The sequence below is a fragment of the Collinsella sp. AK_207A genome (assembly GCF_902501965.1).
Taxonomy (GTDB): Bacteria; Actinomycetota; Coriobacteriia; order Coriobacteriales; family Coriobacteriaceae; genus Collinsella.
Genome location: NZ_CABWID010000024.1, coordinates 1 through 104051 on the forward strand (window position 1 = coordinate 1; position 104051 = coordinate 104051).

Annotated in this window: 81 protein-coding genes, 1 tRNA gene, 1 rRNA gene, 1 other RNA gene and 1 pseudogene; 12 read left to right on the forward strand and 73 right to left on the reverse strand. The window is 65.1% G+C overall.

All coding sequences use genetic code 11. The annotated features are described in order from the left end of the window. Positions 1 to 245, forward strand: a 245-nt coding sequence (locus GDJ97_RS08860; RefSeq protein ID WP_152070932.1) for an IS3 family transposase, incomplete at its 5' end; no start/stop codon positions are given. A gap of 102 nt (positions 246 to 347) precedes the next feature. Here the strand turns inward: GDJ97_RS08860 and GDJ97_RS08865 are convergent. Both GDJ97_RS08865 and GDJ97_RS08870 read right to left on the reverse strand, forming a co-directional pair. Further along, complete coding sequence (locus GDJ97_RS08865; protein WP_152070933.1) at positions 348 to 686, reverse strand: PTS lactose/cellobiose transporter subunit IIA; 339 nt, start codon at positions 684 to 686, stop codon at positions 348 to 350. A gap of 278 nt (positions 687 to 964) precedes the next feature. Continuing rightward, complete coding sequence (locus GDJ97_RS08870; RefSeq protein ID WP_152070934.1) at positions 965 to 1966, reverse strand: LacI family DNA-binding transcriptional regulator; 1002 nt, start codon at positions 1964 to 1966, stop codon at positions 965 to 967. Positions 1967 to 2259: 293 nt separating this feature from the next. Here GDJ97_RS08870 and GDJ97_RS08875 point away from each other — a divergent pair, with 293 nt between their 5' ends. Then, positions 2260 to 2436: a hypothetical protein gene (locus GDJ97_RS08875; RefSeq protein ID WP_226808995.1), complete on the forward strand. Its 177-nt coding sequence runs from the start codon at positions 2260 to 2262 to the stop codon at positions 2434 to 2436. Between the two features lie 69 nt (positions 2437 to 2505). Beyond that, positions 2506 to 3927 (forward strand): 6-phospho-beta-galactosidase, encoded by a 1422-nt coding sequence (lacG, locus tag GDJ97_RS08880; RefSeq protein WP_226808997.1) that lies wholly within the window; start codon positions 2506 to 2508, stop codon positions 3925 to 3927. Between the two features lie 406 nt (positions 3928 to 4333). Here lacG and GDJ97_RS08885 read toward each other — a convergent pair whose 3' ends face one another. Next, complete coding sequence (locus GDJ97_RS08885; protein WP_152070935.1) at positions 4334 to 6028, reverse strand: PTS lactose transporter subunit IIBC; 1695 nt, start codon at positions 6026 to 6028, stop codon at positions 4334 to 4336. A 355-nt stretch (positions 6029 to 6383) separates the two neighbouring features. Here GDJ97_RS08885 and GDJ97_RS08890 point away from each other — a divergent pair, with 355 nt between their 5' ends. The 3 genes from GDJ97_RS08890 to GDJ97_RS08900 all read left to right on the forward strand — a co-directional run bounded on the left by GDJ97_RS08890 (position 6384) and on the right by GDJ97_RS08900 (position 9418). Beyond that, positions 6384 to 7304, forward strand: coding sequence for a haloacid dehalogenase-like hydrolase (locus tag GDJ97_RS08890; protein ID WP_152070936.1), 921 nt, complete (start codon positions 6384 to 6386; stop codon positions 7302 to 7304). A 55-nt stretch (positions 7305 to 7359) separates the two neighbouring features. Beyond that, entirely contained in the window at positions 7360 to 8097 is a 738-nt protein-coding gene (locus GDJ97_RS09690) for a GntR family transcriptional regulator (RefSeq protein ID WP_304515500.1), read from the forward strand. Between the two features lie 598 nt (positions 8098 to 8695). Then, the gene (locus GDJ97_RS08900) at positions 8696 to 9418 is read left to right on the forward strand and encodes a B3/4 domain-containing protein (protein ID WP_152070937.1); all 723 of its coding nucleotides are present in this window, start codon (positions 8696 to 8698) and stop codon (positions 9416 to 9418) included. A gap of 198 nt (positions 9419 to 9616) precedes the next feature. Here GDJ97_RS08900 and GDJ97_RS08905 read toward each other — a convergent pair whose 3' ends face one another. The 37 genes from GDJ97_RS08905 to GDJ97_RS09085 form a co-directional block, all read right to left on the reverse strand. Next, entirely contained in the window at positions 9617 to 10666 is a 1050-nt protein-coding gene (locus GDJ97_RS08905; protein ID WP_152070938.1) for a DNA alkylation repair protein, read from the reverse strand. A 74-nt stretch (positions 10667 to 10740) separates the two neighbouring features. Continuing rightward, positions 10741 to 11313, reverse strand: coding sequence for a DUF177 domain-containing protein (locus tag GDJ97_RS08910; protein WP_152070939.1), 573 nt, complete (start codon positions 11311 to 11313; stop codon positions 10741 to 10743). Continuing rightward, positions 11313 to 11816 (reverse strand): ATPase, encoded by a 504-nt coding sequence (locus tag GDJ97_RS08915; RefSeq protein WP_152070940.1) that lies wholly within the window; start codon positions 11814 to 11816, stop codon positions 11313 to 11315. The genes GDJ97_RS08910 and GDJ97_RS08915 overlap by 1 nt, the downstream gene beginning before the upstream one ends. A gap of 59 nt (positions 11817 to 11875) precedes the next feature. Continuing rightward, a complete protein-coding gene (coaD, locus tag GDJ97_RS08920; RefSeq protein WP_152070941.1) occupies positions 11876 to 12367 on the reverse strand; it encodes a pantetheine-phosphate adenylyltransferase in 492 nt (163 codons plus the stop codon). A gap of 71 nt (positions 12368 to 12438) precedes the next feature. Next, positions 12439 to 13020 carry a 16S rRNA (guanine(966)-N(2))-methyltransferase RsmD gene (rsmD, locus tag GDJ97_RS08925; RefSeq protein ID WP_152070942.1) on the reverse strand — a complete coding sequence of 194 codons (582 nt, stop codon included), beginning with the start codon at positions 13018 to 13020 and terminating at the stop codon, positions 12439 to 12441. Next, complete coding sequence (gene recG, locus GDJ97_RS08930; protein ID WP_152070943.1) at positions 13017 to 15200, reverse strand: ATP-dependent DNA helicase RecG; 2184 nt, start codon at positions 15198 to 15200, stop codon at positions 13017 to 13019. Before recG ends, rsmD begins: the two co-directional genes overlap by 4 nt. Positions 15201 to 15215: 15 nt before the next feature. Further along, positions 15216 to 16883: a DAK2 domain-containing protein gene (locus GDJ97_RS08935; RefSeq protein WP_152070944.1), complete on the reverse strand. Its 1668-nt coding sequence runs from the start codon at positions 16881 to 16883 to the stop codon at positions 15216 to 15218. A 50-nt stretch (positions 16884 to 16933) separates the two neighbouring features. Further along, positions 16934 to 17287 (reverse strand): Asp23/Gls24 family envelope stress response protein, encoded by a 354-nt coding sequence (locus GDJ97_RS08940; RefSeq protein ID WP_152070945.1) that lies wholly within the window; start codon positions 17285 to 17287, stop codon positions 16934 to 16936. A 132-nt stretch (positions 17288 to 17419) separates the two neighbouring features. Further along, on the reverse strand, positions 17420 to 17860 hold the full coding sequence (locus GDJ97_RS08945) for a C-GCAxxG-C-C family protein (protein WP_152070946.1): 441 nt from the start codon (positions 17858 to 17860) through the stop codon (positions 17420 to 17422). Positions 17861 to 17903: 43 nt separating this feature from the next. After that, entirely contained in the window at positions 17904 to 18719 is an 816-nt protein-coding gene (locus GDJ97_RS08950) for an ABC transporter ATP-binding protein (protein WP_226808999.1), read from the reverse strand. After that, positions 18719 to 19816, reverse strand: a complete 1098-nt coding sequence (locus GDJ97_RS08955) for an iron ABC transporter permease (protein ID WP_152070947.1) — start codon at positions 19814 to 19816, stop codon at positions 18719 to 18721. Before GDJ97_RS08955 ends, GDJ97_RS08950 begins: the two co-directional genes overlap by 1 nt. Before the next feature lie 20 nt (positions 19817 to 19836). Next, complete coding sequence (locus tag GDJ97_RS08960; RefSeq protein WP_152070948.1) at positions 19837 to 21168, reverse strand: molybdopterin-binding protein; 1332 nt, start codon at positions 21166 to 21168, stop codon at positions 19837 to 19839. Positions 21169 to 21256: 88 nt separating this feature from the next. Beyond that, complete coding sequence (locus GDJ97_RS08965) at positions 21257 to 22438, reverse strand: ABC transporter substrate-binding protein (protein ID WP_152070949.1); 1182 nt, start codon at positions 22436 to 22438, stop codon at positions 21257 to 21259. Positions 22439 to 22653: 215 nt separating this feature from the next. Further along, positions 22654 to 23289: a YigZ family protein gene (locus GDJ97_RS08970; protein ID WP_152070950.1), complete on the reverse strand. Its 636-nt coding sequence runs from the start codon at positions 23287 to 23289 to the stop codon at positions 22654 to 22656. 24 nt (positions 23290 to 23313) lie between these two features. Further along, positions 23314 to 23675: RNase P RNA component class A (gene rnpB, locus GDJ97_RS08975), an RNA gene on the reverse strand. A 97-nt stretch (positions 23676 to 23772) separates the two neighbouring features. After that, positions 23773 to 24207 (reverse strand): family 1 glycosylhydrolase, encoded by a 435-nt coding sequence (locus GDJ97_RS08980; RefSeq protein WP_152070951.1) that lies wholly within the window; start codon positions 24205 to 24207, stop codon positions 23773 to 23775. 222 nt (positions 24208 to 24429) lie between these two features. After that, positions 24430 to 25053, reverse strand: a complete 624-nt coding sequence (locus GDJ97_RS08985) for a DUF47 domain-containing protein (RefSeq protein WP_152070952.1) — start codon at positions 25051 to 25053, stop codon at positions 24430 to 24432. 41 nt (positions 25054 to 25094) lie between these two features. Next, positions 25095 to 26144, reverse strand: a complete 1050-nt coding sequence (locus tag GDJ97_RS08990) for an inorganic phosphate transporter (RefSeq protein WP_152070953.1) — start codon at positions 26142 to 26144, stop codon at positions 25095 to 25097. A gap of 188 nt (positions 26145 to 26332) precedes the next feature. Beyond that, entirely contained in the window at positions 26333 to 27019 is a 687-nt protein-coding gene (locus tag GDJ97_RS08995; protein ID WP_152070954.1) for a DivIVA domain-containing protein, read from the reverse strand. A gap of 51 nt (positions 27020 to 27070) precedes the next feature. Further along, positions 27071 to 27334, reverse strand: coding sequence for a YggT family protein (locus GDJ97_RS09000; protein ID WP_152070955.1), 264 nt, complete (start codon positions 27332 to 27334; stop codon positions 27071 to 27073). 15 nt (positions 27335 to 27349) lie between these two features. Beyond that, positions 27350 to 28084 carry a cell division protein SepF gene (locus GDJ97_RS09005; RefSeq protein ID WP_152070956.1) on the reverse strand — a complete coding sequence of 245 codons (735 nt, stop codon included), beginning with the start codon at positions 28082 to 28084 and terminating at the stop codon, positions 27350 to 27352. A 69-nt stretch (positions 28085 to 28153) separates the two neighbouring features. Continuing rightward, positions 28154 to 28912: a YggS family pyridoxal phosphate-dependent enzyme gene (locus GDJ97_RS09010; protein ID WP_152070957.1), complete on the reverse strand. Its 759-nt coding sequence runs from the start codon at positions 28910 to 28912 to the stop codon at positions 28154 to 28156. A gap of 109 nt (positions 28913 to 29021) precedes the next feature. Continuing rightward, complete coding sequence (locus tag GDJ97_RS09015) at positions 29022 to 29819, reverse strand: polyphenol oxidase family protein (RefSeq protein WP_152070958.1); 798 nt, start codon at positions 29817 to 29819, stop codon at positions 29022 to 29024. A gap of 143 nt (positions 29820 to 29962) precedes the next feature. Beyond that, positions 29963 to 31120 (reverse strand): cell division protein FtsZ, encoded by a 1158-nt coding sequence (gene ftsZ, locus GDJ97_RS09020; protein WP_152070959.1) that lies wholly within the window; start codon positions 31118 to 31120, stop codon positions 29963 to 29965. A 256-nt stretch (positions 31121 to 31376) separates the two neighbouring features. Continuing rightward, on the reverse strand, positions 31377 to 32678 hold the full coding sequence (locus GDJ97_RS09025; RefSeq protein ID WP_152070960.1) for a cell division protein FtsQ/DivIB: 1302 nt from the start codon (positions 32676 to 32678) through the stop codon (positions 31377 to 31379). Next, on the reverse strand, positions 32635 to 33546 hold the full coding sequence (gene murB / locus GDJ97_RS09030; protein ID WP_152070961.1) for a UDP-N-acetylmuramate dehydrogenase: 912 nt from the start codon (positions 33544 to 33546) through the stop codon (positions 32635 to 32637). The genes GDJ97_RS09025 and murB overlap by 44 nt, the downstream gene beginning before the upstream one ends. Positions 33547 to 33552: 6 nt before the next feature. Beyond that, on the reverse strand, positions 33553 to 34974 hold the full coding sequence (gene murC / locus GDJ97_RS09035; RefSeq protein WP_152070962.1) for a UDP-N-acetylmuramate--L-alanine ligase: 1422 nt from the start codon (positions 34972 to 34974) through the stop codon (positions 33553 to 33555). 596 nt (positions 34975 to 35570) lie between these two features. Further along, a complete protein-coding gene (locus GDJ97_RS09040) occupies positions 35571 to 37427 on the reverse strand; it encodes an ABC transporter ATP-binding protein (RefSeq protein WP_152070963.1) in 1857 nt (618 codons plus the stop codon). Position 37428: 1 nt separating this feature from the next. Beyond that, the gene (locus tag GDJ97_RS09045; RefSeq protein ID WP_152070964.1) at positions 37429 to 39768 is read right to left on the reverse strand and encodes an ABC transporter ATP-binding protein; all 2340 of its coding nucleotides are present in this window, start codon (positions 39766 to 39768) and stop codon (positions 37429 to 37431) included. Further along, complete coding sequence (locus GDJ97_RS09050) at positions 39765 to 40280, reverse strand: MarR family winged helix-turn-helix transcriptional regulator (protein ID WP_152070965.1); 516 nt, start codon at positions 40278 to 40280, stop codon at positions 39765 to 39767. The genes GDJ97_RS09045 and GDJ97_RS09050 overlap by 4 nt, the downstream gene beginning before the upstream one ends. A gap of 128 nt (positions 40281 to 40408) precedes the next feature. Continuing rightward, entirely contained in the window at positions 40409 to 41959 is a 1551-nt protein-coding gene (locus tag GDJ97_RS09055; RefSeq protein WP_152070966.1) for a hypothetical protein, read from the reverse strand. A 223-nt stretch (positions 41960 to 42182) separates the two neighbouring features. Further along, a complete protein-coding gene (rpmB, locus tag GDJ97_RS09060) occupies positions 42183 to 42371 on the reverse strand; it encodes a 50S ribosomal protein L28 (RefSeq protein ID WP_152070967.1) in 189 nt (62 codons plus the stop codon). A 134-nt stretch (positions 42372 to 42505) separates the two neighbouring features. Then, on the reverse strand, positions 42506 to 44011 hold the full coding sequence (locus GDJ97_RS09065) for a S10 family peptidase (protein ID WP_152070968.1): 1506 nt from the start codon (positions 44009 to 44011) through the stop codon (positions 42506 to 42508). 313 nt (positions 44012 to 44324) lie between these two features. Next, entirely contained in the window at positions 44325 to 45086 is a 762-nt protein-coding gene (locus GDJ97_RS09070) for a phosphotransferase family protein (protein WP_152070969.1), read from the reverse strand. 70 nt (positions 45087 to 45156) lie between these two features. Then, positions 45157 to 47799, reverse strand: a complete 2643-nt coding sequence (adhE, locus tag GDJ97_RS09075) for a bifunctional acetaldehyde-CoA/alcohol dehydrogenase (RefSeq protein WP_152070970.1) — start codon at positions 47797 to 47799, stop codon at positions 45157 to 45159. Between the two features lie 590 nt (positions 47800 to 48389). Then, a complete protein-coding gene (locus GDJ97_RS09080) occupies positions 48390 to 49040 on the reverse strand; it encodes a thiamine diphosphokinase (RefSeq protein ID WP_152070971.1) in 651 nt (216 codons plus the stop codon). 3 nt (positions 49041 to 49043) lie between these two features. Further along, complete coding sequence (locus tag GDJ97_RS09085) at positions 49044 to 49760, reverse strand: HAD family phosphatase (protein ID WP_152070972.1); 717 nt, start codon at positions 49758 to 49760, stop codon at positions 49044 to 49046. Positions 49761 to 50141: 381 nt separating this feature from the next. Between GDJ97_RS09085 and glgB the strand changes: the two genes are divergently transcribed. From glgB to glgA, 5 genes are all read left to right on the forward strand, one after another. Beyond that, a complete protein-coding gene (gene glgB, locus GDJ97_RS09090; RefSeq protein WP_226809001.1) occupies positions 50142 to 52367 on the forward strand; it encodes a 1,4-alpha-glucan branching protein GlgB in 2226 nt (741 codons plus the stop codon). Between the two features lie 88 nt (positions 52368 to 52455). Further along, the gene (locus GDJ97_RS09095; protein ID WP_152070974.1) at positions 52456 to 54882 is read left to right on the forward strand and encodes a glycogen/starch/alpha-glucan phosphorylase; all 2427 of its coding nucleotides are present in this window, start codon (positions 52456 to 52458) and stop codon (positions 54880 to 54882) included. Positions 54883 to 54960: 78 nt separating this feature from the next. Next, positions 54961 to 56106, forward strand: coding sequence for a glucose-1-phosphate adenylyltransferase (locus GDJ97_RS09100; RefSeq protein WP_152070975.1), 1146 nt, complete (start codon positions 54961 to 54963; stop codon positions 56104 to 56106). Positions 56107 to 56116: 10 nt separating this feature from the next. Next, the gene (glgD, locus tag GDJ97_RS09105; RefSeq protein ID WP_152071008.1) at positions 56117 to 57229 is read left to right on the forward strand and encodes a glucose-1-phosphate adenylyltransferase subunit GlgD; all 1113 of its coding nucleotides are present in this window, start codon (positions 56117 to 56119) and stop codon (positions 57227 to 57229) included. An 87-nt stretch (positions 57230 to 57316) separates the two neighbouring features. Further along, a complete protein-coding gene (gene glgA, locus GDJ97_RS09110) occupies positions 57317 to 59731 on the forward strand; it encodes a glycogen synthase GlgA (RefSeq protein WP_152070976.1) in 2415 nt (804 codons plus the stop codon). 295 nt (positions 59732 to 60026) lie between these two features. Here the strand turns inward: glgA and murG are convergent, their stop codons facing one another. The 32 genes and pseudogenes from murG to GDJ97_RS09270 all read right to left on the reverse strand — a co-directional run bounded on the left by murG (position 60027) and on the right by GDJ97_RS09270 (position 102456). Further along, positions 60027 to 61172: an undecaprenyldiphospho-muramoylpentapeptide beta-N-acetylglucosaminyltransferase gene (gene murG / locus GDJ97_RS09115; RefSeq protein WP_152070977.1), complete on the reverse strand. Its 1146-nt coding sequence runs from the start codon at positions 61170 to 61172 to the stop codon at positions 60027 to 60029. Continuing rightward, complete coding sequence (locus GDJ97_RS09120) at positions 61156 to 62832, reverse strand: putative peptidoglycan glycosyltransferase FtsW (RefSeq protein WP_152070978.1); 1677 nt, start codon at positions 62830 to 62832, stop codon at positions 61156 to 61158. Before GDJ97_RS09120 ends, murG begins: the two co-directional genes overlap by 17 nt. Continuing rightward, positions 62819 to 64219 (reverse strand): UDP-N-acetylmuramoyl-L-alanine--D-glutamate ligase, encoded by a 1401-nt coding sequence (gene murD, locus GDJ97_RS09125; protein WP_152070979.1) that lies wholly within the window; start codon positions 64217 to 64219, stop codon positions 62819 to 62821. Before murD ends, GDJ97_RS09120 begins: the two co-directional genes overlap by 14 nt. 6 nt (positions 64220 to 64225) lie before the next feature. Then, positions 64226 to 65260: a phospho-N-acetylmuramoyl-pentapeptide-transferase gene (gene mraY, locus GDJ97_RS09130; RefSeq protein WP_152070980.1), complete on the reverse strand. Its 1035-nt coding sequence runs from the start codon at positions 65258 to 65260 to the stop codon at positions 64226 to 64228. After that, on the reverse strand, positions 65257 to 66699 hold the full coding sequence (murF, locus tag GDJ97_RS09135; protein WP_152070981.1) for a UDP-N-acetylmuramoyl-tripeptide--D-alanyl-D-alanine ligase: 1443 nt from the start codon (positions 66697 to 66699) through the stop codon (positions 65257 to 65259). The genes mraY and murF overlap by 4 nt, the downstream gene beginning before the upstream one ends. A 306-nt stretch (positions 66700 to 67005) precedes the next feature. Beyond that, a complete protein-coding gene (locus tag GDJ97_RS09140) occupies positions 67006 to 68838 on the reverse strand; it encodes a penicillin-binding protein 2 (protein ID WP_226809003.1) in 1833 nt (610 codons plus the stop codon). Between the two features lie 5 nt (positions 68839 to 68843). Then, a complete protein-coding gene (locus GDJ97_RS09145) occupies positions 68844 to 69380 on the reverse strand; it encodes a hypothetical protein (protein WP_152070982.1) in 537 nt (178 codons plus the stop codon). A gap of 34 nt (positions 69381 to 69414) precedes the next feature. Then, the gene (gene rsmH / locus GDJ97_RS09150) at positions 69415 to 70425 is read right to left on the reverse strand and encodes a 16S rRNA (cytosine(1402)-N(4))-methyltransferase RsmH (protein ID WP_152070983.1); all 1011 of its coding nucleotides are present in this window, start codon (positions 70423 to 70425) and stop codon (positions 69415 to 69417) included. A gap of 17 nt (positions 70426 to 70442) precedes the next feature. Continuing rightward, complete coding sequence (locus GDJ97_RS09155; RefSeq protein ID WP_226809005.1) at positions 70443 to 70874, reverse strand: division/cell wall cluster transcriptional repressor MraZ; 432 nt, start codon at positions 70872 to 70874, stop codon at positions 70443 to 70445. A 368-nt stretch (positions 70875 to 71242) separates the two neighbouring features. Then, complete coding sequence (xerD, locus tag GDJ97_RS09160) at positions 71243 to 72226, reverse strand: site-specific tyrosine recombinase XerD (RefSeq protein ID WP_152070984.1); 984 nt, start codon at positions 72224 to 72226, stop codon at positions 71243 to 71245. Between the two features lie 158 nt (positions 72227 to 72384). Further along, positions 72385 to 72903: pseudogene (locus tag GDJ97_RS09165) on the reverse strand (Spy0128 family protein); the annotation flags it as partial. A 736-nt stretch (positions 72904 to 73639) separates the two neighbouring features. Next, positions 73640 to 75301 (reverse strand): CTP synthase, encoded by a 1662-nt coding sequence (locus GDJ97_RS09170; protein ID WP_152070986.1) that lies wholly within the window; start codon positions 75299 to 75301, stop codon positions 73640 to 73642. A 355-nt stretch (positions 75302 to 75656) separates the two neighbouring features. Beyond that, positions 75657 to 76283, reverse strand: a complete 627-nt coding sequence (locus GDJ97_RS09175) for an ABC transporter ATP-binding protein (protein ID WP_152070987.1) — start codon at positions 76281 to 76283, stop codon at positions 75657 to 75659. Then, positions 76273 to 77334, reverse strand: a complete 1062-nt coding sequence (locus tag GDJ97_RS09180) for an ATP-binding cassette domain-containing protein (RefSeq protein WP_193221386.1) — start codon at positions 77332 to 77334, stop codon at positions 76273 to 76275. Before GDJ97_RS09180 ends, GDJ97_RS09175 begins: the two co-directional genes overlap by 11 nt. A gap of 13 nt (positions 77335 to 77347) precedes the next feature. Continuing rightward, on the reverse strand, positions 77348 to 78265 hold the full coding sequence (locus GDJ97_RS09185) for an ABC transporter permease (protein WP_152070989.1): 918 nt from the start codon (positions 78263 to 78265) through the stop codon (positions 77348 to 77350). After that, positions 78262 to 79377, reverse strand: coding sequence for an ABC transporter permease (locus GDJ97_RS09190; RefSeq protein WP_226809007.1), 1116 nt, complete (start codon positions 79375 to 79377; stop codon positions 78262 to 78264). The genes GDJ97_RS09185 and GDJ97_RS09190 overlap by 4 nt, the downstream gene beginning before the upstream one ends. Positions 79378 to 79380: 3 nt before the next feature. After that, a complete protein-coding gene (locus tag GDJ97_RS09195) occupies positions 79381 to 81027 on the reverse strand; it encodes an ABC transporter substrate-binding protein (RefSeq protein ID WP_152070990.1) in 1647 nt (548 codons plus the stop codon). 169 nt (positions 81028 to 81196) lie between these two features. Beyond that, positions 81197 to 82618, reverse strand: a complete 1422-nt coding sequence (locus GDJ97_RS09200; RefSeq protein WP_152070991.1) for a CCA tRNA nucleotidyltransferase — start codon at positions 82616 to 82618, stop codon at positions 81197 to 81199. A gap of 125 nt (positions 82619 to 82743) precedes the next feature. Next, the gene (locus GDJ97_RS09205; RefSeq protein ID WP_152070992.1) at positions 82744 to 84093 is read right to left on the reverse strand and encodes an aminopeptidase C; all 1350 of its coding nucleotides are present in this window, start codon (positions 84091 to 84093) and stop codon (positions 82744 to 82746) included. 393 nt (positions 84094 to 84486) lie between these two features. Then, positions 84487 to 85419 carry a 1-phosphofructokinase family hexose kinase gene (locus GDJ97_RS09210; protein WP_152070993.1) on the reverse strand — a complete coding sequence of 311 codons (933 nt, stop codon included), beginning with the start codon at positions 85417 to 85419 and terminating at the stop codon, positions 84487 to 84489. A 63-nt stretch (positions 85420 to 85482) separates the two neighbouring features. Beyond that, positions 85483 to 86406, reverse strand: a complete 924-nt coding sequence (locus GDJ97_RS09215; protein WP_152070994.1) for a 1-phosphofructokinase family hexose kinase — start codon at positions 86404 to 86406, stop codon at positions 85483 to 85485. 94 nt (positions 86407 to 86500) lie between these two features. Next, entirely contained in the window at positions 86501 to 88204 is a 1704-nt protein-coding gene (ptsP, locus tag GDJ97_RS09220) for a phosphoenolpyruvate--protein phosphotransferase (protein ID WP_152070995.1), read from the reverse strand. Between the two features lie 120 nt (positions 88205 to 88324). Further along, complete coding sequence (locus GDJ97_RS09225) at positions 88325 to 88588, reverse strand: HPr family phosphocarrier protein (RefSeq protein WP_152070996.1); 264 nt, start codon at positions 88586 to 88588, stop codon at positions 88325 to 88327. A 252-nt stretch (positions 88589 to 88840) separates the two neighbouring features. Then, positions 88841 to 90868 carry a fructose-specific PTS transporter subunit EIIC gene (locus tag GDJ97_RS09230; protein ID WP_152070997.1) on the reverse strand — a complete coding sequence of 676 codons (2028 nt, stop codon included), beginning with the start codon at positions 90866 to 90868 and terminating at the stop codon, positions 88841 to 88843. Positions 90869 to 91058: 190 nt separating this feature from the next. Beyond that, positions 91059 to 91135 (reverse strand) — tRNA-Arg (locus GDJ97_RS09235). Between the two features lie 45 nt (positions 91136 to 91180). Continuing rightward, positions 91181 to 91438: an FmdB family zinc ribbon protein gene (locus tag GDJ97_RS09240; RefSeq protein ID WP_152070998.1), complete on the reverse strand. Its 258-nt coding sequence runs from the start codon at positions 91436 to 91438 to the stop codon at positions 91181 to 91183. A 106-nt stretch (positions 91439 to 91544) separates the two neighbouring features. Beyond that, a complete protein-coding gene (locus tag GDJ97_RS09245; RefSeq protein ID WP_152070999.1) occupies positions 91545 to 94940 on the reverse strand; it encodes a 4-alpha-glucanotransferase in 3396 nt (1131 codons plus the stop codon). Positions 94941 to 95044: 104 nt separating this feature from the next. Next, positions 95045 to 96634, reverse strand: a complete 1590-nt coding sequence (locus GDJ97_RS09250) for a transcription antitermination factor NusB (RefSeq protein ID WP_226809009.1) — start codon at positions 96632 to 96634, stop codon at positions 95045 to 95047. Continuing rightward, positions 96616 to 97542, reverse strand: coding sequence for a methionyl-tRNA formyltransferase (fmt, locus tag GDJ97_RS09255; RefSeq protein ID WP_152071000.1), 927 nt, complete (start codon positions 97540 to 97542; stop codon positions 96616 to 96618). The genes GDJ97_RS09250 and fmt overlap by 19 nt, the downstream gene beginning before the upstream one ends. Before the next feature lie 30 nt (positions 97543 to 97572). Further along, complete coding sequence (gene def / locus GDJ97_RS09260) at positions 97573 to 98109, reverse strand: peptide deformylase (RefSeq protein ID WP_152071001.1); 537 nt, start codon at positions 98107 to 98109, stop codon at positions 97573 to 97575. A gap of 48 nt (positions 98110 to 98157) precedes the next feature. Beyond that, positions 98158 to 100611: a primosomal protein N' gene (gene priA, locus GDJ97_RS09265; protein WP_152071002.1), complete on the reverse strand. Its 2454-nt coding sequence runs from the start codon at positions 100609 to 100611 to the stop codon at positions 98158 to 98160. Positions 100612 to 100731: 120 nt separating this feature from the next. After that, positions 100732 to 102456 carry an OPT/YSL family transporter gene (locus GDJ97_RS09270; protein ID WP_152071003.1) on the reverse strand — a complete coding sequence of 575 codons (1725 nt, stop codon included), beginning with the start codon at positions 102454 to 102456 and terminating at the stop codon, positions 100732 to 100734. Between the two features lie 132 nt (positions 102457 to 102588). Here GDJ97_RS09270 and GDJ97_RS09275 point away from each other — a divergent pair, with 132 nt between their 5' ends. Then, complete coding sequence (locus GDJ97_RS09275; RefSeq protein WP_152071004.1) at positions 102589 to 103416, forward strand: type III pantothenate kinase; 828 nt, start codon at positions 102589 to 102591, stop codon at positions 103414 to 103416. A 497-nt stretch (positions 103417 to 103913) separates the two neighbouring features. On the opposite strand, the gene rrf is transcribed toward GDJ97_RS09275, so the two are convergent. Next, a 5S ribosomal RNA gene (gene rrf / locus GDJ97_RS09280) occupies positions 103914 to 104029 on the reverse strand. Between the last annotated feature and the right edge of the window lie 22 nt (positions 104030 to 104051).

Here is a 104051-nt window from a genome sequence, read left to right on the forward strand (position 1 = left end):
TCGCGCTTGAGCGGATGGGGATAGTCCAGTCCATGTCCCGCAAAGGAAACTGCCTCGACAATGCGAAGGCTGAAAACTTCTTCTCGATGGTCAAGACCGAGCTTTACTACGATTGGAAGGGAGACGATCCCGACGTTTTCGAAAGGGATTTGGGAAAGCACATCGACTGGTACAACAACGTGCGCATCAAGAAGCGCCTAGGCGGAAGCAGCCCGGTCGAGTACAGACGCGGCCGGGCCGCCTGATTCACTTCTTTTGATGTTCAGGAAACGGGGTCCTTTGCAGAAATGGGAGGCAGTTCAAAAAGCGGCAGGGCTTTTGGAAGGGAACCGGGTTGCGGAAAAGGGTTAGGCGAGCTTGGCCTCGAGCTCGGCGATGCGCTTGTAGGCATCGATGGTAAAGCGGACCTGCTTCTCCAGGATCATGGTGGTCATCAGAGTGTCCTGAGCGTGGGCCATGATGAAGGTCATCTCCATCTCGGCGCCGCCGGCCTCCTGCGAAAGCAACTTGGTCTGCGTGTCGTGAGCGCCGATGAGCGCATCGCTGGCATCCTTGTGCAGCTGCTCGGCCTTCTCAAAATCGCCCACGCGGGCGGCATCGAGCGCAGCGAGCAAGTCGGTCTGGGCGTCACCGGCGTATGCGACGATCTCGAATCCGACCATCGAGATTTCTTCTTTGGTTGCCATATTGCGTTCCTTTCACGTATGAAGCAATGGAGAGCATCGCGTCCGGGCATGCGCGCTGCGCTCCGTAACCCTAAAATACTAACATTCAAACAAAAGAGAGCAATGCAAAACTTAATTTCGAGCTATCAACGGTCGTTATTCGTCCGTGAACGGGATTCAAACCACTTCGAACAATATCAAACAAATCGGCTGGTAACCCAAACAGACCTGCACGCCAGCGAAGTTATCTCACCGCCTCCCTTATGTCAAAGCGAAGAGGAGAACACTGACTTCTATGATTATGCCCGCAGGTCTTTCACGCTGGAACGCTCGACCAGCACGCCCGAGACAAGCGTACGGCTTCTGGAGCTCGGGGCTTCCAGGCCCGCAACGACCTCGTTGAGCGCACGAACACCCAACTCACGGTGGCGATACTTTACGGAGGTCAAAATCGAATTGGGAATCGTCTTGTAGAGTTCGTCGTCAAAGCCGATTATTGACACATCCTCCGGAACGCTCAACCCCTTGTTACGCAGGGCCATCATGATGCCGTTCGCCATACAATCATTAGCGGCCAGGACCGCCGTGCAATCAGGTTTATCGGCGAGTACAAGACCCGCGGCATATCCGCTGTCCGCACCCCAGTCACCCTGCAGAGGCTCAGGTGGCTCAATTCCCCTCGCCTCAAGCGCGCTCCTCCATCCCTTCAGGCGACATTGGCTTGAAAGAGACTCCTCCTTACCTGCAACGAAATAAACGTTTTGATGACCACGATCCAAAAAGTACTCGCACGCCATGCGCGCGCCGCCTTCCTGATCATCACTAACCGTAGAACATGTGGAATGCTCCATAGGTGTAATGATTACCGTCTTAAGGTCTTTAGGGGCCCTGAACGTATCGAAGTCATCAACCATCTGGCGCAAGTTAAAGATCATTCCGTCAACAGGCAACCGTGACATCCTGCGCGCCGCATCGGCAAGGGTCATCTTCTCCCCCGCACGCTTCTTGATCATCGTGAGTGCAAACCCGCGCTCCTCGGCAGCGTCGGCGATGCCGTCAATCATGTCCACGGCGCCGCCCGACAAATGGAACATCACCACACCGATGCACCCGTAACGGCCCAATTTGAGTGAACGCGCGGCAAAGTTGGCCCGGAACCCAAGCGCCTCCATGGCCGCATGAACCTTATCGCGCGTCGACTCGCGCACGTTATCGGGTTCATTGATCACCCTAGACACCGTTTTGAGGGAAACACCTGCGGCAACCGCCACATCGTTCATTGAGACGTTTTTCTTGTCCATCGTTGCCACTGCTTCTCCAGTCGGTTCTCTATCGATTGTTCTTTGCGGTCTAGTAAACACTACCTGCTCATTTTTCAAATGTACCGTTTATCGGACAATACCAACCGTTCACCCGTAAAAACTTGTTGCCCTTCCCAAAGATTTCTAGGTTGTTGCTGCATAATGACAACGTTGTCATTATGCAGTGCCTTCCCTAGCCGGAGGGTACCGGACAGTCCTGACCATCCATCAACGACCAGTTCCATCCACATGCATCGCGCATCAAGTAGCAAAGGAGCTCTTTAGACGCCATCATGGATCAGTACGATGTCATCGTGTTTGCCCCGCAGGCTCGTAGCTACTACGATGATATGAAGGTCGACACCGACCGCCGGGGCTTTAAGCTACTCGCCCCGCGCGACAAGGAAAACATCGACCTCACCCGCGATCCTGCCGGCGCCATCAAGTGGCTCCGCGAGAATCACGACTAATCCCCCTGTGGTGCCCGAATCCCCGTTCGGGTACCTCCCCCTTTTCGTATCCCACAGAAAGGATGACTCATGAACAACCCCATGCAGTTCCCCGACGGCTTTGTGTTTGGCGGCGCCACCGCTGCTTACCAGGTTGAGGGCGAAACCCGTACGCACGGAAAGGGCAAAGTGCCCTGGGACGATTTCCTGGCAGCTCAGGGTCGCTTCTCTCCCGACCCCGCAAGCGATTTCTACAACAAATATCCGGTCGATATCGACCTGTGCCAGCGCTTCGGCATCAACGGTATCCGCGTCTCCATCGCTTGGAGCCGCATCTTCCCCAACGGCACTGGCGAGATCAACCCCGAGGGCGTCGCCTTCTATCACGAGCTTTTTGCCACCTGCAACAAAGCCGGCGTTATCCCCTATGTCACGCTCGATCACTTTGATACGCCCGAGGCCTTCTACCAGGACGGTGGCGAGGGCTTCCTGACGCGCGCGACGATCGACGCCTTTGTGGAATACGCCAAGTTCTGCTTTGCCGAATTCACCGAGGTCAAGCACTGGTTTACCTTTAACGAGATTCCCGCGACAGCCGAGGGCAGCTTTATTGTCGGCAACTGGCCGCACGGCGAGAAGTATCGCCTGGACAAGGCCTTCCAGCTCATGCACAACATGATGGTTGCCCACGCCAAGGCCGTCGTCGCCTTCCATGATGGCGGCTTTGAGGGCGAGATAGGCATCGTCCAGAATCTGGAGCCCAAGTATCCCCTCGATCCCAACAGCGCCGCCGACTGCGAGGCCGCTCGCATGGCCGACGTCATCAACAACCGTTGGGTACTCGACGCCACGTTCCGCGGCCACTATGCAGCCGATACCATGGAAGCCGCGACCAAGCTGGCCCATATCGCCGGCGGCGAGCTCGATGTTCGCGACGAGGACATCACCGCGCTGTCCGCTGCGCTCCCCTACAACGATTGCCTGGGCGTCAACACCTACAAGTGCCAGTTCCTGCGTGCCGCCGAGGGCGAAAACGACATCAACCACAACGGCACCGGCGACAAGGGTTCCTCGCGTTGGTTCCTCAAGGGCGTTGGCGAGGCATGCGTGCGCCCGGGCGTTCCCACCACCGATTGGGACTGGATCATCTATCCCGAGGGCCTGTACGACCTGCTGCTGCGCATTAAAAACGATTACCCCAACTACAAGAAGATCTACATCACCGAAAACGGCATGGGCTATAAGGACGACTTCGAGGACGGTTTTATCGACGACGCTCCCCGTATCGACTACATGCGTCAGCATCTCGCGTGGATCCTCAAGGCGATCGACGGCGGCGTGAACGTTGACGGCTACTTTGTGTGGTCGTTGCAGGATCAGTTCTCCTGGACCAACGGCTACAACAAGCGCTACGGCCTGTTCTACATCGACTTTGAGACCCAGGAGCGCTATCCCAAGGCAAGCGCGTACTGGTACAAGAACGTCGCGGAGACCGGCCTGCTCATGGCCTAGTTTCAGCCGCATACCCCTGTCGGCCGCATGCGAATCCCTCACGGGCTCGCATGCGGCCTGTTTGTTTTGGATCAATGCGTTAAGAGGGCACATCTTGATCAACAAGCTCTTTGATGCATGCGCCGCGAGCAAATCAGGCTCTATCTTCGTGAGATTTGGCAAGGGCGAGTCAACGTCCCGCTCGGCGCCAAAGGAAGCAGAGTCATTTGCATCGTCGACCTAGCGGAAATGACCTTTGGTCACATAGATGGAAGGCAGTTTGTAGGTGACTCGGAGAGCGACAGTACGCTCTCACGACGGTTGCGTTCATTGCTGCAATGAGACACTCAATGCAGCATGGCCCCGCAGCTCAATGAACTGCGGGACCATGTCATACACCGACGAATAAACGACGAATGATAATCTATTATTTGGCCAGTTCCTGAACGATCCAGTCGATTGCGCCTTCTGGATCGTTGGTAAGGTCGATATACTGCTTGCCCTTTGTGGTGAGCAGTTTAATTCCAAGACGATCGGTATCGGCCTTCATAGCGTCATAGTACATGCGTGCCTGGGGCGCAAGAACGATCACGTTGTACTGGTCCATTGTCTCATAGTGGCTTCCGTACGCACCGGACTGAGAAACCAGGTCAATACCCTTAGCAGCGGCGCCTTCGCGAAGAGCATTTGCCAAAAGAGTTGACGTGCCGGCACCCTGGCAAAGCACAAGCACGCGGATCTGCTCCACCTTGCTCTTTACCGCCTCGAGAGCCTTTTCGGCGTTTTCTTGTGCGGCGATAGCATCTGCATCCGAAGTTCCCGCAGCCTCCTTTGCAGACTCTTCCAAACAAAGCTGATGGTCGTACGCCTTACAGAACGGATAGTAAATTACAAAGTCAACGACCAACAGCACTGCAATCAATACGAGAGAACGTGGATCGAGACCCGTGGTGAGAAACGCACCGATTGGGCCGGGAAGCGCCCACGGCATGGTATACATGGGGGCGTTCATTCCAATTACGTCAATGAAGAACTTACCGATTATGGCGTTAACCATAGGAGCCGCGAGGAAGGGCACGAACATATAGGGATTGAGAACGATCGGCAAACCGAAGAGAACGGGCTCGTTAACTCCAAAAATCACCGGGATAATCGATGCCTTGCCCATGGCTTTAAGCTGCTTGGAACGCATAAGCATGATCAGGATAATAGGAACGATGAACGTGCAGCCCGAACCGCCCAAACCACCGATGAAGCTTGTAAAGTCCTGCGTGAGAGCAATTGACGGGTGTCCACCTGCTTGGAAAACCTCAAGATTGGTAACGGTATTGCCGTAGAGCGCTGCATTGATCGGACTCATGACAACCGAAGCACCGTGAATACCCATAAATTGGAAAAGTGCGACCGCGCCTTCGATAAGCGCCATGCCCGGATAGGTGTCGACCGCGGAGAACAGCGGCGAGATGAGAGCGGATACCAAATTAGCGAACGGCACAGCAAGCAGCGTACGGCTCGCGAGATCGATAACGGCGCACGCAAGGATTGAAAACCCAAACGCAAAGATATCGCGAAAACTCTGCGCAATAGCGCCAGGGACCTCTTTGGGGAGCTTGATCGTCACATTATGGCTAATGCACACCTTGTAGATATTAACGGTCAAGAATGCAGACACGAACGCAGAGAGAAAACCCTTGGTTCCCATATAACCGGTTTCAAAAACAGATGTATCTGCTCCGCCAATCGAGACAACATCGTTCGTCACCGATAACAGGAACATGCCGCACATGGCGCAAACCATACACGAGGTAGGATTGAGAGATTTACCCGAAGGCATGCGGCGGTTCATCGATATGGCAAGTGAGCTCGCCGTGGTGCCGGCGACCATAATGCCAAGAAGCCCCATCGTATATGCATAGATTTTATTAAAGAAGTCCAGCACCTCAGACGGAAGCGTGATGCCTACATATGCAGGGAGCGTCGAAAGAAGAAGGAACAGGCTCGAGAACAGCACAATTGGCATGTTCGAGAGAAAGCCATCCTTAATCGCCACCAGATAAATGTTCTTTGAGATTTTGTCAAAGAAGGCCTGGTGTTTTTCTAGGAATTTGACGATAGCATCCATAGCACATCCCTTCATGATTTCCTGGCACGCAACGATTAATCCGGACTCAACCGCCGTCATCCCAGTTTGTATCCACCTATGTACGTGAATACGTTCCGCGCGAAATGTAATATCATTTGCGCGATTTGTCATAACCAATTTTTTTTCCGCTTTGTCGACATGTCAAGATTTAGATTATTAATTCGGTGAACGGCAGTTTCTAAATAGTATATTTGCCCAGTTCATGGCTATTTTTTCTGAGCAGAAGATCACGTTTGTAACCGTTTACCGATTGGATATAACATGTTGAATAAATTGTTGTAACAATATTAGAGACAATGTCACAATCCTGTCACTCTAGTCAAAGGAAGTAACAATGCCCAAACGATTGCTGAACATGTCCGCATCCGATTTTGCCGCCACGTCACCCATGGATCTAAAGCAGGCGATTCTGGCTTCCGAGGGACGTACCATCATGGCGGAAAACGTACCCTCTTCCCAATTTCTCGGCGGCGTTACTAATGCAGAAATCGAACGTGCCGCAGGTGCCGACCTTCTTCTGTTTAACGCGCTCGATGTGTTCAATCCAGTGATTGCCGGCATTCCAGATGATCTCAATGAAAACCCGGTCACGTGGGTGAAGAGAGCATGCGGAAGGCCCATTGGCGTCAATTTGGAACCAGTTGATAACAAGGCAGAGATGTCTGAATCCCGTACGGAAATCCCCATGGGTCGTCGCGTCTCTCCTAAGACCTTAGAAAAGGCTAACGAACTCGGATTTGATTTTATCTGCCTGACGGGCAACCCTGGAACTGGCGTCTCCAACGATGCAATCGCCCATTCGATCAAACTCTCCAAAGAGCATTTCAATGGCCTTATCATAGCCGGAAAAATGCATGGAGCGGGCGTTGCGGAACCTGTCATGACGCTCGAAATAGCGCGCAAGTTTGTTGACCTCGGCGTCGATATCCTTCTCGTGCCAGCCCCCTACACTGTCCCCTGCTTCCAAGAAACAGACCTACGCGCCATCGTAGACTTTGTACGGTCCCACAATGCAGGCAAGTCAATTGAAGAGAAGGTTCTCGTCATGGCGGCGAACGGGACGAGTCAAGACTCCTGCGACAGCGAGACCATTAAGAAAATAGGCCTTGCAGCAAAAGCAGCCGGTGCAGACCTCCAACATATCGGAGACTCCATGAACGGTATTTGCCTGCCCCAGAACGTCTTCGCGCTCGGACAAGCCATTCGTGGCTACAGGCATCAGATCGTCATGCTGAGCCGCTCTGTGATACGTTAAGGTTGTTGCGCCCAGGCTATATCTTGACCCAAGGCAACCATCAGATACCACCAACATGCAATCTGAGGCTCCAATGCTCGATACACACGAAAAACGGCCACTCTATTTACAGCTCACCGACGCGCTGCTCAAGCAGATCGTCGATGTATACCAAGCAGACGATAAACTTCCAACAGAAATGGAACTCTGCGACGAATACGCCGTAAGCAGAACGACCGTTCGACTTGCAATGAGTGAACTGGAGCGCCGCGGTAGTATCTATCGAATCCAAGGTAAGGGGTCATTTGTTGCACCAAAACGCGTTGGTGGGCTCAATTCACTTTTAGACTTTGACTTTGCAAGCCATTGCGATGGTGTTGATCCGGATACCGTCACGAAACATTTCGGCGGTCTCACATCAGGTCGTTCAATTTCCGTAATGATGCTCCAACATTTTGGATGCCAAAGTCGCGATGAGATTCAGCGTCTTGAATTGACCTACGAACTTGAAGGCAGCTTCATAGCCGCCGATACGTTCTTTATTTCGAAGTCGCACGTTCCGAATAATCAGTTAGATTTTCAGGCATTTTGTAGAATCATGGATGACTTGTCCGAGTCTATCCAATCTGTTCGAGAGAGTTATAGAGCACGTCAGCTTAGCGATTCCGAAGCCAGCAATTATGGTGTTGCAAAACTTCCAGCACTCGAGTTAACTCATTATGCTTACAACTCCGGCGGCAAACTAATTGCGATAGTCTGCCGCACCGTCTTAACTGGACGAATCCCTTATCAGAACTACTTTTTCAAGTCCTGATGTTCTTTTTCTCTTGTCTCGATCTGTAACACGTAGCCGTATTTTAAGCACAGTTACAGATCGAGACAAACAGGGTAGATCCGGCCGAATTGTCTCAATCTGTAACACTAAGACCGGTTTTCGACGTCCAGTTGCAAACTAGGTAGCCATCCAGCATCTCCATGAACCCCTCGATGCTGACACCGTGCCAGTCTCTTCCGTAGAAGAACTCTCTTTTGCATCTGCCGAAGAATCCCTTGCGCCTTTGGTTGTCCGGCGAGCGCCCCTTCCTCGACATCGACCGCATGATCCCGCGCTCGTCGCATATCCCGATCCACCCCGGCCAGCGTTAAGGCCTCCGCAGTCACTGTACCCGCGAGGATGCTCACCCTCCTTGAGCTGAGCGCATGCCTGCCTCAGGGACGAGTTTGCGAGCTCGGCGTCGGGCGATGTGCCGATCTCAGTTGCCTCCACTCATCACTGGCGCTAAACTCACGTTCATCAACATATTGGCTTTGCCCCCGGGTAAAGCATGCGAGCACGCATACGTGCCGACACCGTAAGGGCTTTGAAGGTGGTCGGCAGGTATGTGTGCTTTTTCTTTTGAAAGGAGAACGTTGTGGACCGTTTTGTTACCGAGGACTCGTTTTGGAAGCTGTTTCCGGGCGCTTCGTTCGGCATCGTGATCGCGCGGAACATGCTACCCGCCGAGGACGTGCCCGAGGATGACCGGAAGGAGCTTTCCGACCTGCTGCGTCGCGCGAACGCACGCGCCGAGCGCTTTCTCACCAGCTCGACCATCTCGGAGATTGAACCGGTGAAGGTTTGGCGCGAGGCGTATCGACGTTTCAAAACCAAGCGAGGTGCCCGCTGCAGCATCGAGAATCTTCTGAAGCGCGTACTGAAAGACCATCCCGTGGAACCGATCTCACCGGCGGTCGACATCTACAACACCATCTCGCTTGAATACGCCCTTCCGCTGGGAGGCGAGGACTTGGATGCGGTTCGAGGTGACATGCGCCTGTGCGTGACCGATGGCGGTGATGCGTTCCTGCCGCTCGGAGAAGACGAGACCGACCCCACCCTCCCCGGCGAGCTCGCCTACCTCGATGACGAAGGCACCGTGTGCCGCTGCTGGAATTGGCGAGACGGCCAGCGCACCGCCCTGCGCGACGATTCCCGAAACGCTTTCCTTATCGTGGAGTGCGTCGATCCCGAGCGTCGCGATGACTGCGCCGCCGCGACGAACGACCTCGCACGGCTCGTCAAGCACTACCTACATGCAGATATCACGGTGAAGGAGATCGTTACGGCGGAGAACCGGAGGGTTGATGTGTCGTAGCAGAAGGAATGCGCTGGCACCTTTGCTGGTTTTACCGGCAGGCCGATGGCCGATCGGGATGTCGCTCGGAAAGCGGCTCTCAGCCCACATCGCGGCTCCCTGGGTGCTCTCGCTCGTCCTGCGCCTCATCGCGCTCATCGCATTCGGCCTAATCGGAGCGTAAAAAGACCGTATTCACGGGACACGATCCGGATAGCGTCAACGGCTTCGACGCAGCCGCCCCTTCAACTCCGGCGGCACGCGACGGCTCTCGATGGCCTTCTGGATGGCCTTGCGCCGAGTCCATTCGTCGAGGAACAAAGCAGCGTCGTCACCCGCGCTCTCCCGCTCAAGATACGGCAACGCGGCGGCCGGCTGCTTCACCACCGCTTCGGCGAAATACCAGGCACGCATCATGTTGAGGTAGTAGACATCGTCCCTCGAGGCGCCGCGCTCCCCGCCTAGCGACAGCCGCGCGCCCGCAACCAGATCCAAAAACCGCAGCTCGAACCGCTCGTCCAGAAACTGCGCCATAAGCACGCGGATGGCGAATCTCATGATGTAGCAGCGGCCCGATTCCAGCCATCGCCCGACGTGCGCGAGCGTCTCCTCAAGGCGCGCCTCCAGCACCCGCGCGGGCAGCTGGTCGCACGTCGCCCAGTTGTCGATATACGGCAGAAACGCCTCGATACGCGCGAGCGCCGCATCGTAATCGCGCTCGAGCCCAATAGCGAAGGCATGTACCTGCATCTCCTCGAAGAGCTGATGGGGAGGCTCGCGTAAAAAGCCGTCCGCGTCGTCGCGCCGCACGAGCTCACGAGCGATCTTCCGAAGCTCCGGCGTACGCACGCCCACGATGCGGCGTGGATCGATATTGGGAATGAGCGAAGCGAGAAAAGCCTGGTAGCCATTATCAACATGTGCGGCGAGCGACCGTCGCACAAACTCGCAGGCCGTGTCATCCCCGAACCCCGGCAGTTCCCGCCGCAACACATCCTCGAAGGGGGTCCGCTCGGCCAGCGCCAGCAGCCGATCCTTCTCCCCGCGCGAGAGCCGCTTGAAACGCGCCTCGGCGCTCATCGCCCGCTGTTTGGAATAGAAACGCGCCCGCGCCACCACGCACACCGGCTCGTACGCCTTGGTATAGCGCGCTCCTCTACCTGTCCGATGCGCCGCCAGCCGCGCCTCGACATCGACGGCATAGCCCGTGTACAGACTTCCGTCCCCGCACAAAAGAACGTACATGTTGTGTTCGAACGGATTCGCCATGCCGCACGCAATCGCAAAAGGATGACCCCAAGCGGAACCGTAGCGCTTGGGGACATGACAAAGATATCGAGCTGTTAGTTATCGAGCTTGAGGTCGCGGAGCTTGGCGAAGGGATTATCGTCAGACGCAGCGTGTTCCTCAACCTGATGCGACGAGCAGCCGCAGTCGCCAAGGTTCAGGTTGGCGCCGCAGGTGGGGCACAGCCCTTTGCAATCGGGCTGGCAGAGCACCACGAACGGCGTATCCATGACCACGGCGTCGTGGATGGAATCAGCGAGGTCGATCACGCGGTCCTGGCCGAGCACCTCAAAATCGTCCTCATACGCGTCTGGATCGTCAGGCTCGGCAAAGAGGTAGTACTCCTGGATCTCTCCGGCGACCTCAAACGACGCGGGCTCCAGGCAGCGATCGCACTCGCCCTCCGCATGGGCGCGCACCATACCGGAAACGAGCACGCCATCGCCCGCGTTGGTGAAGACCACATCGTAGGAGACGCCGTCGGTCAGACGGTACTCCTTCTCGCCCACACGGTAGCTATCTGCCTCCACGCGCCCCGACACCGCATGCGACTCGCCGGGATTCTCGACGAGACCGGTCAGGTCGACGCGAACGGGCGGAAAACCGGAGAACTCCGTCTGCCCGGCCATTACCATTGACCGTTCTGCTGCTGGTTGGCACCCTCGTTGAGCTGTTGGCGGCAACGCGAGACCGTGCCCGTGAGCGACTTCAGGTTCTCCTCCAGATGCGTGAAGACCTGCTCGGCGTAGTCCTCAGCCGCATAGCGGGTCTCGCGCTCGTATTGCTGCGCGCGGTCGCGGATGTCGTCGGCCTGGCTCTGCGCCAAGCGCACGATCTCCTGCTCGCTCGCAATGGTGAGCGCCTGCTGCTGAGCATCGGCGATGATGGAGTCCGCTTGCGCCGTGGCAGAGGCCAGAAGCTCGTCACGCTCCTTCAGAATGCGACGGGACTTCTGCCACTCCTCGGGATAGCTCATGCGAATCTCGTCGAGGATGTTGTAGAACACATCGGTCTCGATGACCTTGAACTGGGCATTTTTACCAAAGGGAGGCTTGGCCTCGTCGATGATGCCCTCAAGCTCGTTGACCAGGCTCTCGATCCTCTCGCCAGGAAGGTTGCTCTCGCCCGGCATCGGGACTCCTTTCCAAAGGGTTCACGTCAAATTCCCATGGTACCACAAGCAGCGGTTACTCAGGCGAAGCGCTCCTTCAGCGCGAGCGCTACACAGGGTGGCACGAATTCCGCCACATCCCCTCCAAACGAGGCGATCTGCCGCACCACGGAGGAGGAGAGGTAGCCGTATTGCGGGGCGCTCATGATGAAGATGGACTCCAGGTTCTCGTCCAGGCGATAGTTCAGATCCGCCTGCTGGAGCTCGTACTCAAAGTCCGTCATGGCGCGCAGTCCCTTGACCACGGCGCCGGCCTCCTGCTCGCGCGCGAAGTCGACCAGCAGCCCACAGAAAGGCTCAACCGCCACGCCCGGCATGTCCGCCAGCGCCTCGCGCGCGAGCGACACGCGCTCGTCGAGGGCGAACGTAGTGCCGCCACGCTTGCCGAGCGACTCCGCAACGGCAACCGTCACCCGGGGAAACAGCCGCCGGGCGCGACGTACCACATCGATGTGGCCGAACGTGATCGGGTCGAACGTGCCCGGCACGAGGGCGTGGGCGATCTGGGTCATGAATCCTCCATCTGGTGAACTACCACGGCGCGATCAAGTGCGCAGCGCCTTCGTCCGCACGCCGCGCCTGGTTAATCCTGCCTGCTTCGCATGAGCACGTCAACAGCAGTGATGCCGTAGCGCTTCTCGCGTAGCAGCTCGAATCCCTCGGGGCATATGCCGGGCGCGCTCGCCGCATGCTCGTAGAGCACCACGGCACCGGGGGCTAGCGCGCCAGCTTGATCGAGGGCGATGACCAATGCCGAGACCTCGTCGGCCGCCATGGCATAGGGCGGGTCGAGCAGCACGAGGTCGAAGGGGACTCCCACCACGCGCGCGCGACGGGCAGCGAGGGCCACGTCTCCGATCACCACCCGGTAGCGCGAGCGCGCGCAACCGAGTGTGGACAGGTTTCGCTCCACGAGCGCCGCCGCGCGGCGGTCGATATCGAAAAAGGTGGCCCACGCGGCGCCGCGCGAGAGCATCTCGATACCGAGCGCGCCGGAACCGGCGAAGGCATCGAGCACGCGCGCACCCGCGATGCCGTCCTCGAGCGCGGACTCCACCATGGAGGCGCAGGCCTCGCGCACGCGATCGGTAGTGGGACGCGTCACGTCGCGCCCCTGCGGCTCACCGAGCTTCCTGCCGCGCCACTCACCCGAAACGATCCTCATCCCCCGCTGACCTCCTTGAAGATGGAGCCATAGCGCTCCACGACCTCGAATCTGAGCGGCCGGGTGGCGACCGCGTCCAACGTGTGAGCATACCGGAGCAGCTCGAGTGCGTCCTCGTGCGCCGCCTCCACCAGGTCGGCATCCACGCCCAGATCGACGAAGCGGAGCGTCACGCCGCCGCTCTGCCGAAGCCCCAGGATCTCGCCCTCATGACGCAGACGCAGATCCATCTCGGCGAGCTCGAAGCCGTCGGACGACCGTTCCAGGGCGCGCAGGCGCTCGAGCGCAGGGCTTTTCTTCCCCCGCTTGGACTTGAGCGCGGCCATGACGAAGCACGAGCCGGCATGCCGCCCGCGCCCCACGCGCCCACGCAGCTGATGCAGGGCGGCCAAACCGAACCGCTCACCGTTCTCGATCACCATCACGGTGGCGTTGGGGACGTCCACGCCCACCTCGACTACCGTGGTGGAGACGAGCACCTGAATCTCGCCAGCGCGGAACGCATCGATGACGGCGGTCTTCTCGGCCTCGCGCATACGCCCGTGGAGCGCTTCGACGCGCGCCTGCGGAAACACGTGGCGAAGATGCTCGACCTCGGTCTCCACCGCATGGAGCGGAACCGTCGTCTCGACGTTTCCGTCATCGTCGCGCGGAAGGCCGGGCACGTCGTCGAGTTCCTCCTCCGCATCGTCTCGCTCCGCCACGAGCGGGCAGACGACGTACGCCTGCCGCCCCTCCTCGAGCGCGGAACGAATCGCGCCGTATGCGATATCGCGATTCGCCTCGTCGAGCACCTTGGTCGCGATCCCGGCGCCCGGCACGGGACGGTGCCGGATGATGCTCACATCCAGGTCACCGTACAGCGAGAGCGCAAGCGTCCGGGGAATGGGCGTGGCGGTCATGACGAGCAGGTCTGCCCCCGGTCCCTTGGCGCGGAGCGCGGTGCGCTGCCCCACGCCGAAGCGATGCTGCTCGTCGATGACCGCGAGTGTCAGGCGCTTGAACGCAACATCATCGGAGAGCACCGCGTGCGTGCCCATGACCACGTCGAGCTCGCCGGATGCCAACCGACGCAGGATACCCGCACGCTCCTCGGCAAGCGTGGCCCCCGTGAGCAGCGCCCAGGAGATACCTGCGGCCTCGAGCAGCGGACCGGTCCCGGTGGCGTACTGACGGGCGAGCACGCCGGTCGGTGCCATGACGCAGGCCTGGCCACCTGTATCCACCGCACTGGCAAGCGCCAGACAGGCGACCGCGGTCTTGCCCGTGCCCACATCGCCCAGCAGCAAGCGGTTCATCACGTGCGAGCCGTTCGCCATATCGGCAAGGATGTCCCGGGCAGCCGCCTCCTGCTCGTCCGTGAGCGCGAACGGCAGCGCGTGCCGCATGGCCTCCACGTGCTCGCCCGCCACATGGGCCATGGGAGCCACGTCGAGCAGGTTGGCATCGTTCCGCAGACGGAGGGCGAGCTGCAGGTAGAGCACCTCGTCGTAGGCAAGACGACGCCGCGCGAGCGGAACCTCCGCAAGCGCGCGCGGAAAATGGATGCAGCGAAGCGCCCGGGAAAGCGGCATCAGGGCCCGACGCGAACGCAAGCGGGCAGGAAGCGGATCGGGAAAAGCGTCCACATCCTCGAGCGCCACGCTCACGAGCCGGCGCATCCACGCCGCCGAAAGTCCCTCCGTAGCCGGGTGGACGGGCAAGATGGAGCCGGTGAAGGTGCCCTCATCGAGCTTCTCGAAGTGCGGCGAAGCCATCTGCTTGAACCCGTAGGCAAACTCCACCTTGCCCATCACCGCCAGGCGGTCGCCCTTCTGAATCTGCTTGGAGAGCCAGGGCTGCCGAAAGAACGCCACCTGCAGCACGCCCGTGTCATCGACCAGAAACACCTGGGTGACCACCATGCGCGGCCGCGGGTGCTTCTCCACCACCTTGTCCACGGTGCCGACGATCGTCGCCACCTGGCCCAGCGGCGCCTGCTCGATGGCGTAGGCGCGGGTGAAGTCGAGGTAGCGACGCGGAATACGCAGCAGCAAATCGCCAACAGTGCCCACATGGAGGCGCCGAAGCACCTCCTCGCGGGCATCGTTCACGAAACGCAAGCGGGCGATATCGCGCCCGAGCACACCGGCGCGCGCGAGCCGACTCGCAGCGGTGGGAAGCTCCAAAGCGCGCGGCATGTTGGAAAAGACTTGCTACTCGATGGAGAAGATCACCGGGTAGAGCGGCTGCTCGCCACGGTGGGAATCAATCTCAAGATCGGGCTGGGCCTCCTCGATGGCATCGAGGATCTCCTGGAAGGCGGCGTCATCAAGCTCCTCACCGGCGAGGATGGTGAGCGTGTCTCCCTCCTCTTCCTCCTGCATGCGGTTGATGCAGTCGACCGTGACCTGCTTGACGGAGGAGCCCACGATGTCGATAGAGCCGCCGATGATGCCCATGACGTCGCCGGCGTGGATGGGAGCGCCGTCACTCGCCGCGCTATCGCGCACAGCGCGCGTGACCTCGCCATCGCGTACGTCAGCGAGAGCCTCGGTCATGACCTCCACGGCATCTTCGAGCGAGGAGCCCGGCTCCACGTTGAAAAGCGCGGAGAACGCCTGGGGCACGGTCTTGGTGGGGACCACAGCCACCTGCTTGTCCTCGCAGGCAGATGCCGCAGCCTCGGCGGCCATGCGGATGTTGCCGTTGTCGGGCAGTATGATGACGGCGTCGGCGTTCACCTTGGCCACGGCGTCCAGTAGGTCGGCCGTGCTCGGATTCATGGTCTGGCCACCCGAGACGACCACATCGACACCCAGGGACTTCAGGATGTCGGCCTCGCCGGAGCCGGCCGCCACCGCCACGAAGCCGAGCGGCTTCGTGGGCTCGGGAGCCGCGGCGTCCTGGTCGGCGTGGATCTTGGCGGTACGCTCGGCAGCCTCCAGGTCCATGTTGTGGATGAAGACCTCGAAGATCTGACCCAGGGCCAGGAAGTGCTTGAGCACCTTGTCGGGCGTGTTGGAGTGAACGTGCACCTTGTAGTCGGGAAAGGAGCCCACGAGCAGCTCGCAGTCGCCCATGCTCGCCAGGAACTTGAGCGTCTTCTCCTCGTTGAACTTCTTGTCGGCCTTGAAGAGGAACTCGTTGCAGTAGCGGAACTCGGAGCCCTCCCAGTCATCGTTGGCCTCGATCTCCACGCGACCCATGGCCGTGGCCTTGGCATCGCTGGCATTGACGGCATCGAAGGTGGTCTGGATATCCGCCTTGGCGGTACGGCCGAGGGCGGCGGCCACGAAGCTCTCCAGGAAGATGGCGAAGCCGAAGGCGCCGGAGTCCACGACGCCGTTCTCCTTCAGCACGGGCAGTAGGTCAGGCGTGCGGGCGACGGACTGATAGGCCTCGACCACGATGGCGTCGAGCGCGTCGGCGGCGGAGAGGCGCTTCTTCTCGCACTCATCGGCCTTGGTGGAGACGTCGCGCAGCACGGTGAGGATCGTGCCCTCCACCGGCTTGCGCACAGCCTGGAAGGCGACCTTCACGGCTCGACGGAAGGCCGCGGCGATATCGGAGGAGTTCACCGGATCGTGCGCGTCGACGAGGCCCTCGGCCACGCCGCGGAGAATCTGGCTCGTGATGACGCCCGAGTTGCCGCGCGCACCCATGAGGGACCCGTGCGTGATGGCGCCGGCGATGGCCTCCATGTCGGCATCCGTGGGGAGCTGGTTCAGCTCGCGCACCACGGAAGCCAGGGTGAGGGACATGTTGGTACCCGTGTCGCCGTCGGGCACGGGAAAGACGTTCAGCTTGTTGATGTCCTCAGCCTTGTCGGCAACGGCTTGGGCGGCCACGGGAAAGCAGGTGCGTACGGTCTTGGCAATCATCGGTTGTGCAGCTCCATATCGTAGGGGAACGTAGGTGCGTGGCGCGAAGCCTAAGCGCGCGACTTGAGGGCGTCGATGTGAATGGCAATCTTCAAACGGGAGGGGTCGATCTGCGCGACCTCCTCGAGCGAGAACGTGACCGCGCTGGCAAGGTTCTCGGAGACCGAGCGCATATTGACACCGGACTCGAGCACCACATGCAGATCGACGGACAGGCCCTCTTCGGTCGCGGTAACCGAAACACCCTTGCGCAGGCGCTGAATGGGCAGGATGCGAACGCTCTCGGCACCCTGCAGCTGCTCGGCCATGCCTACCACGCCGTAGCAGGACATGGCAGCGTAGCCGGCGAGGTCGGCGATGACGTCGTTCGAGACGGCGAGCGATCCGGGAATGGTCTCAGGCACGGAGGTCTCCCTTCCTTGGCGAGCAATCCCATGTATGTTACTACGATGAGCACGGGGGCAGAAGAACGCTACAAGCCGTCCATATGGCGTTCGCGCCGGGGCCGGTGGCCCTCCGGTCCCGGCGCGAACGACCTAGCTCACCGATCTCAGTACATCAACCGCGATATCGATCGCGTCGTCGATGCAACCGGGACAGCTCCGAAGCGGACCGGCGGCACTGCCCACGCCCTTGAGCTCCCTGCAGATGGTCGAGCCGTTCTTCTCGGCAAAGTCGCGGGCGATGCGGCGGGACAGCTGGTAGGTGCGACCCTTGGTGACGGGGTCCGCCATGCCGCCGCTCATCACCTGGCCCGCCGCCATCACGGCGCCCGAGATTGCCCCGCAGGTCTCCGTCATGCCGCCCATGCCGGCGCCGAAGCCCTCGGCAAGCCGGAACGCGGTATCCGCGTCCATGCCGAGCTCGGGTGCCAGCGCGCAGACGACCGCCTGGGCGCAGTTGTAGCCCTGCTTGTGATAGTCGGCGGCGCGCGCCTTCAGCGCGACTCGATCCAAATCCTCTGCCCTTGCCGTCATGTCGCTCTCCCCTCGCGATGTGGCCAACAGGAAGATGATAGCCCTACAGCGCGGGACGCCACACGTGCTCGGCGGCGGTCACGCGACACCCGTAAGCGCGCTCCAGATTATCCCGCGCGAGGAGCTCGTCCGCCGACCCCGTGAGGTACGTGCCGTCGGGCATGATCAGCGTGCCCGACGCCTCGAGCATGCGGAGCTGGTCCGGCTCGTGCGTGGTCATGAGGATGCCCAGGCCCGAATCGGCAAGCTCGCGCGCGCAGCGGAGCACCTGCGCCTGGTTGCCCAGGTCGAGGGCCGCGGTTGGCTCGTCCATCATCAGGTACTCGGGTTCCTGCGCCACGGCGCGGGCGATGAGCACCATCTGGCGCTCGCCTCCGGAAAGCTCCGTTAAGGGGCGATCCGCAAGGTACTCGATACCCAACCGGGCGAGCACGCTCCCCACGATCTCCCGGTCGCCTTTTGAGGGCGAGGCGAACACGCCCATGCGGGAGAGGCGACCGAGCGCCACCACGTCGCGCACGGAGAAGGCGAACGGGTTCTCCCCTGCTTGCGGCACGTAGGCCACCACGTGCGACAGCGCGCGATCGGAGAGCTGGGAGGCATCGCGCCCGTCGACTGTGACGGTGCCCGAAAGAAGTGGCAGGAAGCCCAGGATGGAGCGGAAGAGCGTCGTCTTGCCCACGCCGTTTCGACCCAGCAGGCAATGGATCTGGCCGGGCGCGACCGTCAGCGAGACATGGTCCAGCACCGCATGGCCGTTATAGCCCACGGATGCACCCCGAACGGCGAGCATGCGGTCGGCATCACACGCATCCCGGCGCGCGGGCGCGCCGGCACCCGCCGTACCCCGAAACCGCATCACAACCACTCCTTCCGGCCGCGTATGAGCAGGTAGATAAAGAGCGGGGCGCCGATCAGCGCCGTGAGGACGCCCGCGGGCATCTCGCCGGGCACGATGATGCGCGCGACATCGTCGACCACCATGGTGAAGACCGCGCCGCCGAGCATGGAGACCGGCAGCAGGATACGGTAGTTGGGACCCACCACCAAGCGCGCCATATGCGGCACGATGAGTCCGATCCAGCCCACCACGCCGCAGAAGCTCACCGTGGCGGAGGTAAGGAGCGTGGAAGCGAGGATCAGCACCAAGCGCGTGCCCTTCACGCCCACGCCCATCGCCTTGGCCTCGTCGTCGCCGAAGGATAGCGCGTTGATGCGCCAGCGAATCGCCATGAGCAGACCGCCTGCGATGACGACCACGGCGGCCAGGAAGCCGATGTTCTGATAGGTGCCCGAGCGCGAGAAGCTGCCCATAAGCCAGTAGGTGATGGCGGGCAGCGTGTCGTCGGGGTCGGCCACGTACTTGCAGAGACTCACGAGCGCGCTGAAGAGCGATGACATGACGACGCCCGCCAGGATGATGACCACCACGGAGCTCGACCCCTTGCCGAGCGCGCGGGCGATGGTCATCACAAGCGCCACGGCGAGCAGCCCCATGAGGAAGGAGACCACGTGGACGCCCGTGGAGGAGAAGCCGAGCAGGATCGTGACCGCGGCACCGAGCGCCGCACCGTTCGAAACGCCCAGGATGTCCGGAGAGACCATGGGATTTCGAAACATCCCCTGGTAGGCGGCACCTGAGGCGGCGAGCGCCGCACCCGAGAGCGCAGCGAGCACGATCCGCGGAATGCGGATGACGAACAGCACCACGGAATCGCGCGAGGTGGTGAACACCGGGGCGGGGCCGCCGCCGAAGAGCGCGGAGATGCGCGCGGGGACCGTCTGGACCCACCAGAAAACGTAGGAGCCCACGAGCTCCGCCACGCGGGCGGGGGCCATGTCGTAGTCGCCCGCGGTCAGGGAGAGCAGTCCCACGACCACGAGCGCCGCCACAAGCCCGACGACGACCAGCCGTTCTCGGGCGATGCCGACCCGAGGAGACGCGATGTTCTCCATATCGCTAAACTCCTCTCGCGCTATCGGAACCCGACCTGCAAGACGCAACCGACCTGCGGGGGCTCGACACCCGGCCCCGTCGGCACCATGCAGTAGGCGTTGCAGGCAGCCACCGCAGCGGAGCCGGGACCACCAGCCACCGGCCGTGCCTCGAGCGTGCCGTCGGGACCCGGTGCCACGTTCAGGAAGCGAATGGCGAAGAACCCATCGGGGCCGTCCTCGAGGGGGCGCTTCTCGCCCGGCAGCGGGCGCCCCAGAACGCGCGCGCCCTTATGCCCGTGCGCATGCGCCGCGGGGAAGGGCTCCATCAGGCGCGCGGACACCCGAGGCGCCACGGCCTCAAGTCCGAGAAAGTGCCGGATGAGCGGTCGCAGGTAGAAGTCCATGGTGGGAGAAGCCCCTCCCGAGGGACCGGAGATTCCCACCACGGGCGTTTCCTTGATGACGGCGTAGCTGCTGTGATGGCCGGGGCCGTGGTTGGTCTGATGGCAGATGACGCGGCCCATCTCCTCCATCACCTCGCAGGACCAGTCCCCCGAGCCCTTGGAGGAGCCGGCGTTCAGCACGACGATATCGGCCGTGCCGCATGCTTCGGCGAGCGCAGCGTGAATCTCCTCGGGGCGGTCGCGCACCGTTTGGAAGGGCACGAAGATGCCGCCCCAGCCCTCCACCTTCAACTGGCAGAGCACGGAGTTCGTCTCGATGTTCTTACCCGCAGCGACAAAGGGACTCCCCGGGGTCTGCAGCTCGTCCCCCGTGGGAATGAAGGCTACGCGCGGGCGGCGCGTCACGGGCACCGTGGAGACGTTGCCGCCCGCGATGCGCGCGGCGATATCGGGCGACACCACGGAGCCTGCCGTCGCGAGCACGTCGCCCTCCCGCATGCTGCTTCCTGCGGGGCGCGTTCCGGCAAAGCGTGCGCTCGGCGCCGCGTCCACGGCGAGCACCCGCTCGCCGTCCTCGGAAAACGTCACATGCTCGACCACGATGGCCGTATCGAACCCAGCGGGCATGGCGGTGCCGGTGTTGGCGAACTCCCAGTCGCGTCCGCGCTCCCATGTGGTCGTATCGGGCAGCGCGCCACCTGCAGCCGCCGCTTCAAAGGCATCGAAACGCACGGCGATGGAATCCATGGCGCACGTGAGGCACGTGGGGAGCGTCGCCCGAGCGCGCACGTCAGCTGCGAGCACGCGTCCGCACGCCTCGAGAACGGAAACGCGCTCGACCGCACTCCGTTTGGCCACCTCCCCTGCGCACCAGCCAAAACCACCAGGCAGCTCGTCCACGGCGACGAGCATCTGGCGCACGGCCTCCTCGCGGGTAAGCTGGATGTGGTGCGAATGGTCCCTCATGGATGGATTCCCCTCTCAAGAAAAAGGCCCGGCCCGCCTGCGGGATCGCAGGGCGAGCCAGGCCTCGCACGCCATATCGAGCGCTTGGTTACTTCTTGCTGCCGGCAACGGTGGAGTTAGTGGCACCCGTCAGGATACTCTCGGCGTCATGCGTGGAGAGCTTGGTGTTGTACCAATCCTTGTAGAAGCTCTTCAGCGTGTCCTGCATGCTGAAGTCCTCGTACTGCTCGGGGTACACGTACTGGCCGATGAACTCGGGCAGCAGGCAACCCTCGGCAGAGCGGACGCTCCAGAGGTAGAGACCCTTCGGGCAGACGAACACCTTATCGAAGTTGCTGGAGCCGCCGTCGGACATGGAGGTCAGCTTGCTGAACGCCTTGTCCTTGATGATGGCGTCCTTGGTGGCCTGGTTGAAGCACATGATGTAGTCCGGGTTCCACGCGGCGATCTGCTCGGCGGAGACGGCCATGAGCGAACCGTTGGCGCTCTTGGTGTCGCTCGTGTAGTCGGCGGCGAGGTTCGTCACGCCGGCAGCCTCCATGTACTGGCTGGAGATATCGGTGCTCGGGGCCACGAAGTACTGACCGCCCTCGACGGAGAGCTCGATCATGGTGACCTTCTTGTCGTCGGAGACCTTCTTAGCGCGATCCTCGGCGTTCTTGATCTGCTTCTTGTAGTACTTCACGAACTCCTTGGCGCGGGCGCTCTCATCCTTGCCCAGGATGTCGCCGATGGTCTGGATGGAGGTGCAGATCTCGTCGGGCGTCTTCATGGCGGCGACGTTCACGAAGGTCACGCCGGCATCCTTGAGCTGCTGGAGCTGCTCGTCGGAAAACGCGGACTTGGGACCGTAGGCCACCTGGGCGCCGCTGGCGATGATGCCCTCGACGGACGTGGAGTCGTTGTTATCCGGGTTGGACTTGGTGTAGTCGGAGAACACGGACTTGAAGTTGTCGTCGACCTGCTTGGTGGCGGCGGCGACGATCTTGCCGTTGCCGTTGGTGAGCATCTCGGTCACCTGGGCGAACGCGCCGATGGTCGGGGCGACCTTGGTCACCTTGGCCGGGATGGTCACCTCGTTGCCGTCGGTGTCCTTGACGGTGCGCGTGGCGCCGGAATCGCTGGAACCAGCGGCCTCGGTCACGGCGGCGGAGCCGGCCGCGGAGCCGGCACTGGTGGCCGCGCCCGAGCAACCCGTCAGCAGGGCGCTCGACATCAAGAGCGCGCCGAGTCCAGCCACGGCGAACTGCCGCACCTTCATGAGCTTCATATTACCTTGCCTTCTTCCCCTGTCCGCGTCGCGTTCTCTGGGACGCGGTTGTTCGATGGCGGCGCGTCGGTACCGTTCACCGACACGTCAATACCGGTCATCGAACTAATCTCGACAAAGGATAATAGTCCGAGGGGATTTTGAGTCAAGCATCAATTATCGGCAAAAGGCGCCAGCGATATCGCGCGGCGAAAAGCGTCGTCCGAGCACCCATCCTAGAACTCGGCGAAACGAGGCGTCCCCACCTCAACGCACTCGCGCCCCGCCAGGAACTCGCGAAGCGAGGCAAGGAACGTCTCCTCCCCACCCGTTTTGAATACCAGGTGAAGCGCCACCGAATCGGTGAAGTCGGTCCCCGCCACATGCGCACCACCCCGGTTCGCCAGATCGAGGACGCGCTGATAATCGGGGTACGCGAGCGACACATCCACCGGCACCACGGAGGTCATCTCGACGAGCAGCCCCGCCGCGCGGGCGCTCTCCACCGCCGCCTGGGCCGCCGCGGTGTAGGCGCGCACGAGGCCGCCCGGGCCGAGGAGCGTGCCGCCGAAGTAGCGCGTGGTGACGCAGCAGACGTCGCGAAGCCCGGCACCGCGGAGCACCTCGAGCGTGGGCATGCCGGAGGTGCGCTGGGGCTCGCCGTCGTCCGAAGCGCGCTCGCGACCATCGGATAGAATCCAGGCGGGTACGTTGTGGCGCGCGTCGTAATGGCGGGCGCGCACGGCGGCAACGTGCGCCGCGGCGGCATCCTCGGATTCGACGTGCACGATCTGGGCGATGAAACGGCTGCGACGGTCCTCGAACTCGCCGACCGCCTCAGCGCCGGCGCGCATCGTAATGTAGCCGTCCATGGCGCCTCCCCTTGCACGCAGAAGACGCGAAGCGGGCCTGTAAGCCGGGTTCTGTCGGGGACGACCATTTATCTTGCCTACGCGTCACCGCGCAGTTCCACGCACGCTACCCGGGTGCGGGCCGGGCCGACCCATCGCACCCCTATTTGCGCTTGCTCCGGATGGGGCTTGCCAAGCCGCCCTGTTGCCAGGACGCTGGTGGTCTCTTACACCACCGTTTCAGCTTTTCCCTTTACGCTCGCGCGCAGGTGGGAGTCTTCTTTTCTGCGGCGCTTTCCGTCGGATCACTCCGCCCGGCCGTTAGCCGGCATCCTGCCCTATGGAGCCCGGACTTTCCTCACGCGAGCGCTCCAAGGAACCCCGCGCGCGGCCGTCTAGCCCACTTCGCGGGAGGAATTGTAGCACAACGCATGCGCAGAGACCGCAGGCGGCCTCGGCGCGGGAAGCAGAAATGAGCTTGGACGCTATCGATTCAGGTCTCCCTCATCCCACCAGATGGATGGGCGTTTCGTAATGGGAGAGCGTCACCACCGGCTCCATGCCCCGGCTGCGCATCTCGTCGAACAGCGAATCGTAGAACTGCAGACCAACCTCGTTCGGCTCATCGTCATCGCCGTTGGGAAAGATACGGGACCAGTTGATGGACGTCCGGAACGCTCTGAAGTTCATCTCCCGCATCAGGGCGAGGTCCTCGGGATAGCGATGGTAGAAGTCGATCGCCTCATGCGTCGGATAGCACTTCTTAGGATCGATCACGGCATCGTACTCATGCTTGATGCCGCGTGGGAAGCCATCTGAGATATCCAGGCGCTTCCCATCCGTCAGATAGGCGCCCTCCGCGTGGTTGGCAGCGATCGCACCACCCCAGGGGAAACCGGGAGGGAACGCAGACGCCGTGGATCCGGTTTGAGCATCCATGATCACATACACTCCTTGGTCACATTGACTCGGTATCCGATGCCCCTTCAATGATAAAAGCGCCGTGGACGTGCCACGGCGCTTCAAGAAGTCGATTGCGAGCTATTCTCCATGAGGGACAGTTCAATCTCAAGTTTTTGCAAACTGCGTTGCGGAGCACGATGCGAGGATGCGTCGGGCGATTCCGTCCCGTCGGGACCCGTCCCGGTCAACTGCCGGCACCTAGCTGTTCTTCATCACCACGTTCTCGATGGTCTCGGCAACGACCTCGACGGAGTCGGCGCAGACCTCGAGGAAGGTGTAGACGTCGCGCCAAGCGATCACCTGCATGACATCAGGCTCCTTGGTGTGCAGCTCGCGCATGCTCTCGATGTAGAGCTCGTCGCACTCGCTCTCGATGGTGTTGATGGTGATGACCTGATCGCGCAGCGTCTTGGAACGCTTGAAGCGCGGCAGCTCGCGCACCAGACCCGCCAGCTGCTCGGTGGCATCCACCAGCTTCTGCGACATCTTGAGCGCGGAGGGGCGCATCTCCTGGATATTGGTGAAGTACACGCGGTGCAGCACGCCCTCAAGATGGTCCGTCACGGAGTCTAGGCGCTCAGAGAGCAGCGCGATGTCCTCGCGCTCGATCGGGGTGATGAACGCGGTCACGAGCGCGTCGGCGATCTCGTGGTTCTTGTCGTCGCCCTCGTTCTCGATGGCATGCATCTTGTCGAGTGCCACGTCGATCTGCTCGGGATGGAAGTCCGCGAGCTCGGCATGCAGCAACTCGGCGGCGCGATGGGCGATGTCCGCACACGCGATGAAGTTGTCGAAGTAGAACTCGTCCTTTTTCTTAGCCATGGAATCTCCCTTTATCGTTGGGCGCGCACGCGCTCAGGAAACTAGATGAGCAGCACGAAGAGCTTTGCCATGAGGAAGCTGATCAGGCCGCAGCCGGGGAAGGTGAACACCCAGGTGAGCATCATGTCCTTCACCACGGAGAAGTTGATGGCAGAAACGCGCTTGACGGCGCCCACGCCCATGATGGCGGAGGTCTTGACATGCGTGGTGGAAACCGGAATTCCGGTGACGGTCACGATGAACAGGGAGAGCGAGCTCGCGAGGTCGGCGGAGAAGCCCTGGTACTTCTCGAGCTTCACCATGTCCATACCCACGGACTTGATGATGCTCTCGCCGCCCACGGAGGTGCCGACGCCCATCATGGTGGAGCAGAGCATCATGAGCCAGATGGGGATGACGACGCCCTCGACGCTGGGCTGGCCGTTGCAGAACGCCATGCCCAGGAAGAGCACGCCGATGAACTTCTGACCATCCTGTGCGCCGTGCATGAAGCTCGTGGCCGCGGCGCCGAAGATCTGCGCATACCGGAAGAACGTGTTCGCGGGACGCCGGTCCAAGCCCGAGCAGAGCAGGGTCACAAGCTTGCAGCAGCCCCAACCGAGCGCGAAGCCGCCCACGAGCGAGAGCACGAGACCATAGAGAACCTTCACCCACTCGTTCATGTTGATGCCGGACGCGCCGCCGAGCGCGATAGCCGCACCGGAGAGGCCGGCGATCAGGCTATGGCTTTCAGAGGTCGGGATGCCGAACTTCGCGGCGGTCACGCTGTAGACCACGATGGAGAAGAGCGCGGCGCAGAGCGCGACCAGCGCGGTTGAGGTGTCGGAGCCGAAATCCACCATGTTGGAGATGGTGGAGGCAACGCTGGCGTTCAGATGCGTCATGATGAGCACGCCGAGGAAGTTGAAGATGGCGCTCATGATGATGGCAGGCCGCACGCGCATGCACCGCGTGGTGACGCAGGTGGCGATGGCATTGGGGGCATCGGTCCAACCGTTGACGAAGATAACGCCGAGCGTCAGGGCAACGGTCATGGCAAGCACGGGCGAAGAGAACACTTGCTGCACGAAATAGCCGAACGAAACGTCCAAGATAATTCGCTTTCTCGTCGGTTCAGCGGACAGGCTACAGGATATCATTTCGTTTGTATTACAAAACCAATACCTGCAGCTTTTCGTGTAAGCGTTCCGTAAAGAGCCCGATAACAATCGGCATGGTGCAGCGATAAGAAAAGGGCCCTGCATGCACAGGGCCCTCGACCTCATATGCGGGTGAAGAACTAATCCAGATCGTCCACGGCAAAGTTGACCTGCGGCGCGAAGGGATCGACAGCGGGCTGCGACGCGGGTACGGGCTGGGCCGCCGGCTCGGGCGCGGGCGCGGGGGCCGCCGGGGCAACCTCGGCGGCAGCGGAGCCGTTGGGCAGAGAGGCCATCAGCGAGGGCGGGAAGGAGTTCTGAGCCTCGTCCATGAAGTGCTGGATGAGCTTCAGGTACTCGTTCTTGAAGTCCTCGCGGGAGGCCTTCAGGCGGTCGATCTCCTCGATCTCGGTCTGCTTCTCGGCGAGCGCCTGGCGAATGACCTCGCGCGCCTTGGCGTCGGCCTCGTTCTTGATGCGCTCGGCGTTCTCGGTAGCGTCGGCCACGATGGCGTCGGCGGTCTGCTGGGCGGCGATGAGCGCTGCGGAGATCTGGCGCTCGGTGGCACCGTGGTTCTCAACGGGAGCGGGCGCGGGCGCAGGAGCGGGAACGAGCGCGGCCTGCGTCTGGGAGTTGAGCTGGTTCTGAGCGTCGGCGAGTTTCTGCTCGGACGCATCCAGGCGCTTCTTCAGGTCCACGATCTTGTTGAGCATCGCATCGACCTCGACGGAAACGCGCTCGAGGAACTCGTCGACCTCGGCGGGATCGTAGCCGCGCTTGGCCTCGGAAAAACGCTGGGCCTGGATGTCTGCAGGGGTGATAGCCATCTTGGTAGTCCTTTCATCGTGCGCGTGCTGAAAAGGGACGCGCTCGCAAACCTACAAAAGTATATTCAACAGCAGCCGCTCAACGAAACTTAACGCGAGAATCGCAATGATGGGCGAAAAGTCCATGCCGGCGATGGGCGGAATGAAGCCTCGAAAGACGCTCAGGAACCGGCCGACCAACACGTCCAGCGCATAGCGCAGATCATTCACGATCATGTTCCCGCTCCGCGGAAACCACGAGAGGATACAGTACACGAGGATGAGCCCGTTGTAGAAGTTGAAGGCGAGCTGAACGATCCGTGCGATCGAATACATGAAACCGAAACTCCCCTACTTCTTGAGGTAGCCGTCCTGGCGCAGCTTCGCCAGATCGGACTCGCGTACCTCGCAGCCGGCGGGAAGCACCATGAAGATGCGGTCGCCCACCTCGCGCACCGTGGCGCCGAGACCGCAGGCAAAGCCGTAGCTGAAGTCGAGCACGCGCTTGGCGATCTCGGTGCGCACGCCCACGAAGACGAGGGCGACAGGCTGCTTGGTGCGCACGCGGCGGACGACGGTCTCCACGTCGTCGTAGCTCTCGGGGCGCAGCACGTAGGCCGGCAGCTGCGCGGTGCTGTTGACGAGCGCGCTCATGTGGGCTGTCACCTGGTCCTGCTGGGGCGCCGTCGGCATCTGCGGCACCGAGCGGAGCGACTCGGCATAGCTCGAGGGCGTGTCGTAGGCACCGGGCCGATGCACGGCGGCATCGGTGCTGCGAGCGGGAGGGTTGTACGTGGTGGCATGGCGATCGGCATCCCCCACCAGCTCGCCGGAACGGGTATACACGGCTACGCTCTCGGCCTCGCCGCGACGCGTCTGGCCGAGTACGCCATTGCCGTCCTCGGGCTGGTAGGACTGCTGATATGCCGGGGTGCTGTAGCCATCCTGGTAGGTATCGCCGTACCCGCCCTGGGCGGAGCCATCATCGTAGTAATCGTCGTAGCCATCGCCCTGGTCGGCGTAATCGTCGTACCCCTGGTTCTGGCCGAACGAGAGCTTGCTCTTGATATCGTCTAGGAAGCCCATTGCTCCACCTCTCTGCACGGTGTGCGTTTCTGGTTCGTGAGTGCAGGACGGACGCGCAGTCCGACCCATCTATTCTAGCTCAAAGGCGGGATCGAAGACCACCCTTCCCAAACGGACCACGGTCGATCCCTCCTCGACCGCGATGGGAAAGTCCTCGCTCATGCCGCAGGAGAGCTCGCCCAGGTCCTGTGCGGGGTACGCGGCGGCAAGCTCGTCGCGGAGCTCACGCAGCTCGGAGAAAGTACGGCGAGCCGCCTCGGCGTCCCCGCGCGGTGCCATCGTCATGAGGCCGCGGATGCGGATGCCCGAGAGCTCCACTAGATCGGGCATGGCGCGCCGCAGCTCATCCGGCGAGAAACCCGACTTGCTCTCCTCGCCCGAGACGTTCACCTCGAGCAGCACGTCTTGGACGAAGGGGGCCTTCATCGCGGTGTCGGCCTTCTCCTCGCCCGCATGCTTGAGGACGCGCGAGCTCACGGCCTCGGCGAGATGGGCCGAGCTGATGGAGTGGATGAGCCCCACCCTTCCGAGCACGGCGTTGATCTTGTTTTTCTGCAGGTTGCCGATCATGTCAAAGCGCACGGTCGGCAGGTCGTCATGCTCGGCAAGACCCGCGAGCTTGCGACCGAGCTCCTGAGGGCGGTTCTCCCCAAAGCAGCGATACCCCGCATGGATGGCGGCGATGACCTCGTCGACGCCCACGGTCTTGGAAACGGCGACCAGGCGGACGTCTGCCGGGTCGCGCCCGGCACGCTCCGCAGCTTGCTCGATGCGCTCCAGAATAGCCTGTCGGCGACGCGCTACCTCATCCGCATATGACTTGTCCATACGGCTCACCAGTCTCATACATCCATCAAAAACCGGGACCATCCTACCCCACGATCATCGAACGATACCTCTCACCAGCGGTATCCACACGAGCTTCTCCCCTTGAGCCTCAGGCAAGGATGGCGAGGGCGCCGTGGCGGCCGCATGTTCCCGCCTCGCGCCGGTAGGAGTAGAAGCGATCGGCAAGCTTCATCGTGGAAAGCAGAGGGTCCTCCACATGCTCGGAAGGAACGCCGGCCTCGCCCATGGCCTCCCGGATGCAGGCGCCCAGGTCGAGCAGGCGGCTCCCCGCACCAGCGGCTTCGCGCATGCAGGTGAACTCGCCCGCAAACCGCTCCATGAGCTCAGGCGAGACCTCGTACTCGTCACCCAGGATATGCGGCCCCACGAAGGCGCGGATCTCCGAGGATTCGCAGCCGGATTCCTCCGCAAGGGCGCGGACGGCACTTGCCACGATGCGGGCGATCGTTCCCTTCCAACCCGAGTGGACGACGGCGAAGCCCGTCTCGCACGTCAGGATCACGGGCACGCAGTCGGCAAAGCAAAGCAGCACCGGCACGCCGGGGGCGGTGCACACGATGGCATCGGCTCCACGGGCGATCTCGTCGCGCACGCAGGCAAGCTCGTCCGGGGAACTCGTGCGCGCGCGAGCGATATGGACACCGTGCACCTGGTTGGGGACGAGTAGGCGGTCGAAGGCATCCGCGCAGTCCAAGGTCGCGAGCGCACGGCGGCGGTTCTCGGCAACCGCATCGGGATCGTCCCCCACATGCGAACCTAGGTTCAGGCTCGCATACGGCGGTAGCGAGATCCCGCCGGTACGCTCCGTGAAGCCGAAACGCACGCGCCCAGCGCGATTCCCCACCAGGGTCACGCCATCCTTCGAAAAGCGCTCGAGCATATCCATCGCGCACCCTCCATTCACGATTCAGAGACGAGTGGGCTGAAAGCTGCAAACGTCCGCCGAAATCAGGACCCGCACAAGAGGGCACCGGATGTCAGGCGGACGCAGGAAAGAAAAAGGGGCGCTCGCGGCGCCCCTCATGACTGCTAGAAGTTGCCGCGCTTGAGGAAGTCGGGCAGCTCGAACTGATCGTTCCCGAAGTTGGGCAGCTCGGTGCCGCCGATGTTGCGCGTGGCGGGAGCCGAACCGGCTGCCGGGGCGGCCGTAGAGGCAGCGGACGCGGCCGGAGTCGCAGCCGGCTTGCCGGAGGCGCGACCAGCGCTGAAGAGCTCGTCCTGCTTGTTGACGTTGGCGTCGGTGAAGCCGGTGGCGATGACGGTGATGCGCACCTGGTCGCCGAGCGACTCGTCCACGACGGTACCGAAGATGATGTTCGCCTCGGGGTCGACCGCGTTGGCGACGAGGTCGGCGGCGTCGTTGATCTCCTGGATGCCGAGGTCCTTGGAACCGGCGATGGAGAGCAGCACACGAGTGGCGCCGTCGATGGAGCTCTCGAGCAGGCGGCTCGAGATGGCCTGCTGGGCGGCATCCACAGCGCGGGTGTCGCCGGAGGCCACGCCGATGCCCATCATGGCGGTGCCGGCCTGGCGCATGATGGTTTTGACGTCGGCGAAGTCCAGGTTGATGACGCCCGGGACGGTGATGAGGTCGGTGATGCCCTGGGTGCCCTGGGAGAGCACGCCGTCCGCCATGGCGAAGGCCTCGAGCATGGAGGTCTTCTTCTCGGCGATGTCGAGCAGCTTGTCGTTGGGGATGACGATGAGGGTGTCCACGCAATCGGAGAGCGTCTTGATGCCCTCCATGGCGGCGCCGCGGCGCTTGCGGCCCTCGAAGGTGAACGGCTTGGTGACGACGGCGACGGTCAGCGCGCCCACCTCGTTCATGGCGATGTCGGCCACGATGGGAGCGGCGCCCGTGCCGGTACCGCCGCCCTCGCCCGCGGTGATGAAGACCATGTCGGCACCCGCGAGCGCCTCGGCGATGTCGTCGCGGCTCTCGTCGGCCGCCTTGCGGCCCACCTCGGGGTTGGCACCGGCGCCCAGGCCGCGGGTCAGGTCGGTACCGATATGCACCTTGATATCGGCATCGGAGATGGCAAGCGCCTGCGCATCGGTGTTGATGGCAACGAACTCGACACCGCGGATGCCCTCCTCGATCATACGGTTGACGGCGTTGGTGCCGCCACCGCCCACGCCCACCACCTTGATGACTGCCAGGTAGTTGTTGATCTCGTTCTCGTGCATGTGTCGGTCCTCCGAACGTCGGGGTTTCGCATGTGCGTGCGCGCGATCCACGCCGACGTTAACCTTCAAGTAGAGATTAAACATCGAGGTAAATCATGGTATGTTTGCACAAAATCGCAAACCAAGTCAAATAAAAACCACTACAAATGTGGAGGGAGCGGCAATCGCGCAGGTACGGCGCGCAGCCGTTCGCGGAACCGCAGGTCCCGAATGGTCGCGCGCACCGGAAGTGACGCAGCCCGCGCGACCGCAGATGCTAGTTGCTCGTGTCGGCGCTCCGGAATGTGTAGGAATCGGGCGTACGGACGTTGATATAGGTGACGCCCTGCTCCTGCTCGAGCAACTTGGTGACGACCTGTTCCTTGGTCTTGATGTTGTCGGGCGAGCCCAGCAGCACCTCCACACCGGAGTCCAGGTTGGCGGCGATGGCCTCAACGGACGGCACGGACAGGTCCTTCACCTGCGAGATGAAGGACTCCGAAAACCCGTTGGCATACGCCAGGCCGGCGAGCACGATCTTCGACTCCACCTTGGCGCCGCTCGAGGGAGAGACGTCGGCCGAGACATCGGTCAAGAGCACCGCCCCCACCTGCTTGGCGAGCACGAGCGCAGCGTCCAAACCGGAGAGCTGGGTTACCTGGGCCCCCGTGGCGAGCTTGGTGGTATCGGAGATGGGCTTACCGTCCGAGCCGAGCGTGACGTCCAGCGAGAGCGGGGCGATCCACGTTTCATCCGAGCCGATGGCCCAGGCGACGTCGTCGGCCGCGATGTATGCGATGGCGGCCACCTTGCGCTCCACCGGCGTGATCACGAGCGTGTGCGGGAACGTGCGCTCGATGCTCACCCCGGACACCCAGGGACTTCTCTCAAGGCCCTGAGCGATCGCAGCCTCGTTGACGTTCAGGAGCGTGGTGCCCTCCGGCACCTGGAGCAGCGCCTGCGCCTCTTGCTGGGAAACGTGCTCGCTCCCCTGCACCTGGATATCGGTGGCGGAGAACACGGGGGAGAACGCCAGCACCGCAAAGGAGACGCCGAGCACGGCCAGCGCGGCGAGGGCGATGAGCGCGTAGCGCCGTACCGTCGCGGGAAGCTTCGGATGCGGAATCAAGCGCAAGAACCCGGCAAGGAACCCGAACACGAGCGCGAACGCGCCGCCGATCGCCCCAAGAGCGCCTAACCGCCGCTTCTTGGGCTTCGGTGCCGCCGGACGCGCGGGCGCAGCGACGCTCGTGAAGGTGCGACGCGAGGGCGCCTTGGGCGCGGAGGTGGACCGGGTGGGGGTCGCGACCCTGCCGGCACCGGCTTTCCGTGTCGTGGGCTTCGCGAGCGAGCGCGGTTTCTTGTGCGGAGAGGGCACGGCATAGTAGCCGGCGGGCGGCTTGTAACCGGGGGCGGCGGGAGCGGGCCCCGACCCAAAGGCGCCAGAGGCAACGGAGCGCCGCGCCCTGGGCGCAGACGAGCTCACGCGTGGCGTGCCCTTGCCGGACGCCCGACGAAACGTCGGCCGCGGCGAGCTAGAAGCCGAGGAACTTGACTTCTGGTTGAAGCTCGATGCCATACGTTTCCTTCACTGTCCGGTGCACGTGCTGGATGACGGACGCCACGTCCGCAGCACTCGCGGTGCCGTTGTTCACGATAAAGTTGGCGTGCACGGGGGACACCTCTACCCCGCCCACGCGGTAGCCCTTGAGGCCGCATTCCTCGATCATCGCGCCGACGCTGCGATCGGGCGGGTTCCTGAACACGGAACCGCAGCTTGCCTTGCCGATAGGCTGGGTACGGCGCCTACGTGCGAGAGAGCGCTCCATACGCTCGCGGATGTCCTGCTTGAGAGCGGGCTCGAGCTCGAACGTCGCCTCGAGAACGATCTCGTCGCGCGGAAGCGTGGAGGTGCGGTACCCCCAGGTGACCTCACCCCGCCCATAGTGGCGAATCCCCGCACCCGGACGGTACGTCACCACGTCGCGCACCACGGAACCGATCCACTCCTTGCGCGACCCCGCGTTCATGGAGACGGCGCCGCCCACGGTGCCGGGAATGCCCACGGCGAACTCCAGACCGGAGAGGCCGCGCGTGAGCGCCTCGTTCACCAACCGGGCGAGCAGCGCCCCCGCACCGGCCGTGAGCACGCGCCCCTCCTCATCAAGCGAGAAGTGAGAGAACTCGCGGCCGAGCGTCACCACGGCGCCCCGGTAGCCGGTATCGGCCACCAACAGGTTCGATCCCTTGCCGATGACCACCCACGGCACCTGCTCGCGCGCGAGCACCTCAATGGTGCGCCGGAGCGCGTGGTAGCTGTGGCAGGTGATGAAGAGATCCGCCTTGCCGCCGATGCGGTAACTGGTGTGGCGGGCAAGACGTTCGCCCTCCACGACCTCGGTATCGATCTGCCCCGAAAGGGCGTATGTCGCGTTGAAGAGCCCCATGGGTTTCTAGCGGGACTCAGAGCTGTACTTCAGGTACTCGGGCCCCACGTTGGTGACGTCGCCCGCACCCATGGTGATGAGCAGGTCTCCCTCCCCTGCCATCTCGTCGATGGCGCGCATGAGGGCGGGGCGATCCGCCACGTAGCGGACATCCTTGCCGGGATGGCGCTCGGCCACGGCGTCGGCAAGCGCCTTGGAGGTCACGCCGGGGATGGGCATCTCGCCCGCCGGGAAGACGTCGATGAGGATCAGCTTGTCGGCATCGGCGAACGCGTCGGCGAAGTCGTCGAGCAGCGCCTGCAGACGCGAGTAACGATGCGGCTGGAATACCACGCACACATGGCTAAAGTCCAGGCCCTTCGCAGCGGCAAGGGTCGCGCGAATCTCGGTGGGATGGTGGCCGTAATCGTCCACGATGGTCACGCCGCGCACGTCGCCCACGTGCGTGAAGCGCCGGCGCACGCCCTCGAAGCTCGAGAGGGCCTTCGCCGCGTCGTCGGTGGAAAGCCCCAGTACGTAGGACACTGTCAGGGCGGCGGAGGCGTTCAACATGTTATGGCGGCCGGGATTGCTCTTGATGGAGACGTGGTGCTTCGTGCCGTCGGGTAGGAAGACCTCGAAGGCGGAACCCAGGGTGTGGCCGCCGGCAACCTCCGTGATGCGCGCGTCGCAGGAGGGGTCGAAGCCGTAGGTGAGCACGCGGCGCCCGGTGGAACGAGCGAGCTCCACCAGATGGGGATGGTCACCGCACACCACGACGGTGCCGGCATCGCCCACGAGCTTCATGAAGGCGCAGAACGTGTCCTCGATCTCCTGGATACCGGAGTAGTGGTCCAGGTGGTCGGCCTCGATATTGGTGACCACCACCACGTCCGGATCGAGGTAGAGGAACGAGCTGTCCGACTCGTCAGCCTCGCACACGAAGTACTGGGAGGAGCCGTTGCGACCGTTGGTGTCGAAGCCCTCCACGATACCGCCGATGAGGAAGCTCGGATCGAGGCCCATGCGGTCGAGCATGGTGGCGCACATGGACGAGGTGGTCGTCTTGCCGTGCGTGCCGGCAACCGCGACGGTCACGTGACCGGCACCGAGCGCGGAGAGCATCTTGGCGCGCGGCCAGACGGGAATGCCCAGCTCGCGAGCACGCACGAGCTCGGGATTAGTCTCAGGGATGGCGGTGGAGACGACCACGACGTCGGGCTTCACCGCGTCGATGGTGGCGGCCTCGTGGCCGATGTGGATGTCGATGCCGGCTCGCGTGAGCTGGCGGATGTAGCGCGAGGTCTTAAGATCGGAACCCGTGACCGCAAAGCCGCGCTCGTGGAGCACGAGCGCGATACCGCTCATGCCGGCGCCGCCGATGCCGATGAAGTGCGCGCTCTTGAACGTGGGCGCATCGGTATGGTCTGGTACGGTGATGGTGGACATGAATCCTCCCAAATATGCAGGGTCAATCCGAGTCATTGTAGCGCGGAGACGTCCGACGATGGCAGACCCGACAAAAGGGACAGAGGGCACGGCAACGGAGGCGGTGCGCGGGCGCTTGGCCCCGCAGGTTTGCGGATAGCCCCTCCAAGTGGCGCGCTTCCGTAGTTGCTGGGGAGACAAACGCTAAAGTGTAGAGTTTCAACGCACCGGAGGGCGAACAGCGGGAAGAGCCGCCAGCCCGTTGGACGGTGACCTGCGGTTTTGTCGCGGGCATAAGTGGGTGTACCGGCAAGGGTCACCGGAAAGTCTACATTTTAGCGTTTATCTTCGGCCGGGGAGGAGGAATCCCCCGGGACAGCCCTGCGGCCCGATCGGGCAACCCGGCTATAGCGGTCGTCCCCACTTTTCCCGCGTCATGAGCACCAGGCTCCGGGGCAGCGGGCAGATCCACACGAAACCCGGGTCGGAGCACCGGCGCCGCAGGCATCACCCGCCCCGATCGCACGCCTCCCCACACGAAAAGGGGCCGCGACCCGAAGGCCACGGCCCCAACCCCATACAAACAATTCACTTTAACATGCCCGCTGCCAGCAGAATCAGTCGCAATCCTCAAACTGGCTGTTGTACAGTTCCGCGTAGAACCCGCCCGCGGCGAGCAGCTCCTCATGGGTGCCGCTTTCCACCACGTCGCCGTCACGCAGCACCAGGATGCGGTCGGCGTTGCGGATGGTGCTCAGCCGGTGCGCGATCACAAAGCTCGTCCGCCCCTGCATGAGCGCGTCCATGGCCCGCTGCACGACCCCCTCGGTACGCGTGTCCACGTTCGAGGTCGCCTCGTCAAGGATGAGGATCGGGCGGTCCGCCAGAATCGCGCGGGCGATGGTGATCAGCTGCCGCTGGCCCTGGGAGACGTTCGTCCCCTCCTCGTTGATCACGAAGTCGTAGCCGCCCGCGAGCGTGCGGATGAAGTGGTCGCACTGCGCCGCGCGCGCCGCCGCCTCCACCTCGGCGTCCGACGCATCGGCGCGGCCATAGCGAATGTTCTCGCGGATGGTCCCGTGGAAGAGCCACGTGTCCTGCAGCACCGTTGCAAAGTCGGTGCGCAGCTCGTTGCGCTGCCAGTCGCGCACATCGATGCCCTCCACGCGCACCGCACCGCCGTCCACGTCGTAGAAGCGCTGCAGCAGCTTCATGAGCGTCGTCTTGCCGGCGCCCGTGGGACCGACGATGGCCACGGTCTCACCCGGCTCGACCGTGCACGAAAAATCGTGGATGATGGTCTTGCCCGACACGTACCCAAAACGCACGTGGTCGAAGGAGACGCGCCCCGCGCGACGCTCCGGCAGCTTCGCCGCGCCTTCCGCGGGTTCCTCCTCTTCCGGTGCCCCCAGGAACTCGAACACGCGCTCCGCTGCGGCCGTCATGCTCTGCAACATGTTCGACACATTCGAGAGCTGCTGGATGGGCTGGGTGAAGTTGCGCACGTACTGGATGAAACTCTGGATGTCGCCCGGTGTGGCCTGCCCGTTCACCGCGAGCGCTGCGCCCACGGCGACCACGCCCACGTAGCCCATGTTCCCCACGAAGGTCATGAACGGCATCATGAGTCCCGAGAGGAACTGGCTCAGCCACGCGCTCTTGAACAGGCGGTCGTTGCCCTCATCGAACTCGGCGATGCTCGCCTCGCCGCGGTCGAAGACCTGAATGACCTCCTGGCCGGCAAAGTTCTCCTCCACCATGCCGTTCACCGCGCCGAGCTCCACCTGCTGCGCGCGGAACCACTTCTGCGAAAAGTGCACCACGCACATCACGATGGCCACGGACACGGGCAGCGTGAGCAGCGTCACGCCGGTCAGCGGCAACGAGATCGAGAGCATCATCGCCAGCACGCCGATGACCTGCGTTATGCTCGTCACCAGCTGCGAGATGGACTGGTTAAGCGAGGTGCCGAGCGTGTCGACGTCGTTCGTGATGCGGCTGAGCACGTCGCCCTTGGAGTGCTCGCCGAAATACGACAGCGGCACCACCGAGATCTTGCGGGCGATCTCTCCGCGCAGGCGGTAGACCACCTTCTGCGAGACGCTCGACATGAGCCAGCCCTGGATGAAGCTCGCCCCCGAGCTCGCCAGGTAGAGGCCTACGAGCAGCATAAGCGTCCGTCCGATCCAGCCAAAGTCTATGTCGCCCGTGCCCTGGACCTTCGCCACGAGTCCCTCGTAGAGCTTCGTGGTGACCTGGCCTAAGATCTTGGGCCCCACGATATTGAACACCACCGAGACGATGGCGAACGCAAGGCCGATGACGAGCGCCACCCGATGCTCGCCCAGATAGCCGAATAGCCGGAGAACCGTCCCCTTGAAGTCCTTGGCGTGCTCCACGGGCCGACCGCCGCCGAAGCGACCGCCCGCGGGCACCTTGCGCTTGGGCGTCTCGACCGTCTTTGCCTCAGCCATGCTACTCGCCTCCCTTCACCGTCAAATCACCCAAGGCGGCAGCCTCCGCGGAGGAACCCGCAGCTGCCTCGTCACCGCAGCCATCAAGCCCCAGCTCAGCCGCCGAGAGCTGGCTCTCGGCGATCTCCAGGTACGTGGGACAGGAGCGCAGCAGCTCCTCGTGCGTGCCGCGGCCCACGACCTTCCCCTCGTTCAGCACGAGGATCTCGTCGGCGTGCATGATGCTCGCGATGCGCTGGGCCACGACCACGAGCGCCGTGCCCCCTGCCGAGCGCGCCAGCTCCTCGCGGAGCGCCGCGTCGGTCTTGTAGTCGAGCGCCGAGAAGGAGTCGTCGAGCACGAGCACCTCGGGCTTCTTGGCGAGCGCGCGGGCGATCGCCAGGCGCTGGCGCTGGCCGCCGGAGACGCTCGTGCCGCCCTGCGAGACCGCGGTTTCGTACCCGTCCGCGGATTCCTCGATGAAGCCCTCGGCCTGGGCGATGCGCGCCGCTTCGCGAACGTCCCCGTCGCTCACGCCGTCGCCGGCGAACTTCAGGTTGCTCTCGATGGTGCCCGAGAAGAGCCTGCCCTGCTGCGGCACGTACCCGATGCGTCCGCGCAGATCGGAGAGCGCAAGATCGCGCACGTCCACGCCGTCGAGCATCACGCGGCCACCGGTCACGTCGTACAGCCGCGGAATGAGCTGCACGAGCGTGGACTTGCCCGAGCCCGTGGAGCCAATGAGCGCTGTCATCCTGCCGGCGCGCGTGGTGAACGACACGTGCGACACCACGTCCTCCTCGGCATCCGGGTAGCGGAAGGACACATCCTCAAACGCCATCTCACCGTGCGGCGCGCCAGCCGCGATAGCCTTCGGCTGCGCGGGGTCCACGATGGCGAGCGGGCAGTCGATGACCTCCTGCACGCGGCCCGCGGCCACGCTCGCACGCGGCAGGATGATGGACACCATGGAGAGGATCATGAAGCTCATCACGATCTGCATCGTGTAGGAGATGAACGCCATCATGTCGCCCACCTGCAGGTTTCCCTCTCCCACGCCGTGCGCGCCGAACCACACGATGAGCACGGTGACGAGGTTCATCACGAGCATCATGAGCGGCATCATGAAGGCCATGGAGCGGTTGGTGAACAGCTGCGTTCCCATGAGCTCGCGGCTGGCGTCGTCGAACTTCTGAAGCTCGTGCTCCTGCCGGCCGAAGGTGCGGATGGGCATGATGCCGTCGAGCATCTCGCGGGCGGCGAGGTTCACGCGGTCCACCAGCTGCTGCATGCGGCGGAACTTGGGCATGGTAAGGCCCATGAGCAGGCCGACCACGGCGCACACGGCGATGAGCGCCACGCCGATGGTCCACTCGAGGCCGGTGGAGGTGGCCACCACGCGCATCACGGCCACCACGCCCATGATGGGCGCGAGCATCACGAGGCGCAGCAGCATGACGACGGCCATCTGGATCTGCTGGATGTCGTTGGTGCAGCGGGTGATGAGCGAGGCCTGCGAGAACCGGTTGACCTCGGCCGGCGAGAAGCGCATGACCTGGGCATACGTATCGTGGCGCAGGTCGCGGGCGATGCTCGCGGCGGTGCGCGAGGCGATGGCGCCCACGGCCACGCTCATGAGAAGGCCCACCAGGCAGAGTCCGAACATGAGGGCAGCGGTGCTTGCCAGGTAGTCGCTCTGCACCTGGTCCAGATTACGCCCCTGAGCCTGATACTCAGCCTTCACGTACTGCACGGCGCGCTGCGAGACGATCGAGCCGCCCATGGCACCCATGGCATCGGCCATCTGCTCACCGGACTGGACGAGCTCCTCGCGGGTGATGGCTCCCGCCTGGTAGGCTAAGCGAATGAAGTCGAGGTCGATCTTTCCACCGCTCTTCGCGAGCTGGGCCTGCAGGGCGGCCGCGGTAGCGGGGTCCTGCTGGGCGGAAGCGCCGGAACCGGCACCGAGCGCACCCTCGGAGAGCGTGGAGGCGTCCACGCCCTTCTCGAGCGAGAGCACGATGGTCTCGGGCGTCGCCATGATGGCAGCGAGTTCGGAATCGTCGGCCATGTCATCGACGGAACCCGTGAACGCCCGGATACCGTCCGCATCCGCCTCGCCGTAGACCGCCTCGACCTTCTTCGCATCGGATGCGGTCGTGAACATCTCGAGGTCGGAAAGCGCGTCGGCGCGAATCCTATCCGGCACCGCCGAGCGGATGCCACCCTGCTGGATACCCACGTCCACGATCTCGCTCATGTAGCTCGGCAGCGCAAGCTCCACGTTCGCCTGCACCACGAGCAGGGCGAAGATGGCGATCACCGCGAGCACGTGACCGCGAAGCAGCTTGAACACCTTCATGCGCACGCGCCCCCATCGCAACCGTCCGGACTCGGCGGGACCTCGCGCCCCTCGACGCGGCGGCGCTCCATGACATCGTTGATGCGCCTGAAGATGCGGACGAACTCACGCGAGTCCTCAACGCCCAGCTCGGAGAAGAAGTCGACCATGAAGCGCTCGCCTTCTTGGAAGCGCCGGCGCTCCTCCTCGCGACCCTTCTCGGTCACCACGACCTCCACGCGACGGCGATCCGCCTTCGCGGTCCGCCGCTCTATCACGCCGCGCTCTTCGAGCACCTTGAGGATGTTCGCGATGCGCGCGTCGGACACATGCGCCACGCGCGCGAGCTCGCCGGGAGAAAGCGGGCGGGCGCTCAGGCACAGCTCGCGCGTAACGGCACCGAGGCCGCGAACGGAATCCTGCATGGCGGGCATGGGCTTCAACCGCATCATGCGCTGGCCCTCTTCGAAGAGCCCGTGCACGATATCGCGTAGCTCCTCCTCGCGGGCGTCGCCCTTGGATGGTCCTTCCATCTCGATCACTCCTAACACCAGAAATAGTTTCTACTATTAGCTTCTAGCGTTAGGTATTATATCCAGCAGAAGACACCCCATGCCCTCGCACAGTGTCTCCACAGAGAGGCGCGGGGGTGGCGCCGACCCTATTCCGGATGCTCGACCGCGCCGAGCAGGAGTCGCTCGTCCCCATCCCGTTGCAACCACATGGCGCTCGGCTCGACATCGCTCACCGGCAGCTGCTCGACGCCGTACGTAGTCCCCTCGGCGCCTACGGAGAGCCTTCCGCCCGCCGCGACGTTCGCGACCTCCATGCTGAAAAACTCGGGAACGCTCTCCCCCGAGGACCAGGAATCCGAATCGGACGGAATCCCATACCCTTCGGCCCAGGAGCTGGGCGCGAACACGCGGAAGGACGGCGACCCCACCCGTTCCGCATACGCGTTCAATTGCTTACGCACCGAATCAGAGAAGCTCAGCCGCCATACCGGCGTCTTGAGCGTCACGGGCCAGTCATCCAGCGCCGCGAGGGCATCGTTTACCTGGCGCTCGCCCACCGTCTTCAGCTCCTCGAGCGAGACATCGCCCCTTTGGAGCACGATCCCCGGCATGGCACTCGAGACCATCAGGGCGTCGGGATACTTCCCATCGAGGGGCACGTAGCTCAGTGTCACCGGTTCCTCGGGCTCTTCTCCCAGCCCGCGTGGCTCGTACCAGCCAAGCTGATCGATGGCATCGCTCAGGCCGGTATAGGCGGCATACGTCGTCACCGCGTTCACGCGCGGACGCTCGGCGAAGACGTCATCGAGCTCGTCCACGAGCGCATCGGCCTGAGCGCGCCACCCCGGAACCTCGCCAGCGTCCAGCCGTACAGGAAGCTCGACCTCTCCCCCATCCGCCGGCTCAAAGCCCAGAAAGAGCAGGTCGCCCGCCGGCATGGCGAGCTCACCGGTCTTCTTCGCCTGATCGAGAAAGGCATCCAGATCACCGTCGTAGTACGTGGAGAACCCGCTCCAAGACTCATCCTCCTCGCTCGCATGCTCATAGATGCTGAACACCGGTGGCTGGTACTCGCGCGAACGCTCGGGCTTCCCCGTGTCGGGGTTCCCCGGCTGGCCGGCGAGCTGCCAGCGCTGGGAATCGAGCGTGGCCACCGAGAGCTTCCAGCCGTCTTTCGCCGAATCGCCCACCGCCTGCTCAAGCCGCTTCGCCAGCCACTCGCGCAACGCCTTCTGTATCACGGGCGCCTGACGGTTGTCGCGCAAGAGCTTGTCGTCGTCCCGGTAGAAGATCCGGTACCCGTCCTCCGTTTGGATGAGGACGTCGTCCAAACGGTAGGAGCCGATATCCGTGCCCGCGAAGAGCTCGCGCGCGAAGGCGGCGGATTTGATCTTGAGGTCCTCGCCGTACTTCTCGCTCCAATAGCGCGCGGCCTCGCCCTTCACGCGATCGAGCTCCATGAGCGCCCGCGGGTCGGCATCGCAGGTGGTGAGAAACGAGGTGCAGGACGCAAGGAAGAACATGCTGATGGCAAGAACGAACGCGAGCGCGGCACCCGCCGCCGTCAGGGCGACGCGCCGGCCGTTGTTCTCCGTGGTCCAACCGGCGGCATCATCCCCGCTGGAGGATGATGGCCGGTGCGCGGGATCAGGCACCGGAATCTCCGGCGGAGATGGACGGGAATCTCGATCAGCCATGTCGTGACCTTTCACCAGCGGGAGCGCCATAGCCAACCGCGCCTTGAGACCCGCGTCCGACGAGAAGAGAACCGCGAACTCCGAACAGTATACGGGCAAGCGAGCCTACATCGTTCCAAAACGCAAAGAGGGCGCTTCCCACCATGGGAAGCGCCCTCAAGAAGTCGTAGACCGCGAGGTACCGGGGCCCGGAGAGTCCGGAAGCCGCGAGTGGGAACCTTGCTTAGGAACGGGCGACCTTCTGAGCCTTGAGGCAGCTGGTGCACACGTTCATCTTGCGACGGTTGCCGTTCTGAACCACGTAGACGCGCTGGATGTTCGGGCGGAACGTACGGTTGGTGACGCGGTGAGAGTGGCTGACGGAACGACCGGCAACGGGGTGCTTACCGCAGATCTCGCAAACTTTGGACATAATGACCCTCCTTGGGCGGGCGCCCCAGGGCGCGCGCGTGAACAAACGCCGATAACTATACCACAGATGGGAACCCGTGCGAATCTTCTTCTTTCCTGCATGAAACCACCGAAGAAACGCACGCCGGGCACCCGTCAGCGCGCATAGAACGACGCCATATCGGCCGCCATGGCGCGGCAGGTCTCCTCGTCGGTGTAGGCCATGTGCCCGCACCCATAGCGATGGAACTCCACGCGATCGCGGGCCTGCGGGGACAGGAACTGGCAGGCGATGTCGTGCTCCACATTCCAGTACGTGGTGGCGGCATCGTATCGTCCGCCGAGAATGGCGAGCTTGCACGTGGTGTTGCGACGAAGCGCCGTGGCGATGTCGTGGGCCACGTTCGCGCACGGCAGCTTGCCGTCATCCGAACCGGGCTGCTCGTGACCCCAATCCCACGCCTCGCTGACCTTGGCGTAGTTGTTCACCAGGTACGGCAGCGGGTTCTTGTAGCCCAGACGCGCCACGAAGGCGCGGAACGCAGCGGTGTAGGCCCCCTCGATGGCATCGTCCGCCGCGTCCTCGCACGCAAAGAAGAGCGAGGAGACCTGGTAGGTGGACGGAGCGTCGGCGGTGAAGCGCGTATCGAGGCGACCCGTGGCAAGACCCTCGTCGGCCAGAAGCGACCGGCGGAAGGTGTCGAGGTCGATGCGCAGGTTCCGGCGTTCGATCAGCTCCTGAGGCAGGCCGATGAAGCGCGAGAGCTTCTTCGCCACGGCCGCGCGCTGGCGCGCCGGCAGCCGGTCGCCCCGCAGCAGCGCGGTCGCGAACTCCCCCTCCGCGAAGGCGCACGCGGCGTCGAACCACGTATCCACGTCCTTGCCCGCGCCGGCGCGCCCGTGGAACTGCGCCGCGGCGGCAAACGTGGGCACCATGCCCATAAAGTAGAGGTCCTGGCCGGGAAGCGCCTGCACCCAATCGAAGAGGGCGGAGAGCATCACCACGCCCGTGGGCTGGATGCCGCGCTCGGCGAGCAGGCGCATGAGCACGGCGTTGCGCACCGTGCCGTAGCTCTCACCGAACAGGTAGACGGGCGAGCCCCAGCGACCGTTCCCCTCGAGCCAGGCCGCGATGGCGCGGGCGAAGCAATCCGCGTCCGCGTCCACGCCCCAGGCCTTCTTGGCATCGACGCCCTCGGCGAGCTGGGACCATCCCGTACCGAGCGCATCGAGGAACACGAGGTCGCTCTGGACGAGCAGAGTGTGCGGGTTGTCCTCCGCCGGAGCCGTGGCAGCCAGGTGCTCCACGCCCTCCACCGGCACGCGCACCGGACCGATACCGCCGAAGTTGATAGGCACCGAGCACGAACCCGGCCCGCCGTTGAAGCAGAACGTCACCGGGCGCGCCGCATCCGGCTCCCCGGACTTCCCCACCTTCGCATAAGAGAGCGCGAACATCTTGCCGATGAGCGCGCCCGCATCCGAGCGCACGTCCACGTGCCCGGCCCGGGCCACGTAGTCCATCGACGCGCCGTCCGAACCGTGCCACGCAAGCCGCGCCGACGCCGCCTCCGGCACCGCCGTCAGCGTATCTGCCGGCACGCGCGAAAGCTCGTCGTCGCGTTTCTTCTCAACCGCGCCGGAACCCGTTTCCTCAGCCATAGAGCCACTCCCATCAGTCTCAGGTTCAATACGGCCGCCATTCTACCCCTTGCGCAGAAGGTAGCGGCCGCGGGGCAGCCGCGGGGCGGGACAGAACCAGGTCCCAACCAGAACACCCCACCAGGCTACCGGAACAACCGAGCCGCCCCGGCTCGACCCGGTAGACGAAAGCCGGCCGCACGTACCCGAAGCGACACTCCGCAGCGAACTGCGCGAATGGCAAAACCGTTCGCGCAGTCTCGAGAGGACTGAGCGCAGGGTACGTGCGACCGGCCGGTCAATCAATCACCCAGCGAGCCGTACCGGCGCGAGGTTAGTTGTAGTCCACCACGTCGATCCAGCGCATGAGGAACTCCTTCTGGTCGCCGCGCTTGCGCGCCAGCTCGGAGGCGGCCACGATGCTCATCCACTGGCGAACCACCTGCATGGGCTCGTCGGCGCGGTCGCAGTAGAGCTCCAGGTACGCCTCAGCCTGCTGCTGGTCCTTCATGGCGAAGAGCAGGTAGGTCATGGCGGCGTCGGCCGCGGGCGAACCCTGCGTGGCGTGGGCCCAGTCGCACACGGACAGCGTGCCGTCCTCGGACACGATCACGTTGGACGGGTTGAAGTCGCCGTGGCAGATGCGACGATGGCGGCGCATGCCGTTCAGACGCTCCTGCAGGTTGTAGCGCGTGGTCGCGTTCAGGCCGTCAAGGCTGTCGATCATGCGGCCGTACTTGTCCTTCTGGCGCGGCAGCAGCTGGTTGTGCAGCTGGTGGATGGAGATCTGCAGATCCACGAACTGCTCCAGGTACTCGTAGAAGCGGCTCGGATCCTCCTCCATCTTCTGCTCGAGGGTGACGCCCGGCACCTTCTCGGTCACGAGGGCCCAACCGGCGCCCTCAACCTGGGAGACCTCCACCACGTGCGGGGTCTTCACGCCGGACTCGGTCACGCGAGCGAGGTTCAGGGCCTCGTTCAACACGTCGCTGGCGGGCTTGTCGGCGTTGAACACCTTAACGATCTGGGTACCCAGGTCGTAGACCTTCTTGTTGCTGTGCTCGACGATGAGCTGCTTGGAATCGGGAAGCTGCATGTTTCCACGTCCTTTCTGGTTGGGGCCCCGGCCTCACCGGGGCCCTCATGCGTATGCTCGTCGCGTCGTCCTACAGGACGCCGTAGTCCTGCGGCTCGCGGCCGTAGTAGGCATCCAGGTAGAGCTCCTTGATCTCGGAGATGAGCGGGTAGCGCGGGTTGGCGCCGGTGCACTGGTCGTTGAAGGCCTGCTCGGACATCTCGTCGAGCGTGTCCAGGAAGTACTTCTCGTCCACGCCGTACTCGGCGATGGTGTGCTTCACGCCGATGAAGTCCATGAGCTCCTGCAGCTTCACCAGCAGGTTCTCGAACACCTCGCGGTCGTCCTTGCCGGTGCAGCCGCAGTAGCGGCCGAACTCGGCGTACGCGGCGAGCGCGTTGGGATAGGGGTACTGCGAGAAGGTGCCCATCTTCACGGGCGCCTCGGCGGCGTTGTAGCGCATAACGCGCAGCAGGATGACGGCGTTGGCCAGGCCGTGCGGAATGTGGTGGAAGGCGCCGAGCTTGTGGGCCATGGAGTGGTTCACGCCCAGGAAGGCGTTAGCGAAGGCCATGCCGGCCATGCAGGAGGCGTTGTGCATCTCCTCGCGGGCGTGCGGGTCGGCGGCGCCCTTCTCGTAGGCCGCGGGCAGGTTCTCGAACACGAGCTTGCCGGCCTTCATGGAGAGGCCGCGCGTGTAGTCGGAGGCCATGATGGAGACGAAGCTCTCGAGCGCGTGCGTCATGACGTCGATGCCCGAGGCGGCGGTGAGGCCGCGCGGCGCGGTCATGGCGTTGTCAACGTCGACGATGGCCATGTTCGGCAGCAGCGCGTAGTCGGCGAGCGGCCACTTGATGCCGGTGTCCTTGTCGGTGATGATGGCGAACGGCGTCACCTCGGAGCCGGTGCCCGAAGAGGTCGGCACGGCGACGAAGTAGGCCTTCTCCCCCATCTTGGGGAAGGTGAAGACGCGCTTGCGGATGTCCATGAAGTCCATGGCCATGTCCTCGAAGTTCGCCTCGGGGTGCTCGTACATCATCCACATGATCTTGCCGGCGTCCATGGCGGAGCCACCGCCCACGGCGATGATCACGTCCGGCTCGAAGAGGCGCATCTGAGCGGCGCCGCGGCGAGCGCACTGGAGCGACGGATCGGGCTCGACGTCGTAGAAGCAATCGTGCGCGATGCCCATCTCGTCCAGCTTGGCCTCGATGGCGCGGGTGTTGCCGTTCTTGAACAAGAACTGGTCGGTCACGATGAAGGCGCGCTTCTTGCCCATGACGTGCTTGAGCTCGTCGAGCGCCACGGGCGTGCAGCCCTTCTTGAAGTAGACCTTCTCGGGGGCACGGAACCACAGCATGTTCTCGCGGCGCTCGGCCACGGTTTTCACGTTCAGCAAGTGCTTCACCCCAACGTTCTCGGAGACGGAGTTACCGCCCCAGCTACCGCAGCCCAGCGTGAGCGACGGCTTCATGCCAAAGTTGTACAGGTCGCCGATGCCACCGTGGCTGGAGGGCGTGTTGATGACGATGCGGCAGGCCTTCATCGTGTCCTCGAAGAGCGCGATCTTATCGGCCTCGGCGGGGTGCACGTAGAGCGAGGCGGTGTGGCCCGGGCCACCGGCGAGCACCAGGTGCTCGGCCTTGTCGACGGCCTCCTGGAAGTCCTTGGCGTGGTACATGGCGAGCACCGGGGAGAGCTTCTCGTGGGAGAACTCCTCCTTGGAGGGATCCGTGGAGGTCACCTCGGCGATGAGGATCTTGGTCTTGGCGGGCACCTCGATGCCGGCGAGCTCGGCGATCTTGGCGGCGGGCATGCCGGGGATGCGGTGGTCGAGCGCGCCGTTCTTGAACATGGCCTCGCGCAGCGCCTCGAGCTCCTTGCCCTTCTTGACAAAGTAGCAGCCACGGCGCTTGAACTCATCCTTCACCTGGTCGTAGATGGTATCAATCACGGTCACGGACTGCTCGGAAGCGCAGATCATGCCGTTGTCGAACGTCTTGGAGTGGATGATGGAGTTGACGGCGACCTGCACGTCGGCGGTGTCGTCGATGACGACGGGCGTGTTACCGGCGCCCACGCCCAGGGCGGGCTTGCCGCTGGAGTAGGCCGCCTTCACCATGCCCGGGCCACCGGTGGCCAGGATGATGTCGACGTCGCGCATCACCATGTTGGTGAGCTCGATGGAGGGAACGTCCACCCAGCCGATGATCTCCTCGGGGGCGCCGGCCTTGACGGCGGCCTCGAGCACCAGCTTGGCCGCGGCGATGGTGCACCGCGCGGCCGCGGGGTGCGGGGAGATGATGATGGCGTTGCGGGTCTTCAGGCAGATGAGGCACTTGAAGATGGCCGTCGAGGTGGGGTTGGTGGTGGGGATCACGGCGCCCACGATGCCGATGGGCTCGGCGATCTTGGTGATGCCGTAGGCCTCGTCGTGCTCGATCACGCCGCAGGTCTTGGTGTCCTTGTAGGCGTTGTAGATGTACTCGGCGGCATAGTGGTTCTTGATGACCTTGTCCTCGAGCACACCGCGGCCGGTCTCCTCGATGGCCATCTTAGCCAGCGGGATACGCGCCTTGTTCGCGGCCATGGCGGCCTCGAAGAAGATCTTGTCGACCTGCTCCTGGGTGTAGGTAGCAAAAATCCCCTGGGCGGCACGCATACGAGCGAGCTTGGCCTCAAGGGATTCCACGGTGTCGACGATCTCCGGCTGAACGGGTGGTTTCTTCGCCATACGTTTCTCCTTTTGTCGCAGGCGGGCATGAACCATGACTCGACTATAGCGCGGCGCAAGCCCGTTTTTGCCAACTCCGTGAACGGTTTGAAAAGATTGAAGCGCTTCATAGCCTGATTTGAGATTAAACTGGATGAGGGTGCTTTGCTTGGATGGCATTCACGAAGACTTGATGTGTTGGCAGTTTAAGCGTTTTACCTGCAATAACTTAAATCATTGCAGTATAAGTCTCATTTGAAATATCTTCATATATATTGAAGCGTTTCACTAGTTTTAGCGCTCGACATCTTCATAAGATAAGCAGTTCGTCCCAGACGCTTGCCGACAGCCCGAGCGACAGCTCAATTCAAATGGGCACCGTGGCCCCATTTCCCGTAGGTTTTTCCGAGTAGTGAACGCCCAAGGCCCATCAACTGCCGAGTAGTGAACGCTGCATTCACAACTCGGATAATCCCATGAAAGCTGACCTGCGGTTTTTCGAAAGGCCCTCACGGTGGCGGATGGCAGGCGTTCACTACTCGGAAAAACCGATGCGGACCCGCCGGCGTCATGCACTCGTCGCAGCACCGGAAATGTCTCTCCCGCACCCCTCAGTCAAAGAGCCAGCAGGCTATGGCACCGAAATCGCACGCAACGCGGGCGGGCGAGTCCTCCACCACGTTCGAGATGCCCAGATCGGAGAGACAGCCTACGGGTGCGTCATCGAGGTTCCAGCGCATGCCGGCAAGCGACACGCGCGTACCCGGTGCAAGGGGCACGAACGAGAACGTTCGACCACGAGCGCCCTCGATGCCCCACGTCTCCCCCGCCCGCAGCACGCGGCCGCGAAACGCGTCCTCGACGATCTCTACGGCGCCGCCCCACGAGACGAGCCTCCCCAACACGCCGAGCAGGTGGTCGGGTCTACCCCCGGAAAGGCAGGTGGCGCAGAGCGTCGCCCCCGGCCAGCGCGCGCCAATCGCCCGGAGCGCGAGCGAGAGGTCCGTGAAGTCCTTGTGCGGGTCGTACCGCTCGACCTCGAAGCACCCCTCCGCAACCGCGCGGGCCACGAGGGCGGCACCCTCGGCGCTCACGGTGTCGGCGTCCCCGCAGAACAGATCGCAGATCAGGCCGGCAGCCAGCACGGCGTCGAGTCCGCGGTCAACGGCGACGACGGCATCGCACCCTTGGGCGGCCCGGCGGACGACCTCAGGTGATGCCCCCTGCGGGGACCCGCCCACCACCAGAACGCGCGCACCCACGGGCTACGCCCCCTCCGAGCGGAAAGCGAGGACGCGATCGAGCAGGTCGTCCTCGTACGCGGTGATGAAGATCTCGCTGTTCGCCCCGACCTGCTCCAGCGTGAACCGGCCGGCTGGGTCGTGGATGCCCACACGGCGGTAGCCGACAGCCCCCGCGCTCAAAAGCCCGAAGAGCGCATCCTCGAACACCCAGACGCGGCGGCGGTCAACCTCGCCCAGGCCATGTGCTTCAGCCAGCCGCGCGAGCGCGAGGTTGTAGACGTCCGGATGCTCCTTGGAGGCACCCGCCTCCTCCGTGGTGGTGATGCCCTCCAGGTAGGGCGCGAGCCCCGTGTGCTCGAGCGCCGCCTGCACCAGATGCGCGGGCGTGGACGTGGCGACCGTACAGGGAATCCCCGCCGCGTGCACGCGCTCGAGGAAGGCGGGGGCACCCGGCCGCGCCGGCACGTCCTCGGCGTACGCCTGCTCGAGCATGCCCAGCAAACGCTCGAAGATGTCCCGGCCGCCCGGCTCGCCCACGCCCCATTTATCGTGGTAGGCCGCGCACTCGTTTTCAACGGAGAGCGCCTCGAACTCGGCAAAGTCATCGGGCGTGAGACCCTCCACGCCAAAGCTCGCGAGCAAGCGGGGCTGGACGTCGAGCCAGGCACCCATGGAGTCCACGAGGGTTCCGTCGCAGTCGAAGATAAAGGCGGCGGGAAGGGCTTGATTCTGGGACATGGCGCTCCTTTCGGGACCGATTCGCACGGCGCACATCCTAGCAGATGGCGGGGACAAGGACCCATCGCGCACGGTCCCTTTACGCAGTCCTGAAACGCCTTGCGGAAGGTTCTGAAAAACCAACTGAAATTCGATTTGTCAAGCATTTTTACCCGGGGAACGCCCACGGTGAAAACCAGTCCGCTCCTCACCTTCTGACGATGCGCGCCCCCTCGGAGTGTTACATTCAGGGGGTCATGGCTTCCGTTCCGGCACCCTGCCGCATGCCGCGACCATCGCGCACATGCCGGCGCCCATATCGATACCGAGCGATCCATGACCGCATCTGCAGTCGAGCGGGCGCTCCATGCGTGCCCGCGCGTTTGAAGGGAACGGATTCCTTTGGCCACCAAGAAGTCGACCCGGTCGAAGCTCGCCGTAACGGACGGCGATATCCATCTTTTCAAGCAGGGAACCTGGCAGCGCAGCTGGGAGAAGATGGGCGCTCACCCCGACGTCCAGAACGGCGTCGAGGGCTGGCGCTTCTGCGTGTGGGTCCCGGACGTGCGCTCCGTGCACGTGATCGGCGAGTTCAACGACTGGGACGAGACCGCCTGCCCGCTCTCCCCCGTAAAGTCTACGGGCCTCTGGGAAGGCTTCGAAGAGGGTGCCGAACGCGGCCAGCTCTACAAGTACCTCATCGAGACCGATAACGGGGAGCGTCTCTACAAGGCCGACCCCTACGCGTTCTACTCCGAAAAGGCCCCCGGCACCGCCTCGCGCCTGTGGACCCTGGATGGCTACGAGTGGCAGGACGCCGCCTGGCTCAAGGCGCGCGGCAAGCGCGACTTCATGAAGAGCCCGCTGAACATCTACGAGGTGCACCTAGGCAGTTGGCGCCGCCACGGCGACGAGCCGCAGGGCGAGCCCCGCGCGGACGGCACCTACCCCGGCCCCGGCGACCCCTTCCCCGCGCAGCGCGGCACCTACTACACCTACGACGACCTCGCGGACGAGCTCGTGGCCTACGCGCGCGACATGGGCTACACGCATATCGAGGTCATGCCGCTCGCCGAGCATCCCTTCGACGGCTCCTGGGGGTACCAGGGCACCGGCTTCTACTCCGCCACCTCGCGCTACGGAACGCCGCAGCAGCTCATGCACTTCATCGATGCCGCGCACGCCGCCGGCATCGGCGTCATCATGGACTGGGTTCCCGGCCACTTCTGCCAGGACGCCCAGGGGCTCGCCAACTTCAACGGCCACATGCTCTATGAGAGCGAGTACCACCCCAACTGGGGCACCTACAAGTTCGACTTCGGCCGCCCCGAGGTCGTCTCGTTCCTGCTCTCCAACGCCATCTTCTGGGTCGACCAGTTCCACGTGGACGGCCTGCGCGTGGACGGCGTCTCGTCCATGCTCTACCTCAACTTCGGCGTGGACAACCCGGCAGATAAGAAGTTCAACGAGCTGGGCACCGAGGAGAACCTGGAAGCCTCCGCGTTCCTGCGCAACGTCAACGGCGCCATGGGCACCCTCCACGAGGACGTGATGATGATCGCCGAGGAATCCACGGCTTGGCCACTCGTCACCTACCCGCCCGAGGACGGGGGCCTGGGCTTCCAGCTCAAATGGGACATGGGTTGGATGAACGACACCCTGCACTACATGCAGACGGACTTCCCCTGGCGCCCAGGCAACCACAACCTGCTCACCTTCTCGATCATGTACGCGTTCTCCGAGAACTACGTGCTGCCGCTCAGCCACGACGAGGTCGTGAACGGCAAGTGCTCGCTCATCACCCGCATGCCGGGCGACCAGTGGCGCCAGTTCGCAGGGCTCCGCTGCCTCTCGCTGTACCAGATGACGCATCCGGGCGCCAAGCTCAACTTCATGGGCAACGAGATCGGCCAGTACATCGAATGGCGCTACTACGAGTCCATCCAGTGGTTCCTGGCCGAGCAGTTCCCGCTGCACGCCGGCGTCCAGGAGTTCGTGCGCACGGTCAACCACCTATACACGCAGGAGCCCGCGCTCTGGCAGCGCGCCTACACCGAGGACGGCTTTGAGTGGATCAACGCCAACGACTCCGAGCAGTCCGTCATCAGCTATGTGCGCCATGGCGAGAATCCTGACGACGACCTGCTCGTGGTCATCAACCTCACCCCCGCCTACTACGAGAGCTTCCGCGTGGGCGTGCCGCGCGAGGGCAAGTGGAAAGAGATCCTGAACTCCGACGACACGCGCTTTGGCGGCTCCGGCAAGGTGAACCCGCGCCAGCTCATCAGCCGCCACGAGGATTGCGACGGTCGCGAGTACTCGATCATCCCCCAGCTGCCCCCACTCGCCGGCGTGGTGTTCAAGCGCACCGGCACGGCCAAGCGCAAGCCCGCCGCCAAGAAGAGCGCGGCCGCAAAGAAGCCGGCGGCAGGCAAGACGACCGCGAAGCCGGTGGCGTCCAAGGCACCCGCCAAGCCCACGTCGGCAACGAAGGCGCAGGCTGCCAAGAAGGCGGCACCCGCGCCCGCAGCAAAGCCCGCGGCAAAAAAGCCCAGCGCGCCCAAAGCCGCGGTAAAGAAGGAATCAACCTCTGTTAATTCCGCAGGCAAGCGCAAGCGCGCGAAGTAGACTGTAATCGCCCCCTCGCGGCGCAGGCCGCGGAGGGCTGTTGCACAACCGAGAGAGAGAGGGGCCCCGCGGCCCCGGAGAGGAACGCATGAAGCCCCTTTTCAAGAGCAGGGAAGAGTTCGAAGAGCTGTACCGCCAGGCCGTGGTCTCCTCTTGCGGCAAGGAGTTCGAGGACGCGAGCGATCTCAACCGCTACCAGGCCCTCGCCAAACTCGTCGCCTTCAAGGCCCGCGACGTCGAGGCCGATACCGAGAAGCGCTACGCCGACAACGGCCAGAAGCGCGTGTACTACTTCTCCATCGAGTTCCTGATCGGCCGTCTGCTCGACAACTACCTGCTGAACTTTGGCGTGCGCGATCTGGTTGCCGACTCCCTGACCGAGATGGGCAGCGACCTTGACGCGCTCTGCGCGCTCGAGCCTGACGCCGCGCTCGGCAACGGCGGCCTGGGCCGTCTGGCCGCGTGCTTCCTGGACTCCATGGCCCACGAGGGCATGGCCGGCTACGGCAACGGCATGCGCTACAAGTACGGCCTGTTCAAGCAGGAGATCGTGGACGGTCACCAGGTCGAGGTGGCCGACGAGTGGCTCACCAACGGCTATCCGTGGGAGGTGCGCCGCGCCGACCGCGCCGTGCGCATCGGCTTCGGCGGCCACGTGGTCTCCTACCAGGAGGGCGGCCGCACCTTCTTCCGCACCGAGGGTACGAGCGACGTGCTCGCCGTCCCGTACGACATCCCCGTGGTGGGTTACGGCGGAGAGACCGTTAACAAGCTCTGCGTGTGGAGCTCCGAGCCCGTTGACGAGCACTTCGACCTGGACGCCTTCAACCGCGGCGACTACTCCGGTGCCGACAAGGCCCGCGCCGATGCCGAAGCCATCAGCGCCATCCTCTACCCCAACGACCAGGGCGAGCACGGTCGCCTGCTGCGCCTCAAGCAGGAGTACCTGTTCGTGGCCGCCGGCATCCACCGTCTGATGGAGACCTTCGAGGAGGAGCACGGCGCCGACTGGCAGAGCCTGCCCAAGTACGTGGCCATCCACACCAACGACACCCACCCCGCCATGTGCGGCCCCGAGCTCATGCGCGTCCTCATGGACGAGAAGAAGCTCACCTGGGAAGAGGCCTGGGACATCGTCACCAAGACGGTCTCCTACACCAACCACACCATCCTGCCCGAGGCCCTGGAGAAGTGGCCCATCCCCACGTTCTCCGCACTGCTGCCGCGCATCTACCAGATCATCGAGGAGATCTCCCGCCGCTGGCGCGACCAGTTCACGCCCGAGATGCCCGACTGGCAGGAGCGTCTGCGGAACACCGCCGTGCTCTGGGACGGCGAGGTCCGCATGGCCAACCTGTCCGTCATCTGCAGCCACAGCGTGAACGGCGTGGCCAAGATCCACACGGACATCCTCGAGGAGACCACGCTGCACGACTTCTACGCGCTGCAGCCCGAGAAGTTCAACAACAAGACCAACGGCATCTCGCCCCGCCGCTTCTTCGCCGAGGCGAACCCCAGCTACGCCAAGCTCGTGACCGAGGCCATCGGCGACGGCTGGCTGGACGACGCCTCCGAGCTAAGCAAGCTCACCGAGTTCGAGGACGATTCCTCCTTCCTCATGCGCGTGGGCGCCTCCAAGCGCGTGAACAAGCTGCGCCTCGCCCGCTACGTGCGCCGCGAGACAGGCCTCATGATCGATCCGGACTCCATCTTCGACGTGCAGGTGAAGCGCTTCCACGCCTACAAGCGCCAGCTGCTCAACTGCTTCAAGATCATGGATCTCTACAACCGTCTGATCTCGGACCCGCGCTTTACCGTCCAGCCCACCACGTTCATCTTCTCGGGCAAGGCGGCCTCGAGCTACACCTTCGCCAAGGAGGTCATCCGCCTCATCAACGCGCTGGCCGACGTCATCAACAACGACGAGCGCGTGAACGACCTCATCAAGGTGTGCTTCATCCCCAACTTCCGCGTCTCGAACGCCCAGCTCATCTACCCCGCCGCCGAGATCTCCGAGCAGATCTCCACGGCCGGCAAGGAGGCCTCGGGCACCTCGAACATGAAGCTGATGATGAACGGCGCGATCACGCTGGGCACCCTCGACGGCGCCAACGTGGAGATCGCCGACCTCGCCGGGCGTGAGAACGAGATGATCTTCGGTCTCACCAAGCCCGAGGTGGCGGAGCTCCGCGCGAGCGGCAACTACTTTGCCTGGGACATCGTCAAGAGCGACCCGGACCGTCTGGGCCGCATCATCAACGAGCTGACGGACGGCACCTTCGCGCGCCAGTCCGGCAACTTCGAGAGGATTCGTCACGAGGTCATGCTCAACAACGACTACGACCTCGTTATGAAGGACTTCCATTCCTACGTGGACGCCTGGGAGGAGCTCACCGCCTCCTACAAGGACACGAGGGACTGGAACCGCCGCGCCCTGCACAACACGGCCATGTCTGGCTGGTTCTCGAGCGATCGCACGATCCGCGAGTACCGCGACGACATCTGGCACGCGTAGGGACCGCGAACGATCGTCGGGCACGCACGACCCCAGAGAAGGCAGTATCGGAAGCAATCGGTTGAGAGGAAAGGTTCGATGGGCAAGAAAGAATGCATCGCGATGCTCCTCGCAGGAGGACAGGGAAGCAGGTTGGGGGCTCTGACCTCGAAGATCGCTAAACCGGCCGTCTCGTTTGGCGGCAAGTTCAGGATCATCGACTTCGCGCTTTCAAACTGCACGAACTCCGGCATCGACACGGTGGGCGTGCTCACCCAGTACCGACCCTACCTGCTGCACAGCTACATCGGTTCCGGCGAGGCGTGGGACCTGGACGCCCGTGACGGCGGCGTCTCCATCCTCCCCCCCTACGCCACCCAGGAGGGAGGCGCCTGGTACGCGGGCACAGCCGACGCCATCACGCAAAACCTCGAGTACATCAAGATGTACGACCCCGAGTACGTGCTGATCCTCTCCGGTGACCACCTGTACCGCATGGACTACCGCAAGATGCTCGCCAGCCATATCCAGCACAAGGCCGACCTCACCGTGTCGGTCATGCCCGTGCCCTGGGAGGAGGCCAGCCGCTTCGGCATCCTGACCGCCGACGACGACGGCCGCATCCAGCGGTTCGACGAGAAGCCCGAGAAGCCCGAGAGCAACCTGGCCTCCATGGGCATCTACATCTTCTCGACCAAGGTGCTCGTGGACGCCCTCGAGGCCGATGCCGTTGACCAGCGCTCGAGCCACGACTTCGGCAAGGACATCATCCCCAAGCTGCTCAGTGAGGGCTATGGCCTCTACACCTACGAGTTCCACGGCTTCTGGAAGGACGTCGGCACCATCGCGAGCTTCCACGAGACGTCGATGGACCTGCTCGGCCCGAACCCCGAGTTCGACCTGTACGACAAGAGCTTCCCGATCCTGAGCAACATCACCACGCGCCCGCCGCACTACATCGGTCCCGACGCGGTGATCGACGACGCGCTGGTCTCGAACGGATGCAAGGTGTACGGCACCGTGCGCCACTCGATCGTCTCCACCGACGCGGTGGTGGGCGAGCGCGCCGTCGTCGAGGATTCCGTGCTGCTGCCCGGCGCGCAGGTGAAGGCCGGGGCGCACGTGCGCCGCGCCATCCTGGGCGAGAACGCCGTGGTTGAGGAAGGCGTCAAGCTCGGCTCCGTGGACACGACGAAGGATACGGCCGTCGTTGGAAACGACGTCGTCATCGGGAAGGGGGAATGAACCGATGAGCATGACGCAGAACCGCACTCTCGGCTATATCACCGCTAACTACATCACCCGCGAGAACAGCGTGCTGACCGCCAACCGCCCGCTGGCGTCCGTGCCGTTCATGGGCCGCTACCGGCTCATCGACTTCCCGCTCTCCAACATGATGAACGCGGGCATCAAGACCGTCGGCCTCGTGATGCCCGGCAACTGCCGCTCCATCATGGACCACGTCGGCTCGGGTAAGGACTGGCTGCTCGACCGCAAGAAGGGCGGTCTCTTCCTGGTGCCCGGAAATGCCTACGGCACCTCCAAGCGCGGCATGCGCTTCCTGCTGCGCGACATCATCGCCAACAAGGAGCTCTTCAAGCGCTCCGATAAGCCCTACGTGGTCATGATGGGCTCCTCCATCGTGTTCAACCTCGATCTGCACCAGATCGTGGACGCGCACGAGACCTCGGGCGCGGGCATCACCATGGTGTACGTCAAGGCGGTCCGCCACCAGGACGACGCCTCCTCGCTCGTGATCGGCGACCGCGGCCGCGTGACGCAGGTCAGGCCCGGCTGCGATTACGGCGACAACAAGTTCATGGACTGCTTCATCATCGACCGCAAGCTGCTGCTCGACATCATCGAGGACTACGCCACGGCCGACTACCTCGACATCTTCGAGGCCATCGCCGGCGACTTCGCGCGCATCGACGTGTGCAGCTACGAGTTCAAGGGCCTCGTGGTGGGCATCCATGGCGAGGAGACCTACTACGAGCGGAGCATGCAGCTCATCGACCCGAGCATCTACGAGCAGCTCTTCAACCCCGATCGCCCGATCATCACCAAGGCGCACGACGCGCCCCCGGCGAAGTACTTCGCGGGCAGCCGTGCCACCAACTCACTGATCTCTACCGGTTGCGAGATCAAGGGCACCGTCCGCGGCTCCATCCTCTCCCGCGGCGTGATCGTGGAGAGCGGTGCACAGGTGGTCAACTCCATCCTCATGCAAAGCTGCGTCATCAAGAGCGGCGCGCGCGTGGAGAACGCCATCCTGGACAAGAACAACGTGGTTCCCGCCAACACGGAGCTGCGCGGAACGCCCGAGCACACCCTGGTGCTTGGTAAGGCCCCGCTGAATGCCGAGTAACACCCCGGCAACGTGAGAGCGCTATGATGAGACCGTCGTCCGGGCATTGCGCGCGGGCGGCGGTCTCTCGAATGTAAGGAGTTTTACATGTCTGATACAAGGAAGCTCGGCGTCGTCTTTGCCTCTGCCGAGGCCGCGCCCTTCGTGAAGACCGGCGGGCTCGGCGACGTGGCGGGCTCGCTGCCTCCCGCGCTCGAGGCCGAGGGCGTGAACGTCATCGTCATGGTCCCGCTCTACAGCACCATCCCCGAGGAGTACCAGCGCCAGATGGAGCATCTGTGCGACTTCTACGTTCCGCTGGGCTGGCGCAACGAGTACTGCGGCCTGGAGCGCCTGGTGCACGACGGCGTGACCTACCTCTTCGTAGATAACAAGCGCTACTTCGACCGCAGCTACCCTTACGGCTTCTTTGACGATGGCGAGCGCTTCGCGTTCTTCTCAAAGGCCATCGTGGAGAGCCTGCAGCACCTGCCCGAGGGCTTTACCTGCGACATCCTGCACTGCAACGACTGGCAGACGGCGCTCGCCCCGGTGTTCCTGCGCGAGTTCTACCAGGGTCTCCCCCTCTACGAGAACGTTCGGACAATCTTCTCCATCCACAACGTGGCGTTCCAGGGCCAGTTCACCGACAAGATGCTGAACGACGTGCTGGGACTGGCGCATATCACCGCTGCCGCGAGCCAGCTGCGCTGCGACGACAGCTCCATCAACTACATGATGGGCGCACTCAACTACGCGGACGCCATCACCACCGTCTCCCCCACCTACGCGGCAGAGATTCAGACGCCGGCCTTCGGTGAGCGCCTGGACGGCGTGCTGCGCCGCCGTAGCGAGGCCCTGCAGGGCATCGTGAACGGCATCGACGTGAACGCCTGGAACCCGGCCACCGACAAGGCGATCGCAGCCACGTACACGGCCGAGGACCTCTCCGGTAAGGCCGCGTGCAAGCGAGCACTGCAAGAGGAACTGGGGCTCGAGGTCCGCGATGACCGCCCGCTCATGACGATGGTCACGCGCCTCACGCGCCAGAAGGGCATGGACCTCGTGACCTACGCGCTCGACCGCATCCTCTCCGGCGGCGTGCAGGTGGCGGTGCTCGGCACGGGAGACTACGAGTACGAGAATGCGCTGCGCTACTTCGAGGGCAAGTACCCTGGTCAGATGAGCGCGCGCATCCAGTTCGACGCCGCGCTCTCCAAGCGCATGTACGCCGGCTCGGACCTGTTCCTCATGCCGAGCCTCTTTGAGCCCTGTGGCCTCTCCCAGATGATCGCCATGCGCTACGGAACCCTGCCCGTGGTTCGCGAGACGGGCGGCCTCAGGGACACCGTGGCGCCCTACAACTACGTGACGGGCGAGGGCACAGGTTTCTCGTTCGCCAACTTCAACGGCGACGAGATGGGCGACGCCGTGTTCCGCGGCGCGCGCCTGTTCCGGGATGATCCCGAGGCCTTCCACCAGCTGCGGCTAAACGCCATGAGCCAGGACTTCAGCTGGAAGAAGAGCGCGGACAAGTACCTCGACCTGTACTTCTGGATGCATCCGGAGGTGCCGCGGCGGGCGTCCGAGGCGGTTGTGGATGCGGAGGCCGCTGCGAAGCCGGAGGCCAAGGTTGAGCCGGTTGCCGAGCAGTCCGTGACACCCGCGGCGAAGAAGCCCGCCGCAAAGGTAGAATCTGCGGAGAAGCCTATCGAGAAGAAGCCCGCAGCGAAGGGTGTAACCAAGCCGAAGGCCGCGAGCAAGCCGGCAGCCAAGCCCACGGCGCGCAAGACGGCGGCGAAGGCCGCTTCCGCGAAGGCTGCTGCCGAGAAACCTGCCGCCGAGAAGACGTCGGAAGCCTCGAAGCCGGCTGCCAAGTCCGCGACCAAAACCGCACCGAAGAAGACAGCCGCTGCGCCTGCGGCCAAACCTGCCGCTCAGTCCCCCGCCAAAGCCGCGGTAAAGACCACTCCCAAGGCGACTACCAAGACCGCCGCGAAGCCAGCGGAGGAGAAGGCGGCGGCGACAAAGGTAACGGTCAAGGTGGCGGAAGCCAAGGCAGCCACGAAGGCTACGGCTGTCGAACCCGCCAAGACCGAGGTAAAGGCCCCGGCCAAGCCCGCGGCCCACAAGACGGCCCATAAGACGACAGCGACGAAACCAACTGCAAAGCCCGCGACGAGCGCCAAATCCGTCGCTGAGATGCCTGTGACGGCTAAGAGGGCAACCAAGGCAGCGTCGGCGGAAGCCACTCCGGCAGTTAAAGCTTCGGCGAGCTCCAAGCCTGTTGCCGAGGTAAAGCCCGCCGAGAAGAAGAAGACTGTCGCGAAGCCAGCTCCCAAGCACATAGCCGCGAAGCCCGCGGCGAAGAAGGAGACTCCGACCAGCCCGAAGCACATGGCGGAGCCCGCGCCCGCCGAGAAGCCGGCTGTTTCGGCCCCGGCCAAGCCGGCAGCCAAACCGGTGACGAGGACGCGCGTCTCAGCTGCTAAGAAACCGACGACCCGCAGCAAGCGGAAGTAGCGGCTTCAAGAAGAAGCGATCTCGAAGGGGAGCCCATCAGCCGACGGGCTCCCCTTTTTCATCCGCATCCACGGTGTCCGGCAAACGATCAACAGACGGTTGCTAAGCAGATCGGACGCCAGGCGAACACCAAGGGGCGGTTGCTAAGCAGGTTGGACACCAAGGTGGCGGTTGCTAAGCAATATCGCCATCAGCAGAACGTAGCTAAGCATATCGGACGCTAAGACGCCCTAAATGGGCCCTTAGCGTCCGATATGCTTAGCAAAAGCCTCGTAGCACCCCGTTCAGGAGAGGGTCAGTCCTGGGAGACGAGTCCTTCCACCGCATCTGCCAGGGCCTCGGCGGCGCGATCCTGACCAAGGCCCCGCGCCGCGGTGCGCATGGCCGCTCGCCGCGCGGGGTCCTCGAGCAGCGAGACGAGCTCGGTACTGAACGCGTCGTCGTCGATGTCCTTGTCGGCGAACATCACCGCGGCACCGGCATCCACCAAGTAGCGCGCGTTGGTCGTCTGATGGTCCGCCGTGGCGAGCGGGTACGGAACGAGCACCGAGGGAGCCGCCAGCGCCGCGATCTCGGCGATCGTCGAGGCACCGGCACGCGAGAGTACCAGATCGGCCGCGGCAAGCATGTCGCCCATGCCGTCGATGTAGGGGCGAACGTCCCAGCGAGCAGCTTCCGCGTCATCAAGCGCCAGCGCCGCCTTGGTCGCCTCGAAGTCCGCGGCCCCCGTGGAGTGGACCACGCGCAGACCGGGCAGGTCGAGCAACTGCTTCTTCAGCCCGGCCATGCGCTCGTTCAGATGCCGCGCCCCCAGGCTGCCGCCGAAGACGAGCAGCAGCGTCTCGTCCTCCCCCACGCCCTCGGCCGCGCGACCGTGTGTGCGATCGCCCACGAGCACCGAGCGACGCACCGGATTCCCTGTAAACCGCACGACCTCATCGCGCGCACCGGCGGCCAGAAAGACCTCACGGACGCTCGGCTGGGCGATGGCGATGAGTGCAGCGCCCTTGGCCGACGTCTTATTCGCAAGCCCCGGCACCGAGTTCTGCTCATGCAGCGCCACGGGGATACCCAGCTGATGGGCGGCACGCACCAGGGGCAGCTCCACGTAGGCGCCGAAGCCCACGACCACATCGGGCCGAAGCGAGGAATCCGCGCGGAACGCCTTCACCAGACGGCGCTGCTCATGCGCCACGTGCACGAGCGCGGTGACGAGCGTCCACGGGCGGGTCCGATTAAAGCCCGTCACCTCCACCGGAAAGAAGTCGAAGCCGGCTTCGGGGACCAAGCGACCCTCGAGGCGGCGCGTCTGGCCAAAGAAGCACACGTGATGACCGCGCTCGCGGAGCTCCTCGGCAAGAGCAAGCGCGGGGTTCACATGACCCGCCGTTCCTCCCGCCGCAATCGCGATATTCAACGGTCGATCAGCCTTCGTCGTCATAGCGCGTGTCCCCTCTCACTTCACGATGGGTCCGTAGGCGCTCACCCGGATCCGCGTTCAAATCGATGCGCTCGTAACCGCCGCGGCCGGTGCCGGCGAGTGGAGACGAGCCCCGCATGCGGCCAGACGCACGCCCGGAAGCGCCGGCGCCGCCCTCATATACCGAGAAGCCGCGGATCCTCTGGGAAGCGGATCGCTCGCCGCCACGCCGCGCTTCGCGCCCGGCGCGATCGGGGGCGCTCCCGCCACGCGAAGCGGTGCGAACGTGGGGGACGCCGGCCGTGCTCCGACCAAGATGGCTGGAGACGTCAGCGCCCGGATCTGCCGGAGCACCCGGGGTTCCTTCCCGCCCCACCACAGAGAACGTGGAGCGGGCGGCGCGGTAGAGGCTGCCATCGCGGCTCTCAACCGATACGCGGACGATGAGCCCCGCCAAGATCATGGACGCCCACATTGACGAGCCGCCGTAACTCACGAAGGGCAGCGTCTTGCCGGTCATGGGCGTCACCGAGAGGATGCCGAGCACGTTGATGAAGAACTGGAGCCCCAAGACGGTCGCGCATCCCGCCGCGACGAGCTTTCCGTACAGGGTGGGCGACTGCTCGGCGATCTTGAACGCCGCGTACACCATGAGCATGAAAACCGCGAAGAAGATCAGGGTCCCGACAAGCCCCAGCTCCTCACCGATGATGGCGAGGATGTAGTCGTTGTGCGCCTCGGGCAGGTAGTTGTACTTCATGGTGGAACCACCGATGCCGCGCCCGAACAGCCCGCCGGAGGCGAACGCCATGATCGCGAGCGCGGCCTGGTAGCCGTCGCCGTACGGGTCCTTCCACGGATCAAGCGCCACCTGGAAGCGCGCCAGACGGTACGGCGAGAACGCAACCAAGACGATTCCCGCAAGGACGACCACGGCGATGCTGCCTAAGATCACCTTGGGAGAAAGGCCGGCGAGCATGGCGCACGCAGCCACGGTGAGCACGATGATGAGAGTGGTACCCGTATCCGGCTCCGCGATGATGAGCAGCAGCGGAACGAGCACCTCGACGCCCAAACGCGCGAGGAGTTCGCGTAGGTCGATGCTGTGCTCACCGAAATAATCGTTGAGCGAGCGTGCGGCCAAGATGATGATGAGCGGCTTGGCGAACTCGGATGGCTGCAACGTGAAGCTGTCCAAGCGAATCCAGCGATGCGCACCGCCCGCCGACCTGAACGCGAACACCGCGAGGAGCAGGACCACCACGCCCACGAGCAGGAAGCGCGCACCGCCCTGGCGGTAGCCCTCGAGCGTGCAGGGCTTACCGTACGCGACGCACACGGCAAGGATGACGCCCACGGCGACGAACCCGAGCTGGCGGGTCAGGAAGAACGTCGGGTCGCCGAGCTCGGAGAGCGCCTCCACGGCGGATGCCGAGTAGACCATGAGCACGCCGAAGCAGACGATGGCCGCCAGGCAGGCGATGAAGACGAGCCGCGGACGCATGATGCGGGCCGGCACGCCCGCGATGAACTTGTCATGCAGCGTGGAGCGACCCTCCGCGGCGCGACGACGTGAAGCCTGAACCCCCTTCTGCTTCGATGCGCGCGCATCGGCCGGAGCACCCGCCTGCGTGCGCACACCGCCGGGCACGGCACGCTCCGGGGCGCTACTCACCGTCATTGTCCTTCATGCCGGCAACGATGGCCTTGAAGACACGTCCGCGCTCCTCGAAGCCCGAGAACTCGTCAAAGGAGGAGCAAGCCGGGGAAAGCAGGACTACGTCGCCCGGATGAGCGAGCGAGCGGCCCACCTGCACGGCGTCTTCCAAATCGTTGGCCTCGGCGATGTCGATGGCATCGGCGCCCGGGGCATCCTCGACGGCGCGACGGAAGCGCTCGCGCGCGTCGCCGAAGCAGACGATGGCGCCCACCTGGGGCACCACGCGCGAGACAAAGCCCTCGAGCGGCGTTCCCTTGTCATGGCCGCCGAGCAGCAGCACCACGCGGTCATCGGGAAAGGCGGTGAGTGCCTTCTCAACGGCATCGGTGTTGGTCGCCTTGGAATCGTTGACGAAGCGCACGCCGTCGATCTCACCGCAGGGCTCCACACGGTGCTCGAGCGGCTTGAAGTTGCGCAGGCCCGCGCGGACGCCGTCGTCCGTGGCGCCGCAGAAGAGCACGAGGACCGCCGCGGCGAGCGCGTTCAGCCAGTTGTGGCTGCCCTTGAGGATGAGCTCGTTTGTGCGCACCAGCTCGTGCTCGGCGCCGCCCAGGCGCACCACGAGCATGCCGTCGCGCACGAACGCGGCGTCGGTGGTACCGGGCTCGGCAAGCCCCAGACGACAGAAGCGCCGACCCGGCAGGAAGATCTCGTCGGCAAAGGCCATCGTGCCCGGATCATCCACGTTGACGACGCAGAGGTCGTGCTCGTCCATGTTCTGGAAGAGCCTGATCTTCGCCCGGGCGTACGCCTCATGGGTGCGGTGCCAGGCTAGGTGATCGGGGGTGATGTTCAGGAGCGCCGCGGCGCGCGGATGCAGCTCGGACGTCGTGGCGATCTGGTAGCTCGAGAGCTCGGCGGCGAACCAGGAGCCCGGAGCGCGCCCGTCGACCTCGTGGATGGGCGGCTCGCCGATGTTTCCAACCGCGTGGCTCGCGATGCCGCTCGAACGCAGCAGATGGTCCACAAGCGAGGTAGTCGTGGTCTTGCCGTTAGTGCCGGTGACCGCGATCCAGCGATCGGGCGAGAGGCGATAGGCGAACTCAGGCTCGCCCATGATCTGCGCGCTCGCGGCACGCCCGGCGGCGAAGAAGTCGGAGAACTCCGAGATACCGGGGCTCGTCACGCAGACGTCGAAGGAGCCGGAAACCTCCTCGGTGCCGAAGACGAAGCGCACGCCGCGACTCTCGAGCTCGGCGGTAGTCGGCGTGGGCGCGCTCTTGGCACCGCCCACCACGGTGACGGAGCTCACGCGCTCCCCTAGGTGATCGGCACCCCAACGGGCGACGTCGAGGCCCGTGGAACCCTGTCCGAGGACCACGAGCGAGAATTGCTCAGGCAACGGCATCGTGTATCACGCTCCCAGCTGAAAATACAGGGCAAGGCCGAGCGAGCCGAACGCCGCGGCCACGATCCAGAATCGAATGACGACCTTCGTCTCGGCCCATCCGAGCTTCTCGAAATGATGGTGGATGGGCGCCATGAGGAACACGCGCTTGCCGGTGAGCTTGAAGCTCACCACCTGGATCATCACCGAGAGGGTCTCGATGATGAAAAGCAGGCCCACGATGAGCGAGACGGCCTCCGCCTTGGCCATGACGGCCAGGCACGAGAAGCCGGCGCCCAGGGCGAGCGAACCCGTATCGCCCATGAAGATGGAGGCAGGGTAGCAGTTGAACCAGAGGAACCCCAGGCAGGCACCCGCGCACGCGGTGGCGAACACCGTGAGGTTGGGGTCTCCGCCCAGGAACGTGATGGCCGCCATGACGAGCATGGCGATCATCGACGTGCCGCCCGCGAGGCCGTCGAGGCCGTCGGTCAGGTTGACGGCGTTGGAGAGCCCGGCGATGAGCAGCCAGGTGAAGAGCAGGTAGAGCCAGGGAAAGACGTAGGTCTGGCCGCCGATGGCGAACGTGGTGGTGAACACGCCCAGATCGATCGAGAACCCGCCGGGGAACGAGACGAAGGGCGCGACGCCACAGAGGCTCACCGCGAGCACGGTGAAGACGACGCAGATAAGCGTGAGCCCGATCATCTTGGCGTGTGGCGTGAGTCCGAGCGAGCGGCCGTGTGTGACGCTCGTGAGGTCGTCGATGAGACCCAAGGCACCCGTGGCCACGGTGGCGACGAGCACGAGCACGAGGCGCGTGGTGACGCGGCCCACGAGCAGGCAGGTGATGACGACGGCGATGAGGATGATCACGCCGCCCATGGTGGGCGTCCCCTGCTTGACGAGATGACGCTTGGGGCCGTCGGCGCGCACCTGCTGGCCGATACCCTCCACGCGGAGCAGGCGAATCCAGAACGGCATGAGGACGGCGGTGATGAGGGCGGCCACGCCAAGGGCCAGGAAGGCCTGGTAGGTGGGGTACGCGGGATTGCCGATCATCGGCACACCTCCTCGACGAAGCGGTCGAGCCCCACGAAGCGCGAGGCCTTGACGAGCACCAGGTCATGGGCTCCGAGCACGTTGCCGTAGCGGCGGCAGAGGCGCTCGCAGTCCGGCACGCGGACGATGCCCTCCTCGGGCTGACCCATCAGGCGGGCGGCGCGCTCCATGGCGCGGGCGTTCTCACCGCCCACGAACACGAGCAGGTCGAGCTTCTTGGCGGCCGCGTAGGCGCCCACCAGCTCGTGCAGGCGCGGGCCCTCGGCCTCGCCCAGCTCGCCCATCTCGCCGAGCACGGCGATGCGCTGGCCCTCGCAGGGCAGGGTCGAAAGCAGGTCAAGGCCGGCGGCCATGGACTCCGGGCTCGCGTTGTAGGAGTCATCGAGCACGCGGGCGCCGCAGGTGGCGGTGCGCGTCTCCTGGCGCCTCCCCGTGATGTTCAGCTTATGGAACACCTCGTCGATCACGAAGCCGGCAATGCCCATCTCGCGCGCCACGGCGGCGGCAAAGAGCGCGTTCACCACGGACTGACGTCCCGGGATGGAAAGACCGGTATGGAAGTTGGCCCCGTTCTCGAACATGATGTCGAAGGAGGGACGCCCCTCGGCGTCCACCTCGATATGCGAGGCGGAAACGTCGTCATCGGGCGAGGTGCCGCAGAGCAGCACGTCAACGCCGGCGGGCTTGGCGAAGTGCTCCACGATGAAGGGAGTGAAGTCATCCTCGCCGCACAGCACGAGCTTGGAATGATGCCCCTCGAAGTTCTCGCTGCTGGGCGGCATGCCCGAAACGATCTCGGCCTTGGCACGCGCGATGTTCTCGCGGCTACCGAGCTTGCCCACGTGGCTCGTGCCGATCTTGGTGATGATGGCGTAGGTGGGCTGCGCGCAGCGCGTCATGCGCTCGATCTGGCCAGCCCCGTCCATGCCCATCTCGATCACCATGACCTGCGTGTCGCGCGGGGCGGAGAGGATGGTGAGCGGCATGCCGATGAGGTTGTTGTAGTTCCCCTGGGTCACGTGCACGCGATAGCTCGTGGCGAGCAACTCGGCGAGCACGTCCTTGGTGGTCGTCTTGCCGATGGAACCCGTCACGCCCACCACGGTGCAGCGCATGCGGGAACGGTAGCCCTGGGCCAAAAGCAGCAGGAACTCCTCGGGATCGTCGCAGGTGAAGATCGCGCAGCCGTGCGCGTCGGCGAGCTTCAGGAGCGCGCGGTCGGGTTCGCGCGTGAGCACCACGCAGCCGGCACCCGCCTCGATCGCCTGGGCGGCGAAGTCGTTGCCGTCCACCCGCTCACCGGGGAAGGCGACGAAGATGGAGTCCTCCTCGACCTTTCGCGAATCGATGACGACACCCCGGCACACACGGTCGGCGTTGCCCGTCCAGGGCTTGGCCCCCGTGACCTTCTCCAGGTACCTGACTGCGATCTCTATCATGCCCAACCCTTCGTGGATGATGCAAAGCCCAGATATTGTACCGTGTCGTGCCCGGGCGTTGGTGCAGGCCCTGTGGCGCTCGGACAGGCGGGACCGCCGGGGCGCGGGGCCTCCCGACGACCTTGCGCAGCGAACTGAGGAAACCCCGTCGCGGAGTCCAGGAACGAACCGCGGCCCCGTGCCCGCGGGGACCCGTGAGCGCCCCTCCGTTCGGTTCGTTCCCGAGGCTCCGCGACGGGGTTTTCCAGTTTCGCGAGCACGGAGTGGGGAGGCCCCGCGCCCCGGCGGTCCCGCCTGTCCGAGCGCCTACGCATCGGTCTGGATGCCCAGGACGTCGATGCAGGATTGCATGACCGTCTTGAACGGCTCGAGCGCCAGGTGCGAGGTGGCGGCGGTGCCGTCGAGGGTGATGTAGACCATGGCGCGGGGGTTCTCAGGGGAGGTGAAGCCGAGGAACGAGGCCATGTTGTTGCCCGCCTCGTAGCCCGCGTCCCCCGCGCGCTCGGCGGTGCCCGTCTTGCCCGCGATGCGGTAGCCGGGAATCTGCGCCCCGGTGCCGGTGCCGCTCTCGACCACGGTCTCCATCATCGAGACCACCTCGTCGGCATGCGCAGCCTCGATGCAGGTCTTCTGCTTGGAGGACCAGTCGACCTCCTCGCCGTGCTTGGCCGTGAGGAAGTGCGGGATGCTCATCACGCCCCCGTTGGCGAGGCCCGAGGCGGCGCGCAGCACCTGCACGGGCGTCACGGCGAGCGACTGGCCGAACGACATCGCGCCCACGCTCGCGCCGTCGTACTCGTCCAGGCTCTTCACGAGGCCCTTCGTCTCGCCGGGGAAATCCACGCCCGTGATGGTGCCAAAGCAGAAGCGCTTGATGTTGGCGGCGAACTTCTTGGCGCCCATCTTCTTGCCGATGAGCACCATGCCGGTGTTCGAGGAACGGCGGAGGATCTCGCGGGCGTCCATGTCCATGGCCGCGCCGCGCTGGTCTGAATCGCGCACGTTGTCGTCGCCGGCCTTCACCACGGCGGGCACGTTGAAGACCGTGTCCGTAGTGATCACGCCATCTTCCAGGGCGCCCCCCACCACGAAGGTCTTGAAGACGGAGCCCGGCTCGTAGGCGTCGGTCACGATGCGCAGGTTCATGTTCTCGGACTTGGCCTCGGCCAGGTTCTCCTGGTCGAAGGTGGGATACGAGCAGGCAGCGAAGATCTCGCCCGTGATGGGGTCGATCGCCACGGCGGACCCGTACTTGGCGCCCGTATCCTCCACCGCCTTGGCGATGGCTTCCTCGGCCGCCTTCTGGATGGTGATGTCCAGCGAGGTCATAATGTCCGTGCCGTTCTTGGCGGGCACCTTGGTGTAGGCGCCTCCGGCGATGTAGCTGCCGTCACGGGCGCGTTCGCGCTGGATGGAGCCGTTCTCACCCTGCAAAATGTCCTCGTAGTAGAGCTCGAGGCCGAGCAGACCCTTGTTCTCGTCGTTGATGGCACCGAGCACCTGCGAGGCGAGCGACTGGTTGGGATAGACGCGCTTGACCGTGGGCTCGAACTCGATGCCCGCGATCCCCATCTTGGAGAGCTTGTCGGCGTCCTCCTGGTCCACCTTGCGCTGGATGTAGTTGAAGCTCGTGGAGGTGTCGGCGACGAGCTTGCGGCAGGCCTTCTCGTCCACGCCGAGCACGCTCACCAGCGCCGAGACGGCCTTGTTCACATTCGTCACGAGCTGGGGGTTCACGTAGACGTTGCTGCACTCCTCGCTCGAGGCGAGGATGTTGCCGTTGCGGTCGTAGATGGTGCCGCGGAGCGCGAAGAGCGTCTGTTTGTCAACGCGGCGGTAGTCCGCCTCCGTCACGTAGCGCTCGCGGTTGAACACCTGGTAGTCGAGAAGCTTGCCGGTGGCCGCGAGGGTGCCGGCGGCAAAGACGAGCCCGATGAACACGCGGCGCGACATGAAGCTCTGATTGGCCTCGCGTTCGGCCCGCTCCCGCTGCTCGCGGGCGCGCTGGGCGGCGCGAGGGCTGATCGGCTCGATCTCGCCGCGCTGGGGAGCCCCGCGGCGGCCGGGACCGGGATGGTACCCGCGCCCGCCACGGATAGGGCCGGAGCCGGGGCCCCGGTCGCCTCGATCGCTCGGCATGATCGCTACTCCACCGCGGTCGCCGTCGCGGCACCGGTGGACGCCTGGTCCGCGGTTCCCGTGGCAGTCTCGCTCAGGTCGATGGTGACGCCGTTGGCGGTGCCGTCGACCATGCCGAGCATGGAGGCGGCGAGGTCGCGGATGCGGCTCTTGGAGCCGTAGGCGGAGCGCATGACCTCGAGCTTGGAGCTCTCGGTGCGAAGCTCCTCGAGGGATGTCTGGACCTTGGCGTTCTGGTTGAGGTTCGCCGTCGTCATGCCGGCGAGCACCACGCGGGCGCCGCCGAGGACGCAGAAGAGCGCCACGAGCACGCAGAAGAGCTTGACGACGTGGGTGAAGGCGGGACTGACTTCCTGATCGGCCTGGCGACCGGCGCCGGTGACGACGTCCAGGCCCGGACGCTCGTCCACACGGGGGCGCGGGGCGCGCGCGGGCTCGGCATAGGCCAGGTCGCGCGCGGCGTTGCCGTCGAAGGCGGAGGCGTAGCCGGGGTAGGATCGCATATCACGGGCGTATGATGCGTTTGAAGTGGGATTACCCATGATATGCGCCCTCCCTTTCTAAGAGTGGTTCGTTTCAGCTGCGATAATGCGGCGCGCTCGGCATCCGCGGGGCCTGCGGTTCCAGCCGCTCGGCGACGCGGATCTTCGCGGACCGCGACCGCGGGTTGCGCGCGACCTCCTCGGCGCTCGCCACCAACGGCTTGCGGGTGATGACCTTGAGTACCGGCACATGACCGCACGTGCACACCGGCAAATCCGGCGGGCAGGTGCATCCCTGGCTGCGCTCCTGGAACAGATGCTTGACGATGCGGTCCTCGAGGCTGTGGTACGAGATGACGCAGATGCGCCCGCCCGGGTTCAGCCAGCGAACCGCTGCCTCGAGCCCCCGTTCCAGCACATCGAGCTCGTGGTTGACCTCGATGCGGATGGCTTGGAAGCTCTTCTTGGCGGGGTGCCCTCCGTGTCGGCGCGCGGCAGCGGGGATGCCCGCCTTCACGGCCTCGACGAAGTCTCCCGTGGTCCGGAGCGGTGCCTCCGCCCGCCGGCGCACGACCTCGCGTGCGATCTGCCGGGCGAACTTCTCCTCTCCGTAGACGCGAAGGATCCGGGCGAGGTCGGCTTCGTTGTAGGTGTTCAAGACCTCAGCTGCGTTTAGGGTGTTGTTACCCGGGTCCATCCGCATATCAAGCGGGGCGTCCTCGTGGTACGAGAAGCCCCTTCCGGGGATATCGAGTTGCGGGCTCGAAACGCCCAGATCAAAGAGAAAGCCGTCCACGCCGGGGACCTCTGCCGAGCAAAGGAGCTCGTCGAGGTCGCCGAAGTTGCCTTTCAGCAACCGGTGCGGGGTGTCCGGCGCCTCTCGGTCGAGCCGCTCCCCCGCTGCAGCGAGCGACATGTCGTCCTGGTCTATTCCCAGGAGCAGACCGTCCGCGCCCACGGCTTGAGCCATCCTCACGGAGTGGCCCGCGCCGCCCAGCGTGCAATCGCACACCGTGCCGCCGGCTTTCAGATCCAGGTTCTCGAGCACTTCCTGGAGCATGACAGGTTCATGCCGATATTCAGGTGTCAACGTTCCCGCTGCCATGTACGCCTCTCCTTGACTTACGAGAAGAACAGATCGGTCAGGTCGTCGTCCGAAGCCTCGTTGGCCTCATCCCAACGCGCGCGGTCCCAAATCTCCAGGTGGTCGTAGTTGCCCACCACGGTGACCTCGCGGTCAAGGCCAGCCTTGCCGCGCAGCGCCTCGGAAAGACCGATACGGCTGGCGGAGTCGATATCCATCGGCGTCGCCATCGCGTTCAGCTTCCTCATGAGCGCCTGGTCCTCGCGCTTGCGGGAATCGAATCCGCCGCGCTTCTCGAACAGCCCCATGACCCATTTTTCGTACTCGTCGTCCGAGAAAATGTACAGGGCATCGACATCGGGAGCGGGCAGCACGTACACGTGGTCGCTGAGTTGCTTGCGGATGGCCGCGGGCAGCGAGAGACGTCCCTTCGCATCGAGGTTGCGCTCGTATGTTCCGGTCAGCATCATTGCCTGCGCCCCTCCTCTCGGCTACTCGGTTGGGCGTGTACGGGGAGCCACCCCGCCTGTCGACGCATTCAATAATATGGAGTCGCTTCCCTCTTTGCAACATTCTTTCCCACTCCTTCCCCCAACGGTCCACCGCGCTCCCCCACGAACCCACGTGCACAGCCCATGCCGAGCGAAACGCAAATACAACATCTTGTGTTCACGCTGCGATTCCTATTCCATTTCTAGATTGGTCGAGGGCAAAGCTTAACCTTCGACCTGCACTTGAATCGAATTTTTGTTCGACCGCAAGGGATTGTGTCGAAACAAAGAACCGGCAGGTGGCGACGGTGGGAAACAGGACCGTCGCCGCGAACCGGGACGCTGCGTCACGCCCGCGGGTGCGCCGCCAGGTACTCCTCCATCACCTGTGTGCGGTCCACATGCGTGTAGATCTGCGTGGTGGAGATATCCGCGTGCCCCAGAATCTCCTGCAGGACGCGCAAGTCAGCACCGCCGGCGAGCATATGCGTGGCAAAGGAATGGCGGAGCGTGTGCGGATGCAGGCGCTCGATGCCCACGAGCCGGCCATAGCGCTCGCAGATCGCGTGGACGGACTGGCGCGAGAGCCGCTGGCCGCGAGCGTTCAGGAAGATGGCATCCGCCGGGCCGCCGCGGCGCGCATGGGCCGCGAGCTCGGCGCGGGGGCCGGCGAGATACGCCTCGAGCGCGGCGAGGGCGGAGCCCATGATGGGGACGAGCCGCTCCTTAGAGCCCTTCCCCAGCACGCGCAGGAACTCGTCATCCAGGTAGAGGTCGCGCTCGGTGAGGCCGCAGAGCTCGCTCACGCGCAGGCCGCAGCCATAGAGCACCTCGAGGGCGGCGCGGTCGCGCGCACCGGCGGGCGTGTCGGGAAAGGGCTGGTCGAGGAGCGCCGTCACCTGATCCACGGTGAGGTAGTCGGGCAGATGGTCGGCCGTCTTGGGAAGCTTGATCGAGGCCGTGGGATGCGCCTTTGCCATCCCCTCGCGCACGAGGAAGCGATGCCAGCCCTTGGCCGCGGAGAGCGCGCGGGAAACGGAGGTGTCGGCGTAACCGGCCGCGCGTTTGGCGGCCACGAAGTCCTCCACGTCGCGCCGGGACACCTCATCCGGCCGCTCGATACCGCGCTCGAGGAGAAACGCGATGTAGGCATCGAGGTCGCGTCGATAGCCCGCCACCGTGTTGACCGAGAGGTTGCGCTCGAGCGAGAGGTGCGCCAGGTACTCGTCGCGGCCGCGCTCGAGCTCGGTGGCGCCGATGAGCGGGGCGGCGGGAATGTCCGCGCGCACGGGGACGGCGCCTCCATCCGCATCTCGCCGTGATCCACCCATCGGCCCCTCCCACCCTCGAAGCGCTCTCAACCGCTCCATGCTACCCCCGAAGCGCCGGGACGGAAACAGGAAGGGACGGCGACCCCGCATCCGGTATGAACCGTCTGCAGGGCCGCCGTCCCTATGAATGCGGCAAGCGCCGTCTCCCGAATAACCTGCTAGCTCCGTCGGCGACCGAGGGCGAGGCCCAGGCCGGCAAGGGCGAGACCGCTTGCCGCGATGGCTCCGAGCAAGGCGGGCGTCACCGGGTCGGAGGTCTTCGGCAGCGCGCAGGTGCGACCGGGTCGGTCGCCCTTCTGCGCCTCGTACGGCGTCTCATCGCGCGGTGGCGTAAAGCCGTTGGAGAAGACGGCGTTCTCGGCGCCGACCATCTTGCCGTCACGCGTCACCACGTGCGTGGCGGAAAGTGTGCCGTCATGGTTGTCGACCACGGTCACAACCACAACGTACGACGCGTCGTCGTAGGTAACCCCGCTGAGCGAGCCCGCCACCTCGTGCACCTCGTAGGTGTAGGTGCCGGGGCGCTCGTAGGCAATCGCACCGAAGGAGACCGTGCCGTCCGCAGCGTTTCGAACGGTCAGCACGCCGTCCTCGGCACCCTGGGGCATCGGAGCCCCATCGTGGCCGGTTAGTTCGAAGGAGAACTCGCCCGCCTGGAGCGCGCGCCCGGTGAGCCTCTTCTTGAAGGTGAAGGAATCCGTCGCCGACCTCGATCATGTCCTGCGCCGGATCGAAGGACTCGGTATGGTTCTTATCCGTGTAGAGCTTGAGCGTCACGCCCTGAGAGACCTCGGACGCCGGAGCATCGGGGTTGTACGCGAAAACCGTCGTGGTGGCGGATGTCGGGCTCTCACTGACCTGGTCGCCGGAATCGCTCGCTTGACCCGTAGACGCGGAGGCCGCAGCCTTCGCGGCATCGCCCACCTGCACCGAAGTCGCATCGGCAGCGTCCGCGCCATCGGAAGCGCCGTCTGGCTGCCGGGCCCGCTCCCCCGATTGCTCCCCCGCCTGCGACCAGGCGCGTTGCTCCTCCACTTGGGCGATTTCCTAGGCGAACACCGGACCGGCCCAACTGAAGATGGTCTGGCTCACGAGCAAGATGCCCATCAGCACGACAAACGCCTGCCGAGGTCTTTTCTGAGACCCTCACCAAACACATATTCACCTGTTCAAAAACCACAATCGGGAGCGATTTCTCCGCGATAATAGCATAAGTACCTCATGAGAGGTCACTCTTCAGCTGCCATAACGGTGGTTGGAAAGCACATCTATGCCTAAACAACTGCCAAAGCGATGCATAGAAATACCAGATACCTAGTCGCACTTTAACGTCGTAACGCAATGAAAATAGAATGCCCCTGAGACGCTCAACGCGTCTGCAGGGGCTCAGCCAAGCTTATCGACGACTGAAAATTAGTCCTCCGGGTTCTCCGGCGTCACGTCCAGACGGTTCACGCCCTCGTGCTGACCGATCGCGGCGCGCACGAACTCGCGGAAGAGCGGGGCGGGCTTGGTCGGGCGGCTCTTGAACTCGGGGTGCGCCTGCGTGGCCACGAACCACGGGTGCACGTCCTCCGGCAGCTCCACCATCTCGACCAGGCGCTCATCGGGTGAAACGCCGGCGATGACCAGGCCCGCGGAGGTCAACTCGTCGCGGAAGGCATTGTTGAACTCAAAGCGATGACGATGGCGCTCGTACACGAGCTCCTCGCCCGCATAGGCCTCGCGCGTGAGCGTGCCCGGCGCGAGCTTAGCGGGATAGGCGCCCAGACGCATGGTGCCGCCCTTGTCCGTCACGTCCTCCTGGCTCTCCATGAGGTCGATGACGGGGTAGCGCAGGTCGGAGTCGAACTCAGAGGAGCCGGCGCCCTCCATGCCGGCCACGTCGCGGGCGAACTCGCACACGGCCACCTGCATGCCCAGGCACACGCCCAGGTAGGGGATCTTGTGGGTCCGGGCGTAGCGGGCGGCGCAGATCTTGCCGTCGAACGCGCGCTTACCGAAGCCGCCGGGCACCAGGATGCCGTCGGCGCCGCCGAGCACCTCGTCCACATTGGCCTCGGTGAGCGCCTCGCCGTCTACCAGCTCCACGTCCACATGGCGGTCGAAGAACACGCCGGAGTGGTGCAGGGCCTCGATGACGGAGAGATAGGCATCGGGCAGCTGGGTGTACTTACCCACCACGCAGATCTTCACCGTGTCCGCATGATCGTTGGCATGGTGCTGCTTGGCCAGGAAGTTATCCCACTCGGAGAGGTCGCGCTCGCGCGGCTCCAGGCCCAGACGCTCGCAGATGCGCAGGTCGAAGTCCTGGTCAGCCATCATCTGCACGACTTCGTAGATGCTCGCGCAGTCCTCGTTGGTGAACACCATGTCCTCGTCCACGTCGCAGAAGCTCGCGATCTTGGCGCGGATGCCGTCGTCGATCTCGTGGTCGGAGCGCAGCACGATCACGTCGGGCTGGATACCGAAGCTGCGGAGTTCCTTCACCGAATGCTGCGTGGGCTTGGTCTTGACCTCGTGCGCCGCGGCGATGTAGGGCACCAAGCTCACGTGGATGAAGCACACGTTTCCGTGCCCGGCGTCCTTGCGGTACTGGCGGATGGCCTCCACGAAGGGCTGGCCCTCGATGTCGCCGATGGTGCCGCCGAGCTCGGTGATGACCACGTCGGCGCCCGTCTGCTCCTCCACGCGGCGGAACTTGTCCTTAATAGCATTGGTGACGTGCGGGATCACCTGCACGGTACCGCCCAGGAAGTCGCCATGGCGCTCGCGCGAGATCAGGCTCTTGTAGATGGCGCCGGTGGTGAAGTTGGAGTCGCGCGTGAGGTTCTCGTCGATGAAGCGCTCGTAATGGCCGAGGTCCAGGTCGGACTCGTAGCCGTCCTCCGTCACGAACACCTCGCCGTGCTGGAAGGGGCTCATGGTGCCCGGGTCAACGTTGAGGTACGGGTCGGCCTTCTGCATGGTAACCTTGTAGCCGCGGCTCTTGAGCAGGCGGCCGAGCGAAGCCGCCGTGATGCCCTTGCCGAGCGAGGACACGACGCCGCCGGTGACGAAGATGTGCTTGGTCATATTTAGTTACCTGCGCTTTCCCGTAGAGGTTGGACACATTCCTTCACGGGTCTTCATTGTACAACCGGATACCGCGCGCGAAACATGGAAATGCCGTGACACTCGCTTGAAACACATCCCCCGGGCCTTGCCTGAGCCCCGCCCGCTGTGCCGGACCCCCCGGTTCGGTAAGGCATCGCGAGCGAGCTGCGAGAACTCACCGGGAAACGCCAGGAATGCGTTAGGGGTCTCCATGCTCGCCGCAAGCCGAATCCCCATCCTCGTTTTAACGCATTCCTGCGCGTTTCCCGGTGAGTTCTCGCAGCTCGCTCGCGATGCCTTACCGAACCGGGGGGTCCGGCGCAGCGGGCGGGGCTCAGGCAAGGTCGATGCGCCTCGTCGATACGCGGTCAACCAGGGCCGGGGAATGGGAGACGAGCAGGAGGCCGAAGCCCTCGCGCTGCTGCAAGGTCATGATCGCGCTCCAGAGTTCCTGCTGTGTCACGGCATCGAGCATGGCCGTCGCCTCGTCGGCGATGAGGTAGCGTGGGCGCGCCATGAGCGCGCGCACCATGCAGAAGCGCATGAGCTCGCCACCGGACAGCTCATGCGGCAGGCGCTGGAGCCAGACGGGGCGGATGCCGAACACACAGCGCAGCTCCTCGACACGGGGGCTCTGCACATCTCCCGCCTCGACGAGCGAGCGCTCCATGCGCAGGCGCGGGTCGAAGGCTTGCTCGGGATGCTGCCAGAGCAGCTGCACGGGACGCGGTCCCTGGGCGCGACGCGCGGCCCAACCGGAAACCGGTGCACCGTCGCATACCACCGTGCCCGCGCACGGCTCCAGGTAGCCCGCGAGCACGCGGCAGAGGGTGGTCTTGCCCGTGCCCGAGGGCGCGCAGAGCGCCACGCGCTCGCCGGGCTCGACGCGCAGCGAAAGACCGCGGAAGAGCGGGGCTGCGCCCGGATAGGCAAAGGAGAGATCTCGGGCCTCAAGCGTCATAGGTATCCCCCTCCCCCGTCGCGACGTGTTCCCCATCGGTGCTCACCGCCGCGAAATCATGCCCCGGCATGGCATGCCAGAGGGCGCGAGAGAACGGATGCCGCAGCAACTCGGGGCGCTCGAAGTTCGCCACCGCCGTCTCCTCGACCACCGTGCCGTCGCGAAAGATCGCCACGCGGTCGGCCGCCTGCAGGGCGAGCTCGATATCGTGCGTGATGAGCAGGACGCCGCCGCCCTTGCGCGCGAAGGCGCGCAGGTCGTCCAGGGCGCGCACCGCAAGGTCAAGGTCGAGGCCCGGCGTGGGCTCGTCGGCCACGATCAGCCGGGGATCGTCCATAAGCGCGCACATGAGGAGCACGCGGCGAGCCATACCGCCCGAAAGCTGATAGGGAAAGAGCCGCTCGACCGCGTCATCGAACCCGTAGGCGCGGAAGAGCTCGCGCTGGCGCGCACGCCGGCGCTCCGCGTCCGCCCGGCGCTCGGCCCGCGTTCGCCCCCGCGCCGCACCGCGCACCTGCTCGCCCACGCGCATGAGCGGGTCCAGGTTCTCCACGCTCTGGGGGACCATCGAAATGCCGTGTCCCCTCAAGCGGGAGAGCGCGTGCTCGTCCAGGGGCTCGCCGTCAAACCAGATGCGGCCCGTCACCTGCGCGTTGGGCTCGAAGCAACCCATGATGCAGTCGGCGAGCACCGTCTTGCCGGAACCGCTCGCGCCCACCACGGCCAGGATCTCGCCCTCGTGCACGGAAAGGGACAGGTCGCTCACCACCTCCTGCCGCACGCGCGGTGCCGAGAAGAACGGCGCGGAGGGGTCGTACATGTCGAAGCCGACGGTCAGCCCCTCCACCGCGAGCAGGTGGTGCGCGCCGGGATGGTGCGATTCCGCGGCATGGCTGTGGCCGTGGTGGAACTCGCCGTCGCGATGGCCGTCCTGCGTGCCATGCAGATCAGTTTTGCTTGTCATATCGCTTGCCACCCCCGCCGGCGCCGCACCGGTGGCGAACATATCTGATGTGTTTGTCACACCCGGGGCGCTTGCTTGCTCGTCCATACGTCCCTCCCTTCTATTCCTGTACGGTACGCGCGTCCACCAGACGCCGCGCGAGCGCGCCGATTCGGTCGAACAGTCCCACCGTGGCGACGAGCGACGCGCCGGGGAAGATGGCGAGCCACCAATACCCTGCCGAGAGGTAGCGCATCGATTCCGAGAGAATCACGCCCACGGCGGGATGGTCCGGTGAGAGCCCGAACCCCAGGAACGTGATCGACGCCTCGTGCAGAATCGCGTGCGGAAACAGCAGGATCAACCCCACCAGGAACTGCGGCAGCACGTAGGGCACCAGGTGGTCGAGAGCGATCCGGTGGCGGGACACGCCGAGCACGCGCGAGACGGACAGAAACGGCTGCTCGCGGAGCTGCAGGATCTCGGCGCGCAGCACGCGCGTGAGGCTCGGCCAGTGCGTGAGGGCCACGCCGACGGTCACGCCCCAGAACCCCTTACCGAGCGCGTAGCTGATCAGGACGAGCAGCACGATGTGCGGCAAGCCCATCACCAGGTCCACGAGCCAGGACACGGCCGCGTCCGCCCGCGGGCCACCGAGGACCGCGAGACACGCGAGCGCGAGGGCGATCAAGGAGGAGGCGCCGGCGGCCAGCAGGCCCACGAATATGGAGGTCGAGAGGCCCGCGAGCGTCCGCGCGAGCATGTCGCGGCCCATCCAGTCCGTGCCGAACGGGTGCGCGATCGAGGGCTGGAGGTTCTTGGCCGCGAAGTCCGTCGCCATCGCGACGGGCTCCAGCAGGCGACCCGCAACGGCGATGACCGCGAGCGCGACTGCAGCCACCACCAGGCCCACCAGCATACGGCGCCGGTTACCGCGGCCGCGGACGACGGAGGCGTGCAGCACCGCCGGGCCGGAAGCGGCGGAGGCAGCAGCGGTCACGGGTGCCTGGAACCCGTTCCGGCCGTCCTGCGCGCTCATCGCCGGCCTCCCGCGCGCATGCGGGGGTCCACCGCGCCGTAGAGCAGGTTGGCCATCGCGTTCCCGGCGAACACGATGGCCGCCGAGGCGAGCGCGATGCCCACCAGCAGCGGGGCATCACCGCCCACGCCGGCCGTCACCGCCGCCTGGCCCAGCCCTGGGTAGCTAAAGACCTGCTCTACCAGGACTGAACCGCCGAAGATCTCGCTCACCTGCGCGAACTGCAACGTGATCGCCGGCAGCACGAGGTTTCGGAGCCCGTGGCGCCGAACGATCCGCCAGGTGCCCTCGCCGCGCGTCGCCGCGAAGCGGACGTAGTCGCTCTCCATGACGTCGATGACCTTCTCGCGCGTATGGAGCGCGATGTTGGCCACCCCCGTCACCGAGAGCGTGAGCGCCGGCAGCACGAGGTGGTACGCGCGCTGCGCGAGCGAGACGCTGGCCGCGTCGACGCCGATGGGCACCGAGAACCCCAGCGGGAACCACTTGAGCTCCACGCAGAAGACGATGAGCACCACAAGGCCGAGCCAGAACGTCGGCGTGGATGCCAGCAGGAAGCAGTAGCCCTTGACGATGCGGTCCAGCAGGCTTCCCGCCCGCGCGCCGGCGGCCACGCCCAGTGCGAGGCCGATCGCGCCCGAGAGCACCCAGGCGCACGCCATGAGCATGAGGGAGTTCGCCGCGCGCTCGCCGATCACCTGGGTCACCGGGAGGTTGAAGCGCAGACTCTGGCCCAGGTCGCCCCGCACGGCGCCCGAGGCCCACGACACGTAGCGCTGCCAGATGGGCGCATCCACGCCCCAGTACTCGCGCAGCTGCTCGCGCTTCTCCGAGCTCATGCGCGCGTACGAGGCCTGGCCGACGTTCATCTGCACGGGGTCGATCGGTGACATCCCCACCAGGGCGAACGTCACCATGCTCACAGCCACCATGAGGGTGGCGAACCGGACGAGCTCGCGCGCCCAGCCCGGCAACCGCTGCGCGGGGCGCCCCGCATCGCCGGCCGGAGCGGGCGACGCCGCGGCCAACGCCGCCGTCGCACCCGCCGCCGCGCCGGCCGCAGCAAGCGGCTCGTCCACCCGCTTCCGATCCTCCGTCTCCCTACCTTCCATGGGCTACTTCCAGCTCCAGGTGTCGACGTCGTTGACGATGGACCAGCCGTGGCCGTGCGGCTGCAGCTTCTGCTCGGCCACCTTCAGGCCGTCGCGCACCCAGTAGAGATGGTCGATGTTGGCGAACCAGGCCCAGGTGGCGGCGCCCTGCGGCGCGATGCCCTCGGTGCCGTCCCACTCGGCCTTGTGCCAGTACGGGAACGACGCCTCCACATCCGGCTGCGCGAGCGCCTGATCCAGGTAGGAGTCGGTCGTCTCATTCTCGTAGCAGGCGTAGTTCATCGTGCCCTTGGAGTAGTTGAGCTCGTAGATGTCCGAGGGCGAGTTGGAGCCCCAGCCCCACATGATGGGGTCGGAGAACTCGTGCGGGTACAGGTCGTCCCAGCCCAGCCCCTTCGTCTCGATCTCGAGGCCCAGGTCCTTCATCTGGTTGGCAAACTCGTTGGCCATGGCCTGGCGCACCGAGTCGTTGGAGGGGTAGTACAGGGTGAAGGCGGCCCGCTGGCCGTCCTTGGTGAAGATGCCGTCCGAGCCCTGCTGCCAGCCCGCGTCCGTCAGGATCTTCTGGGCGGCCTTGAGGTCGAAGTCCACCTTCATGTCGGGGCTCGCCCAGGGCAGGCCGTCGCCCACGCTGTAAGCGGCGCGGCCGAAGCCGGCGAGCACGTTCTTGATCATCTTATCGCGGTCGATGGCATGGTTGATGGCCTGACGGATCTCCAGGTGGCAGGTCACGTCGTTGCCGGAGGGGTACTCGGTGTCCGAGAGGCCGTCCTTGCGCTTCTGCCCCGCCGGGATCACCGGCAGCTGGATGCCGCGCGAGTCCACGGACTTGTAGGAGGTGAGCTGGTAGCCGTCGATCGTCTGGTCAGCGTAGGTGGCCGAGGTGAACGCCATGTCCACCTGGCCGGCCTTGGCCGCGGCGAGGGCCGCGTCCTCCTCCATGAAGACCACGGTCAGGCGCTCGATGTTCGGCTTGTTGCCGTAGTAGTCCGGGTTCGCCTCGAAGATGACCTGCTGGCCCTTATCCCACTGGACGAGCTTGTAGCGGCCCGACCCGATCGGCTTCTCGCCGTAGTCCTTGCCGTAGGCGTGCTCGGGAATGATCCCCAGCACGGCCAGGGTGTAGAGCAGGGCGTTGTACGGCTTGCTGAGGTGGATCTCCACCTCGGTGTCCGAGGTGGCATTCGCGCCCTTGACCATCGTGAGGTCGGCCTGGGCGTTCTTGCTCGTGCGAACCTGCTCGATGGTGAAGGCCACGTCCTTCGCCGTGAGGGGCGTGCCGTCGGAGAACTTCACGTCGTCGCGGATCGAGAACGTCCAGGTAAGGTTATCGCTCGAGCACTCGTACGAGGTGGCAAGGTCGTTCTGGAACTTCATGTCCTTGTCGGTGACCACCAGGGTGGACTGGATGAGCGGCTCGTGCACGTGCTCGCCCGCGCCCCAGCCCACGCAGGGGTCGAAGCCGCCGTCGGGCTCGTTGGTGGTGCTCATGGCGATGGTCACCTGGTGCTTCGCGTCCACGGCGGCGCTGTCGGAGCCGCCCGCTTCGGTACCGGCGCTCTCCGAGCACCCGGCGAGCATGCCCGAGGCGGACAGGGCAGCGAACCCGGTTGCGGCGAGTGCGTGGCGGCGCGTCAGGGTATATGGCATCGATCGTTCCTTCGTTCGCTTTGGGTAATACGAATGACGTGCTTCGTAGCACTCTGTGCATGATACTCCAAGCAGTCGCATATCACAACGCGATCGATTCGTAGCACCGATTGGAAACAAAGGCAGCGCGGCGGCGGACCGGCTGGCCGGGAACCGTCGGACCGGCCAATCAGGAATCGAGACCGAGGAACGCAAGCAACGCCGTCCGCTCATTGGCAACGGCACCGGCGATCGTGGCCTTCAGCACCCGGCTCAGCAGCTCGCCGATGCGCGGACCCGGCCGTACGCCCGCGCGCACCAGGTCGCCGCCGGAGAGCGCGAGCGTCTTCAGGCTGTAGGCCTCCCCCGCCGTCAGCAACTCGTGGGCGCGCTCCCGCATGAGCTCGATCTCCTCCACGTAGTAGAAGCAGCTCGGGGCCTTGCCGAGCGTGTCGGCGCGCTTGAGGTCAAGCAGCTCGTCCATGAGACGCGGGGCGTCCACGCCCTCGCCGGAGAGCCGGTTCAGCATGGTGAGCAGGCTCTTGCGCGTGGGATCGAGCGGGATGTCGTGCCAGCGCACGAGCAGACAGCTCTCGCGGATGAGGTGCTCCGAGAGCCCCAGCCGGCGCATGATGGCGCGTGCCACGGGAGCACCCTCCTCCGGATGCCCGTAGAAGTGGCCGCGCCCGTTCTCGTCCAAAGTGAAGCAGGCGGGCTTGGCGATGTCGTGCAGGAGCGCCGCCCACATGAGCGAGGACGACGGCGGCACACTCGGATCCCCGCCATCCGCGGGCGCGGCGGAAAGCTCTCCCGCCACGGTCAGCACGCGAGCGGTGTGCTCGTACACGTCGAAGGCGTGGTAGGGCGAGCGCTGGTCGAAGCCGTGCAGGAGCGCGAGCTCGGGTACCGCCGCGCACATGATCTCTGGGTAGCGGAGCAGCGCGTCCCCGCCGTGCCGGGTGGCGAGGATACCTTGCAGCTCCACGCCCACGCGCTCGCGCGCCACGGCGTCGAGCAGCGGGGCACAGGCCGCGAGCGCCGCGGCCGTGGCCTCCTCCATCTGGAAGTCCAGGCGGCAGGCGAAGCGCACGGCGCGGAGCATCCGCAGGGCGTCCTCCTCGAAGCGCCGGCGCGGGTCGCCCACGGCGCGGATGAGGCCGCGGGCCAGGTCGCCCCGGCCGTCGTAGAGGTCCAGGAGCCCGCGTGCGGGGTGCCAGGCCATGGCGTTCACGGTGAAGTCGCGCCGGGCGAGGTCGTCCTCCACGCGGCTCGCGCGACGGACCTCCTCGGGATGGCGGCCGTCGGTGTAGAAACCGTCCACGCGATAGGTGGTGACCTCAATGCGCTCGCCCGCGCACACGGCGGTGATGCCCCCGAACTTGATGCCGGACTCCACCACCGGGATGCCGGCCTCTGCGAGCGCCGCTTCGTTCTCCTGCCAGGTGCCAGAGCAGCACATGTCCACGTCGTGGCTCGGAGCCGCGCGGAGCGCGTCGCGCACCCAGCCGCCCACGAACCATGCCTCCAGGCCCGCCGCCTCCAGGGCGGTCAGGACCTGCAGCGCCGGTGCGCTCGGGCGGGTGCCGTTCAGTTGTGCGTATTCGTAGCTCATGCTGCCCAGTATACGGGACTTCGCGCGCCGCCGCCTGCACGATGTAAACGACCCCTCTGGGTGGACGGGCCGAAGCCGTCGACTCAGAGGGGACGTCCCCACTAGAAACTGTAAAAAAGGACCAGCTACCGGGCCAGGGAGCCCATCGGGTCCCAGGGAGCGAGTTCAATCGGCTCGCTCTTGTAGGCAGCCAGTTCCTCCTCCGTCAAGTACTTCTTGTCCACGACCACCTGGTACACGTACTCGTCGAACCACGCGTCGCTCGCGATGTCGTAGCCCTTCTTGCCGCGGTCGTCGCCCCAGCTGTTCTCGACGCGCCAGCGCGTGGGGTTGCCGTCCGCGTCCAGGTTGACGCCCTGGAGCGTCATCGCGTGCGTCATGAGGGACTCGCCGTAGATCAGGCGGTCGGCCTTGTCGAGCCCCGCCTCGATGGGCAGGCCGAAGAGCCCGTCCACGTCGAGCGCCGCCGGATCGAGCACGCCGTCCTGACGGAGGAACCCCTGGACCACGTCGGAGCCGAACCACACGGGCAGGCCGTCCTTCAGCTGCGCCACCGCAGCGCGCTTGAGCGATTCGATAGGTAGGTTGACGTAGCGCACGCCGCCGTCCTCAACCAGGTTGCCCAGATAGCGGACCGTGTACGAGCGCAGATACGGCTTGTCGGCCGTGGGTGCGTTGATGACGGACACGAAGTCGTCAAGCTTCATGTCCACGAACTCACGGAAGAACTCCTGCGGCGTGTAGGTGCCCTCGGCCTTGAGCTCGTTCTTCTCGTTCCGGATGCGCACGTCAAACGTCGCGGGCGGCTCGCCCAGGCAGATAGCCAGAATGCGGTAAACGCCCTGCAGGAGCTCGGTCTTCACGTGCGCCACCACCTCGGCGTCGGCGCCGTCGGCGATTTCCTCGCGCAGGCGCTTGGCACCGGCGCGCAGGTAGCGCGTGAGGTAGCGGTTCATGTCGCCCGTGTTGCAGGAGCACTTCGTTTCCGGCATGGCCTCCTTGGGCACCACGCCGTACTTCTTCACCAGGCCGGCGAACATGTCCCACTGGCCGCCGTCGCAGAGGGGGTCGGCCAGCAGGAACGCCATCTCGCGCTCCTTCAGCGGCTCCGCGGCGCTGGCGATGATGTTCTCGAAGAACCAGTTGGAACGCTCGTACTTGTCCCAGAAGAGCGGGTAGGCCTGCGAGAGCTCGAAGGTTTTGAGGCCCAGCTTCTTCATGACACGGAAACGCATGGTGTTCAGGCTGGCGAACATCCAGCAGCGGCCGGAGCGCTCCTGATTGGTGATGTCGCCCTGCTCGAGCTGGATGTCGAAGGTGGTGGTGGCAAGCGCCGCGACCTCGGGCACGCGGGCGGCCGAGCTCACGCCGGCGCTCGTGACGGCGTTCTTCGCGACGACGTTGGCGCGGTCGGCCACGAAGGCGTCGTGCGCGGCGGCGGTCAGGTCCGCCGTGATGCGATGGCTGGTATCCATGGGAACCTCCAGATGGTGAAGTTGGTGAAAGCTAACCGTTCGACAGCATACCCGTTTTGGTCGCCGATGCGAATGGTGCGGGGGAATACCATCCGGTGCGCAAACAGGCGGGGCGGGTTGGCCTTGCTTGACGGGGAATGAGGGGTCTGCAGCTTACGCTATGGCCTGCACTGGAAAACCCGGTGCGTATCTTCTGGAAATAACGAACCGGAGACCTCTTTCACCCGCCACACTGACGAGGGTGAAAGAAGATCTCCGGTTCGTTCGTCCAGGAATCGACGTATGCGCGATGAAGGTACTTTATCGCCGCAGGCGTTTGCCGGTCTCGCGAAGCTGAGCCCCATGGTTCCACCGGCCCCGGTCAGGTCAGAAGCCAGGCGCCAAGTCTACGTCCTAGCACACCTGACGCACGAGGATCTTCTCCCTGTACTCGTCCACATGCGCGAAGTCACCCAGCCCCGGGCACTCCACCACGTTGGCCCCCGTCGCCATCGAGAGCTTGAGCGCGTCCTCCACGGCGGTGCGGTCGTCGTGCCACACGGACAGGAAGGCCGCGAGCGAGGAGTCACCGGCGCACACGGTGGAGAGCAGCTTGACCTCGAAGGTGTGGCGCGCGAACCAGATGTGCTCTCCGTTAGAGAAGTACGCGCCGGCGCCGCCGAGCGTCAGCAGCACGTTCTTCACGCCCTTAGCGTGCAGCTCGGCCATCGCGCCCTTCACGGAATCGTCGTCCTCACCGTCCACCTTGATACCGAAGATGGCCAGCAGCTCGTCATCGTTCGGCTTGATGAGCAGCGGACCCTCGGTCACAAGGTCGGCGAGCTTATGGGAGGAGATGTCCAGCACGAACTCCCCGCCCTTGGCCTTCACGCGGCTGATCACCTGGTCAAGGAAGTCATCGGAGGTGTTGGGAGGCAGGGAGCCGGAGATCACCAGGCAGTCCAGGTCGTCCAGGCCCTCGATGAGTCGGTACAGCTCGGCCTCGTTCTCAGGCGTCACCGCGGCACCCGCGTTCACCATGTTGTACTCGGTGGTAGGGCCGGCGTTCAGGAACACGTTCACGCGCGTGATGCCCTCGGTCCACACGGGTTTCACCGGCACACCCAGCGCCTCGGCGCCCTCGACGATGAAGCGCCCCGAAAAGCCGGCGAAGAATCCCAGGATAGCAGTCGGCACGCCGTAGTGGTCCAGTGTGAAGCTCACGTTCAGGCCCTTGCCGTTGGGCGTGTACACGGCGTTGCGCGTGCGGGTGATGGTGTTGGGCTCCAGGCCGTCGCAGGCGATGTTGTAGTCGATGGCGGGGTTGGCGGTGAGGGTATAGATCATCAGAGCCTCCTTAGAGAAAGCGCCCGGCGCGGGATGCCCCCGTGCCGGGCGCCTGCAGGACTCTTAGAGCTTGCGGACGGTGATGCGCTTGCTGTACTCGGGCACGCGGGCGAAGTCGCCCAGGCCAGCGCTCTCGGCCACGTTGGCACCGGTGGCCAGGGCCAACTGCAGCGCCTCCTCAACGTTGTCGCGGTTTTTGTACCACTTGTGCAGGAAGGCGGCGAGGGTGCAGTCGCCGGCGCACACGGAGGACAGCAGCTTGATGTTGAACTCGCGCTTGGCGTACCAGATGTCCTCGCCGTTGGAGAAGTAGGCGGAGCCGCGGCTACCCATCGTGAGCAGCACGTTCTGCACGCCGACCTCGTGGGCCTTGGCGCAGGCGCGACGGGCGTCGTCGTCGGTCTCGATCTCGATGCCGAAGATGTCTGCCATCTCGTGGCGGTTGGGCTTGATGAGCAGCGGCTTCTTGTGCGCGAGCTCCTTCAGCTTGCTGCTGGAGAGGTCCAGCACCACGTCGGCGCCGCGGGCCTGGGCATGGTCCATGACCTTCTCCAGGAAGTCAGGGGTGGCCTTCGGGGGCAGGGAGCCGGAGACAACCAGGCAGTCGAGGTCTCCCGCGGTGTCCAGGATCTTGTAGAGCTCCTCCTGGTCCTGGCGCTTGAGCGCCGGGCCCGGGTTCAGGATGCCGTACTCGTGCTCGCCGTCGTTCACGTAGCAGTTGATGCGCGTGATGCCGTCGATCCACACCGGGCGGCACAGGCAGCCCATGTTCATGGTCTCGTCGACGATGAACTTGCCCGTGAAGCCGGCGAAGAAGCCGAGCGCGATGGAGTCCACGCCGAACTTCTTGAGCGCGTAGCTCACGTCCAGGCCCTTGCCGTTGGCGGTGTAGCTGGCACCGCCGGTGCGCACGTTCGTGTCGGGTAGGAGTCCGCCGCAGGACGTGGTCATGTCGACGGCGGGATTCGCGGTCAGAGTGTAGAACATTACAACAACCCCCATTTTCCTTACGTCGGAAGCCGCGCATCGGTACCTCCGATGTTCGCAGCTCCCGTTTACAACCTTGCTCGGCCCTGGCGCCCTAGCGAGCGGCCTCGGAGAGCAGCGCCTTCACCTCGTCGGCCGTGGCGCAGACAAGCGCCTTCTCGGCGAGCTCCTCTGCCTCGGCCTTGGACCACTGCGAGATGGTCTTGCGGGCGCGCAGCACGCTCGGGGCGGACATGGAGAACTCCTCCAGGCCCCAGGCGATCAGCAGCGGCTCCAGCAGCGGGTCGGCCGCGGCCTCGCCGCACATGCCCACCATGATGCCGGCCTTCACGCCGTTCTCGATGATGTTCTTGATGGAGCGCAGCACGGCCGGGTAGTACACGCTGTACAAGTTGCCGATGCGATCGTTGCCGCGGTCGGCGCACATGGTATAGCCGATGAGGTCGTTGGTGCCGATGGAGAAGAAGTCGGCCTCCTGGGCCAGCTTGTCGGCGATGAGGGAGGCCGCCGGGGTCTCCACCATGATGCCGACCTCGATCTCATCGTTGTACTTGATGCCCTCGTCATCGAGCTCTGCCTTGCACTCGGCCACGAGAGCCTTGACGGCGCGGACCTCCTCGACGCAGGTGACGAGCGGAATCATGATCTTGACGTCGCCGAAGGCGCTCGCGCGCAGCAGGGCACGCAGCTGCACCTTGTACTGGTCCGGGTTGTCGATGCAGTAGCGCACGGCGCGGTAGCCCATGAAGGGGTTGTCCTCCTTCTGCATGTGCAGATAGGGGATCTCCTTGTCGCCGCCCACGTCGAGGGTGCGGATGATCACCGGGGCGCCCTTCATGGCGCTGGCGACCTTGCGGTAGGCCTGGAACTGCTCTTCCTCGGAGGGAAGCTCCTTGGACTCCATGAACAGGAACTCGGAGCGGAAGAGGCCGATGGCCTCGGCGTCGTGGTCGAGCGCCGCGGCGACGTCATCCGGACCGCCGATGTTGCAGGCCAGAATCTTCTTGATACCGTCGGCGGTGACGGTCTCCTTGCCGCGGAAGGCCTCGAGCGCGGACTTCTCGGCGCGGATGGCCTCGGCGCGCACGGTGTAGTCGGCGAGCACGTCGGCGTCCGGGTCGGCGATCACCACGCCCTTGGAACCGTCCACGATGGCGGTCATGCCGTCGCGCAGCACGGCGCAGATGTTGGAGACGGAGAACACCGCGGGGATCTCGGCGTTGCGCACGATGATGGCGGAGTGCGAGGTGGGGCCGCCGACCTCGGTAACCACGCCGGCAACATGGTCCTTGTTGATGGTGGCCGTCATGGACGGGGTGAGGTCGTGCACCACGATCACGCTGTCCTTGGGCAGCATGGAGAGGTCGACGAGCTCGACGCCCAGCAGCTCGGCCAGGATGCCGGTACGGATGTCCGCGATGTCGGCGGCACGGAGCTGGAACATCTCGTCTTCCATGGACTTGAACATGTTCTCGAACATGGTGCTCGTCTCGACGAGCGCCTGCTCGGCGCAGGTACCGCCGTCGATCATGGAGTTGATCTGGTCGGTCATGCCCGGGTCCTGGGCCAGGATGATGTGGCCGGCCATGATCTCGGCCTCGGCGACGCCGACGGTCTCCTTCATGTGGTCGGCCTGCTGCTGCGTGCGCTCGCAGAAGACCTTGAGCGCGGCCTGGTAGCGCTCCTTCTCGGCCGCGGCGTCCTCCACGGCATGCGGCTCGAACGACAGGTCGGGATCGGACACGACCACCACGGTGCCGATGCCGATGCCCTCGGATACGTTACGTCCCTCGTACATTCCTTGTCCTCTCTCCTCCGGCGTGGCGCCGGCCATGCTGGAAACCAGTAAACGAAAGCGCCTACCCGCAAACGAGCAGACGCCTTCATCGATCACCTATGGTTTACAGGGGCTGCAAGGCTACTCGCCGAGGCCGCTCTTGATGAGGTCGATGGCGGCCGCAAGGGCCTCGGCCTCGTCGGCGCCGTCGCACTTGACCTCAACCTCGGTGCCGCAGGGGATGCCGGCAGCCATGAGGGCCATGGGGCTCTTGCCGTTGATCTCCTTATCCGGGGCGACGATCGTCACGTCGCAGGCGTACTTGCCCATCGTGGACGCGAAGAGGCCGGCGGGACGCATGTGAAGACCCTGGGGGTTGACGAGCGTAGCCTTCTCAGAAACCATGATGTCTCTCCTTCTTTTACAAACACGTGCCCGCCAATCCACGGCGGACTCGTTACTGACGTGCCTATTCTAGCGCAACGCCCGCCCGCATGGAACGCGAATCGAACACGCGGGCGGATTTGTCTGGACCCGTCTACAAAGACGGCGCTGACCTGCCCGGATAACGATAGTGCGTGAATCCCTCTCCCCTATCAGCATAAAAAAGGACCCCGCCGAAGCGGGATCCTTGGGAACGTACGCAATCAGGCGGCGCTACGCGAGGCGCGCGTTGATCGCATCCGCGATGACCTGTGCGTCGTCGGCGGCCTTCACCTTGGCGCGGAAGTCCTCGTCCATGAGCGCCTCAGCGACCTTGGAGAGGAGCTTCAGGTGGGTGGTGCCGGCCTGAACCTCCGGGATGAGCAGCGCGATGGCAACGTTCACGGGATTGCCGTCCATGGTGTCCCAGGCGGCGACGCCCTTGTCGTCCTTGACGACCACGACGGCGGACTCGGTCACGGCCGCGCTCTTGGCGTGCGGGATCGCGAAGCCGTCCATCATGCCGGTGGAACCCTCGTCCTCGCGCTTGAGGAAGGCGGCCATGAGGCCGTCGGCATCGGTGGCGATGCCGGCCTTCACGGCCTGGTTGGAAACGAAGGAGAGCACCTCGTCGCGGTTGGCGAAGTCCTCGCCCAGGAACACGTTCCCAGTCTTGACGAAGCCCGCGTCGGCGGCGGGGGCAGCCTCGGCGGCGGGGGCGGCGGCTACGGGAGCGGGGGCAGCGGCGGCTTCGACGGCGGGAGCAGCCTTCTGCTTCTTGTCGTAGTCATACTTTTTGAAGGCGGTGAAGAGCACGCCGCCCACGAGCGCGCCGATTAGGATGGCGAGCACCCACATGGGGCCGTTCTCCACCACGGGCAGCACGAGGAAGCCGCCATGGGGCGCCGGGTCGTGCACCTGGAAGATGATGGTGAGGATGGAGGCGATCGAGGAGCTGAGCATCATGATGGGCATGACCGGCCAGATGTTCTTGGTCATGAAAGGAATGGCGCCCTCGGTGATGTGCGTGCAGCCCAGGATGAAGTTGACGATACCGGCGTCGTGGTCCTCCTGGGTGAAGTACTTCTTGCCCACGACCACGGCGAAGGTGGTCACCAGCGGCGGCACGATGCACGCGGCGGAGACGGCGGCCATGAAGTTGGTGCCGAAGTTGTAGACGTCGGAGCCCACGCCGGCGGCAAGCGCCTCGGTCAGCATGGCGGTACCGGTCACGTAGGCAGCCTTGTTGACGGGGCCGCCCATGTCGATGGCGCACATGCAGCCGATGGCCAGGCCGAGCACGATGGCGCCGGAGGCGGAGAGGCCCTTCAGGAAGTCCATCATGGCCGTGTTGATGGCGGCCATGGGGGTGGAGATGCCGAGCATCACGAGGCCAACGATGAGCGTGGAGAGCAGCGGGTACAGGAAGACCGCCTTCAGGCCCTCGAGACTCTTGGGCAGGACCTTCAGCAGCTTCTCGAGCGCGAGGATCACGTAGCCGGACAGGAAGCCGCCCACGATACCGCCGAGGAAGCCGAAGCCCACGCCCGCGCCGCCGGCGTCGATGAGGCCGGTGTCGGCGTTGACGGGCAGGCCCTGGATGGCGATCATGCCGGCCACGAAGCCGGGCACGAGCGCCGGGCGCTTACCGATGGACTCGGCGATGTAGGCCGAGAGCACGGGCACCATGAGGTTCATGGCGATGCCGCCGATGATCTTCAGCATGGCGGCGAAGCTGTTGTAGTCGGAGGCGGTGGAGTCGTAGCTCGTAATGCCCCACAGGAACGAGACGGCGGTGAGCACGCCACCGGCGACGACGAACACCAGCATGTGGCTGACGCCGTTCATGAGGTGCTTGTAGATGATGTGCCCCACGGACTCCTTCTCGTCCGCGGCGCCGTCGGCGAGCTCGGCCTGCGCGCGCTCGGCAGCGGCGGCGTCGCCCTCGGCGGCCAGGGCGCGATCGATCAGCGCACCGGCGGCCTCCACGGAGAGTGCCTTGGAGACGCCCACCACGACCTGGGGCTTGCCCTCAAAGCGCTCGGCCTGCACATCCTTGTCCGCGGCGATGACCACGGCCTTGGCAGCGACGATCTCTGCTTTGGTGAGCTCGTTCTCGATGCCGACCTGGCCATGCGTCTCGACCTTGATGGTGAGACCGCGCTCGGCGGCAGCCTTCTCAAGCGCCTCCTTTGCCATGAAGGTATGCGCGATGCCGGTCGGACAACCGGTGGCCGCGATGATGTCGTACGTCTGGGCCATGCGTTCACCTTTCCTTTCCGGAATCTTCTCACTCCGCCCCGCGGATAGAGCATGAAAAGGATACCATGTTGTGTAGAAAACGTGAAGTAGATTGAACGCGCTCGCGTAGCATCTTTGGAGCGAATCCCGGCAAACAGACGTTCTAAATAGAAGTAGCGGCCCTTTCCTAGGGCCGCTACCTTGTGTTTTGTGGTGCGCCATGGCGGGTTCGAACCGTCGACCTTGGGTTTAGAAGACCCCTGCTCTATCCAACTGAGCTAATGGCGCAGATTAGCCCATTATAGCTGAGGACTCTAAAAGGGAGCCCATGCGCTAAGCGTTCTTGTGCGGGCAGTTCTCGCAGCTGTGCTCGGCGGGCTTGGGCGCGCTGGACGCCGGCGTGGCGGACTTGCCGCCGCGCTGGTCGGTGTTGTAGAAGCCGCTGCCCTTGAACTCGATACCGCTCGCGTTGAACAGCTTCTCCGCCGGCTTGCCGCACACGGGGCAGACCACCTCCGGGCGCTCCGTCATGCCGTGCTCCACGTCGAACACGTGCCCGCACGACGTGCAGCGGTAATCGTAGTGTGCCATCGAAAACCCCTCTTTGGTTCTACTGGTAAAGATCGGTCGCGGATACTCTACCCTCGGAACCGCGGCGCGCAGACATGCCGGCCACGGCCCCAGGGATTCCCCGCAATTACGCCTGGGCGGCGCCGGCTGCGGCGCCCTTGGCGGTCTTGACCGCGGCAGCCGCGGCCGTCGCCCGGCCCGCGGCAGTCATGAGCTCGGCAAAGCGCGGCTCGGCGGCGGCGACGTCCCCTTCGCTCGCCTGCCAGCGCCAGTTGCCCTCCGCGGTTCCCGGCACGTTCATGCGCGACTCCTCGCCCAGGCGCAGGATGTCCTGGAGCGGCAGCATCACGAGGTTGGCGTCGGAGTTGAGCGCCGCGGCGGTGAGCTCGTCCGCCACCTGGCGCGCCGCCTCCACGTCGCCGCCGGTGAACGACGCCGCACACCAGCCGAGCAGCGTGGCCGTGTCGTGCGTGCCCGTGTAGAGGATCTTCTCCGGATGCGGATCCACCCCCTGGCGCACGTCGTAGTCGTCGAACTGCAACACGTCCATGCCCGGGAAGCCACAACTCGCGCCGAGCGCGCGCACGCCGGGCGTGAGGATGCCCAGGTCCTCGGCGATAAACGGCAGGTCGCCCAGCTCGCGGTGCACGGCGCTGAACAGGTCCCTTCCGGGACCAGCCAGCCAGCGCCCATCGCTGCAGGGATGCCCCGCTGACACGCTGAAATAGTTGTGGAAGCCCAGGAAATGGTCGAGGCGCACCACATCGTAGAGGTCGCAGGCGCGGCGGAGGCGCGCGATCCACCAGGCGTAGCCCTGCTCGCGCATGACGTCCCAGCGATAGGTGGGGTTGCCCCAGAGCTGGCCCTCGGGGGCCAGGTTATCGGGCGGCGCGCCGGCCCCCTCGAGAGTGCAGCCGCGCTCGTCCAGCCAGAAGAGCTCGGGCGAGGCCCAGGCGTCCGCCGAGTCCTCGGAGACGTACATGGGGATGTCGCCGATGATCTTCACGCCGCGCTCGTGCGCGTACGCGGCGAGCTCGCGCCAGGCAACCTCGAATCGGTACTGGCACCAAGCCTGGAACCGCGCCTCGTCGGCGAAGCTCGGGGCGTCGAAGAGCGCCGGGCTGTAGCGGCGAAGGTCGGCCGGCCACTCCTGCCAGGGACGATTCCCCTGCACGTGCTTGATCGCCATGTACGCGGCGAAGGGGCGCACCCAGGAGCCGTTGGCCGTAAGGAACCGCTCGAACGCCGGGTCCGTAGCACGCGACTGGCCGAGCAGCCCCGACCGGGCGCCCGCCGTGCGCGCGAACTCGGCGCGCAGCTCGTTCTCGCTCTCGGGCAGCAGGGCCACGTTGCCCGCAAAGGCGGATGGGCCGGCATAGGGAGAGCCGAAGGAGTCCGTGGGGTTCACCGGCAGCACCTGCCAGTAGGTAAGGCCCATGGCGGCCAGGTGGTCGACGAAGCAGCGGGCGGGAGCCCCCAAGGTTCCGGGGCGTCCGTCGTCGGTGGGCACCGAGGTGATATGGCACACCGTGCCGGCACCGAAGTCGAGCGGGCGCTGCAGGCGCTGCTGCGCGTGGAAGTACACCACCGCGGAGCCGAAGCCGTAGAGGCCCACTTCCACCTCCGAGCCCTCACCCGAGCGCGCGGGCAGGATCGGCAGCTCGTGACCGGAGACCACGTCGGTGGCGGCATCTCCCAGCGCGGGGATGCGCACGGTGTGGCCGCTCGCGTTGGAGCGGTTGATGAGCACCGTGGCGGCCTCGCCCGTCTCCTCGTCGCGGCGCGTGTAGGCGAGCACGTCGCCCTCGCTCCCCTCGGGCACGAAGGCGCGGATGCTGCCGCGACCCAGGAAGGGCAGGGCGCGGCGCACGCCTGCGGCGTTCTTGATGATGGTCTGCATGTCGGAATCGCGGATGTCCTTGAGCAGCGGCAGCGTGCGACGGTTGCCCGGGTCGGAGAGCCCCTCCAGGCAGAACTCGTCACCGTAGTAGATGGAGGGCACGCCCGGGAAGGTCATCTGCATGAGCGTGGCCAGCCAGAAGCGGCCCTTGGCGAGCCCCATGGACGCCGCGTCCAGACGCCAGCGCCCGCGCTCGCTCTCGGGAAGCTTGCTCTCGTCGGGACCGCCGCCCAGCACGCTCGCGATGCGCGGGCGATCGTGGCTGCCCAGCAGGTTGAGCGCGCAGTTGAGCGCCTCAGCCGGATAGTTCTCAGAGAGGGACTCGATGTCCTCGACCGCCTCGGCAGCGTCCTTGGTGCCGAGCAGGAAACCGAGCACCATGTCGCGGAACGGGTAGTTCATGGCGGAATCCAGCTCGTCACCGAGCAGGTAGTGGCGCAGGTGCCCGTAGCTCACCTTGTTGGAGGCGTCCTCCCAGACCTCGCCGATCACCACGCCGTCGGGACGCTCCTCGAGGGTCGCTTGCTTGATGCCGGCGATCATCTCCTCCTTGAGCTCGTCTGCCACGTCCAGGCGCCAGCCGCGGGCCCCGGCGCGGAGCCAGGTGCGCACCACGCCGTGCTCGCCCAGGATGAGCTCCTTCACCTTGGGAGAGTCCTCGTTGAGCGCGGGCATGTTGCTGATGCCCCACCAGCAGTCGTAGGTCCCGTCCTCGTGGAAGCGGTAGGCGTCGCGCCAGGGGCTCTCCGGGCTCTGCCAAGCGCCCGCATCGGGGTAGTTGCCATAGCGGTTGAAGTAGACGGAGTCGTCGCCCGTGTGGTTGAAGACGCCGTCCAGGATGATGGAGATGCCCCGCTTCTTCGCCTCGGCGCACAGGTGGCGAAAATCCTCCTCCGTGCCGAGCACGGGATCGATCTTGAGGTAATCGGAGGTGTCGTAGCGATGGTTGGACGCCGCCTCGAAGATGGGGTTCAGGTAGATGACCGTGATACCCAGGTCCGCCAGGCGCGGCAGGTCCCCCTCGATGCCCTTGAGCGAACCGCCGTAGAAGTCCCACGTGCGGATGGAGCCGTCGGGGTTGCGGTCGTAGGTGGGCGGCTCGTCCCAGTCCTCCACCAAACGCCAGCGAATGCCCTCGTGGCGGTGGGAGATGGCCTCCTCGGTGCGCTCGTGCCAATGCTCGTCGCGGCGGTAGCGGTCCGGGAAGATCTGGTACACGATGCCGTTCTCGTACCAGTTGGGACGCGTGGCGCGCGGCTTGTAGATCGTGAGCTGGAACGAGGGCGGCTCCTTCTCGGTATACATGATGCCCTCGCCGCCCACGCGACCCCACGGGGCACCCAGGTAGGCGGTCTGGCCGTCTCCCGTGGTGGCGATGAAGCTGTACCAGGTGAGCTGCGGCGCCTCGCAGGGAAGCTCCACGGAGAAGACGTTGGTCTGGCCCTGGCGCTCGAGCGGCAGGAACGCCTCGCCCACGCCGTCGACCCAGGTTCGCAGCGAGACCCCCACGCTCGCGGGGTCCGCCTCCTCAACGCGAACGCTCAGGGTCACGTTCGTTCCCACGGAAACGGCACCGAACGGGGTCCGGAACTCGGGCAGTCGGGAATTGTGTATGAGCCTCATAGCCTCCCCTTCCACGTGCATATATAGGCGTAAAACCTCAAAATGATACTACGCTTGATTTGGTTCAGCAAGAGAGTACAGGCGAGGCGCCATGCGAGGTGGCCTCAGCGGACCCCCTCGTCCGCGCGACGGAGCACGGCGTGGTAGTGGCCGTCGAACGCGCCGGGGGCGGGATGGGTCTGATGGCGGCTGGCAACGCCGAACGCGTGACCGGCCTCAGTTGCGAGGAAGCAGTCGACCACCCGATCGTTCTCGGCGGAGAGCACCGAGCACGTGGCGTAGACGAGCAGGCCACCCGGAGCCACGCGGCGAGCCGCCTCCTGCAGGAGCCGGAGTTGGAGCCCCGGCAGGGACTCATCGACATCGCGCTCGGCGAGGCGCCACGGGATCTCGGGATGGCGGCGCATGGTGCCCGTCCCGGAGCAGGGCGCGTCCACGAGCACGGTATCGAACAGGCGCCGCTCCCCCGCCGGGGCGTCCAGCTCGGTCAGGGCGGTATCCAGGTCCGTGGCGTCCCCGGCGATCACGCGCACGCCGTCCGAGAGCCCCGCGCGCTCCAAGCGGGCGAGGTTCTGCCGGCACTTGGCGGGATAGAGCTCGAGCGCCACGTGCTCGCGGGCGAGACCCCGATGCATGGCAGCTGCGGCCATGACATACGTCTTGGTACCCCGGCCCGCGCCGATCTCCAAACAAGAACCCGGTCGCGTTGCCGCAAGGGCCACTGTCTGCGCATTCACATCGGATACCACGGCCTCGACGCGCTCCAGCGCGCCCGTGGCGACGAATGCCGGGAAGTCCGAGACCACCTCGCAGCCGGCGGGTAGACCCGTTTGACCGGGCTGGCCGGTAAAACTACCGGATACTGTAGGGGTTTCGGGGTGCCCGGCGGAAAACTCGTCGATAGTGTAGGGGTTTTCGGCGACACCTGAAGTACAGGCCGTTGCACCAGCATGAAAACCGCAGGTCGCGAGGCCGCCGTTTCCGGCTGTACTCGGCGCGGGCCCAAAAAGCCCTACAGTATCGCCCAGTTTTTCTTCCGGGCGCTCAAAACCCCTACAGTATCCCCCCGGTTTGTCCGCAGCAGCGTCCGGGCGGCCCTCACAGGGCGCCGGGGCAGCGCAGATGGCGATCGGCGCGGGCTCCAGCTGGGCGGCGCAGAGCTCGGACGCGGCCGTATCGCCCAGGGACGCTTCGATGCGGCTGAGAAGCCAGACGGGCAGGCCCGCCCGACGCGCCCGTGCGGCGAGGGAACGCTCCCCAGCGTCAACGTCCAAGGCAGACAGGAACGCGTCGCGGTCGTCCGCCACGCGCCGGAGCACCGCGTTCGCAAGCCCTGCAGCGGCGCGCGCCTGGGAGCGCACGAGCTCAACGCCCTGGCTCACCGCGACCTCGCGACGCTGCCCCAGGTAGATGAGCTCGAACGCGGCGAGGCGCAGCGCCGCGCGCACGCGCGGGGCGACTTTCCCCGGTTTGGAGAGATGGGCGTCGAGTGCCTGGTCCAGGCACCCCTCGGTGGCCGTCGCGCCCAGAACGAGTCTGCGGGCAAAGGAAGCATCGCGCCGGTCGAGCGCGCGGAGGGCCTTTGAGGAATCTAGCAGCTCGCGCACGCGGGCGTCGCGCCTGCCGGCCTCCACGAGCACGGCGAGCGCCACGCGGCGCGCCGGCGAGACCTGGCTCACGAGAGCGCTTCCCACGTGACCGCGGCTCCGCGCTGTCCGGCAGCCCAGGCGGCGGCGTCCATGGCCCGCTTGCCATCGGGCTTGAGCTCAAGCACCTCGAGCGCGCCCTCCCCGCAGCCCAGAAGGACCCTCCCCCCTTGGATGGCAAGCTCACCCGCTGCGAGCACCGCGCCGCTCACCGGCGCAACCCGCGCGGCCAGCACGCGCACCGGCTTGCCCGCGAGCATGCAGCGCGCGGGCGCGGCATCGCTCGAGGCCAGAGCGCGCCGCTCGTTATCCGCGGCGCTGACCGCCGGGTCAAGGCGCAGCTCGGCCTTCTGGATCTTGGCGGCATGCGTCACGAGCGCCTCGTCCTGCTCCGTCCAGGAAACGGTACCGGCGGCGAGCTCGGGCAGCACCTCGAGCAGCAGTCCGGCGCCGAGCTCTGCCAGCTCGGACGTCAGCTCGTCCGCGCTCTTGCCGGCAACGCTGCAGGAAGCCTGCGCGCAGAACGCCCCGGTATCCACCCCGTGCCCGATCCGCATGATAGACACGCCGGCCTCGGCATCCCCCGCCAGGATCGCGCGTTGGATGGGGGCGGCCCCGCGCCAGCGCGGCAGCAGCGACGCGTGCACGTTCACGCAGCCGAGGGGCGCCATGGTCAGCACCTCATCCGGCAGGATGCAGCCGTAGGCAGCCACGCAGAACACGTCGGCCCGGGCGGCGCGAAGGGCATCGACCACCTCTGGCTCCATGCGCTTCGCCTCGAGCACCGGCAGCCCCAGCTCAAGGGCCGCCGCCTTGACCGGCGAGGGCTCGAGCTTCTTGCCGCGGCTCCTCACGGCATCCGGCCGCGTGAGCACGAGCGCCACGTCGTGCGCGGCGGCCAGCGCCCGAAGCGACGGGACGGCGAAGTCGGGCGTACCCATGAAGACGATGCGCATCAGGTTCTCCAATCGGCTCGGACGGCTGCGCTACTCGGTGTCGCCCGGCTTGGCGCCGCGGGCGAGGGCGTCCCGGTAGGCGCGCTGGGCGCGCACGCGGGCGATGGGCGAGAGGCGGTCGAACATGGTCTTGCCGTGCAGGTGGTCGATCTCATGCTGCAGGCACACGCAGAACAGGTCGCCCGAGGCCTCGAAGCGCATGAGCTCGGCATCCAGGTTGTACGCCTCCACGACCACGTGGTCGGGACGGTAGATCTCGCAGTTGATGCCCGGAATGGAAAGGCACCCCTCGTTAAAGGGGGCGAGCGTCTCGGAGGTCTCCACGATCTGCGGGTTGATGAGCACGTAGGGGTCGTAGTCGTCCTTGCCCGTGTAGCTGGTGTCCACGATGCACATCTGCACGAGCTCCCCCACCTGCGGGGCGGCGAGGCCGCAGCCGCCGTCCTCGAACATGATGCGCTTCATGCGCTCGGCGAGGGCACAGGTCTCGGGCGTGATCTCCTCGATCTCGGCACACTCCTGCGAGAGGCGCGGATCGGGCGAGAGGACGATGCCGTTCATCTCCATCTTGACGGGCTTCCTTCCTAGGCTGGGCCCTGCTGCGGGCCCCGGTCGTTACATGAGGTCGTAGGCGTCGACGTCGACGCTCACGCTGATTCCCTTGGGCTGGCCCACGGCGGCGATGGCGTCGCCCAGAGCCTGCGATACATGATACCCAAGCGGCGACTTCACGATGAAGTGGAACCGGAACCGGTCCTTGGCACGCGAGATCACGCAGGGATTGGGGCCGAGCACCTGCGGTTCGGCCGTCGGGTCGCCCGCGAGTGACGGCAGGGTGCCGGACACGCTGCCGGGCGCCACCGAGCGCTGCGGCCCCGCAGCCGCATGACCCGCGCCGAGCCGCCGGCGGACCTCGGCCGCCAGGCGCTCCGCGAAGCCGCGCGCCGCCATCTCGCTCGCGCTCCACACGCTCACGTTGGAAAGCCGCACGTAGGGCGGGTATCCCGCCTCTCGGCGCTGGCTCAGGTCGTGCTCGGTGAAGATGGAGCGGTCGTGGCGGGCGACGGCCCGAATCACGGGGTCATCCGGCTGGTAGGTCTGGATGATGACGCGCCCCGGGTCCTCGCCGCGGCCCGCGCGGCCGGCCACCTGCTCGAGCAGGTCGTAGGCGCGCTCCCCCGCCCGAAAGTCGGGCATCTTGAGGGCGTAGTCGGCGTTCACCACGCCCACGAGCGTGACCTCGGGAAAGTCCAGTCCCTTGGCGATCATCTGCGTGCCCAGCAGCACGGCGCACTCCGCGGCGTCGAACTCCTCGAGCAGCTGCTTGTGCCCGTCCTTGCCCTTGGTGGAGTCCGCGTCCATGCGAATCACCCGCACGTGCGAGGGCAGCAGCTCCACCAGCGCGTCCTCCACCTGCTGAGTGCCGAGGCCCATCTTGGCGAGATAGCGGCTGCCGCACTTGGGGCACGCGGTGCCGGGGTCGGGGTAGCTGCGCACGTGGTAGACGGCCCCGCAGGTATGGCACTCGAGCGTGCGCGTGCGCTCGTGGTAGGTGAGCGCCGTGGAGCAGTGCCGGCACGTGGGCACGCACCCGCACTCGCGGCACATGAGGAAAGGCGCGAACCCGCGGCGGTTGTGCAGAAGCACCGCCTTCTCGCCGCGCTCGGCAACCGCGAGCAGCGCGTCCGCCAGCTCACGGGAGAAGATGGAGCGGCTGCCACCCTGGAACTCGCGCCTGAGGTCGACGATGGTCACCTGGGGCAGACGGGCCCCGCCCGGGCGCTCCGGCATCTCAACCCGGCGCCAGCGCTGCCCGTCCACGCCCCCGCGCGCACAGCGGGCGAGGGCCTCGGCCGAGGGCGTGGCCGAGCCCAGCACAAGCGGGCATCGTTTCATGCGGGCCATCTGCGCAGCCACCTCGCGGGCGTGGTAGCGGGGGCTCCCGCCCTGCTTGTAGCTCTGCTCGTGCTCCTCGTCGATGATGATGAGCCCGAGCTCGCGCACGGGGCAAAAGAGCGCGGACCGCGCGCCCACCACCACGCGCGCCGCCCCGGTACGCACCATGTCCCACTGGTCCAGGCGCTCACCAGGAGAAAGGCGCGAGTGGAACACGGCCACCGCCCCGCCGAAGCGGCTGCGGAAACGACCGACCGTCTGGGCGGTGAGCGAGATCTCGGGCACGAGCACGATGGCGGAGCGACCCTGGGCGAGCACGCGCTCGATAGCTGAGAGGTAGACCTCCGTCTTGCCGGAACCCGTGACCCCGTCCACCAGGACCACGTCTCCCTGGCCCGCGTCGTCCGCCTCGCGGATGGCGGCGAGCGCCTCCTCCTGGCCGGCGGTCAGGCGCTCGGGGGCCTGCGCCCGCGCGGAGGAGAGCGTGGTCTCGTCGCCCCCGGCCCCGCGCCAGGCGCGACGCTCCTCAACCGCCACCACGCCGCGCTTCTCGAGCGCGCGGACCGTGGACGACATGTCGGTGTAGAGCAGGTTGAGCTCGCGCGTGGTGACGGGTCCGCAGGAGAGCGCCTCGATGAGCAGGCGCTGCCGCTGCGCGTTGGCGCGCGGCGTGAACGAACGGCCCTCGTTGGTGAGCGAGACCCAGCGCTCGGTAACGGGGTTCACGGCGGGCCGCTCGACCTCGTAGGTGCCGTCGTCGCGGCGGCGCACGCGCGGGCTGCCGCCGGGCGGCAGGAAGAGCCGCAGGCACTCGGCGAGCGAGGCCACGTACTCCCGGCTCATCCAGAACGCCGTGGCGGCCGCCAGCGGCGTGAACGAGGGGGCGGCGAGCACGGAGCGGATGGACTTCACGCGGGCGGGGTCGAGACCGGCGGCACCGGCCAGCTGGTCGAGCGCGGCGGCGCGCATGACCACATAGCCCGCGGCCATGCGGCCGGCAAAGTTGACGAGCACGGTGGAGCCCACCTCGACGTCACCCTCGAGCTCCGCCAGCACGGCGTAGGCGAACGGCTCGGAGAGCGCGCGGGCGGGCACGTCCACCACCACGGAAACGTAGGCGGCGGGAGCGGGGGCGCCGAAGAGCGCGGGCTGTTGGTCAGAATCGCGATGCATGCGTTCCAGTGTAGCGCAGCGCGCGGACGCACGGGCGGGGGCGATGGGCGCGGCGCCGGCGGCCGCACGAGCGGTACGAGCCCACGCCCGCCGAGCCGTTATCGCCCCCGCTTGCCGACCCTATCCCGCGAGCCCCGCGACCACGCTCGCGAGCGCGATGATCACGCCCACGATGGACTCGCCGCCGAGCAGCCCGCTCGCCACCACGATGCCCGTCTCCTGCTCCGCCTGCTCGTCCACGCCCGCGCGACGGGCGAAGCGGTCGAAGACCACCTTGGCGAGCGCGCCCAGAAACATGGAGAGCGGCATGTAGAACGGCAGGTAGACGCCCAGGCCGATCATCATGGACGACAGACCGACCAGGTACAGGCCAATACCAGCGGCGAGTCCGAGCGCGAACGCCGGCACGCTCGGAATGCCCGAGACCATGGTGGCCACCACGCTCGCCTGCGCCGCGACGAAGGCCTTCCCCACGCCGAAGGCATCCGGCCCGTAGGCGGCAAAGAGCGCGTTCATGGTGAGCACGGCTACGACCACGCCCAGCAGCGCGCCCACAGCCTGGCCCGCCCACATGGCGCGCGGGTTGGTGCCGATGAGCGCACCGGTCTTGAAGTCGCTCATCACATCGCCCGCAAGACCGCAGGTCACGGCCACGATACCCGCCACAAAGAACAGCTTGACAGGCGCGGTGTCCGAGATGACGGCCACGATGAGCAGCACGATCAGGCCGAAGATCTCCATGGGGTCTATGCCGGTGCTCCCCACCGACTGCGCGCTCATGATGGTGGTGACGAACGAGAGCAGCACGATCACCACGGCCACGAGCGGGGAAAGCCCCAGGCCGAGGCAAATGACGAGCGCGGCGGCGGCCACCATGAGCGCCAGGATGCCGGCGTCGTAGCGGCCGGTCAGGTCGGCGAAGAGGCCGGAGGGCGCGGGATCGGGAGCCGCGCCGGCGCCAGCGGGCGCAGACGCACCAGTCCCCGCACCGGCCGCCTCTCCCCCGTTGCGCACCATGCGAACCAGCGCGGGCAGGATGTCCTTCAGCAGCACGGCGATGCCGGAGCCCATCATGAGGCCCATGCCCAGGCTCTTGACGATGCCGCCCGCCGTGGCCACGTCCCACAACCCTGCGGCGACACCGCCCACCACCAGGCCGAAGTTCGCGAACACGGCACCCGCCATGCAGAAGGCCAGCGCGCCGAAGCCAACCAGAAAGCCCACGGAGAGCATCATCGGCGAGTTGTAGATGCCAAAGGTCACGCCGGGGATGGGCAGCGCGCAGAGCATGGCCGGCACCCAGCCCAGCACGTCGCGCGCCACGCTGTAGAGGCCGGCGACCCCCATGGAGAGGAAGAGCCGTTTGCCCGTGCCGCCGCGGTTGGTGGCCGCGGTGAGGGTCTCGGCCGCGGCCGTGCCGATGGGGTATTCCAGATCCGACTCGTCCACGAAGCGCCGGCGGATGAGCGCCGTGGCCACGAGCCCCAGCAGCGTGCCGGCCAGGGCGACGCCGAGCATCTCGCCCAGACTCGTTCCGCCCTCCAGCCCGAGCATCCAGATACCGGGGATGGTGAACGCTAGGCCGCCGGCGACCATGGAACCGGCTGACATGATGATCTGGGTGATGTTCGCCTCGTTCAGGCTGCGGTGGCCGAAGGCGCGCAGCAGCACGAGCGCGGTGATGGAGGTGAAGATGGTGGGCCACGGCAGCGAGCCCATCTTGAGGGCGGTATAGACCGACGATGCCGTGATGATGACGCACCCCACGCAGCCGATGACGATACCTGCGGGGGTCAGTTGCCCGCGCAAACCCGCACGGGAACCCTGGGAGCTCGATTGGCTCATATGTTCTCCTTCGTATATCCGCTCCCCCAAAGCAGGGAGTCGGGTTACGTTCCGGACAGGCGGTAGTATAGACTCGTCCAGACCGAAAGGGCGCGGGAAAACGACGACCCCGTCCTGACAAAGGGAGGAACCATGGCGCGCGTGCTCACGGTGGACGTGGGAAACACATTCACGAACCTGGGGCTTTTTGAAGACGACCAGCTGCTCGGCAGCTACGAGGCCACAACGCCCGAGCGCTGCACGGCAGATGAGGCGGCCGAGGTGGCGAGGCGGGCGCTGCGTTCCATCGCGCCCAACTCCCCCGCCGCGGCGGCTGGCATCCTCGCCTGCGTGGTCCCTGCGCTCACCGACGTGTGGACCCGCGCGCTCGGCGCCGTATGCGGCGCGCGGGCGCTCGTGGTGGGGCCGGGGCTGAAGAGCGGCCTCAAGATGCGCTACGACGACCCCGCCGAGGTGGGCGCCGACCGCGTGGCCGACGCCGTGGCGGCACGGGAGATCTTCGGGGCGCCGTGCGTGGTCGTGAATCTGGGGACCACCACCAACTTCGAGGTGCTGGACGCGAGCGGCGCATTCGCGGGCGGCATCATCGCCCCCGGCGTGGAGCTGGGCGCGGAGTCCATCGCGGTGGCGGCGGCGCGCCTGCCCAAGATCGAGCTGCGCACGCCGGCCCGCGTAATCGGCCGCAACACGCGCGAGGCCATGCAGTCGGGCATCGTTCTCGGCGAGGTGGCCCGCATCGACGGGCTGCTGGACGCCGTGCTGGCGGAGCTGGCGGGAGCGGGCGGTGCAGCGGGCGGGTCGGAGGCCGGCCCGGCGGCCGCTGCGACCGGCGACGTCCCCATCGTGGTGACGGGCACCAACGCCCCCGCTATGGCAGCGCTCCTCAAGCACGAAGCGCAGGCGCGGCCGACGCTCACGCTCGAGGGGTTGAACCTGATCTACCGGCGCAACCGGAGGTAGACGGGACATCGGAATGCAAAGGATCCCGCGCCGCCCCTGAACTACCGCGCAGCGAAGCGCTCAACGGACTCGACATCTTCTAGCCGAAGCTCCCAAAACGTTGCCTGAATCGCACGCTTTCCCCATGGGAGACCCCACTGCTCATATACTCCTCACCATGGCGAACGGACCCGACAACATCGGTGTGTAGATCCTCGAGTTCAGCAGCTACAACGCGGGAATTACGTAGCGACGGCCGCAGTGTTCACCGTCATGGTTGCCCTCTAGTGCCTCCTCGGCTCACATGCGACCGGACAACCAGCCATCAAGAATTGTATCGCGCGATACCAGCACGTGCTTGTTCCCACCGTGCCCATCGTACTCGGAGCTTCAATCCTTCTGAAGTAGCAGGGGAACCGACAACGACACGCCCAATGCCATCAACATGCCAAGAACAAAAGAGAGGGCCCTCGCGGGCCCCCTCGGGTACTATCGGCGTCGGCCTGGTGCCGTCCACCGGTCAGCGGCGCCCTGCTCTCCCACGGGCTTCCCCCGCAGTACCATCGGCGCGGTGCGGCTTAGCTTCCGGGTTCGGAATGGGACCGGGCGTGCCCCGCACGCTGTGGCCGCTGACCGGTGGGCGGCGCCCCGCCCAC

What these genes read in the sequence shown, in the direction of transcription:
- GDJ97_RS09170 (WP_152070986.1), bottom strand. Translation starts at nt 75,301, where the DNA reads ATGACCAAGCACATCTTCGTCACCGGCGGCGTCGTGTCCTCGCTCGGC.
- GDJ97_RS08905 (WP_152070938.1), bottom strand. Translation starts at nt 10,666, where the DNA reads ATGGCGAATCCGTTCGAACACAACATGTACGTTCTTTTGTGCGGGGAC.
- GDJ97_RS09045 (WP_152070964.1), bottom strand. Translation starts at nt 39,768, where the DNA reads ATGAAGGTGTTCAAGCTGCTTCGCGGTCACGTGCTCGCGGTGATCGCC.
- rpmB (WP_152070967.1), bottom strand. Translation starts at nt 42,371, where the DNA reads ATGTCCAAAGTTTGCGAGATCTGCGGTAAGCACCCCGTTGCCGGTCGT.
- GDJ97_RS09000 (WP_152070955.1), bottom strand. Translation starts at nt 27,334, where the DNA reads ATGTATTCGATCGCACGGATCGTTCAGCTCGCCTTCAACTTCTACAAC.
- GDJ97_RS08890 (WP_152070936.1), top strand. Translation starts at nt 6,384, where the DNA reads ATGCCCAAACGATTGCTGAACATGTCCGCATCCGATTTTGCCGCCACG.
- GDJ97_RS09180 (WP_193221386.1), bottom strand. Translation starts at nt 77,334, where the DNA reads ATGGACGAGCAAGCAAGCGCCCCGGGTGTGACAAACACATCAGATATG.
- adhE (WP_152070970.1), bottom strand. Translation starts at nt 47,799, where the DNA reads ATGGCGAAGAAACCACCCGTTCAGCCGGAGATCGTCGACACCGTGGAA.
- GDJ97_RS08910 (WP_152070939.1), bottom strand. Translation starts at nt 11,313, where the DNA reads ATGGCCGGGCAGACGGAGTTCTCCGGTTTTCCGCCCGTTCGCGTCGAC.
- GDJ97_RS08950 (WP_226808999.1), bottom strand. Translation starts at nt 18,719, where the DNA reads ATGCGGTTTCGGGGTACGGCGGGTGCCGGCGCGCCCGCGCGCCGGGAT.
- GDJ97_RS09005 (WP_152070956.1), bottom strand. Translation starts at nt 28,084, where the DNA reads ATGGGCTTCCTAGACGATATCAAGAGCAAGCTCTCGTTCGGCCAGAAC.
- GDJ97_RS08865 (WP_152070933.1), bottom strand. Translation starts at nt 686, where the DNA reads ATGGCAACCAAAGAAGAAATCTCGATGGTCGGATTCGAGATCGTCGCA.
- GDJ97_RS09050 (WP_152070965.1), bottom strand. Translation starts at nt 40,280, where the DNA reads ATGGAAGGACCATCCAAGGGCGACGCCCGCGAGGAGGAGCTACGCGAT.
- GDJ97_RS09190 (WP_226809007.1), bottom strand. Translation starts at nt 79,377, where the DNA reads ATGGAAGGTAGGGAGACGGAGGATCGGAAGCGGGTGGACGAGCCGCTT.
- GDJ97_RS08960 (WP_152070948.1), bottom strand. Translation starts at nt 21,168, where the DNA reads ATGAGGGACCATTCGCACCACATCCAGCTTACCCGCGAGGAGGCCGTG.
- priA (WP_152071002.1), bottom strand. Translation starts at nt 100,611, where the DNA reads ATGCATCGCGATTCTGACCAACAGCCCGCGCTCTTCGGCGCCCCCGCT.
- GDJ97_RS09120 (WP_152070978.1), bottom strand. Translation starts at nt 62,832, where the DNA reads ATGACGGTGAGTAGCGCCCCGGAGCGTGCCGTGCCCGGCGGTGTGCGC.
- GDJ97_RS09010 (WP_152070957.1), bottom strand. Translation starts at nt 28,912, where the DNA reads ATGGACAAGTCATATGCGGATGAGGTAGCGCGTCGCCGACAGGCTATT.
- GDJ97_RS08945 (WP_152070946.1), bottom strand. Translation starts at nt 17,860, where the DNA reads ATGACGGCAAGGGCAGAGGATTTGGATCGAGTCGCGCTGAAGGCGCGC.
- GDJ97_RS09145 (WP_152070982.1), bottom strand. Translation starts at nt 69,380, where the DNA reads ATGGGTAATCCCACTTCAAACGCATCATACGCCCGTGATATGCGATCC.
- GDJ97_RS09690 (WP_304515500.1), top strand. Translation starts at nt 7,360, where the DNA reads ATGCAATCTGAGGCTCCAATGCTCGATACACACGAAAAACGGCCACTC.
- GDJ97_RS09100 (WP_152070975.1), top strand. Translation starts at nt 54,961, where the DNA reads ATGGGCAAGAAAGAATGCATCGCGATGCTCCTCGCAGGAGGACAGGGA.
- GDJ97_RS09275 (WP_152071004.1), top strand. Translation starts at nt 102,589, where the DNA reads ATGGCGCGCGTGCTCACGGTGGACGTGGGAAACACATTCACGAACCTG.
- rsmD (WP_152070942.1), bottom strand. Translation starts at nt 13,020, where the DNA reads ATGAGGATCGTTTCGGGTGAGTGGCGCGGCAGGAAGCTCGGTGAGCCG.
- GDJ97_RS09240 (WP_152070998.1), bottom strand. Translation starts at nt 91,438, where the DNA reads ATGGCACACTACGATTACCGCTGCACGTCGTGCGGGCACGTGTTCGAC.
- GDJ97_RS09200 (WP_152070991.1), bottom strand. Translation starts at nt 82,618, where the DNA reads ATGAGCTACGAATACGCACAACTGAACGGCACCCGCCCGAGCGCACCG.
- GDJ97_RS08985 (WP_152070952.1), bottom strand. Translation starts at nt 25,053, where the DNA reads ATGGCTAAGAAAAAGGACGAGTTCTACTTCGACAACTTCATCGCGTGT.
- GDJ97_RS08955 (WP_152070947.1), bottom strand. Translation starts at nt 19,816, where the DNA reads ATGGAGAACATCGCGTCTCCTCGGGTCGGCATCGCCCGAGAACGGCTG.
- murG (WP_152070977.1), bottom strand. Translation starts at nt 61,172, where the DNA reads ATGACGACGAAGGCTGATCGACCGTTGAATATCGCGATTGCGGCGGGA.
- glgD (WP_152071008.1), top strand. Translation starts at nt 56,117, where the DNA reads ATGACGCAGAACCGCACTCTCGGCTATATCACCGCTAACTACATCACC.
- GDJ97_RS09095 (WP_152070974.1), top strand. Translation starts at nt 52,456, where the DNA reads ATGAAGCCCCTTTTCAAGAGCAGGGAAGAGTTCGAAGAGCTGTACCGC.
- murF (WP_152070981.1), bottom strand. Translation starts at nt 66,699, where the DNA reads ATGATAGAGATCGCAGTCAGGTACCTGGAGAAGGTCACGGGGGCCAAG.
- xerD (WP_152070984.1), bottom strand. Translation starts at nt 72,226, where the DNA reads ATGGGTGGATCACGGCGAGATGCGGATGGAGGCGCCGTCCCCGTGCGC.
- GDJ97_RS08995 (WP_152070954.1), bottom strand. Translation starts at nt 27,019, where the DNA reads ATGGCTATCACCCCTGCAGACATCCAGGCCCAGCGTTTTTCCGAGGCC.
- GDJ97_RS08935 (WP_152070944.1), bottom strand. Translation starts at nt 16,883, where the DNA reads ATGATTGCCAAGACCGTACGCACCTGCTTTCCCGTGGCCGCCCAAGCC.
- GDJ97_RS08885 (WP_152070935.1), bottom strand. Translation starts at nt 6,028, where the DNA reads ATGGATGCTATCGTCAAATTCCTAGAAAAACACCAGGCCTTCTTTGAC.
- GDJ97_RS08970 (WP_152070950.1), bottom strand. Translation starts at nt 23,289, where the DNA reads ATGGACGGCTACATTACGATGCGCGCCGGCGCTGAGGCGGTCGGCGAG.
- recG (WP_152070943.1), bottom strand. Translation starts at nt 15,200, where the DNA reads ATGCCGCGCGCTTTGGAGCTTCCCACCGCTGCGAGTCGGCTCGCGCGC.
- GDJ97_RS09195 (WP_152070990.1), bottom strand. Translation starts at nt 81,027, where the DNA reads ATGCCATATACCCTGACGCGCCGCCACGCACTCGCCGCAACCGGGTTC.
- GDJ97_RS09245 (WP_152070999.1), bottom strand. Translation starts at nt 94,940, where the DNA reads ATGAGGCTCATACACAATTCCCGACTGCCCGAGTTCCGGACCCCGTTC.
- GDJ97_RS09155 (WP_226809005.1), bottom strand. Translation starts at nt 70,874, where the DNA reads ATGATGCTGACCGGAACATACGAGCGCAACCTCGATGCGAAGGGACGT.
- GDJ97_RS08915 (WP_152070940.1), bottom strand. Translation starts at nt 11,816, where the DNA reads ATGCCGGGCGAGAGCAACCTTCCTGGCGAGAGGATCGAGAGCCTGGTC.
- GDJ97_RS09140 (WP_226809003.1), bottom strand. Translation starts at nt 68,838, where the DNA reads ATGCCGAGCGATCGAGGCGACCGGGGCCCCGGCTCCGGCCCTATCCGT.
- GDJ97_RS09225 (WP_152070996.1), bottom strand. Translation starts at nt 88,588, where the DNA reads ATGGTTTCTGAGAAGGCTACGCTCGTCAACCCCCAGGGTCTTCACATG.
- GDJ97_RS08870 (WP_152070934.1), bottom strand. Translation starts at nt 1,966, where the DNA reads ATGGACAAGAAAAACGTCTCAATGAACGATGTGGCGGTTGCCGCAGGT.
- GDJ97_RS09270 (WP_152071003.1), bottom strand. Translation starts at nt 102,456, where the DNA reads ATGAGCCAATCGAGCTCCCAGGGTTCCCGTGCGGGTTTGCGCGGGCAA.
- GDJ97_RS09085 (WP_152070972.1), bottom strand. Translation starts at nt 49,760, where the DNA reads ATGTCCCAGAATCAAGCCCTTCCCGCCGCCTTTATCTTCGACTGCGAC.
- ftsZ (WP_152070959.1), bottom strand. Translation starts at nt 31,120, where the DNA reads ATGCACGAGAACGAGATCAACAACTACCTGGCAGTCATCAAGGTGGTG.
- GDJ97_RS09025 (WP_152070960.1), bottom strand. Translation starts at nt 32,678, where the DNA reads ATGGCATCGAGCTTCAACCAGAAGTCAAGTTCCTCGGCTTCTAGCTCG.
- GDJ97_RS08875 (WP_226808995.1), top strand. Translation starts at nt 2,260, where the DNA reads ATGGATCAGTACGATGTCATCGTGTTTGCCCCGCAGGCTCGTAGCTAC.
- lacG (WP_226808997.1), top strand. Translation starts at nt 2,506, where the DNA reads ATGAACAACCCCATGCAGTTCCCCGACGGCTTTGTGTTTGGCGGCGCC.
- GDJ97_RS08965 (WP_152070949.1), bottom strand. Translation starts at nt 22,438, where the DNA reads ATGAAGCTCATGAAGGTGCGGCAGTTCGCCGTGGCTGGACTCGGCGCG.
- glgA (WP_152070976.1), top strand. Translation starts at nt 57,317, where the DNA reads ATGTCTGATACAAGGAAGCTCGGCGTCGTCTTTGCCTCTGCCGAGGCC.
- murB (WP_152070961.1), bottom strand. Translation starts at nt 33,546, where the DNA reads ATGGGGCTCTTCAACGCGACATACGCCCTTTCGGGGCAGATCGATACC.
- fmt (WP_152071000.1), bottom strand. Translation starts at nt 97,542, where the DNA reads ATGCGCATCGTCTTCATGGGTACGCCCGACTTCGCCGTCCCGTCGCTT.
- GDJ97_RS09055 (WP_152070966.1), bottom strand. Translation starts at nt 41,959, where the DNA reads ATGGCTGATCGAGATTCCCGTCCATCTCCGCCGGAGATTCCGGTGCCT.
- GDJ97_RS09215 (WP_152070994.1), bottom strand. Translation starts at nt 86,406, where the DNA reads ATGTTCTACACTCTGACCGCGAATCCCGCCGTCGACATGACCACGTCC.
- coaD (WP_152070941.1), bottom strand. Translation starts at nt 12,367, where the DNA reads ATGACCCAGATCGCCCACGCCCTCGTGCCGGGCACGTTCGACCCGATC.
- GDJ97_RS09210 (WP_152070993.1), bottom strand. Translation starts at nt 85,419, where the DNA reads ATGATCTATACCCTCACCGCCAACCCCGCCATCGACTACAACATCGCC.
- GDJ97_RS09065 (WP_152070968.1), bottom strand. Translation starts at nt 44,011, where the DNA reads ATGGCTGAGGAAACGGGTTCCGGCGCGGTTGAGAAGAAACGCGACGAC.
- rsmH (WP_152070983.1), bottom strand. Translation starts at nt 70,425, where the DNA reads ATGGCAGCGGGAACGTTGACACCTGAATATCGGCATGAACCTGTCATG.
- ptsP (WP_152070995.1), bottom strand. Translation starts at nt 88,204, where the DNA reads ATGTACGAGGGACGTAACGTATCCGAGGGCATCGGCATCGGCACCGTG.
- GDJ97_RS09175 (WP_152070987.1), bottom strand. Translation starts at nt 76,283, where the DNA reads ATGACGCTTGAGGCCCGAGATCTCTCCTTTGCCTATCCGGGCGCAGCC.
- def (WP_152071001.1), bottom strand. Translation starts at nt 98,109, where the DNA reads ATGGAGATGAACGGCATCGTCCTCTCGCCCGATCCGCGCCTCTCGCAG.
- GDJ97_RS09015 (WP_152070958.1), bottom strand. Translation starts at nt 29,819, where the DNA reads ATGGATATGCTCGAGCGCTTTTCGAAGGATGGCGTGACCCTGGTGGGG.
- GDJ97_RS09185 (WP_152070989.1), bottom strand. Translation starts at nt 78,265, where the DNA reads ATGAGCGCGCAGGACGGCCGGAACGGGTTCCAGGCACCCGTGACCGCT.
- GDJ97_RS09230 (WP_152070997.1), bottom strand. Translation starts at nt 90,868, where the DNA reads ATGGCCCAGACGTACGACATCATCGCGGCCACCGGTTGTCCGACCGGC.
- GDJ97_RS09070 (WP_152070969.1), bottom strand. Translation starts at nt 45,086, where the DNA reads ATGCAGCTTCCCGATTCCAAGCAGCTCATCGTCGAGCACAGCAACAAG.
- GDJ97_RS09040 (WP_152070963.1), bottom strand. Translation starts at nt 37,427, where the DNA reads ATGGCTGAGGCAAAGACGGTCGAGACGCCCAAGCGCAAGGTGCCCGCG.
- mraY (WP_152070980.1), bottom strand. Translation starts at nt 65,260, where the DNA reads ATGATCGGCAATCCCGCGTACCCCACCTACCAGGCCTTCCTGGCCCTT.
- GDJ97_RS08980 (WP_152070951.1), bottom strand. Translation starts at nt 24,207, where the DNA reads ATGGATGCTCAAACCGGATCCACGGCGTCTGCGTTCCCTCCCGGTTTC.
- murC (WP_152070962.1), bottom strand. Translation starts at nt 34,974, where the DNA reads ATGTCCACCATCACCGTACCAGACCATACCGATGCGCCCACGTTCAAG.
- murD (WP_152070979.1), bottom strand. Translation starts at nt 64,219, where the DNA reads ATGCCGTTGCCTGAGCAATTCTCGCTCGTGGTCCTCGGACAGGGTTCC.
- GDJ97_RS09205 (WP_152070992.1), bottom strand. Translation starts at nt 84,093, where the DNA reads ATGGATACCAGCCATCGCATCACGGCGGACCTGACCGCCGCCGCGCAC.